At 59.8% G+C, this 115,013-nt stretch carries 96 protein-coding genes, 2 tRNA genes and 3 pseudogenes (2 of these 101 cut by a window edge); 53 read left to right on the top strand and 48 right to left on the bottom strand.

The genetic code is table 11. From position 1 onward, the window contains the following. From ACYZTL_RS12930 to ACYZTL_RS12915, 4 genes and pseudogenes are all read left to right on the top strand, one after another. Positions 1–670 (top strand): IS3 family transposase gene (locus ACYZTL_RS12930; protein WP_461950368.1) (it extends 883 nt beyond the left edge of the window). Within the gene, positions 1–670 belong to an annotated coding region that runs on past the window's edge; the region does not span the whole gene. 43 nt (positions 671–713) lie between these two features. Then, positions 714–1,196: pseudogene (locus ACYZTL_RS12925) on the top strand (hypothetical protein); the annotation flags it as partial. Between the two features lie 50 nt (positions 1,197–1,246). After that, on the top strand, positions 1,247–2,161 hold the full coding sequence (locus ACYZTL_RS12920) for a transposase (protein ID WP_461952107.1): 915 nt from the start codon (positions 1,247–1,249) through the stop codon (positions 2,159–2,161). 480 nt (positions 2,162–2,641) lie between these two features. Next, complete coding sequence (locus ACYZTL_RS12915) at positions 2,642–2,911, top strand: hypothetical protein (RefSeq protein WP_461952106.1); 270 nt, start codon at positions 2,642–2,644, stop codon at positions 2,909–2,911. Between the two features lie 53 nt (positions 2,912–2,964). Here ACYZTL_RS12915 and rsgA read toward each other — a convergent pair whose 3' ends face one another. Then, positions 2,965–3,996, bottom strand: coding sequence for a small ribosomal subunit biogenesis GTPase RsgA (gene rsgA / locus ACYZTL_RS12910; RefSeq protein ID WP_461952105.1), 1,032 nt, complete (start codon positions 3,994–3,996; stop codon positions 2,965–2,967). 107 nt (positions 3,997–4,103) lie between these two features. Between rsgA and orn the strand changes: the two genes are divergently transcribed. Beyond that, entirely contained in the window at positions 4,104–4,646 is a 543-nt protein-coding gene (gene orn / locus ACYZTL_RS12905) for an oligoribonuclease (RefSeq protein WP_056746367.1), read from the top strand. 244 nt (positions 4,647–4,890) lie between these two features. After that, positions 4,891–5,502, top strand: coding sequence for a trimeric intracellular cation channel family protein (locus tag ACYZTL_RS12900; RefSeq protein WP_017336246.1), 612 nt, complete (start codon positions 4,891–4,893; stop codon positions 5,500–5,502). A gap of 89 nt (positions 5,503–5,591) precedes the next feature. On the opposite strand, the gene queG is transcribed toward ACYZTL_RS12900, so the two are convergent. Continuing rightward, positions 5,592–6,656 carry a tRNA epoxyqueuosine(34) reductase QueG gene (gene queG / locus ACYZTL_RS12895; protein ID WP_461952104.1) on the bottom strand — a complete coding sequence of 355 codons (1,065 nt, stop codon included), beginning with the start codon at positions 6,654–6,656 and terminating at the stop codon, positions 5,592–5,594. Between the two features lie 63 nt (positions 6,657–6,719). Between queG and ACYZTL_RS12890 the strand changes: the two genes are divergently transcribed. The 12 genes from ACYZTL_RS12890 to ACYZTL_RS12835 all read left to right on the top strand — a co-directional run bounded on the left by ACYZTL_RS12890 (position 6,720) and on the right by ACYZTL_RS12835 (position 21,724). Continuing rightward, positions 6,720–8,219, top strand: coding sequence for an NAD(P)H-hydrate dehydratase (locus tag ACYZTL_RS12890; protein WP_461952103.1), 1,500 nt, complete (start codon positions 6,720–6,722; stop codon positions 8,217–8,219). Further along, positions 8,207–8,677 (top strand): tRNA (adenosine(37)-N6)-threonylcarbamoyltransferase complex ATPase subunit type 1 TsaE, encoded by a 471-nt coding sequence (gene tsaE, locus ACYZTL_RS12885; RefSeq protein ID WP_461952102.1) that lies wholly within the window; start codon positions 8,207–8,209, stop codon positions 8,675–8,677. Before ACYZTL_RS12890 ends, tsaE begins: the two co-directional genes overlap by 13 nt. Positions 8,678–8,725: 48 nt before the next feature. Continuing rightward, positions 8,726–10,105 carry an N-acetylmuramoyl-L-alanine amidase gene (locus ACYZTL_RS12880; protein WP_461954301.1) on the top strand — a complete coding sequence of 460 codons (1,380 nt, stop codon included), beginning with the start codon at positions 8,726–8,728 and terminating at the stop codon, positions 10,103–10,105. Further along, positions 10,102–12,012, top strand: coding sequence for a DNA mismatch repair endonuclease MutL (mutL, locus tag ACYZTL_RS12875; protein WP_461952101.1), 1,911 nt, complete (start codon positions 10,102–10,104; stop codon positions 12,010–12,012). The genes ACYZTL_RS12880 and mutL overlap by 4 nt, the downstream gene beginning before the upstream one ends. Further along, a complete protein-coding gene (gene miaA / locus ACYZTL_RS12870; RefSeq protein WP_084319340.1) occupies positions 12,012–12,983 on the top strand; it encodes a tRNA (adenosine(37)-N6)-dimethylallyltransferase MiaA in 972 nt (323 codons plus the stop codon). Before mutL ends, miaA begins: the two co-directional genes overlap by 1 nt. Before the next feature lie 93 nt (positions 12,984–13,076). Beyond that, positions 13,077–13,337: an RNA chaperone Hfq gene (gene hfq / locus ACYZTL_RS12865; protein WP_007902656.1), complete on the top strand. Its 261-nt coding sequence runs from the start codon at positions 13,077–13,079 to the stop codon at positions 13,335–13,337. A gap of 12 nt (positions 13,338–13,349) precedes the next feature. Further along, the gene (gene hflX, locus ACYZTL_RS12860; protein ID WP_461952100.1) at positions 13,350–14,651 is read left to right on the top strand and encodes a ribosome rescue GTPase HflX; all 1,302 of its coding nucleotides are present in this window, start codon (positions 13,350–13,352) and stop codon (positions 14,649–14,651) included. Positions 14,652–14,747: 96 nt separating this feature from the next. Beyond that, positions 14,748–15,917 (top strand): FtsH protease activity modulator HflK, encoded by a 1,170-nt coding sequence (gene hflK, locus ACYZTL_RS12855; RefSeq protein ID WP_461952099.1) that lies wholly within the window; start codon positions 14,748–14,750, stop codon positions 15,915–15,917. Further along, positions 15,917–16,786 carry a protease modulator HflC gene (gene hflC / locus ACYZTL_RS12850; RefSeq protein ID WP_059405812.1) on the top strand — a complete coding sequence of 290 codons (870 nt, stop codon included), beginning with the start codon at positions 15,917–15,919 and terminating at the stop codon, positions 16,784–16,786. Before hflK ends, hflC begins: the two co-directional genes overlap by 1 nt. 317 nt (positions 16,787–17,103) lie before the next feature. Next, positions 17,104–18,291 carry an ATP phosphoribosyltransferase regulatory subunit gene (locus tag ACYZTL_RS12845; RefSeq protein ID WP_461952098.1) on the top strand — a complete coding sequence of 396 codons (1,188 nt, stop codon included), beginning with the start codon at positions 17,104–17,106 and terminating at the stop codon, positions 18,289–18,291. A 55-nt stretch (positions 18,292–18,346) separates the two neighbouring features. After that, positions 18,347–19,639, top strand: a complete 1,293-nt coding sequence (locus ACYZTL_RS12840) for an adenylosuccinate synthase (RefSeq protein WP_461952097.1) — start codon at positions 18,347–18,349, stop codon at positions 19,637–19,639. Between the two features lie 150 nt (positions 19,640–19,789). After that, entirely contained in the window at positions 19,790–21,724 is a 1,935-nt protein-coding gene (locus ACYZTL_RS12835; protein WP_461952096.1) for a methyl-accepting chemotaxis protein, read from the top strand. A gap of 181 nt (positions 21,725–21,905) precedes the next feature. Here ACYZTL_RS12835 and ACYZTL_RS12830 read toward each other — a convergent pair. The 3 genes and pseudogenes from ACYZTL_RS12830 to ACYZTL_RS12820 form a co-directional block, all read right to left on the bottom strand. Further along, positions 21,906–22,514, bottom strand: a pseudogene (locus ACYZTL_RS12830) (iron ABC transporter permease); the annotation flags it as partial. Positions 22,515–22,690: 176 nt separating this feature from the next. Beyond that, positions 22,691–22,777 (bottom strand) — tRNA-Leu (locus ACYZTL_RS12825). 166 nt (positions 22,778–22,943) lie between these two features. Further along, positions 22,944–23,030, bottom strand: a tRNA-Leu gene (locus tag ACYZTL_RS12820). A gap of 226 nt (positions 23,031–23,256) precedes the next feature. On the opposite strand from ACYZTL_RS12820, the gene rnr reads away from it, so the two are divergent. The 11 genes from rnr to ACYZTL_RS12765 all read left to right on the top strand — a co-directional run bounded on the left by rnr (position 23,257) and on the right by ACYZTL_RS12765 (position 40,204). Further along, positions 23,257–25,875, top strand: a complete 2,619-nt coding sequence (rnr, locus tag ACYZTL_RS12815) for a ribonuclease R (RefSeq protein ID WP_461952095.1) — start codon at positions 23,257–23,259, stop codon at positions 25,873–25,875. After that, positions 25,872–26,633, top strand: a complete 762-nt coding sequence (rlmB, locus tag ACYZTL_RS12810; protein WP_461952094.1) for a 23S rRNA (guanosine(2251)-2'-O)-methyltransferase RlmB — start codon at positions 25,872–25,874, stop codon at positions 26,631–26,633. The genes rnr and rlmB overlap by 4 nt, the downstream gene beginning before the upstream one ends. Before the next feature lie 337 nt (positions 26,634–26,970). Then, complete coding sequence (rpsF, locus tag ACYZTL_RS12805) at positions 26,971–27,393, top strand: 30S ribosomal protein S6 (protein ID WP_007939579.1); 423 nt, start codon at positions 26,971–26,973, stop codon at positions 27,391–27,393. Positions 27,394–27,421: 28 nt separating this feature from the next. Beyond that, on the top strand, positions 27,422–27,652 hold the full coding sequence (gene rpsR / locus ACYZTL_RS12800) for a 30S ribosomal protein S18 (RefSeq protein WP_002551829.1): 231 nt from the start codon (positions 27,422–27,424) through the stop codon (positions 27,650–27,652). A 36-nt stretch (positions 27,653–27,688) separates the two neighbouring features. Next, complete coding sequence (locus tag ACYZTL_RS12795; protein WP_461952093.1) at positions 27,689–28,582, top strand: hypothetical protein; 894 nt, start codon at positions 27,689–27,691, stop codon at positions 28,580–28,582. 19 nt (positions 28,583–28,601) lie between these two features. After that, complete coding sequence (gene rplI / locus ACYZTL_RS12790; RefSeq protein ID WP_008035347.1) at positions 28,602–29,048, top strand: 50S ribosomal protein L9; 447 nt, start codon at positions 28,602–28,604, stop codon at positions 29,046–29,048. A gap of 138 nt (positions 29,049–29,186) precedes the next feature. After that, on the top strand, positions 29,187–30,581 hold the full coding sequence (dnaB, locus tag ACYZTL_RS12785) for a replicative DNA helicase (RefSeq protein WP_017336265.1): 1,395 nt from the start codon (positions 29,187–29,189) through the stop codon (positions 30,579–30,581). A gap of 277 nt (positions 30,582–30,858) precedes the next feature. After that, positions 30,859–33,162: a YgiQ family radical SAM protein gene (locus ACYZTL_RS12780; protein WP_461952092.1), complete on the top strand. Its 2,304-nt coding sequence runs from the start codon at positions 30,859–30,861 to the stop codon at positions 33,160–33,162. A gap of 302 nt (positions 33,163–33,464) precedes the next feature. Further along, on the top strand, positions 33,465–36,740 hold the full coding sequence (locus tag ACYZTL_RS12775) for a transglutaminase family protein (protein ID WP_461952091.1): 3,276 nt from the start codon (positions 33,465–33,467) through the stop codon (positions 36,738–36,740). An 87-nt stretch (positions 36,741–36,827) separates the two neighbouring features. Next, positions 36,828–39,314, top strand: coding sequence for a circularly permuted type 2 ATP-grasp protein (locus ACYZTL_RS12770; protein WP_461952090.1), 2,487 nt, complete (start codon positions 36,828–36,830; stop codon positions 39,312–39,314). After that, positions 39,314–40,204: a transglutaminase family protein gene (locus ACYZTL_RS12765; protein WP_461952089.1), complete on the top strand. Its 891-nt coding sequence runs from the start codon at positions 39,314–39,316 to the stop codon at positions 40,202–40,204. Before ACYZTL_RS12770 ends, ACYZTL_RS12765 begins: the two co-directional genes overlap by 1 nt. 181 nt (positions 40,205–40,385) lie before the next feature. Here the strand turns inward: ACYZTL_RS12765 and ACYZTL_RS12760 are convergent, their stop codons facing one another. Beyond that, complete coding sequence (locus ACYZTL_RS12760; protein ID WP_407014587.1) at positions 40,386–40,577, bottom strand: hypothetical protein; 192 nt, start codon at positions 40,575–40,577, stop codon at positions 40,386–40,388. Between the two features lie 68 nt (positions 40,578–40,645). Beyond that, positions 40,646–41,233 (bottom strand): LOG family protein, encoded by a 588-nt coding sequence (locus ACYZTL_RS12755; RefSeq protein ID WP_461952088.1) that lies wholly within the window; start codon positions 41,231–41,233, stop codon positions 40,646–40,648. A 343-nt stretch (positions 41,234–41,576) separates the two neighbouring features. Between ACYZTL_RS12755 and azu the strand changes: the two genes are divergently transcribed. Continuing rightward, positions 41,577–42,023: an azurin gene (azu, locus tag ACYZTL_RS12750; RefSeq protein WP_461952087.1), complete on the top strand. Its 447-nt coding sequence runs from the start codon at positions 41,577–41,579 to the stop codon at positions 42,021–42,023. A 192-nt stretch (positions 42,024–42,215) separates the two neighbouring features. On the opposite strand, the gene nadE is transcribed toward azu, so the two are convergent. The 3 genes from nadE to ACYZTL_RS12735 form a co-directional block, all read right to left on the bottom strand. Beyond that, on the bottom strand, positions 42,216–43,043 hold the full coding sequence (nadE, locus tag ACYZTL_RS12745) for an ammonia-dependent NAD(+) synthetase (protein ID WP_461952086.1): 828 nt from the start codon (positions 43,041–43,043) through the stop codon (positions 42,216–42,218). 4 nt (positions 43,044–43,047) lie between these two features. Beyond that, positions 43,048–44,274 (bottom strand): nicotinate phosphoribosyltransferase, encoded by a 1,227-nt coding sequence (gene pncB / locus ACYZTL_RS12740; RefSeq protein WP_461952085.1) that lies wholly within the window; start codon positions 44,272–44,274, stop codon positions 43,048–43,050. Between the two features lie 168 nt (positions 44,275–44,442). Beyond that, the gene (locus ACYZTL_RS12735; RefSeq protein ID WP_461952084.1) at positions 44,443–45,369 is read right to left on the bottom strand and encodes a LysR family transcriptional regulator; all 927 of its coding nucleotides are present in this window, start codon (positions 45,367–45,369) and stop codon (positions 44,443–44,445) included. A gap of 175 nt (positions 45,370–45,544) precedes the next feature. Here ACYZTL_RS12735 and amaB point away from each other — a divergent pair, with 175 nt between their 5' ends. The 8 genes from amaB to ACYZTL_RS12695 all read left to right on the top strand — a co-directional run bounded on the left by amaB (position 45,545) and on the right by ACYZTL_RS12695 (position 55,632). Beyond that, positions 45,545–47,035 carry an L-piperidine-6-carboxylate dehydrogenase gene (gene amaB / locus ACYZTL_RS12730; protein WP_461952083.1) on the top strand — a complete coding sequence of 497 codons (1,491 nt, stop codon included), beginning with the start codon at positions 45,545–45,547 and terminating at the stop codon, positions 47,033–47,035. Positions 47,036–47,171: 136 nt separating this feature from the next. Next, positions 47,172–48,455, top strand: a complete 1,284-nt coding sequence (amaA, locus tag ACYZTL_RS12725; RefSeq protein WP_461952082.1) for an L-pipecolate oxidase — start codon at positions 47,172–47,174, stop codon at positions 48,453–48,455. Positions 48,456–48,818: 363 nt separating this feature from the next. Next, positions 48,819–49,952 carry a branched-chain amino acid ABC transporter substrate-binding protein gene (locus ACYZTL_RS12720; protein WP_461952081.1) on the top strand — a complete coding sequence of 378 codons (1,134 nt, stop codon included), beginning with the start codon at positions 48,819–48,821 and terminating at the stop codon, positions 49,950–49,952. Positions 49,953–50,215: 263 nt separating this feature from the next. After that, positions 50,216–51,130, top strand: a complete 915-nt coding sequence (locus ACYZTL_RS12715) for an ABC transporter permease subunit (RefSeq protein ID WP_008035385.1) — start codon at positions 50,216–50,218, stop codon at positions 51,128–51,130. Positions 51,131–51,133: 3 nt separating this feature from the next. After that, the gene (livM, locus tag ACYZTL_RS12710; RefSeq protein ID WP_461952080.1) at positions 51,134–52,417 is read left to right on the top strand and encodes a high-affinity branched-chain amino acid ABC transporter permease LivM; all 1,284 of its coding nucleotides are present in this window, start codon (positions 51,134–51,136) and stop codon (positions 52,415–52,417) included. Beyond that, a complete protein-coding gene (locus tag ACYZTL_RS12705) occupies positions 52,414–53,289 on the top strand; it encodes an ABC transporter ATP-binding protein (protein ID WP_461952079.1) in 876 nt (291 codons plus the stop codon). The genes livM and ACYZTL_RS12705 overlap by 4 nt, the downstream gene beginning before the upstream one ends. Next, entirely contained in the window at positions 53,286–54,002 is a 717-nt protein-coding gene (locus ACYZTL_RS12700; RefSeq protein ID WP_461952078.1) for an ABC transporter ATP-binding protein, read from the top strand. The genes ACYZTL_RS12705 and ACYZTL_RS12700 overlap by 4 nt, the downstream gene beginning before the upstream one ends. Positions 54,003–54,861: 859 nt before the next feature. Next, a complete protein-coding gene (locus tag ACYZTL_RS12695; RefSeq protein WP_461952077.1) occupies positions 54,862–55,632 on the top strand; it encodes an SDR family oxidoreductase in 771 nt (256 codons plus the stop codon). Positions 55,633–55,744: 112 nt separating this feature from the next. Here ACYZTL_RS12695 and ACYZTL_RS12690 read toward each other — a convergent pair whose 3' ends face one another. From ACYZTL_RS12690 to ACYZTL_RS12660, 7 genes are all read right to left on the bottom strand, one after another. Next, entirely contained in the window at positions 55,745–56,872 is a 1,128-nt protein-coding gene (locus tag ACYZTL_RS12690) for an AGE family epimerase/isomerase (protein WP_461952076.1), read from the bottom strand. A gap of 188 nt (positions 56,873–57,060) precedes the next feature. Next, the gene (locus tag ACYZTL_RS12685) at positions 57,061–57,633 is read right to left on the bottom strand and encodes a HupE/UreJ family protein (RefSeq protein ID WP_461952075.1); all 573 of its coding nucleotides are present in this window, start codon (positions 57,631–57,633) and stop codon (positions 57,061–57,063) included. A gap of 34 nt (positions 57,634–57,667) precedes the next feature. After that, positions 57,668–58,282, bottom strand: coding sequence for an urease accessory protein UreG (gene ureG / locus ACYZTL_RS12680; protein ID WP_461952074.1), 615 nt, complete (start codon positions 58,280–58,282; stop codon positions 57,668–57,670). A gap of 23 nt (positions 58,283–58,305) precedes the next feature. Next, positions 58,306–58,980, bottom strand: coding sequence for an urease accessory protein UreF (locus ACYZTL_RS12675; RefSeq protein ID WP_461952073.1), 675 nt, complete (start codon positions 58,978–58,980; stop codon positions 58,306–58,308). Then, complete coding sequence (gene ureE, locus ACYZTL_RS12670; RefSeq protein ID WP_461952072.1) at positions 58,977–59,477, bottom strand: urease accessory protein UreE; 501 nt, start codon at positions 59,475–59,477, stop codon at positions 58,977–58,979. The genes ACYZTL_RS12675 and ureE overlap by 4 nt, the downstream gene beginning before the upstream one ends. A gap of 239 nt (positions 59,478–59,716) precedes the next feature. After that, complete coding sequence (locus ACYZTL_RS12665) at positions 59,717–60,349, bottom strand: TetR family transcriptional regulator (RefSeq protein WP_461952071.1); 633 nt, start codon at positions 60,347–60,349, stop codon at positions 59,717–59,719. 172 nt (positions 60,350–60,521) lie between these two features. Then, positions 60,522–60,992, bottom strand: a complete 471-nt coding sequence (locus ACYZTL_RS12660) for a hypothetical protein (protein WP_461952070.1) — start codon at positions 60,990–60,992, stop codon at positions 60,522–60,524. Between the two features lie 386 nt (positions 60,993–61,378). Here ACYZTL_RS12660 and ACYZTL_RS12655 point away from each other — a divergent pair, with 386 nt between their 5' ends. Then, complete coding sequence (locus ACYZTL_RS12655) at positions 61,379–63,454, top strand: AsmA family protein (protein WP_461952069.1); 2,076 nt, start codon at positions 61,379–61,381, stop codon at positions 63,452–63,454. A 102-nt stretch (positions 63,455–63,556) separates the two neighbouring features. Here the strand turns inward: ACYZTL_RS12655 and ACYZTL_RS12650 are convergent. Then, a pseudogene (locus ACYZTL_RS12650) lies at positions 63,557–63,655 on the bottom strand (bacterioferritin); the annotation flags it as partial. A 226-nt stretch (positions 63,656–63,881) separates the two neighbouring features. Here ACYZTL_RS12650 and ACYZTL_RS12645 point away from each other — a divergent pair. Beyond that, entirely contained in the window at positions 63,882–64,772 is an 891-nt protein-coding gene (locus ACYZTL_RS12645) for an esterase/lipase family protein (RefSeq protein WP_461952068.1), read from the top strand. 102 nt (positions 64,773–64,874) lie between these two features. Here ACYZTL_RS12645 and ACYZTL_RS12640 read toward each other — a convergent pair whose 3' ends face one another. Beyond that, complete coding sequence (locus ACYZTL_RS12640) at positions 64,875–65,762, bottom strand: DMT family transporter (RefSeq protein WP_461952067.1); 888 nt, start codon at positions 65,760–65,762, stop codon at positions 64,875–64,877. Positions 65,763–65,858: 96 nt separating this feature from the next. Between ACYZTL_RS12640 and ACYZTL_RS12635 the strand changes: the two genes are divergently transcribed. Next, positions 65,859–66,653 (top strand): AraC family transcriptional regulator, encoded by a 795-nt coding sequence (locus ACYZTL_RS12635; protein ID WP_461952066.1) that lies wholly within the window; start codon positions 65,859–65,861, stop codon positions 66,651–66,653. Positions 66,654–66,846: 193 nt separating this feature from the next. Beyond that, complete coding sequence (locus tag ACYZTL_RS12630) at positions 66,847–67,860, top strand: AI-2E family transporter (protein ID WP_461952065.1); 1,014 nt, start codon at positions 66,847–66,849, stop codon at positions 67,858–67,860. Positions 67,861–67,992: 132 nt separating this feature from the next. Here ACYZTL_RS12630 and ACYZTL_RS12625 read toward each other — a convergent pair whose 3' ends face one another. Further along, the gene (locus ACYZTL_RS12625; RefSeq protein WP_461952064.1) at positions 67,993–69,267 is read right to left on the bottom strand and encodes an Hsp70 family protein; all 1,275 of its coding nucleotides are present in this window, start codon (positions 69,265–69,267) and stop codon (positions 67,993–67,995) included. Positions 69,268–69,343: 76 nt separating this feature from the next. Further along, positions 69,344–69,541: a hypothetical protein gene (locus ACYZTL_RS12620; RefSeq protein ID WP_461952063.1), complete on the bottom strand. Its 198-nt coding sequence runs from the start codon at positions 69,539–69,541 to the stop codon at positions 69,344–69,346. Between the two features lies 1 nt (position 69,542). Here ACYZTL_RS12620 and ACYZTL_RS12615 point away from each other — a divergent pair, with 1 nt between their 5' ends. Beyond that, positions 69,543–70,490 (top strand): DnaJ C-terminal domain-containing protein, encoded by a 948-nt coding sequence (locus ACYZTL_RS12615; RefSeq protein WP_461952062.1) that lies wholly within the window; start codon positions 69,543–69,545, stop codon positions 70,488–70,490. Between the two features lie 23 nt (positions 70,491–70,513). Beyond that, a complete protein-coding gene (locus ACYZTL_RS12610; RefSeq protein ID WP_461952061.1) occupies positions 70,514–70,819 on the top strand; it encodes a chaperone modulator CbpM in 306 nt (101 codons plus the stop codon). Between the two features lie 10 nt (positions 70,820–70,829). Here the strand turns inward: ACYZTL_RS12610 and ACYZTL_RS12605 are convergent, their stop codons facing one another. The 3 genes from ACYZTL_RS12605 to ACYZTL_RS12595 form a co-directional block, all read right to left on the bottom strand. Then, positions 70,830–71,666 (bottom strand): RHS repeat-associated core domain-containing protein, encoded by an 837-nt coding sequence (locus ACYZTL_RS12605; RefSeq protein WP_461952060.1) that lies wholly within the window; start codon positions 71,664–71,666, stop codon positions 70,830–70,832. Positions 71,667–71,920: 254 nt separating this feature from the next. Then, entirely contained in the window at positions 71,921–72,223 is a 303-nt protein-coding gene (locus ACYZTL_RS12600) for a DUF6124 family protein (RefSeq protein ID WP_461952059.1), read from the bottom strand. Between the two features lie 589 nt (positions 72,224–72,812). Continuing rightward, on the bottom strand, positions 72,813–73,940 hold the full coding sequence (locus ACYZTL_RS12595; protein ID WP_461952058.1) for a sensor histidine kinase: 1,128 nt from the start codon (positions 73,938–73,940) through the stop codon (positions 72,813–72,815). 247 nt (positions 73,941–74,187) lie between these two features. Between ACYZTL_RS12595 and ACYZTL_RS12590 the strand changes: the two genes are divergently transcribed. Continuing rightward, positions 74,188–79,473: a dermonecrotic toxin domain-containing protein gene (locus ACYZTL_RS12590; RefSeq protein ID WP_461952057.1), complete on the top strand. Its 5,286-nt coding sequence runs from the start codon at positions 74,188–74,190 to the stop codon at positions 79,471–79,473. A gap of 150 nt (positions 79,474–79,623) precedes the next feature. On the opposite strand, the gene ureC is transcribed toward ACYZTL_RS12590, so the two are convergent. The 11 genes from ureC to urtA form a co-directional block, all read right to left on the bottom strand. Next, a complete protein-coding gene (ureC, locus tag ACYZTL_RS12585; protein WP_461952056.1) occupies positions 79,624–81,324 on the bottom strand; it encodes an urease subunit alpha in 1,701 nt (566 codons plus the stop codon). Between the two features lie 164 nt (positions 81,325–81,488). After that, complete coding sequence (locus tag ACYZTL_RS12580; RefSeq protein WP_438659770.1) at positions 81,489–81,797, bottom strand: urease subunit beta; 309 nt, start codon at positions 81,795–81,797, stop codon at positions 81,489–81,491. Further along, positions 81,797–82,330: a GNAT family N-acetyltransferase gene (locus tag ACYZTL_RS12575; protein WP_461952055.1), complete on the bottom strand. Its 534-nt coding sequence runs from the start codon at positions 82,328–82,330 to the stop codon at positions 81,797–81,799. The genes ACYZTL_RS12580 and ACYZTL_RS12575 overlap by 1 nt, the downstream gene beginning before the upstream one ends. 6 nt (positions 82,331–82,336) lie before the next feature. After that, the gene (locus tag ACYZTL_RS12570) at positions 82,337–82,870 is read right to left on the bottom strand and encodes a GNAT family N-acetyltransferase (protein WP_461952054.1); all 534 of its coding nucleotides are present in this window, start codon (positions 82,868–82,870) and stop codon (positions 82,337–82,339) included. Between the two features lie 9 nt (positions 82,871–82,879). Next, positions 82,880–83,182 carry an urease subunit gamma gene (ureA, locus tag ACYZTL_RS12565; RefSeq protein ID WP_007907366.1) on the bottom strand — a complete coding sequence of 101 codons (303 nt, stop codon included), beginning with the start codon at positions 83,180–83,182 and terminating at the stop codon, positions 82,880–82,882. A gap of 69 nt (positions 83,183–83,251) precedes the next feature. After that, on the bottom strand, positions 83,252–84,091 hold the full coding sequence (locus tag ACYZTL_RS12560) for an urease accessory protein UreD (RefSeq protein ID WP_461952053.1): 840 nt from the start codon (positions 84,089–84,091) through the stop codon (positions 83,252–83,254). Between the two features lie 30 nt (positions 84,092–84,121). Then, on the bottom strand, positions 84,122–84,820 hold the full coding sequence (gene urtE / locus ACYZTL_RS12555; RefSeq protein WP_461952052.1) for an urea ABC transporter ATP-binding subunit UrtE: 699 nt from the start codon (positions 84,818–84,820) through the stop codon (positions 84,122–84,124). A 164-nt stretch (positions 84,821–84,984) separates the two neighbouring features. Further along, on the bottom strand, positions 84,985–85,854 hold the full coding sequence (gene urtD, locus ACYZTL_RS12550) for an urea ABC transporter ATP-binding protein UrtD (protein WP_461952051.1): 870 nt from the start codon (positions 85,852–85,854) through the stop codon (positions 84,985–84,987). Beyond that, positions 85,851–86,930, bottom strand: a complete 1,080-nt coding sequence (urtC, locus tag ACYZTL_RS12545) for an urea ABC transporter permease subunit UrtC (RefSeq protein WP_461952050.1) — start codon at positions 86,928–86,930, stop codon at positions 85,851–85,853. Before urtC ends, urtD begins: the two co-directional genes overlap by 4 nt. Then, entirely contained in the window at positions 86,930–88,432 is a 1,503-nt protein-coding gene (gene urtB / locus ACYZTL_RS12540) for an urea ABC transporter permease subunit UrtB (protein ID WP_461952049.1), read from the bottom strand. The genes urtC and urtB overlap by 1 nt, the downstream gene beginning before the upstream one ends. Before the next feature lie 227 nt (positions 88,433–88,659). Then, complete coding sequence (gene urtA, locus ACYZTL_RS12535) at positions 88,660–89,925, bottom strand: urea ABC transporter substrate-binding protein (RefSeq protein ID WP_461952048.1); 1,266 nt, start codon at positions 89,923–89,925, stop codon at positions 88,660–88,662. A 316-nt stretch (positions 89,926–90,241) separates the two neighbouring features. Here urtA and ACYZTL_RS12530 point away from each other — a divergent pair, with 316 nt between their 5' ends. Further along, positions 90,242–94,936 carry a DUF4329 domain-containing protein gene (locus tag ACYZTL_RS12530; RefSeq protein ID WP_461952047.1) on the top strand — a complete coding sequence of 1,565 codons (4,695 nt, stop codon included), beginning with the start codon at positions 90,242–90,244 and terminating at the stop codon, positions 94,934–94,936. 53 nt (positions 94,937–94,989) lie between these two features. Here ACYZTL_RS12530 and ACYZTL_RS12525 read toward each other — a convergent pair whose 3' ends face one another. From ACYZTL_RS12525 to cbiE, 11 genes are all read right to left on the bottom strand, one after another. After that, positions 94,990–96,000, bottom strand: a complete 1,011-nt coding sequence (locus ACYZTL_RS12525) for a FecCD family ABC transporter permease (RefSeq protein WP_461952046.1) — start codon at positions 95,998–96,000, stop codon at positions 94,990–94,992. Then, entirely contained in the window at positions 95,997–96,944 is a 948-nt protein-coding gene (locus ACYZTL_RS12520) for an ABC transporter substrate-binding protein (RefSeq protein WP_461952045.1), read from the bottom strand. Before ACYZTL_RS12520 ends, ACYZTL_RS12525 begins: the two co-directional genes overlap by 4 nt. After that, positions 96,941–97,729: an ABC transporter ATP-binding protein gene (locus ACYZTL_RS12515; protein ID WP_461952044.1), complete on the bottom strand. Its 789-nt coding sequence runs from the start codon at positions 97,727–97,729 to the stop codon at positions 96,941–96,943. The genes ACYZTL_RS12520 and ACYZTL_RS12515 overlap by 4 nt, the downstream gene beginning before the upstream one ends. A gap of 253 nt (positions 97,730–97,982) precedes the next feature. Next, on the bottom strand, positions 97,983–99,362 hold the full coding sequence (locus ACYZTL_RS12510; protein WP_461952043.1) for a PepSY-associated TM helix domain-containing protein: 1,380 nt from the start codon (positions 99,360–99,362) through the stop codon (positions 97,983–97,985). Positions 99,363–99,487: 125 nt separating this feature from the next. Continuing rightward, on the bottom strand, positions 99,488–101,605 hold the full coding sequence (locus tag ACYZTL_RS12505; RefSeq protein WP_461952042.1) for a TonB-dependent copper receptor: 2,118 nt from the start codon (positions 101,603–101,605) through the stop codon (positions 99,488–99,490). Positions 101,606–101,826: 221 nt separating this feature from the next. After that, a complete protein-coding gene (locus ACYZTL_RS12500; RefSeq protein ID WP_461952041.1) occupies positions 101,827–102,285 on the bottom strand; it encodes a DUF2946 domain-containing protein in 459 nt (152 codons plus the stop codon). Between the two features lie 21 nt (positions 102,286–102,306). Beyond that, positions 102,307–102,792 carry a copper chaperone PCu(A)C gene (locus tag ACYZTL_RS12495; RefSeq protein ID WP_461952040.1) on the bottom strand — a complete coding sequence of 162 codons (486 nt, stop codon included), beginning with the start codon at positions 102,790–102,792 and terminating at the stop codon, positions 102,307–102,309. A 48-nt stretch (positions 102,793–102,840) separates the two neighbouring features. Beyond that, positions 102,841–103,239, bottom strand: a complete 399-nt coding sequence (locus tag ACYZTL_RS12490) for a DUF2946 domain-containing protein (protein ID WP_461952039.1) — start codon at positions 103,237–103,239, stop codon at positions 102,841–102,843. Between the two features lie 271 nt (positions 103,240–103,510). Beyond that, the gene (locus tag ACYZTL_RS12485; protein WP_461952038.1) at positions 103,511–104,245 is read right to left on the bottom strand and encodes a cobalt-precorrin-6A reductase; all 735 of its coding nucleotides are present in this window, start codon (positions 104,243–104,245) and stop codon (positions 103,511–103,513) included. Beyond that, the gene (locus tag ACYZTL_RS12480) at positions 104,242–105,339 is read right to left on the bottom strand and encodes a cobalt-precorrin-5B (C(1))-methyltransferase (protein ID WP_461952037.1); all 1,098 of its coding nucleotides are present in this window, start codon (positions 105,337–105,339) and stop codon (positions 104,242–104,244) included. Before ACYZTL_RS12480 ends, ACYZTL_RS12485 begins: the two co-directional genes overlap by 4 nt. Continuing rightward, positions 105,332–106,543, bottom strand: a complete 1,212-nt coding sequence (gene cbiE, locus ACYZTL_RS12475; protein WP_461952036.1) for a precorrin-6y C5,15-methyltransferase (decarboxylating) subunit CbiE — start codon at positions 106,541–106,543, stop codon at positions 105,332–105,334. The genes ACYZTL_RS12480 and cbiE overlap by 8 nt, the downstream gene beginning before the upstream one ends. 292 nt (positions 106,544–106,835) lie before the next feature. Here cbiE and ACYZTL_RS12470 point away from each other — a divergent pair, with 292 nt between their 5' ends. The 7 genes from ACYZTL_RS12470 to ACYZTL_RS12440 all read left to right on the top strand — a co-directional run bounded on the left by ACYZTL_RS12470 (position 106,836) and on the right by ACYZTL_RS12440 (position 113,944). Continuing rightward, the gene (locus ACYZTL_RS12470; protein WP_461952035.1) at positions 106,836–107,609 is read left to right on the top strand and encodes a hypothetical protein; all 774 of its coding nucleotides are present in this window, start codon (positions 106,836–106,838) and stop codon (positions 107,607–107,609) included. A 164-nt stretch (positions 107,610–107,773) separates the two neighbouring features. Next, positions 107,774–109,081, top strand: coding sequence for a precorrin-3B synthase (cobG, locus tag ACYZTL_RS12465; protein WP_461952034.1), 1,308 nt, complete (start codon positions 107,774–107,776; stop codon positions 109,079–109,081). Further along, positions 109,074–109,700, top strand: coding sequence for a precorrin-8X methylmutase (locus ACYZTL_RS12460; protein ID WP_461952033.1), 627 nt, complete (start codon positions 109,074–109,076; stop codon positions 109,698–109,700). The genes cobG and ACYZTL_RS12460 overlap by 8 nt, the downstream gene beginning before the upstream one ends. Next, the gene (locus tag ACYZTL_RS12455; RefSeq protein WP_017336332.1) at positions 109,700–110,431 is read left to right on the top strand and encodes a precorrin-2 C(20)-methyltransferase; all 732 of its coding nucleotides are present in this window, start codon (positions 109,700–109,702) and stop codon (positions 110,429–110,431) included. Before ACYZTL_RS12460 ends, ACYZTL_RS12455 begins: the two co-directional genes overlap by 1 nt. Further along, on the top strand, positions 110,431–112,128 hold the full coding sequence (gene cobJ, locus ACYZTL_RS12450; RefSeq protein ID WP_461952032.1) for a precorrin-3B C(17)-methyltransferase: 1,698 nt from the start codon (positions 110,431–110,433) through the stop codon (positions 112,126–112,128). The genes ACYZTL_RS12455 and cobJ overlap by 1 nt, the downstream gene beginning before the upstream one ends. Positions 112,129–112,348: 220 nt before the next feature. Then, complete coding sequence (locus ACYZTL_RS12445; protein WP_461952031.1) at positions 112,349–113,119, top strand: hypothetical protein; 771 nt, start codon at positions 112,349–112,351, stop codon at positions 113,117–113,119. A 66-nt stretch (positions 113,120–113,185) separates the two neighbouring features. Next, positions 113,186–113,944, top strand: coding sequence for a hypothetical protein (locus ACYZTL_RS12440; RefSeq protein WP_461952030.1), 759 nt, complete (start codon positions 113,186–113,188; stop codon positions 113,942–113,944). On the opposite strand, the gene ACYZTL_RS12435 is transcribed toward ACYZTL_RS12440, so the two are convergent. Both ACYZTL_RS12435 and ACYZTL_RS12430 read right to left on the bottom strand, forming a co-directional pair. Then, on the bottom strand, positions 113,913–114,509 hold the full coding sequence (locus tag ACYZTL_RS12435; RefSeq protein WP_052965854.1) for a MarC family protein: 597 nt from the start codon (positions 114,507–114,509) through the stop codon (positions 113,913–113,915). The two genes, ACYZTL_RS12440 and ACYZTL_RS12435, sit on opposite strands and share 32 nt — an antisense overlap. A gap of 63 nt (positions 114,510–114,572) precedes the next feature. Then, positions 114,573–115,013 carry the 3' portion of a hybrid sensor histidine kinase/response regulator gene (locus ACYZTL_RS12430; RefSeq protein ID WP_461952029.1) on the bottom strand. It continues 2,337 nt past the right edge of the window, so 441 of the gene's 2,778 nt are visible here — the last part of the coding sequence; the start codon falls outside the window, past its right edge; its stop codon occupies positions 114,573–114,575.

Here is a 115,013-nt window from a genome sequence, read left to right as displayed (position 1 = left end):
GGCCCCAACGACGCATGCGGCTGAAGCGCCCAATCAGGTGTGGTCATGGGACATCACGTATCTGCCGTCGCCGATACGCGGCAAGTATTACTACCTCTATCTGATCGAGGATATTTACAGCCGCAAGGCCGTGGGCTGGGAGGTCTACGACGCGGAAAGCGGCGAGAAAGCCGCCGCGCTGCTGCAACGCAGCGTGATCGGCGAGCAGTGTTTACACGAACCGCTGGTGCTGCACTCGGACAACGGAGCGCCGATGAAATCGGTGACGCTGTTGAGCAAGATGTACGAACTGGGCATCACGCCCTCGCGGGGCCGACCGCGGGTGAGCAACGACAATCCCTACTCGGAGTCGCTGTTTAGAACACTGAAGTACTGCCCGCAATGGCCGCAGCATGGCTTTGCCAGTCTGGACGCCGCACGAGCTTGGGTGAGGGATTTCATGCGCTGGTACAACAACGAACACCGGCATAGCCGTATCCGGTTCGTCACACCGGCTGAGCGGCATCGAGGACTGGACCATCAGGTCTTGGCCCGGCGACATGAGCTGTACGAACGAGCCAAAGAGAAAAAGCCGGAACGGTGGTCGGGTTGCACACGTAACTGGGAGCCGATCGGCACCGTGCTGTTGAACCCGGATCGAGAGCAACAGGTCGAGAAAAGAGCGGCATAGTTAGACGGTTGACGCGACAACTACCTTGAAAAACGCCGAAGCCACGATGGGTTTATTGATCCTCGGTTTCGAAAACCCTGACCCACTCGCCAAGGAAGACAATAAGCATTTCTCCTTGGGCTTCAACTGTGGCGGTGGCACCACGGCCATGGCGTTGTGGGAATGCACGCGCAGTTATATGGAAATCGGTCCGGAGTCGGTCCCTGAAAGTCGCGTTGGCATTGCACCCTACGAAGAAACGCAAATAGGTTCGATCATCACGGATTTGCGCAAGGGCAACGTGTTGGGTGTTTTTTGGGGAATATTTTGCATTACGATTTTGGGGACGTATTTGGCAGAGAAACTTCAGGACTTGAAGCTTTCTCATCCGCCCGATCTGCCCTATCCCGACATCATCGAATGGTCAAAACCATTACCCCCGGAACAGTGGGCCAAACGCTCCCCTGAACTGGAAGAAGCCATAGCCAAACGCGACGCTGAACTGGCTAAGCACGTGGAACAATCGTTGCTCAGGGAAGGGGCGTAGAGACGATCGTGCCCCAACTTCCCGCTCTACCCATCCCCGGACACGGCGACTTGCCGGACTACGATGTGTGCCTCCCGGCGAGCCTGCGTCCCGACGCCGATCGCTTGATCCGCTATCTGCACGCATTGCCGCATCGACGAGTGCGGTACTGCCCCTGGTGTGGCAATTCCAATGTGAGCCCACACACTCGTCTGGCCCAACAACGACTCCCGCGTTACTACTGTGGATCCTGTCGCAAGAGCTGCAACAGTTTGAGCGATTCGCCCTTTGCACACCTGCGCCGGATGGAGCTGTGGTCTACGTTTGCCGTGTACCTGCTGGCCGGTTGGTCCAGCGTCCAGATAGCGCCTCGTTTGGGAGTGAACCCAAAGGTCTATTTCAGTTGGGGGCAGGCGGTCCGGGAGGTGATGGCTGAGGAGTGTCCCGAGTTGCACCAGTGGTGGACGACTCGCCATTACCGGGAAAACCTGCAACCGCCCGAGCACATTGCGGCGCAGCAGCAAGCGGTGATTACGTGGATCGAGACAATGCTGAGTGCACAGAAGGCGAAATGCCCGAGGTGTGGGGGAGAGCGAACCTATCGAATCAAAGGCATTCGCCCGAATTTCAAGTGCGACCCCTGCGTGACCTGCTTTTCCATGCTGTCCGGGACACCCCTGGTTGGGATGATTCGGCCTGAACTCTGGGTCGATTTTGTGAAAGGGGTGATGGACGGCCAGAGTATCCCGGACCTCAAGCGGCGTTCAGGGTTGGGGATGGGCGCCAGTACACGCTGGCGTGAGCAGTTTTTGCTGTTGATTGAAAAGTTGGGGCACCCTGAACTGTTGCAATGGATCACCTGGATGCGCAGTCGTCGTAACAATGAAGCGGTCAGTTTTGTGCGTCAAGGCGGGCATCTGGACAAGGCCACGCGCTCTATCTATCCGCAAGGGACGCGAAAGGGCGGGTTTGTTTCCCAAAAATAGGCGCTGCGAAACCTAGGCGTTACTGAACGCCTGAAGGCGAACGGTCCCGCCACACGACTTGTCGATCTGGAGCACGGGCAGGGTTTTGGCGTGCCGAAAATAAAGTTAATCATCTCCCACGGGCCGGACTTGCGCTGCCGGAGGTAAAAATAAAAGAACGAGGCATTTCCGAGAAAGGTGTAGGACGTCTCCGAGACGCATAAACCGGGTTTCGCTTCACTGGAGGCCCACCTATAGTTTGGCCGTCGCCGACGAATCGGTGATCGACTTTAGCCAGTCGTAACAGATGATGCACAAGCGCCCGTATAATCGCGGCGCTTTTTGCTGCCTGACATCTACATGTCTATGGTGGCTGTGCGTGGGACACCTTCGGGTGTGCCGGGTTCATCTGTCCGGTTGGCTAACCCGCGTACAGCTACCACCCCAATTCGTTTAGCCACGAAAGGGTGGGAGTTTCACCTATCAGATGAGATTCAATTCATGCCCAAGTACCATCCCCTGCAAGGCAACTTCAGCGTCGGCCCGACCCTGTACATCGACACCGAAGCCCGCGCTTCCGATCTCCTCGAAACTGCCGTCCACCGACTCAAAGCCGCGCGTAATCTGCTCAACAGCGTCACCTGCCTGTGCGTCAAAGAAGCCGAAGGTCACGACCTGGAGCATTTCGCCAACGCTGCGCACATGTTGATCCAGGATGGCTGTGATGCCTTGGATGTGCTGGGCTGGACGCTGGAAAAAGCCGCACGCTGAAAATGAAAAAGCCGCGAGATGATCGCGGCTTTTTTGTCTCTGCGTGAAACGGCTTAGTAACTGCTCTCCGGCAAACTGGCGATGATCGAGCGATAGCTGTTCATCCGTTGCTGCTGCACGCGACCCTCTTCCAGTGCCTTGAGCAATGCACAACCCGGTTCGCGGTCGTGCTTGCAGTCACGGAAACGGCAAGTGCCGATCAAGTCGTTGAACTCGATGAAGCCGGCTTCGACGTCGGCGCGGCTGACGTGGCCCAGGCCGAATTCGCGGATACCCGGGGAGTCGATCAACTCACCGCCACCGGGGAAGTGGAACAACCGCGCGGTTGTGGTGGTGTGAGTGCCCTGGCCGGACAACTCGGACAGCGGGCCGACACGGGCTTCGACTTCAGGCAACAGGCTGTTGACCAACGAAGATTTGCCGACGCCGGACTGGCCGACGAACACGCTGATGCGCCCGTCCAGTTGTTCTTGAAGTTGCTCCATGCCGTTGCCGTGGTGCGCCGAGACTTCCAGCACCGGATAGCCCAGCGTGCGGTAAACCGCGAGCAAAGCATTCAGCGCAGGGGCGTTCTGCTCGTCAATCAGGTCGAATTTGTTGAGCAGCAGCAGCGGCCGAATGCCGGCGTGCTCCGCAGCGACCAGATAGCGGTCGATCAGGTTGGCGTGAGGCTCGGGCAGCGGCGCGAAGACGATGACGATCATGTCGACGTTGGCCGCTACCGGCTTGAGCTGGCCACGGCTGTCCGGACGGCAGAGCTCGGTTTTACGCGGCAGTTGCGCCACGATGACACCGATGCCCTGGTTGCCGGCACGCCAGACCACCTGATCGCCGGTCACCAGCGCCGGCAGGTTGGCGCGCAAGTGGCAGCGGAACACCTGGCCGGCCAAATCGCCATCGAGGGCTTCGACTTCGACCTGCACACCGAAGTGCGCGATCACCAGGCCCGTCTGTTCCGGACCCAGGTCGCCACCCTCAAGTGCCTCGACAGCCGAGGACTCGCGTTTGGCGGCGCGGGCAGCGCGTTCGCCCTGAATCTTTTCGATGCGCCAGTTTTGACGACGATTGAGTTGGCGTTTGGCCATGGGTGTTCCGTATCAAGAATGCAGCGATTAGGTAAAACGGCCGCGAGTTTAGCACGCCCGGCCACCTGCCTAGGCTAAACTGCGCAGCATTGCCTAGGAGCCGACACATGCAAAACCCGCAGAATCTGATCTGGATCGACCTGGAAATGACCGGTCTGAACCCTGATACCGACGTCATCATCGAGATGGCCACCATCGTCACCGACAGTGATCTGAACACCCTGGCCGAAGGGCCGGTGATCGCGATCCACCACAGCGATGAAATCCTCGCCGGCATGGACGAGTGGAATACCCGTCAACACGGCGGCTCGGGCTTGACCCAGCGCGTGCGCGACAGCCGCATCAGCATGGCCGAAGCGGAAGCCGAGACCATTGCCTTCCTGGAGCAGTGGGTGCCGAAGGGCAAGTCGCCGATCTGTGGCAACAGCATCTGCCAGGACCGTCGCTTCCTTTATACCCACATGAAATCCCTGGAAAGCTTCTTCCACTACCGCAACCTCGATGTCTCGACGCTGAAAGAACTGGCCGCTCGCTGGGCGCCGGACGTGCGCGACAGCTTCAAAAAGGGCAGCACCCACCTGGCCCTGGACGACATCCGCGAATCCATCGCCGAGCTGCAGCATTACCGCAAGCATTTCATCAAGTTCTGATGCTGCCGGGCCTTTGTGGCGAGGGCTTTTGTGGTGAGGGGATTTATCCCCGTCCGGCTGCGTAGCAGTCGTAAAACCATTGATTGCGGGGTATCAGATACACAGCGGTTGCAGGTTTTGGGACCGCTTCGCGATCCAACGGGGATAAATCCCCTCGCCACAGGTTCGCGGTGCTGTCTGCTGCCCTCTTTTGGTGCCGGGACTAAATGGCTAGACTGCGCGCCTTCCTGCAAGGACCGCCACCATGTTGCTGATGCTTTACCTGATCGCCATTACCGCCGAAGCCATGACCGGCGCGCTGTCCGCTGGCCGTCGTGGCATGGACTGGTTTGGTGTGGTGTTGATCGCCTGCATCACGGCGTTGGGCGGCGGTTCGGTGCGCGACGTGTTGCTCGGCCATTACCCGCTGACTTGGGTGAAACACCCGGAATACCTGGTGCTGACCTCGATTGCTGCGATGTTCACGGTCTTCGCTGCGCGCTGGATGCGCCACCTGCGGTCTCTGTTTCTGGTGCTCGACGCCGTAGGCCTGGTGGCGTTCACCCTGATCGGCTGCATGACCGCCCTGGAAATGGGCCACGGCATGTTGGTGGCCTCGGTCAGCGGCGTGATCACCGGGGTATTTGGCGGCATCTTGCGTGACATCTTCTGCAACGACATCCCGCTGATCTTTCGCCGTGAACTGTACGCCAGCGTGTCGTTCGCGGCGGCGTGGTGCTACATGCTGTGCCTTTATCTGAACGTGCCGGGAGAACAGGCAATTCTGATCACGCTGTTTGGCGGCTTCCTGCTGCGGTTGCTGGCGATCCGTTTCCACTGGGAAATGCCGAAGTTCGTTTACAACGACGAAGCCTGACATCACGCGGTCCCTGTAGGAGCTGCCGAAGGCTGCGATCTTTTGATCTTAAAAAATCAGAATCAAAAGATCGCAGCCTTCGGCAGCTCCTACGTCAGTCCGTGTTGTTTCAGCGCCCACTCCACATGCTCGCGGACCAGTTCCGACGGATACTCGCGCCGCGCCTTCAGCGCTTCCAGCACCGGAATGCTCGACGGCGCATTCCCCAGACCCACCGCCAGATTGCGCAGCCAGCGCTCGTAACCGGCACGACGTAACGGCGAGCCTTCAGTGCTGCTGAGGAACTTGTCCTCATCCCACATGAACAGCTCCGCCAATTCGGCGTTGTCCAGATTGTGCCGTGGCTTGAAGTCGCTTTCGCCGGACGGGCGAGCGAAGCGGTTCCACGGGCAGACGATCTGGCAATCATCGCAGCCGAATACCCGATTGCCGATCAATGGCCGCAAGTCTTCGGGAATCGCGCTTTTCAGTTCGATGGTCAGGTAAGAGATGCAACGCCGCGCATCCAGAACATAAGGGCCGACAAAGGCGTTGGTCGGGCAGATGTCGAGGCATGCGGTGCAGCGGCCGCAATGTTCGGTGCTGTGGGGCGGGTCGACCGGTAGCGGCAGGTCGACAAACAGTTCGCTGAGGAAGAAGTAACTGCCGGCCTTGCGATTCAAGACCAGCGTATTTTTGCCGATCCATCCAAGGCCGGCCTGTTCAGCGATGGCTTTTTCCAGCACTGGTGCACTGTCGACGAAGGCGCGGTAGCCGAACGGGCCGATGACGGCCTGAATTTTTTCCGCCAGTTGTTGCACACGTTTACGGATCAATTTGTGGTAATCGCGGCCCAAGGCATAACGCGAGACGTAGGCTTTCGCAGGTTGGGTCAGGCGTTTGGCCATTTCGGTGTCGCCCGGCAGGTAATCCATGCGCAGGGACACCACCCGAAGCGTGCCGGGCACCAGCTCTTCCGGGTGTGAGCGTTTGCTGCCGTGGGCGCCCATGTAGTCCATTTCGCCGTGGTAGCCGGCCGCAAGCCAGCGCTCCAGGTGCTGCTCATGCTCGGCCAGATCCAGGCCGCTGATGCCGACTTGCTGAAAGCCCAGCTCGCGGCCCCAGTCCTTGATGGATTGGGCGAGAGCGGGCAGGTCTGTAGTAATAGCGGGCATGAGGCGAGAGAAACCGGAGCTGAGGTGCGTATAATTCTGCCAGACATCGGAGCCCGAAGACGCATGCCGCAGACTAAAGATGATTTACCCGACGCGCTGTACAGCGCCGCGCAAGTGCGAGCCCTCGATGCGAGCCTGATTGCGGCGGGCACGCCGGGCTTCGAATTGATGCAGCGTGCGGCGCGGGCGACCTGGCGTGCGTTGGTTCGGCAGTGGCCGACGGCCAACGAACTGACGGTGGTCGCCGGTCACGGCAACAACGCCGGTGATGGGTATTTAGTCGCGGTGTTGGCCAAACGTGCCGGCTGGCATGTGCGCGTGTTGGCGGCCGGTGATCCCCAGCGTTTACAGGGCGATGCCGGGTTGGCCCACGCCGAGGCTTTGTCCGAAGGTGTAGCGGTTCAAGGCTGGAGTGCGCAGTCGGAGCTACGTGGTGTTGTGCTGGACGCCTTGCTCGGCACCGGTCTGACAGGTGAGGTGCGAGAGCCTTACGCCAGTGTCATCGCCGCGATCAATGCCAGCGACCTGCCGGTTGCCGCAGTGGATATTCCTTCGGGCCTTTGTGCCGATACAGGGCGTGTGCTCGGCGCGGCCGTTCGGGCGCATCTGACTGTGACCTTCATTGGTTTGAAGTTGGGTCTGTTCACGGGCGAAGCGGCGGACGTGGTGGGTGTGTTGGTTTTCAATGATCTGCAAGCATCCCCTGAGTCGTTTAACGGGGTCGCCATCAGCGCGCGTCGCCTGACGGCCGGTAATTTGCCGCGTCTGGCGGATCGCGCGCCGACTGCCCATAAAGGCAAATTCGGCCATGTCTTGTTGATTGGCGGTGATCGCAGCTTCGGCGGAGCCATTCTGTTGAGCGCGCAAAGTGCTCTGCGCAGTGGTGCTGGCATGGTGTCGGTAGCCACCCGCAGCGAACATGTGCCGGCTGCACTGGCCCGAATCCCCGAAGCCATGGTGCTGGGCACTTCGTCGGCCAATCAGTTGATGGGATTGCTGCAAAAGGTTTCCGTGCTGGTAGTGGGGCCGGGCCTGGGGCAGGCTTCGTGGGGGCGCAGTCTGGTGTCGGCGGCGGCCAATGCGCCGTTGCCACAGGTTTGGGATGCGGATGCGCTGAACATGCTGGCCGAAGAACGTGTGAGTCTGCCCAAGGACTGCGTGATCACCCCGCATCCGGGGGAAGCGGCGCGGTTGCTCGGGATCAGTGCCGCTGATGTTCAGGCCAACCGTCCGTCCGCTGCTCACGCACTGAGCAAAAAATATACAGCTGTAGTGATTCTGAAAGGCACCGGCAGTCTGATCGCCAGCCCCGATGGGCGCCTGGCGGTGTGTCATCAAGGCCACCCGGCCATGGCCACCGCCGGTCTGGGCGATGTGCTGGCCGGTCTGGTCGGCGCGTTGCTGGCCCAGGGCATGAACGCGTTCGACGCCGCCTGTCTGGCCGTCTGGCTGCACGCCAATGCCGGTGCAAAAGAAGGTAAATCGGGCCGTGGGCTGGCGGCCAGTGATCTGATTCCAGCCATTCGTCAGTTGTTGGAGGAGCAAGCACCGTGTCTGAAGTAACCCTGTACCTGGCCGATGAAGAGGCGATGACTGCGTTTGGCGCACGCATTGCCCGAACCACCGAAGGGCACGGTCTGATTTTCCTCGAGGGGGATCTGGGCTCCGGGAAAACCACGTTGTCCAGGGGCATCATCCGTGGTTTGGGGCATGTGGGTGCAGTAAAAAGTCCGACGTTCACCTTGGTCGAGCCCTACGAGATTGGTGACATCCGCGCCTTCCATTTCGATCTCTATCGCTTGGTCGACCCTGAAGAGCTGGAGTACCTCGGCATCCGCGACTACTTTGAAGACGACGCGTTATGCCTGATCGAATGGCCCCGCAAGGGTGCAGGCTTTTTGCCAAAGCCCGACCTGACCATTACCATTAGCCCGCAAGACAGCGGGCGTTCGCTGAAAATTTTGTCCCAGGGCTCGCGTGGCGAGTCGTGGTGTGCCGCTTTGGCATTGGAATCCAATTAAATGATGGGGTCAGGTATGCGCTTTCGCGCGATGGTAGCTGCCGTAGGGATGTTGTTTTTGGCGGTGACCGTCGACGCTGTGGCCGAAACAAAGGTCAACAGCGTTCGCCTGTGGCGGGCACCGGACAACACGCGGCTGGTGTTCGACCTGACCGGGCCGGTGCAACACAGCGTTTTCACCCTGACATCCCCGGACCGGCTGGTTATCGACATCAATGGTGCGACCCTCGGAGCGCCACTGAACGTCAATGCTTCGAACACGCCAATCACCGCCATGCGCTCGGCCCAACGCACGCCGACCGACTTGCGCGTGGTCATCGACCTGAAAAAAGCCGTCACGCCCAAAAGCTTTACCCTGGCGCCGAACGCGCAGTACGGCAATCGCCTGGTGGTCGATCTGTTCGATAACGCTGCCGACGCCGCGCCGATTCCTGCGCCGACCAACGTCGCAACGGTCGCGCCGGTTCCAGTGACTCCGGTCGACCCGCCGGTCAAGTTGCCGCCCGCTCCGGCCGGCAAGCGTGACATCGTCGTGGTCATCGACGCTGGACACGGCGGGGAAGACCCCGGCGCCTCTGGCTCTCGCGGCCAGCGTGAAAAAGACGTGGTGCTGGCGATCGCTCGCGAATTGCAGCGTCAGGTCAACGGCATGAAAGGCTTCCGCGCCGAACTGACCCGCACCGGCGACTACTTCATTCCGTTGCGCGGCCGTACCGAAATTGCCCGCAAGAAGGGCGCCGACCTGTTCGTTTCGATTCATGCCGACGCCGCGCCATCGGCGGCTGCGTTCGGTGCGTCGGTATTCGCCCTGTCTGATCGTGGTGCCACGTCCGAAACCGCCCGCTGGCTGGCCGACAGCGAAAACCGCTCCGACTTGATCGGTGGCGCCGGCAACGTCAGCCTCGACGACAAGGACCGCATGCTCGCAGGCGTTCTGCTCGACCTGTCGATGACCGCGTCCCTGACCTCCAGCCTGAACGTCGGCCAAAAAGTGCTGAGCAACATTGGGCGCGTGACACCACTGCACAAACAACGCGTGGAGCAAGCAGGGTTCATGGTGCTGAAATCGCCGGACATCCCGTCGATCCTGGTGGAAACCGGGTTCATCTCCAACGCCAACGAAGCTTCGAAACTCGCGGCGGCCAGCCACCAGCAAGCGCTGGCACGCTCGATCAGCAGCGGCGTGCGCCAGTTCTTCCAGCAGAATCCACCGCCGGGTACTTACATTGCCTGGCTGCGCGATTCCGGCAAGATCGCCCAAGGTCCACGGGATCACCGGGTCAGCCCGGGCGAAACCCTGGCGATGATTGCCGTGCGTTATCAGGTGTCCCCGGCCACCTTGCGCAGTGCCAACAACCTGAAGAGCGACGAGCTGAAAATCGGTCAGACCCTGACCATTCCCGGCACTGAACTGGCGTCCAAAGAATGAATCAGGCCGTGATCAACAGCGCTCGCATCGAGCTGCTCAGCCCACGACTGGCGAACCAGATTGCCGCTGGCGAGGTGGTTGAGCGTCCGGCTTCGGTGATCAAGGAACTGCTGGAAAACAGCCTCGACTCCGGCGCCAGGCGCATCGATGTCGACGTGGAGCAGGGCGGCGTCAAGCTGCTGCGGGTTCGCGACGATGGCAGCGGCATTTCTGCCGATGACCTGCCGCTGGCCCTTGCGCGGCACGCCACCAGCAAGATCCGCAACCTGGAAGATCTCGAACAGGTCATGAGCCTTGGGTTTCGCGGTGAAGCACTCGCGTCCATCAGCTCCGTGGCCCGCCTGACCCTGACGTCCCGCACCCGCGATGCCGATCAGGCCTGGCAAGTCGAAACCGAAGGCCGGGACATGGCGCCTCGCGTCCAGCCAGCCGCCCACCCGGTGGGCACTTCCGTGGAAGTGCGCGATCTGTTCTTCAACACCCCGGCGCGGCGTAAATTCCTCAAGACCGAAAAAACCGAATTCGATCACCTGCAAGAAGTGATCAAGCGTCTGGCGTTGGCGCGCTTCGATGTGGCGTTCCATTTGCGCCACAACGGCAAAACCATCCTCAGCCTGCACGAGGCCCGCGATGATGCGGCCCGCGCCCGGCGTGTGGCGGCGATTTGCGGTTCGGGTTTCCTCGAGCAAGCGCTGCCGATCGAGATCGAACGCAATGGGCTGCATCTGTGGGGTTGGGTTGGCTTGCCGACGTTCAATCGCAGTCAGGCAGATTTGCAGTATTTCTTCGTCAACGGCCGTGCCGTGCGCGACAAACTGGTGGCTCACGCGGTGCGTCAGGCGTATCGCGACGTGCTGTTCAATGGCCGGCATCCAACGTTCGTGCTGTTTTTCGAAGTCGATCCGGCGGGCGTCGACGTCAACGTGCACCCGACCAAACATGAAGTGCGCTTCCGTGACGGACGCATGGTTCACGATTTCCTCTATGGCACCTTGCACCGCGCTTTGGGCGATGTGCGGCCGGATGACCATTTGGCGGCGCCGGTGGCGACGGCCATCGTTCGGCCGACCGGTATCGATGCCGGCGAGTTCGGTCCGCAAGGCGAAATGCGTCTGGCGGCCAATGCGCTGCTGGAGCAGCCTCAGGCACAGCCGTCGTTCAACACCGCTGCGGGCTCCGGCGCTGGCGCCGGTTATCAATATCAATACACGCCGCGTCCGCAGTCTGGCGTGCCTGCGGCTGAAGCTCAGGCGGCTTACCGTGAGTTTTTTGCGCCGTTGCCAGAAGCCAACGCGGTCGCACTTCCAGCCGGTCAGGATGATATTCCACCGCTGGGTTACGCATTGGCACAGCTCAAAGGCATCTACATTCTCTCGGAAAACGCCCAAGGGCTGGTGCTGGTGGACATGCACGCTGCCCATGAGCGAATCATGTACGAGCGCTTGAAGATCGCCATGGCCAGCGAAGGATTGAGCGGCCAGCCACTACTGGTGCCAGAATCTTTGGCAGTGAGCGAGCGCGAAGGCGATTGCGCCGAAGAAAACGTCGCGTGGTTCCAGCGTCTGGGCTTTGAATTGCAACGTCTCGGCCCGGAAACGCTGGCCATTCGGCAGATACCGGCGTTGCTCAAGCAGGCGGAAGCCAACCGGTTGGTCAGTGATGTGCTGGCCGATCTGATGGAATACGGCACCAGCGACCGGATTCAGGCGCACCTGAACGAGTTGCTCGGCACCATGGCCTGCCACGGCGCGATTCGGGCGAATCGGCGTCTGGCCCTGCCGGAAATGAACGGTCTGCTGCGTGATATGGAAAGCACCGAACGCAGCGGTCAATGCAACCATGGCCGACCGACCTGGACCCAACTGGGCCTGGACGATCTGGACAAACTGTTCTTGCGCGGTCGTTGATGAGCCAGCTCCCTCCTGCGATTTTCCTGATGGGCCCGACCGCAGCGGGCAAGACCGACCTGGCCATCGAGCTCACCAAGGTTCTGCCTTGCGAGTTGATCAGTGTCGATTCGGCGCTGGTCTATCGCGGCATGGACATTGGCACCGCCAAGCCCTCGAAAGAGATTCTGGCCGAATTCCCACACCGTTTGATCGACATTCTCGACCCGGCGGAGAGCTATTCCGCCGCGGATTTCCGGCGTGACGCCCTCGAAGCCATGGCCGACATCACCGCGCGCGGCAAAATACCGCTGCTGGTGGGCGGCACAATGCTCTATTACAAGGCTTTGGTTGAAGGTCTGGCGGACATGCCCGCCGCCGATCCGGAAGTCCGCGCGCAGATCGAAGAAGAGGCTGCACGCCTTGGCTGGCAAGCCCTGCATGACCAATTGGCGATCATCGACCCGCAATCCGCAGCACGAATTCACCCGAACGATCCCCAGCGACTCAGTCGAGCACTGGAAGTTTATCGCGTCAGCGGTCAGAGCATGACCGAGCTGCGACAGCGACAAAGTGCGCAAAGTACTGAAGCAGCCGCTTCGGGACTGCAACAATTGCCCTATACTGTCGCGAACTTGGCCATTGCTCCGGCAAATCGGCAGGTACTGCACGAGCGAATTAAACAAAGATTCACTTTAATGCTGGAACAGGGATTCATTGACGAGGTCGTAGCCCTGCGTGAGCGAAGTGACCTGCATTCAGGGTTGCCGTCTATACGTGCAGTAGGCTACCGACAAGTCTGGGACTACCTGGATGGCAAGCTGACGCAAGCCGAGATGCAGGAGCGTGGAATCATTGCCACGCGCCAATTGGCAAAGCGTCAGTTCACCTGGTTGCGCAGTTGGGCTGATTTACACTGGCTGGACAGCCTGGATTGCGACAATCTGCCGCGCGCCTTGAAATACCTGGGGACCATCTCCATATTGAGCTGAGTCCTTGCAATTGCCGTCTATCCTTGGGGGTGTGACGGCCCAAGCCATCTGTTTACCTATTTTTTATATTGAATCCTTAAAGGAGTGCGGCACATGTCAAAAGGGCATTCGCTACAAGACCCTTACTTGAATACTTTACGTAAAGAGAAAGTGGGGGTTTCCATCTACCTGGTCAACGGGATCAAACTGCAAGGCACGATCGAGTCTTTCGACCAGTTCGTTATCCTGCTGAAAAACACCGTCAGCCAGATGGTTTACAAGCACGCTATCTCTACAGTGGTGCCGGTTCGCCCAATTCGTCTGCCTAGCGCAACCGAATCCGAAGCAGGCGACGCTGAGCCAGGTAACGCCTGATAGGAGTCTCCTTTGTTCTTTGAGCGCCACGGTGGTGGTGAGCGAGTGATCCTCGTTCACTTGGATGGACAGGACCCTGAGGCGCGCGAAGATCCGCAGGAGTTTCAGGAATTGGCTAATTCGGCCGGCGCCGAGACCGTTGCGTTTTTTAACGTGCCGCGTCATCGGCCAACAGCCAAATTCCTGATCGGTAGCGGCAAGGTCGAGGAACTACGCGACCTGGTCCATGCCGAAAAGGCAGATCTGGTGATCTTCAATCACATCCTCACGCCCAGTCAGGAACGTAACCTCGAACGTGTTTTCGAGTGTCGCGTGATCGACCGCACCGGTCTGATTCTCGATATTTTCGCCCAGCGCGCCCGTACCCATGAAGGCAAGCTCCAGGTAGAGCTGGCCCAGCTTGACCACATGAGCACCCGGCTGGTTCGTGGCTGGACTCACCTTGAGCGTCAAGGTGGCGGTATCGGCATGCGTGGCCCAGGTGAAACCCAACTGGAGACCGACCGCCGCTTGCTGCGGGTTCGCCTGCGACAGATCAAAGGCCGTCTGGAAAAAGTGCGCAGCCAGCGCGAACAGTCGCGACGTGGCCGTACGCGTGCGGATATCCCTACCGTGTCTTTGGTGGGGTATACCAACGCCGGTAAATCCACGCTCTTCAATAACGTGACGAAATCCGACGTGTACGCGGCTGACCAGTTGTTTGCCACGCTGGACCCGACCTTGCGCCGTCTGGAACTGGACGACCTGGGGCCGATTGTCCTGGCTGACACTGTGGGTTTCATTCGCCACTTGCCCCACAAGCTGGTCGAGGCATTTCGGTCTACCCTCGAAGAGTCGAGCAACTCCGACCTGCTGTTGCACGTGATCGATGCGGCCGAGCCGGATCGCATGTTGCAGATCGAGCAGGTGATGGTAGTGCTGGGCGAGATTGGTGCCCAGGACTTGCCGATCCTCGAGGTCTATAACAAACTCGATTTGCTTGAAGGCGTTGAGCCACAAATCCAGCGCGACGAAAACGGCAAGCCTCAACGGGTCTGGCTGTCGGCGCGTGATGGCTGTGGTCTGGAGTTGCTTGAGCAAGCCATTGCCGAGTTGCTGGGCAGTGAGTTGTTTATCGGTACCTTGCGCTTGCCGCAACGATTCGCTCGACTGCGTGCGCAGTTCTTTGAACTCGGAGCGGTGCAGAAAGAAGAACACGACGAAGAAGGTGTCAGCTTGCTGGCCGTTCGATTGCCGCGCTCGGAGCTCAATCGGCTGGTCAGCCGTGAAGGCGTTGTGCCGACAGAGTTCATCGAACAACACACTTTGCAATAAAAGCCTGAGAAAGCGGTTGTGCCGTGGTGACAGGCATTCTGTAGCATTGGTCGGCGCGCCGTGGGTGCGTCTTTGCTTTATCAGATGGAGAGCGCTATGGCTTGGAATGAGCCGGGTGGCAACTCGAATAATCAGGATCCTTGGGGTGGCAAGCGCCGCAATAACGGCGACCGCAAGGGACCACCGGATCTCGACGAGGCCTTCCGAAAGCTGCAGGAAAGCCTGAACGGGTTGTTCGGTGGTGGTAAGAAACGCGCTGATGACGGCGGTGGTTCGGGCAAGAGTGGCGGCTTCGGCGGCCTGCTCGGCATCGGACTGGTCGTGCTGGCGGCCGTGTGGCTGTACAGCGCGGTCTACGTAGTCGACGAGCAGGAACAAGCCGTGGTGCTGCGCTTCGGCAAGTACTACGAAACCGTCGGCCCGGGCCTGAACATCTATTTCCCGCCGCTCGATCGCAAGTACCTGGAAAACGTCACGCGTGAGCGTGCCTATACCAAGCAGGGTCAAATGCTGACTGAAGACGAAAACATCGTCGAAGTGCCGCTGACCGTGCAGTACAAGATCAGCAACCTGCAGGACTTCGTGCTGAGCGTTGATCAGCCGGAAATCAGCCTGCAGCACGCGACCGAAAGTGCCTTGCGCCACGTGGTGGGCTCCACCGCGATGGACCAGGTGCTGACCGAAGGCCGTGAATTGATGGCCAGCGAGATCAAGGAGCGTCTGCAACGCTTCATGGACACCTATCGCACCGGCATCACCGTCACCCAGGTCAACGTACAGAGCGCAGCCGCACCGCGTGAAGTGCAGGAAGCCTTCGATGACGTGATCCGCGCCCGTGAAGACGAGCAACGTTCGCGCAACCAGGCTGAAACCTATGCCAACGGCGTCGTGCCGGAAGCCCGTGGTCAGGCCCAGCGCATCATCGAAGATGCCAATGGTTACCGTGACGAAACCGTCTCGCGCGCCAAGGGTGAGGCCGATCGCTTCACCAAACTGGTCAGCGAGTACCGCAAGGCTCCTGAAGTAACCCGTGAGCGTCTGTATCTGGACACCATGCAGGAAGTCTTCAGCAATACCAGCAAGGTTCTCGTGACCGGCAACAAGAATGGCCAGAGCAATCTGCTGTACTTGCCGCTGGACAAGATGGTCGAAAGTGGTCGCAACACCAGCACACCAGTGACTGGCGCGGCAGCCACCGGCAATGAAGCGAATGTGCGTGCAGCCGATCTGCAGCAACAGCAAGCACGTACCAGGGAGAGTCGCTGATGAGCAATAAATCGCTGATCGCCCTTATTGTCGGCGTCGTCGTGGCGATCGCAGCCTGGAACTGCTTCTACATCGTGGCTCAGACCGAGCGTGCGGTGCTGCTGCAGTTCGGTCGCGTGGTTCAGGCCGATGTTCAGCCAGGCCTGCATGTGAAAGTGCCTTACGTTAACCAGGTGCGTAAATTCGACGCACGCCTGATGACGCTGGATGCACCGACACAACGTTTCCTGACGCTGGAAAAGAAAGCCGTCATGGTCGATGCCTACGCCAAATGGCGCGTGAAAGATGCCGAGCGCTTCTACACCGCGACCTCCGGCCTCAAGCAGATTGCTGACGAGCGTCTTTCCCGTCGTCTGGAATCGGGCCTGCGTGACCAGTTCGGTAAGCGCACGCTGCACGAAGTGGTGTCCGGTGAGCGCGATGCGCTGATGACCGATATCACCGCGTCACTGAACAAGATGGCGGAAAAAGAGCTGGGCATCGAAGTGGTCGATGTTCGGGTCAAGGCCATCGATCTGCCGAAAGAAGTGAACCGCAGCGTTTTCGAACGCATGAGTTCCGAGCGTGAGCGTGAAGCTCGTGAGCACCGCGCCAAGGGTAACGAGCTGGCGGAAGGCATTCGTGCCGACGCCGATCGTCAACGCCGCGTGTTGCTGGCTGAAGCCTATCGTGAATCCGAAGAGGTTCGCGGTGATGGTGATGCCCAGGCCGCTGCGATCTACTCCAAGGCTTACGGCCAGGATCAGGAGTTCTACGGTTTCTACCGTAGCCTGCGCGCCTACCGTGAAAGCTTCGCGAACAAATCCGACGTCATGGTCCTCGACCCAAGCAGCGACTTCTTCCGTTACCTGGAAAAAGCCAAGCCTTGATACGACGTTGACCTGAATCATCCCCCCGCCTGGCGGCTAAAGCCTCGGGCGGGGTGATCCTTTGGGAAAACGTGTGTATGATGCGGCAGCCGGGAAATTCCCGGCTTTTTTGCGTCTGCACGTTTGATTGCTGCTGTTTATGCAGGCGCCCGAGTTGAATGACTCGACAGGTTTTTCGAGGAAAGTGATTGGCGAAGCTTATTTTCAGGCTTTTCGCCGCGTTGTTTATGCGTGGCTTGTAAACAAAGCCGATCATTTTCTGCTTCACTCAAGGCTCGCCCATAGGCTTGCCGCCCGGACCATAGGGGAATGGCGTAATGGCAACGGTAGACCGCTGGCTGCTGCCAGATGGCATCGAAGAAGTACTGCCACCGGAAGCGGCGCGCATTGAAGTCGCGCGTCGTCAGGTGTTGGATCTGTTCCAGAGCTGGGGTTACGAGTTTGTCGTGACTCCCCATATCGAGTACCTGGAATCCTTGCTGACCGGCGCGGGCCAGGACCTCGATCTGCGTACTTTCAAGGTCATCGACCCGCAATCGGGCCGGCAGATGGGCTTCCGTGCCGACATCACGCCGCAAGTGGCGCGCATCGATGCGCACACCCTGCGTCGCGAAGGTCCGAGCCGCCTGTGCTATGCCGGTAGCGTGCTGCACGCTCAGCCACGCGCCTTGTCGTCCTCGCGCAGCCCGATTCAACTGGGCGCCGAGTTGTACGGCGATGCGAGCCCGAGCAGCGACGTGGAAGTGATCAGTCTGATGCTGGCCATGCTGCAGCTGGCCGATGTGCCGGATGTGCACATGGACCTCGGTCATGTGGGTATCTACCGCGGTCTGGCCCGCGCGGCCGGTTTGTCCGGTGAAGTTGAACAACAGTTGTTCGATGCGTTGCAACGCAAGGCGATCGACGAGGTCATTACCTTGACCGAAGGCTTGCCTGCCGATCTGTCGGGCATGCTGCGGGCGTTGGTTGACCTGTGTGGCGGCCGTGAAGTGCTTGACGCTGCACGCGTACGTCTGGCGAATGCGCCTGCGCCTGTGTTGGCAGCGCTGGATGATTTGCTGGCGATTGCCGAGCGTTTGTCCACGCGTTTCCCGGAGTTGCCGCTGTATTTCGATCTGGGTGAGCTGCGCGGCTATCACTACCATACCGGTGTGGTGTTCGCGGTGTTCGTGCCGGGTGTTGGCCAGTCCATTGCCCAGGGCGGTCGTTATGACGATATCGGCGCCGACTTCGGTCGTGCCCGTCCGGCAACCGGTTTCTCTACCGATTTGAAAACCCTGGTGACCCTGGGGCGTGCTGAAATCGAGCTACCGTCTGGCGGTATCTGGATGCCTGACAGTACGGATGCGGCACTCTGGCAGCAGGTTTGCCAGTTGCGCAGTGAGGGTCAGCGTGTCGTTCAGGCCTTGCCTGGACAACCTTTGGCCGCCGCCCGTGAAGCGGACTGCGACCGGCAATTGATTCAGCAGAACGGGCTTTGGCAAGTATCGCCACTGGCTTCTTGAGTTTTCCTGTCGGCCCGTGGCCGGCACCAAGTTTGCGCGAATGAGGACAAGTGTTATGGGTAAGAATGTCGTAGTCCTGGGCACCCAATGGGGTGATGAGGGCAAAGGCAAGATCGTTGATCTGCTGACCGAACATGCTGCCGCCGTAGTGCGCTACCAGGGTGGCCACAACGCGGGTCACACTCTGGTGATCGATGGCGAAAAAACCGTCTTGCACCTGATTCCGTCGGGCGTACTGCGCGAAGGCGTACAGTGCCTGATCGGCAACGGCGTGGTGGTTGCACCCGACGCCCTGCTGCGGGAAATCATCAAGCTGGAAGAGAAAGGCGTACCGGTGCGTGAGCGCCTGCGTATCAGCCCGTCCTGCCCGCTGATCCTGTCCTACCACGTAGCGCTGGACCAGGCCCGTGAAAAGGCCCGTGGCGAGCTGAAGATCGGCACCACCGGTCGCGGCATCGGCCCGGCGTACGAAGATAAGGTTGCACGTCGTGGCCTGCGCATCGGTGACCTGTTCCACCGTGAGCGTTTCGCCGCCAAGCTGGGTGAGTTGCTGGATTACCACAACTTTGTCCTGGTCAATTACTACAAAGAGCCGGCAATCGACTTCCAGAAAACACTCGACGAGTGCATGGAATACGCCGAGCTGCTGAAGCCGATGATGCTTGACGTCACCGCCGAGCTGCACGAGCTGCGTCGCGCTGGCAAAGACATCATGTTCGAAGGGGCCCAGGGCTCCCTGCTGGACATTGACCATGGTACTTACCCGTACGTCACCAGCTCCAACACCACCGCGGGCGGCATCGCCACCGGTTCGGGTTTCGGTCCGATGTACCTGGATTACATCCTCGGCATCACCAAGGCCTACACCACTCGCGTCGGTTCGGGCCCGTTCCCGACTGAGCTGTTCGACGACGTTGGCGCGTTCCTGGCCAAGCGTGGCCACGAGTTCGGTGCGACTACCGGCCGTGCTCGTCGTTGCGGCTGGTTCGACGCCGTCATCCTGCGTCGCGCTATCGACGTCAACAGCATTTCGGGGCTGTGCCTGACCAAGCTGGACGTGCTGGACGGTCTGGAAACCATCAACATCTGTATTGGCTACAAGAACCAGGATGGTGCAGTGATCGACGCACCGACTGATGCCGACAGCTACATCGGCCTGGAGCCGGTGTACGAAGAGATGCCAGGCTGGACCGAATCCACCGTCGGTGCCAAGACCCTGGAAGAGCTGCCGCAAGCCGCTCGCAACTACATCAAACGCGTCGAAGAGTTGGTCGGTGCGCCGATCGACATTATTTCGACGGGCCCGGACCGCAACGAAACCATCGTTCTGCGTCATCCGTTCGCTTAATAAGTCGTTGATGTAAAACACAAAGGGCCCTTAATTGGGCCCTTTGTCGTATATGTCTGTAGGACGGCATGACCTTTGCTGCGATCTTCATTATCGGCACGTCTTCTGGCGTGCCATCAATTTAATGGCGTCCAGACAGAGGGATATCAAGTGTCGGCGGTTCTCTCATTGTTACAAAGCCGTTTATTGCGGCCGGTGTTCGTTACCCTTGGTATCGCCCTTTTGGTGCAGGTGCTGGTGGCTGTTGCCCTGACACGGAGCACAGTGACTGCATTGGAAGCCGATTTGGGTGTGCGCCTGGGGGTAGACAGTCAAAAACTCTCTGGCGAGCTGGAGCAGGCAGGACGTGAAGTTACGTCGAGCCTCGACAACCTCTCGACCAGCACGCGTCAGCGCCTCACGACCGGTTTATCCTCGCGACTGGAGGATGAACAGGCACAGCTGCGTGCCACGCTGGAAAAGGACCTGAAGGATTCCGCCAATGATATGGCGCAGCTCTTGGCTTCGGTTGCGCCCCGCGCCATGTGGGACAACGATGTGCCAACCCTGTCGGAATTCGCCCGTCGGGCCCAGCGCAACCCCAACGTGCTGTTCGTGGTCTATGACGACGCAACGGGTCAGCACCTGACGCGCTACCTCAACCGCGAAAACCCGATCAACAAGGCCCTTCTGGAGAAAGGCCAGGGTGAGCGTGCGCTGGATAAAGTGCTGGATGCGGCGAAGAACGATCCATCGGTTTACTACCTCGAAGCCTCGATCAACCCTAATGGCGTGGAAATCGGCAAGGTCTTGATGGGCGTCTCCACCGCTTCCGTGGAAACCGATCTTGCGGCGCTGGACAAGCGCTTCACCGCGCTGATCGCCAGCAGTGATCAACTGGTCGGCGACAGCCTCAAAGGCGCAGCGGCTGACAGCGCCACCGCGATGCGGGCGCGTCTGACCTCTGCTCAGTCCACCGCCTCAGAAATGAAGGCCAACACCACCAGCACCGTGCAAGAAGCCGCGGCGACCTTGCGCTGGCGCATCGGCATGGGCCTGGCGCTGGTGGGTTGCGGCGTGTTGCTGTTGCTGGCGGTGGTCTTGGGTCGTCGTGTGGTCAACCGCTTGAAGATGCTGATTTCGGCGATGGACGACCTGGCGGCGGGCGAGGGGGATTTGACCAAGCGCGTGCAGATCAACAGCAAAGATGAGATCGGCGACATGGCCTCGGCGGTCAATCGCTTTGTGGATAAGTTGCAGCCAATCGTGCGTGAAGCGGGCGATGTGGCCCAGCGCACGGGCGTTGAAATTGGTGCCATGACCCTGCGTAACGCCGGTGCCGATGCGGCAGCGGGCATGCAGCGTGACGAGGTTGCCGAGAGCCTGCGCGCATTGTCGCAAATGGCTGACGAAGCCCAATCTGAAAGCCACGCCATGCAGGCGGCCTTGCAGCAGGTGGTGGACATCCGTTCGGCCACCGACGAAAACACCCGGACCTCGGCGAAAGTCGGCAGCCTGATCGAAGCGTTAGCCGGGCAGGTCGATACCGGGGCGAAAGTCATCGAGCGACTGGCGCAACAGAGTGAGCAGATTGAAGTGGTGCTGACCGTGATTCACGGGATCGCCGAGCAGACCAACCTGCTGGCGCTGAACGCGGCCATCGAGGCGGCGCGTGCCGGCGAGACCGGTCGCGGCTTTGCCGTGGTGGCGGACGAGGTACGAGCGCTGGCGAGCAAGACCCAGAGCTCTACGGGTGACATTCAGGCGCACATCGTGGCCTTGCAACAAGGTGCGCGCGAGGCGGTTGCGGCGATCGGACAGGCCGGGCGTCAGGCCAGCGAAGGTCTGTTGGTATTGCGTGACAGTGCGCGATTGCAGCAATCGGTGCAGGTGTCGGTCGAGCAGGTGCATGCGGCAATTGGTCTGGCGACGCAGGCAGCGGCGCATCAGGCGCAGGGTGCGCAGGCAGTGCGGGGTCGGGTTGAAACCATCCATGCACAGGCTGAGAAAGCGGCTCAGGCGGTGGTGGAGACTACGGCGAGCGGCAAGGTGCTGGATGGCTTGGCGGCGCAGTTGAAGGCGAGCCTGGGGCAGTTCAGGGCTTAGGGTCTTCTTTGTTCGGACTGGCCCCTTCGCGAGCAAGCCCGCTCCCACACTGGATCTGCTGTGAACTCACTATTTGTGAGCACCAGAGATCAAATGTGGGAGCAACTGTCTTCACCATGCCATTCGTCACCGCCACTCGGTGCCGTCGCGTAGCATGGCATTCAGCCTGATCAACAGCACCCGCATAAGGCGCCGCCGCTGCAAACTCCACATTCGCGGTATGCGCCCATACCTCCGTCGCCAGCGTGCGAGCCGCCTCTTCCAGCTGCGGTGCGGCCTTGTTCAGTGCCGTACGAATCGGTGCCTGCGCCAGTGGCAAAAACAGCAGCGCATAAGCGATCAGCATCAACGCCGGCGTCTGGTACAGGGCCGGTGCATAGTGCCGCGCGAAATACACCAGCGTCAGTGCGATCACCAAGCCTGCCGGCGTATGCAGCAGATACGGCAAGCGCTCGGCCCAGATCGCCAACTGGCCTTTGTAGCGCACCACCAACAATCCCACCGGCACCGCCAACACGAGGCACAACGCAGCGCCGCCCAACGACAGCGCCAGCGATGAAAACAATGCCTCGCTGATCGCTGCCATCGGAAACGCCGCCGACGAACCGACCGCCAGCCAGTACGCCAGCATCCCCAGGGGGATCCCGCTGCCGATGATCGCCAGCGCCAGGCAGTAAACTTGTCCGGCGAACGCCCAGGGACCTAATCGAACCTGTACCGCTTGTCGCGCGGCGCCCTGGCCGGTGCGCACGTGCCCACCTCTGCCGCAAACTTTCAGCTCCAGGCACAGCTTGCTCGCGAAGAGGGGGTGTCAGTCAGCATTGATGTAGCCGAGTAACCGCTTTCGCGAGCAAGCCCGCTCCCACAGGGATTGCGCCTGGCTGGAGATTTTTCAAAGGCCAGAAACGCAAAAACCCGCTTTCGCGGGTTTTTGTGAAATTCCAGAGTGGACTCTGAAATTTGAATTGGTGCCCAGAAGAAGACTCGAACTTCCACGACCTTGCGGTCACCAGCACCTGAAGCTGGCGTGTCTACCAATTTCACCATCTGGGCATAATCTTCAGCGTTGCCGCTGTTGATGTGGCGCACTATACGGAGAGCATTTTGATCTGTAAACCCCTGATTTAGTTTTAATAAATCAGATGCTTAGAATGCAAAAAACCCGCTTTCGCGGGTTTTTGTGCGAGCCTTGAAATTGATCTAATCTCAAGCTCTAAATTGGTGCCCAGAAGAAGACTCGAACTTCCACGACCTTGCGGTCACCAGCACCTGAAGCTGGCGTGTCTACCAATTTCACCATCTGGGCAGTATCGGCAGCGCTAGTGCGTCGTCGATGGCGCGCACTATACGGAGCGTCTTTTTAACTGTAAACCCCCGACATCAAAAAAACCTGAAAAATATTACCAATGGCATTCAAGTAAGCTTTGCGCTGTCGATAAAGGGCTTTAGAAGGGCTCTCACAGCCTGAAATTTCCCGTTTCATTACGCCTATGCCAAACTAACCCGCATATAGACAAGGTGAAAACTCTCTAATGGCCGATTGGCAGTCCCTCGATCCCGAGGCCGCTCGTGAAGCGGAAAAATATGAAAACCCTATTCCTAGCCGCGAACTGATCCTTCAGCACCTTGCTGATCGAGGTTCGCCTGCTAACCGCGAGCAACTGGTCGAAGAGTTTGGTCTGACCACAGAAGACCAGATCGAAGCCCTGCGCCGCCGCCTGCGCGCCATGGAGCGCGACGCTCAACTCATCTACACCCGTCGCGGCACGTATGCGCCGGTGGACAAGCTCGACCTGATCCTGGGCCGCATCAGCGGTCACCGTGACGGCTTCGGCTTCCTGGTCCCGGACGACGGCAGTGACGATCTGTTCATGAGCCCGGCGCAAATGCGTCTGGTGTTCGATGGCGACCGTGCCCTGGCGCGTGTTTCCGGTCTGGACCGTCGCGGTCGCCGCGAAGGCATGATCGTCGAAGTGGTCTCCCGCGCTCACGAAACCATCGTCGGCCGTTACTTCGAAGAGGGCGGTATCGGCTTCGTGGTGGCGGACAATCCGAAGATCCAGCAGGAAGTGCTGGTCACACCGGGCCGCAACGCCAACGCCAATATCGGCCAATTCGTTGAAGTGAAGATCACTCACTGGCCGACCCCGCGCTTCCAGCCGCAAGGCGATGTGGTGGAAGTGGTCGGTAACTACATGGCGCCGGGCATGGAGATCGATATTGCCCTGCGTACCTACGACATTCCTCACGTCTGGCCTGAGGCGGTGCTGAAAGAAGCCGCCAAGCTCAAGCCTGAAGTCGAAGAGAAAGACAAAGAGAAGCGCATCGACCTGCGTCATCTGCCGTTCGTCACTATCGACGGTGAAGATGCGCGCGACTTCGATGACGCGGTCTACTGCGAAGCCAAGCCGGGCAAGCTGCGCTTGTTCTCCGGTGGCTGGAAGTTGTACGTGGCGATTGCCGACGTCTCCAGCTACGTGAAGATCGGTTCGGCGCTGGATAACGAATCCCAAGTTCGCGGCAACTCCGTTTACTTCCCGGAGCGCGTGGTGCCGATGCTGCCTGAGCAGCTGTCCAACGGCCTGTGCTCGCTGAACCCGCACGTCGATCGCCTGGCCATGGTCTGCGAAATGACCATCTCCAAATCCGGCGAGATGACCGATTACTGCTTCTACGAAGCGGTGATTCACTCCCATGCGCGTCTGACCTACAACAAGGTCAGCACCATGCTGGAGACGCCGAAAGTCACCGAGGCGCGTCAGCTTCGTGGCGAATACACCGACGTTGTGCCGCACCTCAAGAAGCTGTACTCGCTGTACAAGGTGCTGCTGGCGGCCCGTCATGTACGTGGTGCGATCGATTTCGAAACGCAGGAAACCCGGATCATCTTCGGGGCCGAGCGCAAGATTGCCGAAATCCGTCCGACCGTGCGCAACGATGCACACAAGCTGATCGAGGAATGCATGCTGGCGGCCAACGTGGCCACTGCTGAATTCCTGAAAAAACACGAAATCCCTGCGCTGTATCGCGTCCACGATGGTCCGCCACCGGAGCGTCTGGAAAAACTGCGCGCCTTCCTCGGCGAGCTCGGCCTGTCCCTGCACAAAGGCAAGGACGGCCCGTCGCCGAAGGATTACCAGGCCTTGCTGGCCGGCATCAAGGACCGTCCGGATTTCCATCTGATCCAGACCGTCATGCTGCGTTCGTTGAGCCAGGCGGTGTACAGCGCTGATAACCAGGGCCACTTCGGCCTGAATTACGAAGCCTATACCCACTTCACCTCGCCGATCCGCCGCTACCCGGACCTGCTCACGCACCGTGCGATCCGCAGCGTCATCCATTCGAAAATGGACACCCCGCACGTTCGCCGTGCTGGCGCGATGACCATTCCGAAGGCGCGCATCTATCCGTACGACGAAGCGGCCCTGGAGCAGCTCGGCGAGCAATGCTCGATGAGCGAACGCCGTGCCGACGAAGCAACCCGCGACGTGGTGAACTGGCTCAAGTGCGAGTTCATGAAAGACCGCGTGGGCGAGTCGTTCCCGGGTGTGATCACCGCCGTGACCGGTTTTGGCCTGTTCGTCGAGCTGACCGATATCTACGTCGAAGGCCTGGTGCACGTCACCGCGCTGCCGGGCGATTACTACCACTTCGATCCTGTGCACCACCGCCTCGCCGGTGAGCGCACTGGTCGCAGCTTCCGCCTTGGCGACACCGTTGAAGTGCGCGTGATGCGCGTTGATCTCGACGAACGCAAGATCGACTTCGAGATGGCTGAAAAAACCATCAGCGCGCCGATCGGCCGCAAGAAACGCGGGACTGAAACCACTGCGCCTGCTGGCAAGACTGCAGCAGAGCCGGCGCCGGCGAAAGCCGGTCGTCGTCCTGCGAAGGAAAAAGCTCCCGAAGCCTATCGCCCAAGCGATGCGGCGGCGAAAAACGCCGAGCTGCGCAAAAGCCGTGAACTGAAGCAGGCGTTGCTGTCTGAAGCGAAGAGCGGTGGTAAAGCGGCGTCTGGGGGAAAGACCGGACGGTCGGCGCCTGACAAGGCTCCCGGCAGCAAGCCGAGCAAACACCGTAAAGGCCCGCCGAAAGCGGGTTCGGCCCCAGCCAAAAGTGGCGGGGCGCGTAAACCTAAGGCCAAGTCATGAGTCAGTTGGAAAAAATCTACGGTGTGCACGCGGTAGAAGCGTTGCTGCGTCACCACCCGAAACGCGTCAAGCAGATCTGGCTGGCGGAAGGCCGCAGTGATCCGCGCGTGCAAACGCTGATCGAGCTCGCCGGGGAAAACCGCGTGCCTGTAGGCAATGCCGAACGTCGTGAGCTGGATGCCTGGGTTGAAGGCGTGCATCAGGGCGTGGTGGCGGACGTCAGTCCGAGCCAGGTCTGGGGCGAAGCAATGCTTGACGAACTGCTCGATCGCACCGACGGCGCGCCGCTGCTGCTGGTGCTCGACGGCGTGACCGATCCGCACAACCTTGGCGCTTGCCTGCGTTCGGCCGATGCTGCCGGTGCGCTGGCGGTGATCGTGCCGAAAGACAAGTCGGCTACGCTGACTCCAACGGTGCGAAAAGTCGCCTGTGGCGCGGCGGAAGTGATTCCGTTGGTCGCGGTGACCAACCTGGCGCGCACCCTGGAAAAACTCAAGCAGCGCGGCTTGTGGGTTGTCGGTACGGCGGGCGAGGCTGAGCAGAGTCTGTATCAGCAAGACATGACCGGCCCGACCATCCTGATCATGGGGGCGGAAGGCAGCGGCATGCGTCGCCTGACTCGCGATCTGTGCGACTACCTGGTGCACCTGCCGATGACCGGCAGCGTCAGCAGTCTCAACGTTTCCGTAGCGACCGGCGTCTGCCTGTTCGAGGCTCAGCGCCAGCGTAGTGTCAAGGCTGCCACCAAAAAGTCCTGACACTCCCTTGTAGGAACTGTGTAGGAGCTGTGTAGGAGCTGTCGAGTGAAACGAGGCTGCGATCTTTTGACTTTGATTTTTCAAGATCAAAAGATCGCAGCCTCGTTTCACTCGACAGCTCCTACAGTCCTACATCCTACAGGTGGTCGGATTTGAGTTTGGGTGATTGTTCAAATAATCACCAATTGCCTTGCACCTCTCCTGTCCCTTCTCTACAATTGCGCCCCTTGCTGTGACGGCAGGCACGCATGTGTCTATCGCCAGCAAGTCCATAAGTGTCATTCACTCCTTGTCTGACCGCTTTTGAGCGGCAGGCTACAACCCGTAAGGAGCATTCATGCGTCATTACGAAATCATCTTTTTGGTCCACCCGGATCAAAGCGAGCAAGTCGGCGGCATGGTTGAGCGTTACACCAAGCTGATCGAAGAAGACGGCGGCAAAATCCACCGTCTGGAAGATTGGGGCCGTCGTCAACTGGCCTACGCAATCAACAATGTTCACAAGGCTCACTACGTGATGCTGAACGTTGAGTGCACTGGCAAGGCCCTGGCCGAGCTGGAAGACAACTTCCGCTACAACGATGCAGTGATCCGTAACCTGGTCATCCGTCGCGAAGAAGCCGTTACCGGCCAATCCGAGATGCTCAAGGCTGAAGAAAACCGCAGTGAGCGCCGTGAGCGTCGCGACCGTCCTGAGCACTCCGACGCCGAAGGCGTTGACAGTGATGACAGCGACAACAGCGATAACGCTGACGAGTAATCCACGGACCTTTTGAGGAGCCTATTACATGGCACGTTTCTTCCGTCGTCGTAAATTCTGCCGCTTCACCGCTGAAGACGTGAAAGAGATCGATTACAAAGATCTCAACACTCTGAAAGCTTACGTATCCGAGACCGGCAAAATCGTTCCAAGCCGCATCACCGGTACCAAAGCACGTTATCAGCGTCAGCTGGCCACCGCTATCAAGCGCGCCCGCTTCCTGGCCCTGCTGGCCTACACCGACAGCCACGGCCGCTGAGACCGGGCAGTCGACACGTAGCAAAGGATTGAATGCATGCGTGCCATAGCTGAGTTCATCATGCGCGGCCGTATGCAGGCCACTCTCGTAGTGGCTGGATGCGCAACATTGCCGTTGTTGTATTGGTTGGGTGCTGCCGCCGGATGCCTTGTGCTCCTGCGGCGCGGATTGAAGGACGCCCTCGGCGTACTTGCTCTGGGACTGCTGCCGGCGTTGATCTGGTGGCTTTACTCCGACGACCCACGGGCACTTCTGGTGCTGCTGGGGTCTTCGAGCCTTGCGTTGGTTTTGCGCGCAAGCGAGTCCTGGAGCCGCGTGCTGCTGGTCAGCATAGCGATGGGAGTGGTGTTTGCAGTGGTGCTGGGGACAGTTTTTGCTCCCCAAATCGAGATGCTGGCGCAGGCTTTGATAAAGGTCATGCCGTCGCTACTCGGTGATGTCTACCAGAAGTTGTCGGTAGACGAGCAAGCGCATTTTGCGTCCCTGATTGCACCGGTCCTGACCGGCCTGATTGCGGCCTTGTTGCAAATCGTCAGTGTGCTGAGCCTGATTGTCGGGCGCTACTGGCAGGCGTTGTTGTACAACCCGGGTGGTTTTGGTCGCGAGTTTCGCGCCATCCGCTTCCCGCTGGGGCTGGCGATGTTACTGCTGGCGTTCATGCTTCTGGGACCGAGCATCGGTCCGCAGATGGCCATGTTGACGCCGTTGTGCAGTGTACCGCTGGTGTTCGCCGGGCTGGCCCTGATTCACGGGCTGGTGGCGCAAAAGCGACTGGCCAGATTCTGGCTGGTGGGGTTGTACGTCACGCTGTTGCTGTTCATGCAGCTGATCTATCCGTTGCTGGTGGTCCTGGCCATCGTCGACAGCCTGATTGATTTTCGCGGTCGTTCGGCGCCGAAAGACGTCGATAGCGCGAACGGTGAAGGTTAAAAGTTAAGAGGATTTTCACATGCAACTGATCCTTCTGGAAAAAGTCACCAACCTGGGCAACCTGGGTGACAAAGTGAACGTTAAGGCTGGTTACGGTCGTAACTACCTGCTGCCTTACGGCAAAGCTACCGCTGCGACCCCAGCCAACCTGGCTGCGTTCGAAGAGCGTCGCGCTGAGCTGGAAAAAGCCGCAGCAGACCGTAAAACTTCGGCTGAAAGCCGTGCCGCCCAACTGGCTGAGCTGGAAGTGACTATCACTGCCACCGCTGGTGACGAAGGCAAGCTGTTCGGTTCGATCGGCACTCACGACATCGCTGATGCACTGACCGCCTCTGGCGTTGAAGTTGCAAAAAGCGAAGTTCGTCTGCCGAACGGCACCATCCGCAACGTAGGCGAATTCGACGTAGCCGTGCACCTGCACGCCGAAGTTGAAGCCACCGTACGCGTTGTCGTGGTAGCAGCTTAAGCAGCACTTGTCGGCTGGCACCCTCGGGTGCTTGTCGGTAACATCGGGCACGATCCTGTTTACAGGTCGTGCCCTTTGTCTTTCTGCAGTTCCTGATTTTCTACAACCCCCTGCTTTTCCTAAAGAACCCAAGTGGCCATGAACGATATTTCCGCTCCCGAGCAATACGATCTGCAAACCGCTGCCCTGAAGGTGCCGCCGCATTCCATCGAGGCCGAACAGGCCGTGCTCGGTGGTCTGATGCTGGACAACAACGCCTGGGAACGCGTGCTCGATCAAGTCTCCGACGGCGATTTCTATCGGCATGACCACCGCCTGATCTTCCGCGCGATCGCCAAACTCGCCGATCAGAACTCCCCGATCGACGTCGTGACCCTTGCCGAGCAATTGGACAAGGAAGGTCAGACTTCGCAAGTCGGCGGCCTCGGTTACCTCGGCGAGTTGGCGAAAAACACGCCGTCCGTCGCCAACATCAAGGCCTATGCACAGATCGTCCGCGCGCGGGCGACGTTGCGGCAGTTGATCGGTATCGCCACCGAGATTGCCGACAGCGCCTTCAACCCGGAAGGTCGCACAGCTGAAGAGATTCTCGACGAAGCCGAACGGCAGATCTTCCAGATCGCCGAGGCCCGGCCTAAAACCGGCGGCCCGGTGAGCGTGAATGACCTGCTGACCAAGGCCATCGACCGCATCGACACCTTGTTCAACACCGACAACGCCATCACTGGCTTGTCCACCGGTTACACCGACCTCGACGAAAAGACCAGCGGCCTGCAGCCGGCTGACCTGATCATCGTCGCCGGTCGTCCGTCCATGGGTAAAACCACCTTTGCGATGAACCTGGTGGAAAACGCCGTGTTGCGCAGCGACAAGTGTGTGCTGGTCTACTCGCTCGAGATGCCAGGTGAATCGCTGATCATGCGTATGTTGTCGTCCCTCGGCCGTATCGACCAGACCAAGGTCCGTGCCGGCCGCCTGGATGACGACGATTGGCCGCGTCTGACGTCGGCAGTCAACCTGCTCAACGACCGCAAGCTGTTCATCGACGATACGGCGGGTATCAGCCCTTCGGAAATGCGCGCTCGGACCCGGCGTCTGGTGCGTGAGCATGGCGACGTCGCCCTCATCATGATCGACTACCTGCAATTGATGCAGATTCCGGGCTCTGGCGGTGACAACCGGACCAACGAGATTTCCGAGATTTCCCGTTCCTTGAAAGCCCTGGCCAAGGAATTCAATTGCCCGGTGGTGGCGTTGTCCCAGCTCAACCGCTCCCTGGAGCAACGACCGAACAAACGCCCGATCAACTCCGACCTCCGGGAATCCGGAGCGATCGAGCAGGATGCCGACGTCATCATGTTCGTGTACCGGGATGAGGTTTATCACCCGGAAACCGAGCACAAAGGCATTGCGGAGATCATCATCGGCAAGCAGCGGAACGGCCCGATCGGCACGTCACGACTGGCGTTCATCGGTAAGTACACCCGCTTCGAAAACCTGGCGCCGGGTAGCTACAACTTCGACGACGAGTAACCCAGAAGAAATCTGTGGCGAGGGAGCTCGCTCCCGCTCGACTGCGCAGCAGTCGCAAAGCCGAAAAATGCGGTCTGTCTGAAAAAACTTGGTCGCAAGTTTTGGGGCTGCTTCGCAACCCAGCGGGAGCAAGCTCCCTCGCCACAGGGGTTGTGCATGTTCTCAGGAGCTTTGCGCCAAATAGCCTCCGCAATTTCCGACCATAGCCGTCGGAATTGGTCATTTTTTGTGCTATATTCCGCGCCCGCGATTTTTCATCTCAACACCGGTCATCGTCATGCAAACAGCCAAGCCGTTATTTGACTATCCCAAGTACTGGGCCGAATGTTTCGGTCCAGCGCCATTCCTGCCGATGAGCAGGGAGGAGATGGATCAGCTTGGCTGGGATTCCTGCGACATCATCATCGTCACCGGTGATGCGTACGTTGACCATCCGTCGTTCGGCATGGCGATCATCGGCCGGCTGCTGGAGTCCCAGGGCTTCCGCGTCGGGATCATTGCCCAGCCGAACTGGCAGTCCAAAGACGATTTCATGAAGCTCGGCGAGCCGAACCTGTTCTTCGGCGTCGCGGCCGGCAACATGGACTCGATGATCAACCGCTACACCGCCGACAAGAAAATCCGCTCCGACGACGCCTACACCCCTGGTGGCCTGGCGGGCAAGCGTCCGGACCGCGCGAGCCTGGTTTACAGCCAGCGCTGCAAGGAAGCCTACAAGAACGTGCCGATCGTTCTTGGCGGCATCGAAGCTTCCCTGCGCCGCATCGCCCATTACGATTACTGGCAGGACCGGGTGCGCAACTCGATCCTGATCGACGCCTGCGCCGACATCCTGCTCTACGGCAACGCCGAGCGTGCGATTGTCGAAGTCGCCCAGCGTCTGTCCTACGGCCACAAGATCGAAGACATCACCGACGTGCGCGGCACCGCGTTCATCCGTCGCGATACGCCGAAAGACTGGTACGAAGTCGATTCCACGCGTATCGATCGTCCGGGCAAGGTCGACAAGATCATCAACCCGTACGTCAACACCCAGGACACCCAGGCCTGCGCCATCGAGCAGGAAAAAGGTCCGGTTGAGGACCCGAGCGAAGCCAAGGTCGTACAGATCCTGGCCAGCCCGAAAATGACCCGCGACAAGACCGTGATCCGTCTGCCATCGGTTGAGAAGGTCCGTGGCGATGCGGTGCTTTACGCTCACGCCAACCGCGTGCTGCACCTGGAAACCAACCCGGGTAACGCCCGTGCGCTGGTGCAGAAGCATGGCGAAGTCGACGTCTGGTTCAACCCGCCTCCGATTCCGATGACCACTGAAGAAATGGACTACGTGTTCGGCATGCCTTACGCACGTATCCCGCACCCGGCGTACGGCAAGGAAAAAATCCCGGCCTACGACATGATCCGCTTCTCGGTGAACATCATGCGCGGCTGCTTCGGCGGCTGCACGTTCTGCTCGATTACCGAGCACGAAGGCCGGATCATCCAGAACCGCTCCGAAGAGTCGATCATTCGCGAAATCGAAGAGATCCGCGACAAGGTGCCAGGCTTCACCGGCGTCATTTCCGACCTCGGCGGCCCGACCGCGAACATGTACCGCATCGCTTGCAAGAGCCCGGAAATCGAATCCGCGTGCCGCAAGCCGTCGTGCGTGTTCCCTGGCATCTGCCCGAATTTGAACACCGACCACTCGTCGCTGATCCAGCTGTATCGCAGTGCCCGTGCCTTGCCGGGTGTGAAGAAGATCCTGATTGCTTCCGGCCTGCGCTATGACCTCGCGGTCGAGTCGCCGGAATACGTCAAGGAGCTGGTGACCCACCACGTCGGTGGTTACCTGAAGATCGCCCCGGAACACACCGAGGAAGGTCCGCTCAACCAGATGATGAAGCCGGGCATCGGCAGCTATGACAAGTTCAAGCGCATGTTCGAGAAGTACACCAAGGAAGCGGGGAAAGAGCAGTACCTGATTCCATACTTCATCGCCGCGCACCCGGGCACCACCGACGAAGACATGATGAACCTGGCCCTGTGGCTCAAGGACAATGGCTTCCGCGCCGATCAAGTGCAGGCGTTCTACCCGTCGCCGATGGCCACCGCCACCGCGATGTACCACTCGGGCAAGAATCCGCTGCGTAAGGTCACTTACAAGAGCGACGCCGTGACCATCGTCAAGAGCGAAGAGCAGCGTCGTCTGCACAAGGCGTTCTTGCGTTATCACGACCCGAAAGGCTGGCCGATGCTGCGTGAAGCGCTGACCCGCATGGGCCGCGCCGACCTGATCGGGCCGGGCAAGAACCAATTGATCCCGCTGCATCAGCCGGCGACCGACAGCTACCAGAGCGCCCGTCGCAAAAACTCGACGCCAGCCGGCAGCCATAAAGTGGCGGGTGAGAAGACCACCAAGATCCTGACCCAGCACACCGGCCTGCCACCGCGTGCCAGCGATGGCGGCAACCCGTGGGACAAGCGTGAACAGGCCAAGGCTGCTGCGTTCGCCCGCAACCAGCAGGCGGCCAAGGAGCGCAAGGATGCGGCCAAAGGCAAAGGACCGAAGCCTGCGCGCAAGCCGGTTGTACCGCGCTAAGCCACGCTTGAGCTGAACAGAACGCCAACCTTCGGGTTGGCGTTTTGCGTTGAGCCACAAAGAAAAAGATCGCAGCCTTCGGCAGCTCCTACAGGTGTACGCCATTCCCCTGTAGGAGCTGCCGAAGGCTGCGATCTTTTGATCTTCGCCACATTTGCGTGCAACTCCCTCAAACCAATTTCCCGCATCGCCCGATTTTGGTGCTGTACTGCCCTAAGCAACTCTATGAAAGCGCCAGCGCCACTGCATGGCATAAGTCTTGCGCGCTTTCGATAACGCTTAAGGCTCGCAGGAGGCACGCCGTGTCGATTCATGTCGCATTGCACCACGTTACGCATTACCGCTACGACCGCGCCGTCGAGCTCGGCCCGCAGATCGTTCGCCTGCGCCCGGCTGCCCACAGCCGCACGCGGATATTGTCCTATGCGCTGAAAGTCTCGCCCGAGCAGCACTTCATCAACTGGCAGCAGGACCCGCAGGGCAATTACCTGGCGCGTCTGGTGTTTCCGGAAAAAACCGATGAGCTTCGGATTGAGGTCGATCTGCTGGCCGAAATGGCGGTATTCAATCCGTTCGACTTCTTCCTCGAACCCTACGCGGAAAAAATCCCGTTCACCTACGCAGCGGACGAGCGCAAGGAGCTGGCGCCGTATCTGGAAACGCTGCCGCTGACGCCGAAATTCAAGGCGTACCTGGACGGCATAGACCGCACGCCGCTGCCGAGCGTGGATTTCCTCGTCGCGCTCAATCAGCGTTTGAGCGAGGACATTGGCTACCTGATCCGCATGGAACCAGGTGTGCAGACACCCGAGCACACCCTTGAACATGCCTCCGGTTCCTGCCGCGACTCGGCGTGGTTGCTGGTGCAACTGCTGCGCAACCTTGGGCTGGCGGCGCGCTTCGTCTCTGGCTATCTGATTCAACTGACCGCCGACGTCAAAAGTCTCGACGGCCCTTCTGGCACCGAAGTGGACTTCACCGACCTGCACGCCTGGTGCGAGGTCTATTTGCCCGGTGCGGGCTGGATCGGCCTGGACGCGACGTCAGGGCTGTTTGCCGGTGAAGGACACATTCCGTTGGCGTGTAGTCCCGATCCGGGCTCTGCGGCACCGATCAGTGGTCTGGTAGAACCGTGCGAGTGCGAATTCACCCACGAAATGTCCGTGGAGCGGATTTGGGAGGCGCCGCGGGTCACCAAGCCCTACACCGAAGACCAATGGCTGGCGATCCAGGCGCTGGGCCGGCAGATCGATGCCGACCTGCTGGAAGGCGACGTACGCCTGACCATGGGCGGCGAGCCGACCTTCGTCTCCATCGACGATCCGGACGGCGCCGAGTGGAACACCGCCGCGCTCGGGCCGGACAAGCGTCGTCTGTCCGCCGAACTGTTTCAGCGCATGCGCAAACGTTACGCACCCAAGGGCCTGGTGCATTTCGGTCAGGGCAAGTGGTACCCCGGCGAGCAACTGCCGCGCTGGTCGCTGAACTGTTACTGGCGCCGCGACGGCGTGCCGATCTGGCACAACAGCGCGCTGATTGCCGATGAGCAGGAAGATTACGGCGCCGATGGCGAACTGGCCGGGCGTTTTTTGGCGAGTGTCGCCGAGCGTTTGAAAATTCCGACACGTTTTGTGTTCCCAGCCTACGAAGACAATTTCTATTACCTCTGGCGCGAAGGCGCTTTACCGCAGAACGTCAGCGCCGAAGACTCACGCCTGGAAGAACCGCTGGAGCGCGCGCGTCTGCGCAAAGTCTTCAGTCAGGGGCTGGATAAAGTGATCGGCCAGGTCTTGCCGCTGGCGCGCACCACCAAGGGCGATCAGTGGCAAAGCGGTCGCTGGTATCTGCGCGACGAGCACTGCCGACTGGTGCCGGGGGATTCGGCGCTGGGTTACCGCTTGCCGCTGGGTTCGCAGCCTTGGGTGAAAGCCGCCGAGTATCCGTTCATCTATCCCAACGACCCCAATCAGGAATTCCCGGCGCTTCCAGACACTCAGCAGTTGAACAGCCCGGGGGCCGCGGCCGAAGCGGTCGAGCGCGATCTGGAAGTCGACGAGTCCGCCGACTGGCTGACCCGCACCGCATTCTGCGCCGAGGCTCGGGAAGGGCGGTTGTACCTGTTCATGCCGCCGCTGGAGCGGGTCGAGGATTATCTGGAGCTGGTCACCGCGATCGAGGCCACGGCGCAGGAGTTGCGTTGCCCGGTGTTGCTGGAAGGCTATGAACCGCCGAGCGATCCACGCCTGAGCAACTTCCGCATCACCCCGGACCCGGGCGTGATCGAGGTCAACGTGCAGCCGTCCGCCACATGGGACGAACTGGTCGAGCGCACCGAGTTTCTCTACGAAGAAGCGCGCCAGACCCGACTGACCACCGAGAAATTCATGATCGATGGACGGCACACCGGCACCGGCGGCGGTAACCATTTCGTACTGGGTGGCGCGACACCGGCTGACTCACCGTTTCTACGCCGTCCGGATCTGCTGCGCAGCCTGATCAGTTACTGGCATAACCATCCGTCCTTGTCCTACCTGTTTTCCGGGTTGTTCATCGGCCCGACGTCCCAGGCGCCGCGCGTTGATGAAGCCCGCAACGATGCGTTGTACGAGCTGGAAATTGCCTTTGCGCAAATGCCCGAACCGGGCGAGGAATGCGCGCCGTGGCTGGTGGACCGGCTACTGCGCAACCTGCTGATCGACGTGACCGGCAACACCCACCGCGCCGAGTTTTGCATCGACAAACTCTATTCGCCGGACGGTGCGACGGGGCGTCTTGGCTTGCTGGAATTACGTGCCTTTGAAATGCCACCGCATGCGCGCATGAGCCTGGCTCAGCAGTTGTTGCTGCGAGCACTGGTCGCACGGTTCTGGCGCGAGCCTTATGCGCCGCCGAAACTGGCGCGCTGGGGTACGGAATTGCACGACCGGTTCCTGTTGCCGCACTTTATCGAGCAGGATTTCGCCGACGTCATCGTTGATCTCAACGCCTCGGGTTATCCGGTGCGGGCCGAGTGGTTCGCGGCGCATCTGGAGTTTCGCTTTCCCAAGGTTGGCGATTACGCCGTTAGCGGCATCGAGCTGGAAGTGCGTCAGGCGCTGGAGCCTTGGCATGTGCTGGGTGAGGAGGGCGCGGTCGGCGGCACGGTGCGCTACGTGGATTCGTCCCTGGAGCGCCTGCAAGTGAAGCTCAGCGGCCTGGCACCGCAGCGTTATTTGCTGACGTGCAACGGCGTTCCCGTGCCCTTGCAGTCCACCGGGCGGGTGGGCGAATTCGTCGCTGGCGTGCGCTTTCGTGCCTGGCAGCCGGCCAACTGCCTGCAACCGACGATCCCGGTCCATGCGCCGCTGGTGTTCGACTTGCTCGACACCTGGATGCAGCGTTCACTGGGGGGGTGTCAGTACCACGTTGCCCATCCGGGCGGCCGCAACTACGACAGCTTGCCGGTGAACGCCAATGAGGCCGAGAGCAGGCGGATGGCGCGTTTCTTCCGCATCGGACACAGCCCAGGGAAACTTCCTATACCGATTCTGGAAATTAACGACGAGCTGCCGATGACTCTCGATTTGCGACGTTTCTAAACCGTACACGACGCTCGGATTTTTCGTATATCCGGGCGTCATGAGCTGCGTTAGTCTGACCGTTCCTTGCTGTCTGCCGAGCTTTCCATGCCTGACCTGCTAGACCGCTACCCGCTGACGGCGGGCACTTATCACGAACTGCTCGACGACAGCGGCGCCGTGCGCCCGCACTGGCAGCGGCTGTTCGACCAGTTGCAACGCAGCACGCCAACGCAGTTGGTGCAGCGTCAGGCACTGTTGACCCGGCAGATCCAGGAAAACGGCGTGACCTACAACGTCTACGCGGACCCCAAGGGTGCCGATCGGCCGTGGGAGCTGGACCTGCTGCCGCATGTGATCGCTGCTGATGAGTGGGCGCAGTTATCGGCCGGGATCGCTCAACGGGCGCGTCTGCTGAACGCGGTACTGGCCGATTTGTACGGACCGCAACGGTTGATCGCCGAAGGTCTTTTACCTGCCGAGCTGGTATTCGGTCACAACAACTTCCTCTGGCCCTGTCAGGGCATCACGCCGCCCGATGGGGCCTTTCTGCATCTGTATGCCGTGGATCTGGCGCGCACGCCCGACGGTCGCTGGTGGGTGACGGCGGATCGGACTCAAGCACCGTCCGGCGCCGGTTACGCCCTGGAAAACCGCACGATCGTGTCCCGGGCCTTTCCCGAGTTGTACCGTGATTTGAAGGTGCAGCACCTGGCGGGGTTCTTCCGCACGCTGCAGGAAACCCTGGCCCGTCAGGCACCGAGCGATGATGAAGTGCCGCTGATCGTGCTGCTGACGCCGGGGCGTTTCAACGAAAGCTATTTCGAACACCTGTATCTGGCGCGGCAGCTCGGTTATCCGTTGGTGGAAGGCGGCGACCTCACGGTGCGCGATGCCACGGTTTACCTGAAAACATTGAGCGGCCTGCGCCGGGTCCACGCGATCATGCGCCGGCTCGACGATGACTTCTGCGACCCGCTGGAACTGCGTACCGATTCGGCGCTCGGTGTGCCGGGCCTGCTTGAAGCCGTGCGGCAGGGACGCGTGCTGGTGGCCAACGCACTCGGCAGCGGCGTACTGGAATCGCCGGGACTGCTGGGCTTCCTGCCAAGGGTCAATCAATTCCTGTTCGGCGAAGAACTGATCCTGCCGTCCATCGCCACGTGGTGGTGCGGCGAAGCGCCGGTGCTGGCCGAAGCATTGAAAAAACTTCCGGAATTGTTGATCAAACCCGCATTTCCGTCGCAGAGCTTCCCTCCGGTGTTTGGCCGTGATTTGAGTGAAAAACAGCGTCAGGTTCTCGCCGAGCGCATGCAGGCGCGACCTTACGCCTATGTGGCGCAAGAACTGGCTCAGTTATCTCAGGCGCCGATCTGGCAAGCCGAGGATGGTCATTTGCAACCCCGGGCCATCGGCATGCGCGTGTATGCGGTGGCCAGTCGCGACGGCTATCGGGTTCTGCCCGGTGGTTTGACCCGGGTTGCCGCGCAAGCCGACGCCGAAGTGGTGTCGATGCAACGCGGCGGCGCAAGCAAGGACACTTGGGTGCTCGGGGATCGGCCACCCAGCGGCGAGCAGTGGAAAGCCCAGCGCAGCATCGGCGTGCACGACCTGGTGCGGCGCGATCCCTATCTGCCGTCGCGGGTGGTGGAAAACCTGTTCTGGTTCGGCCGTTACTGTGAGCGTTGCGACGACAGCGCGCGGTTGCTGCGGATCATGCTGGCGCGCTATGTCGATGGCGACGATCCGCAAGCACTGGAGGCGGCTGTCGAGCTGGGTGAGCGGTTGATGTTGTTGCCTGATGAAGGTGAGTTACCTGAACGGTTATTGGCGGCGCTGCTCGGCGATGACTGGCCGTTCAGCCTGCGTTCCAACCTGCAGCGCTTGCAGTGGGCGGCTTCGCAGGTGCGCGGCAAGCTCTCGCGGGAAAACTGGCAGGCGCTCGTGGAGTTGCAACGCGAGGCTATCGAGCTGGAAACCGAAGAACCGGATTTCGGCGAGTTGCTGGATTTTCTCAACCGCCTGGTGATGTCGCTGGCGGCGCTATCCGGATTTGCCCTCGACGACATGACCCGGGACGAAGGCTGGCGCTTCCTGATGATCGGACGGCGGATCGAGCGCCTGCAGTTTCTCAGCGGCAGCCTGGCGGCGTTCCTGCGCGGCAGCGGTGCCTTCGATCAGGCCGGGCTGGAATGGTTGCTGGAACTGGGCAACAGCAGCATCACCTATCGCTCGCGGTATCTGGCCGTGGCGCAATTGATCCCGGTGCTGGACCTGCTGCTGCTCGACGAGCAGAACCCGCATGCAGTGCTGTTCCAGTTGAAACTGGTGACCCGCACCCTCAAACGCTTGAACGATGATTTTGCTGTGCCGCGCGAAGCGGGTCTGCCGCAATTGGTGGAGCGGCTGGCGCGCTTCGATCTGGGGTGCCTGGAGAATTCGCTGTTCGGCGAAGCCAGCGTTCATGCCGCCATTGAGGGGCTGGCCGATCTGCTGCAAGAGATCGCTGATGCCAGCGGGCAAGTGTCGGATCGTCTGGCGTTGCGCCATTTCGCCCATGTCGATGATGTCAGCCAGCGCACGGTGTCCGTCTGATGAGCGCCCGTTACCAGATTTTCCACGACACCCATTATCACTACGACAGCCCGGTGTCCCTCGCCCAGCAATTGGCGCATCTTTGGCCACGGGCCAGTAACTGGCAGCGCTGCACCGAGCAGCAATTGCAGATCAGCCCCGACCCGACATCGCGCCGGGACGAGCTGGACGTGTTCGGCAATCCGCTGACCCGACTGGCCTTCGAGCGGCCGCACGATGAATTATTGGTCAACGCCCGGCTCACCGTCGAAGTGTTGTCGCGGCCAACGCTCGATTTCAATCAATCTCCGGCCTGGGAAGAAACCCGCAACGCACTGACCTACAGCGGTCAGCCGCTTTCGCCCGATTTGTTGGAAGCTTGCCGTTTCCGGTTCGAATCGCCCTATGTGCATTTGAAGCGCAACTTCGTCGGTTTCTCGGAAAGCTGTTTCCCGGCGGGGCGACCGCTGTTGCTCGGCGTTCAGGCGCTGATGGAGAAAATCTTCAGCGAATTCACCTTCGATGCCGAAGCGACCCAGGTGGCGACGCCACTGGTGGAAGTGCTGGAGCGCCGGCGCGGGGTGTGCCAGGACTTCGCTCACCTGATGCTCGCTTGCGTGCGTTCCCGTGGGTTGGCGGCTCGTTACATCAGCGGTTACCTGCTGACTCAGCCGCCGCCGGGCCAGCCACGGTTGATCGGTGCCGACGCCTCGCATGCCTGGGTTTCGGTTTTTTGCCCGGTGCTGGGCTGGGTGGATTTCGATCCGACCAACAATGTGCAACCGGCACTCGAACACATCACCTTGGCCTGGGGCCGGGATTTTTCCGATGTTTCGCCGTTGCGGGGGGTGATTCTGGGGGGAGGTAATCACGATCCGGAAGTCCGCGTTACCGTGATGCCATTGGAGTAACAAAGCCCCCTTGTAGGAGCTGCCGAAGGCTGCGATCTTTTGATCTTGAGCTTTTTCAGGCCATTGAAGAGCAAGATCAAAAGATCGCAGCCTTCGGCAGCTCCTACAGGGTCAGCAGCATCGCTGCTGACCCTGGACACAGATCCGGTGGGCCTGATCAGATCATCGGGCCCTGAGGGTCTCAGGCGTCGGGCGCCTGATCTTTCGGTGCTTCAACATCACTTTCTGCGGCCACTTCACCGTCTGCTTCCGGGTTCAGTGCGGCGGCTTCTTCTTCAGCTGTAGCTTTCTTGCGCTGAAGCTTTTCCTCTTTCTTCTGCTCCTTGGCCAAGTCTCTCTGACGTTTGGCGAAGGAATAATTAGGTTTAGCCATGGGCGATCCTCTGGGGTCGAAGGTGAGGTTGAGCGGCGCATATTCTGCCCTGTATCGGTGCCGAGCCGTTAGCTGGGTTTTTGCTCTGTCCACTTTGGCACCACGGTCGGTTGCCAGGCGTCCAGGGCATCGAGCAGGGTTTGCGGTGATTCGCTCACTTGCAGCATGTCACGGTGTGCTTCGCGAACGAAGCCTTCGCCGACGATATGATCAAGAAAACCGGTCAATTGGCTGTAGAAACCGTTCACTTCCAGCAGCCCCAGCGGTTTGCCGTGGTAGCCGAGCTGGCCCCAGGTCCAGACTTCGAACAGTTCTTCCAGCGTGCCCAAACCACCGGGCAGCGCGATAAATGCATCGCTGAGCTCGGCCATCCGCGCCTTTCGCGCATGCATGCCGTCGACCACTTCCAGGCGAGTCAGGCCGCTGTGGCCGATTTCCTTGTCCTTCAGGCTTTGCGGGATGATCCCGATCACTTCACCGCCGGCCGCCAGTGCGGCATCGGCGACAATCCCCATCAGCCCGACGGCACCGCCGCCATAGACCAGGGTCAGCTTGCGCTCGGCCAATGCTCGCCCGAGGGCGACAGCCGCTTCACGATAAGCCGGATTGGTGCCGGTGCTGGCACCGCAAAATACACAAACGGATGCTAAAGACATGCCTTACTCCATGGTCAGGATGGCCACAGAGTAAAGGCAGAGGTGCGGCGCTCCAAGGTCTAAACTTCGCGCTGCGGCGTTTCACAGGTGCCACTGGCGCCACAGGCGTAAGCGGCGAGCAAACTGCACAAAAAGCTGTTGATGGACATGACAGACGCTCCGGATAAGTGAGGACGCCCTGATGATAGGGCCGCCCTGGATGTCTGGCTGGTAGATTGTTTCGATAAGTGTCATAGCTCGAAAGTTGTATACAATTTTTGATGCAGATCATAGGAACTTGCGAAGTTTTCAGGCAGTCTTCTGTCCATTCGCACTTTTGTTAACCCTGCCTTGGAGATTCACCATGTTTGCCAAACTTGTTGCGGTATCCCTGCTGTCACTGGCCAGCAGCCAACTGATGGCTGCCGAGTGCAAGACAACCATCGACTCCACTGACCAAATGTCATTCAACACCAAGGCCATTGAAATCGACAAAAGCTGCAAGACCTTCACCGTTGAACTGACCCACTCCGGCAACCTGCCAAAAAACGTCATGGGCCATAACTGGGTGCTGAGCAAAGAGGCTGACATGCAGCCGATCGCCACCGATGGTCTGGCGGCCGGTATCGACAAGAACTACCTGAAAGAAGGTGATGCGCGCGTCATCGCCCACACCAAAATCATCGGCGCCAATGAAACCGACTCGGTGACTTTCGATGTGTCGAAGCTTGATGCTGCCGAGAAATATGGCTTCTTCTGCTCGTTCCCGGGCCACATTTCGATGATGAAAGGTACGGTTACGCTGAAGTAAGCGAATCGGGTTCATAAAAAAAGCGTCCGCATGGGACGTTTTTTTTGCTCATTAGTGGGTCAAGCCGAATCCCTGTAGGAGCTGTCGAGTGAAACGAGGCTGCGATCTTTTGATTTTGATTTTAAAAGCAAGATCAAAGGATCGCAGCCTCGTTTCACTCGACAGCTCCTACAGGCTGCTACAGGGGCATAGTCAAGGTGCAAACGGCATCACTCGCTTGTGATGGGTCTTCCTGTACGTATCACAAATGATCTTGAACGCTTCCTCACGCACCGGCTCACCGTGCAGAAACGCGTCGATCTCGGCGTAGGTCACGCCGTGGGACGCTTCATCCGGTTTACCCGGCGACAAGTCTTCCAGGTCCGCCGTCGGGACCTTTTCCACCAGCGATTCCGGTGCGCCGAAACTGCGGGCGATGGCTCGAACCTGATTTTTCACCAGGCCGCTCAACGGAGCCAGGTCGCAAGCACCGTCGCCGAACTTGGTGAAAAATCCCATCACCGCTTCTGCCGCGTGGTCGGTGCCGATTACCAGGCCATGAGCCGCGCCAGCGATAGTGTACTGGGCGACCATGCGCATCCGCGCCTTGGTGTTGCCGAGGACGAAATCCACCGAGACCGCATGCTTGCCTTCGAAGGCGGCCACTTCATTGGCCAGGGATTTGACCGCAGGGCCGATGTTCACGGTGTGGCGCTCGTCTGGCGTGATGAAATCCACCGAAGCCTGTGCGTCGTGTTCATCGAACTGGGTTTCGTACGGCAGGCGCACGGCGATGAACTTGTAGTTGTCATCACCGGTGCGAGTGCGCAGTTCACACATGGCGCGCTGGGCCAGCAGGCCGGCGGTCAGGGAATCGACCCCGCCGCTGATGCCGAGCACCAGGGTCTTGAGCCCGGAATTGACCAGACAATCCTGGATGAAGGTAATGCGCCGGGCGATTTCCGCCTCGAGGGCGGCCTTGTCGGCGAACGGCGGCTGGACCTTGAGCTGTTCAGCAATCTCACGCTGTTCGGCTTGCATGAATTCACTCCTTGCTTGGTGTGCTGGAAAGGGCGGCAGGAACTTTGAAAACGTGTCGCAAGTAAGCGACGAAATTCGGGTCTTTGCAGTGAGTCTTGCCAGGCTCGTCGGAGATCTTTGCCACCGGCTGGCCATTGCAGGCCGCCATTTTAAGCACGATGCTCATCGGTTCAACACCTGGAATATCGCACGTCATGTGGGTGCCGATGCCGAAGCTGACATTGATCCGACCGCGTAATGCGCGAAATATTTCCAGCGACTTGGGCAGCGTCAGACTGTCGGAGAACGTCAGTGTCTTGCTCATCGGGTCGATGCCCAGCTTTTGATAGTGGGCGATGGCCTTTTCTGCCCAGATCCCCGGATCCCCGGAGTCATGGCGCAGGCCGTCGAAGAGCTTGGCAAAGTACAGGTCGAAATCGTTGAGGAAGGCATCCATGGTGATGCAATCGGTCAGGGCGATCCCCAGCAAACCGCGGTATTCGCGGACCCAGCAATCAAGGGCGGCAATCTGGCTGTCGATCAGTCGCGGACCGAGTTGCTGGTGCGCCATGATCCATTCGTGAGCCATGGTACCCAGCGGCTTCATGTCCAGTTCCCGGGACAAATGCACGTTGCTGGTGCCGACGAAACGGCCGGGGAAATCGTGCTTGAGCACGTTCACTACTTCTTCCTGCACTCGGTAGGAAAAGCGACGGCGGGTGCCGAAATCGGCTACCTGCAAATCGGACAATTCGTCGCTGCTGGCGTTGGCGGTCAGCCAGTCGAACTTGCGATAAAGCTGCTCGCGCGCCTGCTCCAGAACGATGTCCCGGTAGCGATAGCGGTTGCGCACTTCGCTGACGATGGACAGCAGCGGCACTTCGAAGAGGATCACATGCAGCCACGGCCCGCGCAGGCGGATGAACAGTTCGCCGTTTTCAATGCCGGTGTGGATGTAGCGCAGGTTGAAGCGAAACAAACCGAGAAAACGCAGGAAATCCGGCTTCATGAAGCTAATGCGCTCCATGAAACTCAACTGGTCGGCGCTCAGGCTCAACTCGGCCAGGCGTTCGATCTGGAAGCGGATCTCCGCCAGATACGGGCGCAGATCTTCACTGTTGCGGCAACGAAACTCCCATTCGACTTCCACGTTCGGGTAGTTGTGCAGCACCGCCTGCATCATCGTCAGTTTGTAGAAGTCGGTGTCGAGCAGGTTCTGCACGATGCGATCGGCAAACACACTCTCGCTCATAACGGGGTTCTCCACTTTGAATGCAGATAGTGGCGCATATCGGTGGTGGGTATTGCCAGTGATTTCTGTGTTGACTATGTAGGAGCTGTCGAGTGAAACGAGGCTGCGATCTTTTGATCTTAAAAAATCTAAGTCAAAAGATCGCAGCCTCGTTTCACTCGACAGCTCCTACAGGGGGGCAGGGGGGCAGTCAGCGGAGGTGGGATTATCAATCTGTTCCAGCATCCACTTCACAAAATCCCGCACCTTGGGCACTTCCGCCGAATGCTCCGGGTACGCCAGGTAATAGGCGTCGGAGCTGGGCATCGCATGCTGCCAGGGAATGACCAGTTTGCCGTCGGCCAATTCCTCTTCCACCAGAAACCGCGGTAACAGCGCCACGCCGCAGCCGACCTGCGCGGCGCGGATGCACATATAAAAGGTTTCGAAGCGTGGCCCGTGGTAGCTGTGTTCAGTGTGATAACCCTGGCTATCGAACCAGTCATGCCAGGCCTGTGGTCGCGACGCGTTTTGCAGCAGGACCAGGTCGGTGAGTTGGGTCGGATCGGTGAATGGAGTGGCCGGCAAACTGCCCGGTGCACACACGGGAACAAGCTCTTCGCCGAACAGTTTCAGGCATTCGGTGCGGGGCCGTGAACCCTGGCCGAAATAGAACGCCAGATCGCTGCGACCTTGCAGCAGATCATCGGCTTCCTGCTCGCTGCACAGGTCCAGGTGGATCGACGGATGGCGCAGGCGCCAGCCTTTCAAACGGGGCACCAGCCAGCGGGCGCCGAAGGTCGGCGGGGTCGAGACGCGCAGGACTTCGGTTTCCCCGCCGTAGGAACGCAGGTAGTGGGTCGACATCTCGACTTGCGTGAGGATTTTTCGTACCTCAACCAGGTACAAATCACCGGCCGGGGTCATTTGCAGGCGTCGACGCACCCGGCGGAACAGCAGGTGCTGCAACAATTCTTCCAGTTGCGCGACCTGTTTGCTGACCGCGCTCTGGGTCAGGTTCAGCTCTTCGGCGGCCCGCGTGAAGCTCAAATGCCGGGTCACGGCCTCGAAACACTGCAGCGCGGTGATCGACGGCAGGTAGCGTTTATTCAGCATGGGTTGTCCTTTTTTCTTGTTTCTTACTGACCAGCAATTCGCAGCATGAATAAACGGAATGATATCTCTCTTAAAGGTCGTTTGTTGGGTAACCTCCGGCGAGCTAAAACTACAGGTCTGATCAGTCGTGATATTCCGGCTGCACGTTTTCTGTTTTTTGCTTGAGGAGTGACCCATGGTTGCCGCATTGCTTGATCGTCTTGGTGTGAACCCGGCCCTGTACCAGAACGGCAAGGTGCCGGTGCATTCGCCGATCGATGGCAGCAAGATCGCCTCTGTGAACTGGGAAGGCGCCGCTGAAGTCGAGCAGCACATCAGTCGCGCAGATCATGCGTTCGAATTGTGGCGCAAGGTCCCGGCCCCGCGCCGTGGGGAGCTGGTGCGGCAACTGGGCGACATCCTGCGTGAATACAAGGCCGACCTCGGCGAGCTGGTGTCCTGGGAAGCGGGCAAGATCACTCAGGAAGGCCTGGGTGAAGTTCAGGAAATGATCGACATCTGCGACTTCGCCGTCGGCCTGTCCCGCCAACTGTACGGTTTGACCATCGCCTCCGAGCGCCCTGGCCACCACATGCGTGAAACCTGGCACCCGCTGGGTATCGTCGGCGTGATCAGCGCGTTCAACTTCCCGGTGGCGGTCTGGGCGTGGAACACCACGCTGGCGCTGGTCTGCGGTAACCCGGTGATCTGGAAACCGTCGGAGAAAACCCCGCTGACCGCACTGTCCTGCCAGGCGTTGTTCGACCGTGTACTGAAAAACTTCAGCGACGCACCTCCGCACCTGAGTCAGGTCATCATCGGTGGCCGCGATGCCGGCGAAGCGCTGGTCGATGACCCGCGCGTCGCGCTGATCAGCGCCACGGGCAGCACCCGCATGGGTCGCGAAGTGGCGCCGAAAATTGCCGCACGTTTTGCGCGCAGCATTCTGGAACTGGGTGGCAACAACGCGATGATCCTCGGCCCAAGCGCCGATCTGGACATGGCTGTTCGCGCCATTCTGTTCAGTGCCGTCGGCACCGCCGGCCAGCGTTGCACCACTTTGCGTCGCCTGATCGCTCACGAATCGGTGAAAGAAGAAATCGTCACCCGCCTGAAAGCCGCTTACTCGAAAGTGCGTATCGGCAATCCGCTGGAAGGCAACCTGATCGGCCCGCTGATCGACAAGCACAGCTTCGACAACATGCAGGACGCGCTGGAGCAGGCCTTGAGCGAAGGCGGCCGGGTCTTCGGCGGCAAGCGTCAGTTGGAAGACAAATACCCGAACGCTTACTACGTCTCGCCGGCCATCGTCGAAATGCCGGAGCAGAGCGATGTGGTCCGTGACGAAACCTTCGCGCCGATCCTGTACGTGGTTGGTTACAAGGACTTCGCCGAAGCACTGCGCTTGAACAACTCGGTGCCACAAGGCCTGTCCTCGTGCATCTTCACCACCGACGTGCGTGAAGCCGAGCAGTTCATGTCGGCGGTGGGCAGCGACTGCGGCATCGCCAACGTCAACATCGGCCCGAGCGGCGCGGAAATCGGCGGTGCGTTTGGTGGCGAGAAAGAGACCGGCGGTGGTCGTGAGTCCGGCTCCGATGCATGGCGCGGGTACATGCGTCGTCAGACCAACACCGTGAACTACTCGCTGGAACTGCCGTTGGCGCAGGGTATTACGTTCGACTGATGGAAAAGTGGTGTGCTTGAAAAGATCGCAGCCTTCGGCAGCTCCTACGGGATTGTGCCTGGCTGCGGTTTTGTAGGAGCTGCCGAAGGCTGCGATCTTTTTGGCGGCTTGGTTAGGTTTCTGTTGGAGTCTGGCAATGCCGTTACGCGAAGAGTGTCTGTGGGAAAAACTGACGCCGCAAAGGCCCGACAACACGGCGCTCAAGGGCGAAGTCACGGTTGACGTGTGCGTCATCGGCGCCGGTTTCACCGGTCTGTCGGCGGCGGTGCATCTGCTGGAACAAGGTAAAACGGTATGCGTGCTGGAAGCCCATCGCGCCGGTCATGGCGGTTCGGGACGCAACGTCGGGCTGGTCAACGCCGGCATGTGGATTCCACCGGACGACATTGACGCCGGCTTCGGCGAAGCGGTCGGCAGCCAGCTCAATCGCATGCTGGGGGCGGCACCTTCGTTGGTGTTCAGCCTTGTGGACAAGTACAACATCGATTGCCAGTTACGCCGCGAAGGCACGCTGCACATGGCGCACAACGCCCGTGGCGAAGCGGACTTGCGCAGTCGTGAGGAACAATGGAAACGTCGCGGTGCACCGGTCGAACTGCTGACGGGGCAAGCCTGCGAACAGGCAACCGGCACCCAAAAAATCGCCGCCGCGTTGCTCGACAAGCGTGCCGGCACGATCAACCCGATGGCTTACACCACGGGGCTGGCCAAGGCGGCCATCGGCCTCGGCGGTCAGCTGTTCGACCATTCTCCCGTGACTCGACTCGAACGTCAGGGCCAACGCTGGTCGGTACAGACCGCCCAGGGTTCAGTGCTGGCCGAGCAAGTCGTGATCGCCTCCAACGCTTACACCGAAGGTGACTGGACGGAACTGCGGCGCAACTTCTTCCCCGGTTACTACTATCAAGTGGCCTCCGTGCCGCTCACCGAAGAGGCTGCGCAGCAAATCCTTCCCGGTGGCCAGGGTTCCTGGGACACCCGTCAGGTACTCAGCAGCATTCGTCGCGACAAAGACGGCCGCCTGTTGCTCGGCAGTCTGGGTAATGGCAATCAGAAGCCGACCTGGTTCCTCAAGGCCTGGGCCGACCGGGTTCAACAGCACTATTTTCCGTACCTCAAACCAGTGGAATGGGAGTGCACCTGGACCGGTTGCATCGCCTTCACCCCCGATCATTTGATGCGTCTGTTCGAACCGGCGCCCGGTTTAGTGGCAGTCACCGGCTACAACGGTCGGGGCGTGACGACTGGCACTGTAGTCGGCAAAGCCTTTGCCGATTATTTGTGTAACGGAAATCCTCAGGCGCTGCCGATTCCCTTCGCCCCCATGCAACCACTGGCTGGGGTGGGGCTGCGAAGCTGTCTGTACGAGGCCGGATTTTCGCTGTATCACGCGGGCCAGTGCTTGCGGATCGTGATTTGATTGCTGAAATTTGTTGCTGGAAGCGGCGCTTTTCGGCGCAGCGACTAGCCTGTAGTGGTGCGGGTTGTAGCAGTCCCGCACCAGCAGTGTGCACTTCGGTGACGCACGTTGTTACAGGCTGGTTGCACGTCGTTTGACACCGCGGTTGCAATGATGGCGCATGCGGGTTGCGCCATTAAAAATAAATGGTTTCACCTTCTGCGGTTTAGACGGTTGCACGCCCAATGAAAATGGGCCCGAAACAGTCGAAAAAACAATAAAGCAGCGACTTGTTCAAGAATAAAAAACCGATGGCACGGCCCTTGCTCTGAGCATTCAGTGAAGTCGCAGTGCCAACTAAAAAAAACCTTGGAGCACCACCTCATGTCCCAGACGTTTTACAAGAAAGGCTTTCTGGCCCTCGCAGTGGCAGCTGCGTTGGGTGTTTCTGCGTTTGCACAAGCTGATGTGAAAATCGGTGTGGCGGGTCCCATGACGGGCGCCAACGCAGCATTTGGCGAGCAGTACATGAAGGGTGCACAGGCAGCAGCCGATGCGGTCAACGCAGCGGGCGGCGTGAACGGGGAAAAAATCGTACTGGTCAAGGGCGATGACGCCTGCGAACCGAAACAGGCTGTGACGGTCGCCAAGGACCTGACCAACCAGAAAGTGGCGGGTGTGGTCGGTCACTTCTGCTCCTCGTCGACCATTCCGGCTTCCGAGATCTACGACGAAGCAGGCATCATCGCAATCACTCCGGGTTCCACCAACCCACAGGTGACCGAGCGCGGCCTGAGCGCCATGTTCCGTATGTGCGGTCGTGACGACCAGCAGGGCATCGTGGCCGGCGACTATATCGTCGACGTGCTCAAGGGCAAGAAAGTCGTGGTTCTGCACGACAAAGACACCTACGGTCAAGGTCTGGCCGATGCCACCAAGGCTCAACTGGTCAAGCGCGGCGTAACGCCGGTACTGTACGAAGGTCTGACCCGTGGCGAGAAAGACTTCAGCGCCGTGGTCACCAAGATCCGTGCAGCCGGTGCCGATGTCGTCTATTTCGGCGGCCTGCACCCGGAAGCCGGTCCACTGGTTCGCCAACTGCGTGAACAAGGCCTGAAGGACGTCAAGTTCATGTCCGATGATGGCATCGTGACTGACGAACTCGTGACCACCGCCGGCGGCCCGCAGAACGTTGATGGCGTGTACATGACCTTCGGCGCCGACCCACGCCTGCTGCCAGACAGCAAGACCGTGGTAGACACTTTCCGCAAGGCCGGCACCGAGCCGGAAGGCTACACCCTGTACGCTTACGCTTCGGTTCAGACCCTGGCAGCTGCCTTCAATGGCTCCAAGTCCAACAGCGGCGAAAAAGCGGCCGAGTGGCTGAAGAAAAACCCGGTTAAAACCGTGATGGGCGAGAAGACCTGGGACGCCAAGGGCGACCTGAAAATCTCCGACTACGTGGTTTATCAGTGGGACAAGGATGGCAAATACCACCAACTGGAAAAACAGAAGTGATATGAGCGTGTAACCGGCCTGTGGGGAGGGAGCTTGCTCCCGCTGGACAGCGCAGCAGTCCTTTTTTGGGGACGCTTCGCGACCCGGCGGGAGCAAGCTCCCTCGCCACAGAGACAGTGTTCACCCTCAGCTGACTGGCATTTTCCAGAAGGCACATCTGTCTTTTCTCGTAGAGCTGCACACAACCGTGTTGCGCGGGTGGCTGAACCCCGGTCCGTCGCACCCGGTTTCTGTGCAGTCTCTCAAATGCGTGAGATTGCGTTATGGATGGTATTTTCCTGCAGCAACTGGTCAACGGCCTGACCCTCGGGTCGGTCTATGGCCTGATCGCCATCGGCTACACAATGGTCTATGGCATCATCGGCATGATCAACTTCGCCCATGGCGAGGTTTACATGATTTCCGCTTACCTCGCGGCGATCAGTCTGGCTCTGCTGGCATACTTCGGTATTGAATCCTTCCCTCTGTTGATGCTTGGCACACTGGTCTTCACCATCATCGTCACGGCGGTGTATGGCTGGGTCATTGAGCGTGTGGCCTACAAACCCCTGCGTAACTCCACCCGACTGGCACCGCTGATCAGCGCCATCGGTATTTCGCTGATCCTGCAAAACTATGCACAGATCGCTCAGGGCGCCCGCCAACAAGGCGTACCGACCCTGCTGACCGGTGCATGGCGAGTGGAAGTCGGAAGCGGCTTCGTCCAGCTCACCTACACCAAAATCTTCATTCTGGTTGCCGCATTCGCCGGTATGGCCCTGCTGACCTACGTCATCAAGTACACCAAACTCGGGCGCATGTGCCGCGCAACCCAGCAAGACCGCAAGATGGCCTCGATCCTGGGGATCAACACCGATCGCGTGATTTCCTACGTGTTCATCATCGGTGCGGCAATGGCGGCCTTGGCCGGCGTGCTGATCACCATGAACTACGGCACGTTCGATTTCTACGCAGGCTTCGTCATCGGCATCAAGGCGTTCACCGCAGCGGTACTCGGCGGAATCGGCTCGCTGCCTGGCGCGATGCTCGGCGGAATCATTCTCGGGATTTCCGAGTCGCTGTTCTCGGGTCTGGTCAACTCGGATTACAAAGACGTTTTCAGCTTCTCGCTGCTCGTTCTCGTTCTGGTCTTTCGGCCCCAAGGCCTGCTCGGCCGTCCTCTTGTGTCGAAGGTGTAAGCGATGTCTTCAACCACTAAAAAAACAATTGATCTCAAAAGAAGCCTGGTTGACGCGATTCTTGCCGGTCTGGTCGCCCTCATTGTGTTCGGCCCGATTGTTGGCATAGTCCTCGACGGCTACGGCTTCAATCTGGAAACGACCCGAGTGGCGTGGATTGTCGCCATCGTCATGGCCGGCCGCTTTGCCCTGAGCCTGTTCCTGCAAACGCCGAAAGGCCTGAGAATTCTCGAAGGCTTTGAAACCACCGGTTCGGGGGTTCATGTACTGGCACCCGATTACAAATCCCGGCTGCGCTGGATCATCCCGCTGATGATCGTCATCGCCGTGGTGTTCCCGTTTTTCTCCAACTCCTACTTGCTGGGCGTGGTCATCCTCGGGTTGATCTACGTGCTGCTGGGCCTGGGCCTGAACATCGTGGTCGGCCTGGCCGGCCTGCTCGACCTCGGTTACGTGGCGTTCTACGCCATCGGTGCTTATGGACTCGCACTTGGTTATCAGTACCTGGGGCTGGGTTTCTGGACGGTGCTGCCACTGGCGGCTATCACGGCGGGGCTGGCCGGCTGCATCCTCGGTTTCCCGGTGTTGCGCCTGCACGGTGACTACCTGGCGATCGTGACCCTGGGCTTCGGTGAAATCATCCGCTTGATCCTCAATAACTGGCTGACCCTGACCGGTGGCCCGAACGGCATGGCCGCGCCGCTGCCAACCTTCTTCGGCATCGAGTTCGGTAAAAGGGCGAAAGAGGGCGGGGTGCCGTTCCATGAGTTCTTTGGCATCGCCTATAACCCGGACGTGAAGTATTACTTTATCTACGTGGTGTTGTTCCTGGTGGTATTGGCCGTGTTGCATATCAAGCACCGCCTGACCCGTATGCCGGTCGGTCGCGCCTGGGAAGCCTTGCGTGAAGATGAAATCGCCTGTCGTTCCATGGGGCTGAACCACGTGCTGGTCAAGCTTTCGGCGTTCACCATCGGTGCGTCGACTGCCGGTCTCGCGGGTGTGTTCTTCGCCACTTATCAAGGGTTCGTCAACCCGACTTCGTTCACCTTCTTTGAATCGGCCCTGATCCTTGCCATCGTGGTACTCGGTGGCATGGGCTCGACCATCGGCGTCGTCATCGCAGCCTTCGTGCTGACCGTGGCCCCGGAACTGCTGCGTGGCTTCGCGGAATACCGCGTGCTGCTGTTCGGCATCCTGATGGTGTTGATGATGATCTGGCGACCGCGCGGCCTGATTCGGATCAGCCGTACCGGTGTGACCCCGCGTAAAGGAGTAGCGCCATGAGCGAAGTCGTACTCTCGGTCGAGAAGCTGATGATGCACTTCGGCGGCATCAAGGCGTTGAACGATGTCAGCCTGAAGGTCAAGCGCAACTCGATCTTCGCCCTGATCGGCCCCAACGGCGCCGGCAAGACCACCGTGTTCAACTGCCTGACCGGGTTCTACAAGGCCTCGGGCGGCAAGATCGAACTCAACGTGCGTGGCCAGCGGACCGATGTCATCAAAATGCTGGGTGAGCCGTTCAAGGCGACTGATTTTGTATCGCCGAAAAGCTTCATCAGCCGGCTCCACTACAAGATGTTCGGCGGCACTCACCTGGTGAACCGTGCCGGCCTGGCGCGGACGTTCCAGAACATTCGCCTGTTCAGGGAAATGTCGGTGCTGGAAAACCTGCTGGTGGCCCAGCACATGTGGGTCAACCGCAGCATGCTCGCCGGCATCCTCAACACCAAGGGTTACCGCAAGGCTGAAAGCGATGCGCTGGACCACGCCTTCTACTGGCTGGAAGTGGTGGACCTGGTGGACTGCGCCAACCGTCTGGCCGGTGAACTGTCCTACGGTCAGCAACGCCGTCTGGAAATCGCCCGGGCCATGTGCACCCGCCCGCAGATCATCTGCCTCGACGAACCGGCCGCCGGCCTCAACCCTCAGGAAACCGAAGCGCTGAGCGCGATGATCCGGCTGCTGCGCGACGAGCACGATCTGACCGTGGTGCTGATCGAACACGACATGGGCATGGTGATGAGCATTTCCGACCACATCGTGGTGCTGGACCACGGCATCGTCATCGCCGAGGGTGGCCCCGAGGCGATACGCAACGACCCGAAAGTGATTGCGGCCTACCTGGGCGCCGATGAAGAGGAAGTGGTGCTATGAGCCAACCGATCCTCGAACTCAAAGACCTCGACGTGTTCTACGGGCCTATCCAGGCCCTGAAGAACGTCTCGCTGCACATCAACGAAGGGGAAACCGTCAGCCTGATCGGCTCCAACGGTGCCGGCAAGTCGACCCTGTTGATGTCGATCTTCGGTCAGCCACGGGCGGCAGATGGGCAGATCATCTATCAAGGTGTGGACATTACCCACAAGTCGTCGCACTACATCGCCTCCAACGGCATCGCACAGTCGCCGGAAGGCCGGCGCGTATTCCCCGACATGACCGTCGAGGAAAACCTGTTGATGGGCACTATTCCGATCGGCGACAAATACGCCAAGGAAGACATGCAGCGCATGTTCGAGCTGTTTCCACGGCTCGAAGAGCGGCGCACCCAGCGCGCCATGACCATGTCCGGTGGTGAGCAGCAAATGCTTGCCATCGCCCGTGCGCTGATGAGCCGGCCCAAGCTGCTGCTGCTTGACGAGCCGAGCCTGGGCCTGGCGCCGATCGTGGTGAAACAGATCTTCGCCACCCTGCGGGAGCTGGCCAAGTCCGGCATGACCATCTTCCTGGTCGAGCAGAACGCCAACCATGCGCTCAAGCTGTCGGACCGGGCGTATGTCATGGTCAACGGCGAGATCCGCATTACCGGCACCGGCAAGGAGCTGCTGGTGAATGAGGAGGTGCGTAACGCTTATCTCGGCGGACACTAAACCGTTAAGCACGAAAAAACGCCCTGACGAACTCAGGGCGTTTTTTTTTGTGCATGCCCGATGCCGCACGGACCTGTAGGAGCTGGTAGGAGCTGTCGAGTGAAACGAGGCTGCGATCTTTTGACTTTGCTTTTTAAAGACAAGATCAAAAGATCGCAGCCTCGTTTCACTCGACAGCTCCTACAGGGGAATCAAGGGGAAAGGGAAATTGTGGAAAACAAATTTACCAAGCTCTCAAAGCGCGACATAAAGCCGCTGCAAATAGTTGTTTTGTCACGGTTTTGACTTGTCCCCGTTTGCTGTGGAACTGGCTGTGAATAACGTGGGAGCAGCTGGCTGAGGGCCTTTAGATACGTGGCTTGCAGAGATGTGGTTGTTTTTTGATCAGTGGTTTTTACGGGACCGAAGCTCAGCGTTGTCAATCTTTTTATTGGCTGCGAAACCAGCCTGAAACGGAGGGACGATACCTGTGGATAAGTCTGTGGTTAAACTCTGGAAAGACTCGGCTGAGGGCCGTAGTTACTGGCTTGGCGCCATCGCTGGTTTTCCGGGTCCATCGTGCAAAATGCCTTGGGCTACACAGTGAACACCTCAGGGTCAAGCAAAAAACTTTGTGATCTGCCCGCAAAGCCTTGTGCACAGCGGCTTTCAGCTTTTTCACTTGCCCCCGGAAACTGTGGATCGGCCTGTGGATAACGTGCGCGTACATGGCTACAGGCCACGGGGGATATGGCGTCGCTGGCTCTGATCGTTTTTTGTACAGCTTTTGCGGTGGTTGCCGCTGTCGGCAAGGCCGGGCATGCTGCCAGCTGATTTTTTATTCCAATGGCTGCCCGTCGGCCGAAGCGAGGAGAACACGATGTCCAACACCCTGTTTATTACCGGCGCGACTTCCGGTTTTGGTGAAGCCTGTGCCCGTCGTTTTGCCGAGGCTGGCTGGAAACTGGTGCTGACAGGTCGTCGTGAAGAACGCCTCAATGCGCTGTGTGCCGAGTTGTCGAAGCAGACCGAGGTCCATGGCCTGGTGCTCGACGTGCGTGATCGCAAGGCCATGGAGGAGGCGATTGCCAACCTGCCGCCGTCCTTTGCCAAGCTGCGCGGGCTGATCAACAACGCCGGTCTGGCGCTCGGCGTGGACCCTGCACCGAAGTGTAACCTTGATGATTGGGACACCATGGTCGACACCAACATCAAGGGCCTGATGTACAGCACTCGTCTGCTGTTGCCGCGCCTGATCGCCCATGGCCGTGGCGCCGGCATCATCAACCTCGGTTCCATCGCCGGTAACTATCCGTATCCGGGCAGTCACGTGTATGGCGCGAGCAAGGCGTTCGTCAAACAGTTCTCACTGAACCTGCGCTGCGACCTGCAAGGCACGGGCGTGCGCGTCAGCAACATCGAGCCGGGCCTGTGTGAGAGCGAGTTCTCGCTGGTGCGCTTTGCCGGTGACCAGGAGCGGTACAACGCGACCTACGCCGGTGCCGAGCCGATCCAGCCGCAAGACATCGCTGAGACCATTTTCTGGGTGCTCAATGCGCCGGCACACATCAACATCAATAGCCTTGAGCTGATGCCGGTGAGCCAGACGTGGAGCGGGTTTGCGATTGAGCGCAATGGTGGCAAGGCGTAATTGTGGCGAGGGAGCTTGCTCCCGCTGGACTGCGCAGCAGTCCCCTTCTTTTTAGGGATAAGCGGGGCCGCTTCGCGGCCCAGCGGGAGCAAGCTCCCTCGCCACAGAGGATTTAGCCGAGATAGTCGGCCAATCCTCGATAGCAGGTCGCCAAATGATAAGGCGTAGTCGAAGGCATGTCCTGACGGCTCACTTCACCGTTCTCATCGCGACACTCGTACCAGCCACCCGCATGCAGCGAGCGCTGTTGCAGCGCCTGCAACTGGCGCAACACCGATGTCTCGCTGTCGGGACGCAGCGTCAACGCACGCAGGTATTCGGCCTGAGCCCAGATGCGCTGGGTGCCATCCTTCGAATGCCCGTCCAGCGTGAGCATCGCCCGAACAGCCCCGGTCGATTGATCAACGCCTGACTGCTCGGTGAACGCAAAAGCGCGCTCCAGCGAAGCGTGCAGCTGCGAACTGCGCAACAACGGCGAAGACTCCAGCAGGAAATACCATTCGAACTGATGTCCCGGTTCGAACCAGTTATCCACAGCGCCCAGCGGCTTTTCCATCAGCACACCGTGCTGCGGATCGATAAAGCGCTTCTGCAGGGCTGTGCATAACTCGACGAGCGCGTCCTGCGCGGCGGCGTCTTTGCGTACCGACAGCGTGGCGAGGAACGCTTCGGCCAGGTGCATCAACGGGTTTTGCAGCGGCCCGGTGTTCAGCGACGACCAGTCACGTTCAAGGCAGGCTTCGTACAGGCCGTCGCCCGTGGAGAAACGCTGCGCAACCACTTCCAGCACGGCATTGAGCACCGATTCCACCAGCGGCTCGCGAACCTTGTCCCAGTAATGGGCGCAGGCGAAGAGGATGAAGGCGTGGGTGTAGAGATCCTTGCGCTGATCCAGCGGCGCGCCTTGCGGATCGATGCTGTAGAACCAGCCACCGTGTTCGGCGTCATGGAAATGTTGCTGTAACGAGCGGAACAATGCGGCGGCCCGTACTTCGGCGCCCGGCACTTGGCCGATCAGGCTGGAAAACACATACAGCTGCCGCGCGCAGGCCATGGCCCGGTAGCGTTGCGGTGGCAATGGTTGATGCCCGGCGTCCAGCGCCTCGTAGGGCAGCGCCAACTCGGCATTCCAGCCGGGGCCTTGCCAGAGGGGCACGATTACATCCTGGAAATGCTGTTGCACCGAGGCGAACAGAGCGGTCAATACAGGTTGGGAAGCGGAGCGGGAAACAGGCGGCATTGGCTGGCGTCGTCACGGCAGGGTTGATTGCGCGACATGTTATCAGGCCTGAGAGATATGGTGTCTGTCAGGCCGCCTTCGCGAGCAAGCCCGCTCCCACACTAGAAATGTGAACACAGGACAAATGTGGGAGCGGCGGTGCGACGATTCGACTTGCTCGCGAAGAGGCCATCACAGGCAATACAAATTCAACCCGCCAGCAACCAGACCCCGGTCGCCGCCGAAGCCGCGCCCGCCAAACGAACCAACGGCGCTGCCGCCTGCGGCAACACTCTAACCACCGCATAACCCGCCGCATGCAACGCCGCCGTCGCCGCCACAAACCCCGCGGCATACGCCCACGGACTCGACATGTCCGGCAATTCCAGCCCATGCGCCACACCATGGAACAGCGCAAACAACGCCGTCGCACCCACCGCCACACCCAACGGCGGACGCACCGCCAGTGCCACCGCCAGGCCCAGCGCCAGCACCGACGCGGCGATCCCGCTTTCCAGCGCTGGCAGGTTCAGCCCTTCAAACCCCAGCAACCCGCCGATCAGCAGGGTGCCGACAAACGTGCACGGCAGCGCCCAACGCGCCGAACCTTTCTGCTGCGCCGCCCACAGCCCGACCGCAATCATCGCCAGCAAGTGATCGAGGCCGCCAATCGGGTGGCTGATGCCGGCGATCAAACCATTGTCGCCGTGACCGGGGTGGGCGAAGGCGATGGCCGGGGTCAGCAGCAGGGCCATGGCGCCGAGAATGCGTTTAAGTGACATGGAGAAGCTTCCTTGTTGATAAGTTTGATCGTAATCAGGCTGCGGTCAGCAGGCCCTGGCGTTCGATGAAGGCGATGATTTCTTCCAGGCCCTGCCCGGTTTTCTGGTTGCTGAAGACAAAAGGTTTGCCGTTGCGCATGCGCTTCGTGTCGCAGTCCATCATCTCCAGCGACGCGCCCACCAGCGGCGCGAGGTCGATCTTGTTGATCACCAGCAGATCGGATTTACAGATTCCCGGCCCGCCCTTGCGCGGCAGCTTGTCGCCGGCAGAAACGTCGATCACGTAGATCGTCAGGTCCGACAGTTCCGGGCTGAACGTGGCCGACAGATTGTCGCCACCGGACTCCACCAGAATCAGGTCCAGCCCCGGAAAGCGACGGTTCAGTTGATCCACGGCTTCAAGGTTGATCGAGGCGTCTTCGCGGATCGCCGTGTGCGGGCAGCCACCGGTTTCAACGCCGATGATCCGCTCCGGCGCCAGGGCTTCGTTGCGCACCAGAAAATCAGCGTCTTCGCGGGTGTAGATGTCGTTGGTCACGACCGCCAGGTTGTAGCGGTCGCGCAGCGCCAGGCACAGGGCCAAAGTCAAAGCGGTTTTACCGGAACCGACCGGGCCGCCGATGCCGACGCGCAGAGGTTGTGTGTTCATGTGATTCTCCAAAATAACAGGCCCTAGGAACGGAACAGACGGCTGTACTGGCGCTCATGGGCCATGCACGCCAGGGACAGGCCGAAAGCGGCGCTGCCATAGTGTTCGGGGTTGATTCGGGTGGCGTTCTGCTGGGCTTCCTGCAGCAGCGGCAGCAGTTCGCTGGTCAGGCGTTGCGCGGCTTGCTGGCCCAGTGGCAGGGTTTTCATCAGCACCGCCAACTGGTTTTCCAGCCAGCTCCAGAGCCACGCGGCCAGGGCGTCTTGCGGGGTGATGTGCCAGGCGCGCGCGGCCAGCGCCCAGCCGAGGGCCAGGTGCGGTTCGGAACGTTGTTCGAGAAAGGCGCGGGCCGATGCATCGAGTTCCGGCAAACCGTTGAGCAGTTGTTGCAAGGAATAACCCATCTGCCGGCTTTCCTGATGCAACTCGCGGGTTTCCCGACTGGCGCGGTGTTCTTCGCAGCGTTGCAACAGTTCGCCCCAGTGTTCATCGGCGGCGGCCACACAATGGGCGAGCAGCAACGGCGCTTCGAAACGCGCCAGATTCAGCAGTAACTGATCGCTGATCCAGCGACGTGCGCTGTCGGCATCATTCACCCGGCCGTTATCCACCGCCATTTCCAGCCCTTGGGAATAGCTGTAGCCGCCAATCGGCAATTGCGGACTGGCCAGGCGCAACAGCGCCCAGGCCGGGTTCATAGGCGTACGCCGAACTGATGCAGTTTCGGCGGATAGTTGAAGTCTTCGTCGCCATGCCGGGAGTGGTGATGACCGCCACCATAGGCGCCGTGCTCAGGCTGGAAGGGTGCTTCGATACTCTCGGTGTGGGCGCCGAGTTGCTCGAGCATCGCCTTGAGCACGTAATCATCGAGCAGGCGCAGCCAGCCATCACCGACTTGCAGGGCGACGTGGCGATTGCCGAGGTGATACGCCGCACGGGTCAGCTCGAAAGCGTTGGCGCAGGTGACGTGCAGCAGTTGTTCGGGGCGGGCGCAGACGCGGACGATGCGACCGTCCTCGGCTTCCAGGCATTCGCCGTCATACAGCGGCGGCTGACCGCGCTCCAAAAATAACCCGACGTCTTCACCCTCGGCACTGAAACAGCGCAAACGGCTTTTGCTCCGGGCTTCGAAGGTCAGGTGCAATACAGCGGCCCAGACGGGTTGAGGGTCGATTCTGCGATGAATCACCAGCATCGGAAGGCTTCCAGCAATGGACATTGCTGTGGTTAGAGCAAGGGGCTTGCCAATCGGGGGGAGTGTAGGAAATGCCTGTCGGCGCTGAGTGGGTGTGTCGGAAGGTTGCGGCAATTTGGTGCGCGTCACACTTGGATGCACCAATTTGCCGCGCACAAAAAAGATCGCAGCCTGCGGCAGCTCCTACATGGAGCGCAATTCTCTGTAGGAGCTGCCGAAGGCTGCGATCTTTTCAGGCATTACTCGGTGCTGCCGAGGCCTTGCCAGTGCTTGAGGCCGATGAAGATAAAGCGCAGCTGCTGGGTAATCTTCGCCTGCGGCGTCAGATGTTCGGGCAACGCTTCTGCCGGAGGATCAATAATTTCCGGCAAGGTTGCGAACACGCTTTTAACGATGAGATCGGCCATGACGCTCAGCCCGGCGATGTCCAGATGTTGCAGCTTCGGCATCAGCGACAGGTCGGCCGCCAGATCCGAGCTGATGTCTTCGCGCAACCGGCCGATGGCCAGGCGCACCGGCAGCGAACCGCCGTACTGCTCGCGGGCGAGAAACAGGAATTGCGAACGATTGGCTGACACCACGTCGAGAAAGATCCGCACCGAGGCGTCGATGATGCCGCCCATCACGAACTCGTTGTGGCGCACCAGGCGGATGGTTTCGCGGAAGGTCTGACCGACTTCGCTCACCAGCACCAGGCCCAGCTCATCCATATCGGCGAAATGCCGGTAGAAACCGGTGGGGACGATGCCGGCGGTCTTCGCCACTTCGCGCAGGCTCAGGCTGCCGAATCCTCGGCCGCATTCCATCAAATGGCGGGCAGCGTCCATCAGGGCGTTACGGGTTTGTTGTTTCTGTTCGGCGCGGGGCAGCATCGCAAGGGTGTTTTCTGGACAAGATAGCGACGCACTCTAGCAAATCGGCTTTGCTGGCGTCGAACGACTATCGGGGATAACAAAAAGGGGGGGGCAGGGTGGGGAAAGGGTGCTTCTATAAAGTCAAAAGCCCAATCCGTGGATTGGGCTTTTTTTCACGGCCGCCATGGGCTTAGCTCAAAGCGCTGTTGCGTTCGATCACGCGGTCACCACCACCTTCAGCGAGGGTTTGACCTTGTGGGGTGCGTTCGGAGCCGTCAGCAGCGAGGGTTTGACCTTGTGGGGTGCGTTCGGAGCCGTCAGCAGCCAGGGTTTGGCCTTGTGGGGTGCGTTCGGAGCCGTCAGCAGCCAAGGTTTGGCCTTGTGGAGTGCGTTCGGAGCCGTCAGCAGCCAGGGTTTGGCCTTGTGGAGTGCGTTCGGAACCGTCAGCCGCCAGGGTTTGACCTTGTGGAGTACGGTCTGAGCCATCCTGAGTGATCAGGCCTTTTTCTTTCAGGCGTTCATTACCACCTTCGGCAACGGTCTGGCTGAACACCGAATGGGCGGATTTCACTTGTGGGGTTGCCTGATCGGCAGCTGGCAAAGCGAAAGCGGTGCTGGCCAGCATGGAGAGGGTAAGGCTAAGCAGTAATTGGCGTTTCATAATGGGGTGCTCCGTAGGAGGGCTTTAAAGTGGGTACGAGAGCAATGCTACTCTCGATAAGTCGATATAAAAGTTCATAAACGCAATGGTAATAATCAACGGAATTGATTGTTCCGTGCAGGCGCTCTAGAACGGGTGTTTCCGGCGAACTTTTTCGCCTGATGTGGGTAGTTTCGACCCACAGGCGCCGCGCAAAAGTGCGGGGGCGGTAACGCCGGATTCGAGAGCAGGGTGTCCCCGACCGATTATTTGAGCGTTAAGCCGTATTTCGGTTAAACCTGAGCGCCATTTCCCAGTCCTAGGTTTCATGGCCGGCCGGTTCTGGCCTAACGTTTCACACGTGCGTCGCAGTCATGGCGCTCAGTCGTCTTCAGGAGCCCTGTGCAATGACGCGCACCCCGAAAATTTTTGCATGGACCTTTGCCAGCCTGGTTGTGCTGCTGGCGATACTGGTTCTGATCATCGTGTTCTTCGATTGGAACCGGATCAAACCGACCATTAACAACAAAGTCTCCGAAGAGCTGCATCGACCGTTTGCCATCAATGGCAACCTCGCGGTGGTCTGGCGGCGTGAGCTCGACGAAGGTGGATGGCGCGCCTGGGTGCCATGGCCGCATGTGGTGGCGGAGGACCTGAGCCTCGGCAATCCGGACTGGTCGAAGCAGCCGCAGATGGTCACGCTCAAACGCGTCCAGCTGCGCATTTCGCCGCTGGCCTTGTTGGCGCAACGCGTGACGATCCCGCGCATTGACTTGACCGAACCGAACGCAGAGCTCCAACGCCTGGCCGATGGCCGCGCGAACTGGACGTTCAAGTTCGACCCGAAAGACCCGAATGCCGAGCCTTCCAGCTGGGTGGTGGACATCGGCGCAATCGGCTTTGACAAGGGCCACGTCACCCTTGACGACCAGAGCCTGAAAACGCAGCTCGACCTGATCATCGACCCATTGGGCAAACCGATTCCGTTCAGCGATATCGTCGGCGACAAAGCAGCGAAAACCGCGCAGGAGAAGGGCGCTGCACCTCAGGACTACGCGTTTGCGCTGAAGGTCAAAGGCCAATACCACGGCCAGAAACTCGCTGGCGAAGGCAAGATCGGCGGTCTGTTGGCCTTGCAGGATTCGGCCCGACCGTTCCCGCTCCAGGCCCAGGTAAAGATCGCTGATACCAATATCGAACTGGCGGGCACGCTGACCGATCCGCTCAATCTCGGCGCATTGGACCTGCGCCTGAAACTGGCCGGCAGCAGCCTCGGCAACCTCTATCCGCTGACCGGCGTGACCCTGCCGGATTCACCGCCCTACGCCACTGACGGCCACTTGATCGCCAAGCTGCACGAAGCGGGCGGCGCGGTGTTCCGTTATGAAGAGTTCAACGGCAAGATCGGCGAGAGCGACATTCATGGCAGCCTGGCCTATGTCGCCAGCCAGCCACGACCGAAACTCAGTGGTTCGCTGATTTCCAATCAACTGTTGTTTGCTGACCTTGCGCCGTTGATCGGCGCCGACTCCAACGCCAAACAAAAGGCCCGTGGCGGTGAAAGCAAGCAGCCGGCGGACAAGGTGTTGCCGGTCGAAGAGTTCAAGACCGAGCGCTGGCGCGACATGGACGCGGATGTCGAATTCACAGGCAAACGCATCGTCCACAGTGCAAAACTGCCGTTCAATGACCTTTATACCCACCTGGTGTTGACCGATGGCGTGCTCAGCCTCGAACCCCTGCGCTTCGGCGTGGCTGGCGGCAAGCTGGAGGCGCAGATTCGCCTGAACGGTCGCACCGAGCCGTTGGAAGGCAATGCCAAACTCACCGCGCGCGGGTTCAAACTCAAGCAGTTGTTCCCGACGTTTGAGCCGATGAAGACCAGTTTCGGCGAGCTTAACGGCGATGCCGACATCAGCGGTCGCGGCAACTCAGTGGCCAAACTGCTGGGCACCGCCAATGGCAATCTGAAAATGCTGATCAACGACGGCGCGATCAGTCGCGAGTTGATGGAACTGGCCGGGCTCAACGTCGGCAACTATGTGGTCGGCAGGATCTTTGGTGACAAGGAAGTGAAGATCAATTGCGCGGCGGCCGACTTCGACATCAAGACCGGCCTGGCAACCACGCGCCTGTTTGTCTTCGATACCGAGAACGCGATCATCTACATCGATGGCACGGCGAACATGGCGACTGAGCAACTGGATTTGACGGTTACCCCGGAATCCAAGGGCTGGCGCCTGATTTCGTTGCGCTCGCCGCTGTACGTGCGGGGCAAGTTCATCAAGCCGGATGCCGGTGTGAAAGCGGTGCCGCTGATACTGCGAGGGGCGGGGATGGTGGCGCTGGGTGTGATTGCTGCGCCAGCGGCGGGGTTGCTGGCGCTGGTGGCACCGAGTGGTGGTGAGCCGAATCAGTGTGTGCCGTTGCTGCAACAGATGAAGGCGGGCAAGGTGCCAGTTACCGTTAAGCCCACCAAGTAAATCTACGGCGTCTTTGAAGACGCTTTCGCGAGCAAGCCCGCTCCCACAGGAGATCACCGACCTGTGGGAGCGGGCTTGCTCGCGAAAGCGGTCTGTCAGGCGCTACAAATCTTTCAGAATGTCCGCCATATCATCCGCATGCTCTTCTTCCTGAGCCAGGATGTCTTCGAAGATGCGCCGGGTGGTCGGGGCTTTTTCGCCGATGTACTGAATGGCGCGGTGACCGAAAACTACAGCGCCGATCTCAAAGATCGCAGGCTGCGCCAGCGCCTACAGGGGTATGTGTGTACGCCGATGGCTTCACCCGGTTCGGGCCGTCGCTGATTGTCATAGACTGGTCGTCGAGTTGTCATTTTTGATGTCGATGCTTGGCTGCTGTCCTGCATTCAGCCTTGCGTCACCTCACCGATCACTAGGATGTCCGTTCATGTCGCAAGGTTCTGCCACGCGTTATCCGTTGGTGCTGGTCCCGGGAATGTTCGGGTTTATCCGTCTGGTGCTTTATCCGTACTGGTACGGGATTATCTCGGCGTTGCGCCAGGGCGGGGCGACGGTGATTGCGGTGCAAGTCTCGCCGCTCAATTCGAACGAGGTACGTGGCGAGCAGTTGCTGGCGCGGATCGAGGAGATTCTGCGCGAAACCGGGGCCGAGAAGGTCAACCTGATCGGCCATAGCCAGGGCGCGCTCACCGCCCGTTACGCCGCCGCCAAGCGCCCGGACCGGGTGGCTTCGGTGACGTCGGTGGCCGGGCCCAATCACGGTTCGGAACTGGCGGATTACCTGCACAAACACTATCCGGGAGATAGCGCCCAGGGGCGATTGCTCAGCGTTTTGCTGCGGTGGATCAGTGCGCTGATGAGCCTGCTGGAAACCGGTTATCGCGGGCCGAAGCTGCCGGTTGATATCCATGCTTCCCATCATTCACTGATGACAGAAGGCGTGGCGCTGTTCAACCAGCGTTATCCACAGGGCTTGCCTGACACTTGGGGCGGGCATGGGCCGGAAGAGGTCAACGGCGTGCGCTATTACTCGTGGTCCGGCACTTTGCAGCCGGGTAAAACCGATCGTGGGCGCAATCTGTTCGACGGGACCAATTGCAGTTGTCGGTTGCTTGCCAAAACCTTCGTGCGCGAAGTCGGGCATTGCGACGGGATGGTCGGGCGTTACAGCTCGCATCTGGGAACGGTAATTGGCGATGAATATCCGCTGGATCACTTCGACATCGTCAATCAGTCGCTGGGACTGGTGGGGAAGGGGGCCGAGCCGGTCCGGTTGTTTGTCGAGCATGCGGCGCGGTTAAAAGCGGCGGGGGTTTAGCCCGCGTTGTGGCGAGGGGATTTATCCCCGTTGGACTGCGTAGCAGTCCCTTTTTTTGGGGCCGCTTCGCAGCCCAACGGGGATAAATCCCCTCGCCACAGTTCAGGCAACACTGACCTTTCGGCCCAACACCGTGGTCCAACGCTCCGAAACGATCACCCCACCCAACGTCAACACCCCGCCCACCAGGTGATACATCGCCAACTGTTCATGCAGCACCAACGCCGCAATCAACGCCGTGATCACCGGCAGCAGATTGAAAAACTGCGTCGTCCGGCTCGGCCCCAGGCGCACCACGGCCTGCATCCACGCCAGCGGCGCAACCATCGAGGCCAGCAGGCAGGCGTACAGCACCAGCGGAATGTTCTGCAACGTCGGGCCGATTTTCGGTGACGCGACAAACAGCGGAAACAGCACCAGCACCGCCACCCACACCTGCAAATACAACAACACCAGTGGCGGCAAACGTAGCTGCCATTTTTTCAGCAGCGTGCTGTAGATCGCGTAGGCCAGCGTGGCGATCAGCATCATCGCATCGCCCAGATTCACCCCGTGTTCGATCAGCGCACCGAGGCTGCCGGACGACACCACCACCAACACACCGGCAAACGACAGCACCGCGCCGGCCAACGCACCCGCGGTCAGGCGCTGGCCGAGACTGACGATGGCCATGGCCAGCGACATCAACGGCATCAGCGACAGGATGATCCCCATATTAGTGGCCGACGTCAGTGTCGCCGCGAAATACGCCAGGCTTTGATAAACCGCCATGCCCAGCACGCCGAGGATGAAAATCTTCCCCAGGTTCGGGCGAATGGCCGACCAATGGGCGATGACGGGTTTAAGCATGAACGGCGTGAACAGCAATCCGGCCAGCAGCCAGCGATAAAAACCGATTTCGGCGGGGAAGATCGCGCCGGCCGACATTTTGGTGATCACGGTGTTGCCGGCCCAAATGAAAATGGCCAGCAGGGGATAAGCGTATTGCATCGGAAAAAACCAGAACGTTAATGAGGGGTGATTATCGCCTGTCTGGATGAAAGCCTATACTTCGATCCAGACAACCCGCCCCGGATGACGGACAGCATGAACAGCAAACACATCGACCTGCTGGACTTCAGCGAACTGCCTTCGCCGGTCTACTTCCGTTATGCCGACTTCGATACTCACGAATATGCCTCGACCCACCGTCACCCCTGGGGCACGCTGGAATACTCGGCCAACGGTGTCTTGCACATGGAAATCGGCAGCAGCCGCTTCATGTCGCCGCCGCAATACGCCGTGTGGGTGCCGCCGCAGATCGAGCACAGTTTCTACAGCAATCAACCGATCAACTACCGAGCGGTCTGCCTTGCGCCGGCGCTCTGCCAGGAACTGCCACAGCAGGCCTGCACCCTGGCGATCAGCGACATTCTCAAAGCGATCCTCAAGGACTTCGCCGCCCGCGACGTGAAGATTCCCGAACAGGCTGCGGACAAGCGCCTGGCTCAAGTACTGGTGGATCAACTGCAACAGGCCCCCATTCACGAGTGTTACTTGCCCTACGCCAGCAGCCCCGGGCTGTTCGGCATTCTGGAAGCCTTGCAGACTGAACCCGGAGATAACCGGCCTCTGTCGGCGTGGGCTGCGCAGATCCATGTCAGCGAGCGCACGCTGGCGCGGCAGTTTGTGCGCGAACTGGGCATGAGTTTCGGCGAATGGCGGCAGCGCTTGCGCTTTCTGGCGGCGATCGAAGCGCTGGACAGTCAACGCAGCATTCAGGAGATCGCTTTCGACATGGGTTACAGCACCGGTTCGGCGTTCATCGCGATGTTTCAACGTCAGGCCGGATGCACGCCGGAGCAGTACCGACGCAGCCACCTCGAGAGCAGGAAGGTGTAACAGGTTTTTTCTACACTCCAGAACGAGGCCACGCCCCTCGGCACGGCAAGCCGACGCTACCGCGAAGAGGCCGGCAAGGGCGCTGCAAAAATAGCCTGAAGCCCCGACCAAGGTCGACCCACACAATCCCTAGTGCTGGCACCCGAACGCTGGCAGACTGCCAATCCTTTTACGCCGTTCGTTTTGAGGCTGTATGCCAACGTTTTCTCAACGCCAAGTCTTGTTGCTCATCAGTTGGGTCATCATCTTCGGTGGCTTGTTGCTGGTGATTCCGCTGCGCTTGTTGCCAAGCCTGTTGGCCGGCCTGCTGGTTTTCGAACTGGTCAACATGCTCACCCCGCAATTGCAGCGGCTGATCGAAGGTCGGCGTGCGCGCTGGCTGGCGGTGGCGTTGCTGGGGACGTTAGTGGTGAGTGTGCTGGCGCTGATCTTTGCCGGCGCCATCAGCTTCCTGCTGCACGAAGCGGAAAACCCAGGCGCTTCCCTCGACAAATTCATGGTCGTGGTCGATCGTGCGCGCGGGCAATTGCCACCGTTCATCGACGCCTACCTGCCCGCCAGCGCCGCCGAGTTCCGCGTGGCCATCGGCGAGTGGATGAGCAAGCACCTCAGCGACTTGCAGCTCGTCGGCAAAGACGCGGCGCACATGTTCGTGACGTTGCTGATTGGCATGGTGCTCGGGGCGATCATCGCCCTGCAACGGGTGCCGGACGTGACCAAGCGCAAGCCGCTGGCCGCCGCACTGTTCGAGCGTCTGCACCTGCTGGTGCAGGCGTTCCGCAACATCGTGTTCGCCCAGATCAAGATTTCCCTGCTCAACACCTTCTTCACCGGGATTTTCCTGGCGGTGGTCCTGCCGATGTTCGGCATCAAACTGCCGCTGACCAAGACCCTGATCGTGCTGACCTTCCTGCTCGGCCTGCTGCCGGTGATCGGCAACCTGATGTCGAACACGCTGATCACCATCGTCGGTTTGTCGCTGTCGATCTGGGTCGCGGTGGCGGCGTTGGGTTACCTGATTGTTATCCACAAGCTCGAATACTTCCTCAACGCGCGCATTGTCGGCGGGCAGATCAGTGCCAAGTCGTGGGAGTTGCTGCTGGCGATGCTGGTGTTCGAGGCCGCGTTCGGCCTGCCGGGGGTGGTGGCGGGGCCGATTTATTACGCGTATCTGAAGAGTGAGTTGAAGCAGGTGGGGATGGTTTGATCGGTTTTGATCAAACCTGTGGCGAGGGAGCTTGCTCCCGCTGGGCCGCGAAGCGGCCCCGTTTATCCCTAAAAAGTAGGGGACTGCTACGCAGTCCAGCGGGAGCAAGCTCCCTCGCCACAGGGTTTAACCTCAGTCCATCGGGCCGTAACGTTTGGCCGCTTCGATCGCCAAACCGCTGCCGATACTGCCAAAGATGTTCCCTTCCACATGCTGCGCATTCGGCAACATCGCCGACACACTGTTGCGCAACGCCGGAATCCCGCTTGAACCACCCGTGAAGAACACGGTGTCCACCTGATCGACCCGCACGTTGGCGTCGTTGAGCATTTGGGTCACGCTGTTGCGCACGCGCTCCAGCAGGTTGTCGATGGCCCCTTCGAACAGTGCCCGGCTCAGCTCGACGCTAAGGCCCGGCTCGATGCGGTCCAGCGGCACATGGCGGCTGTCGGCGTGGGTCAGCTGGATCTTGGTTTCTTCCACTTCCATCGCCAGCCAATGCCCGGCGCGCTGGTCGATCAGCTTGAACAGGCGATCGATGCCGCCGGTGTCTTCGATGTCGTAACGCATGCTGCCCAAGGCCAAGGTCGATTTCTGTGAGTACACCGAGTTGATGGTGTGCCAGGTCGCCAGGTTCATGTGGTGGCTGGTCGGCATGTAGGCGCCGCTCTTCATGCGGCTGCCGTAGCCGAACAGCGGCATCAGGCCTTGCAGGCTCAGTTGCTTGTCGAAATCGGTCCCGCCGATGTGCACGCCGCCGGTGGCGAGGATGTCGTCGTGGCGGTTGTCGTGGTTGCGGCGCTCCGGGGACAGGCGCACCAGCGAGAAGTCCGACGTACCACCGCCGATGTCGACGATCAGTACCAGCTCTTCCTTTTCGATGGTCGACTCATAGTCGAACGCCGCCGCAATCGGTTCGTACTGGAACGACACATCCTTGAAGCCGATGGCGCGGGCCACGTCCACCAGGGTGTTTTCCGCTTCCTGGTCGGCCATTTCGTCGTCGTCGACGAAGAACACCGGACGACCCAGCACCACTTCGTCGAATTCGCGACCGGCCGCCGTTTCGGCGCGCTTCTTCAGTTGGCCGATAAACAGCCCGAGCAGGTCCTTGAACGGCATCGCTGTGCCGAGCACGCTGGTGTCGTGCTTGATCAGCTTGGAACCCAGCAGGCTCTTGAGCGAGCGCATCAGCCGGCCTTCGTAGCCTTCCAGGTACTCGTGCAGCGCCAGCCGGCCGTACACCGGGCGGCGTTCTTCCATGTTGAAGAAGACCACCGACGGCAGGGTGATCTTGTCGTCCTCCAGCGCGATCAGCGTTTCCATGCCGGGGCGCAGCCAGCCGACGGTGGAGTTGGACGTGCCGAAGTCGATACCACAGGCACGGGCTGGAGATGCGTTTTTCATGTCTTTCAGGTTCCGGTTAAAAAAACGGCCGCGCAGTGTATGCCAGTGCGGCGCAGATTCGAAGGCCGACTATCCGCTAAATCGCAGCTAATAGCGCCTTGATAAGCTGGCCGGATGCCCCAAACTTGTCTGCATTGAGCCTGGCAGCCATTGGACGGTCGCAAAAACCGCCCACCGCTGCCGATAAACACTTGAGATCGGTCAACCCTGCGGCTGCCAATGAGCGCATGCTGCCGGTGACGGCGCGATTTTGATAATGGATGGTGATTCCCACGATGGACTTCAAAGACTATTACAAGATTCTCGGTGTGGAACCGACCGCGGACGATAAGACGATCAAGGCGGCTTATCGCAAGCTGGCGCGTAAATACCACCCCGACGTCAGCAAGGAAAAGGACGCCGAGTCCAGGTTCAAGGACGCCTCGGAAGCCTATGAAGCGCTGAAAAGCGCCGACAAGCGCGCCGAATACGACGACTTGCGCAAATATGGCCAGCACGGCCAACCGTTCCAGGGCCCGCCGGGTTGGCAGGGGCGTGGTGCCGGTGGTTTCGGTGGCGGTCAGGACTCGGGCGATTTCTCGGACTTTTTCAGTTCGATCTTCGGTAACCGTGGTCCGGGTTTTGGTGGTGGACAGTCGGGCCGCAGCGCCGGGCGTAGAGGGCAAGACGTGGAAATGGAATTAGCGATTTTTCTGGAAGAAACCCTCTCCAACGAATCGAAGAAGGTCACCTTCAAAGTGCCGCAGTACAACGCGGCCGGCCAGCATGTCAGCAACACCAGCAAAAGCCTGAACGTGAAAATCCCGGCCGGCGTGACCGATGGCGAGCGCATCCGTCTCAAGGGCCAGGGCGCACCGGGCATCGGTGGCGGGGCGAATGGCGACCTGTACCTGACCATCCGGTTTGCGCCGCACCCGAAATTCGACGTCGAAGGCGAGAACCTGATCATCACCCTGCCGCTGGCGCCATGGGAATTGGCGTTGGGCACCGAAGTGGCCGTGCCTACACTGACAGGCAGGATCAACCTCAAGGTGCCGGCCGGCAGCCAGAACGGCCAGCGCATGCGCGCCAAGGGCCACGGTTTGCTGAACAAGGCCGGGCAACGGGGTTACCTGTTCGTGCAACTCAAGGCGGTCATGCCTAAAGCTGCAGACGACGAGGTCAAGGCGTTGTGGCAGGAACTCGCGAAAAAAGCTGCGTTCAACCCCAGAGAACACTTCTGATCCAAGAGACGGAGTAGCCCATCATGAGCAACCCTCTGATCGTTCAACTGGACATGGCAGAATTCTGTGAGGCGACCGATTTATCGGACGTCTACGTGATCGAAATCGTCGAGCACGGCATCCTCGAACCTCAGGGTGAACAGCCCAAGGATTGGCGTTTCAACGATTATGAGTTGGCGCTGGCCAAGCGTGCCGCCAAGCTGCGGCACGACCTGGATCTGGAGTGGGAAGGTGTTGCGTTGGCGCTGGATTTGCTTGAAGAGGTCCAGCAGCTGCGGGCGGAGAACCGGATGCTCAAGCAAAGGTTGGGGCGGTTGGTGGTGGAGTAGCACCGATGATCTACGATCTTCTCAAATTTCGATTGGATGTGCTTGGGTTCGAACGTTGCTGGGGCAGTCCCTGCGTCGCTATTCGCAGGTCCGACAGAGTCATTCGTTCTACGCCATCTACTCCCACTTCTAAACCATTCGGATGACGTATAACGCCGTCTAATCCCAGCGTGGAGCCATCTGGAAGAAGTCCGGCAGACAGGGAAGGAGGATTTGGATTTGAGCCTGCCATGGCGGTATTTGAATCAATTCTCCTTGGCGTGCGGGACCTTCCAGTTGAGCGCCCGCCCGTATGCTCATTCCGGGGCTGCAGTGGCGGGAGTTGGTTTCGCGGAGGCCGTGGCGGTGGGCTATCGCGGGGGATTGTAACGATGGGGACGGCCGCGGGATCCGTCGCTGTCGGGAATCTTTGATATACATTTTCTTGCACTGTTCTTCGAGCGTTTGCGGCTGCCGTATCGATGGGCGCTAAATCAGGAGGAGGGTTGTGTCTTGTTCTCCTGATCATCGAGAAGAGTTTTAGCCGCCCCGTCGGATCCGAAAAATTCACCGGATCTCCTCCACAATACATATAAGCATTCAAACCACCCTCCCCAAACGGACTCCAACTGTCCGGGCTATGAAACCGCATCAAATTCGGGTTGTAAGCGCGGTAGCCTTTGCCCAATAGATACCAGCCAATGTATTTCTCACTGAGTTCGCCGTTGAAACCCAGGTGTGAGGCAATCGCCTGCGGTGCGGATTGTTGGCCGTAGGCGGAGTAAGCGATCGGATTGGGCTCGCCCCCAGTCAGTTCGACGAGTATTGAATTGCTGTTGTCGGTAGCCAGCAGGAGAGTACGGGGCATGTCTGGGGCATCCTGGAAAGAGGGTCGACTTGGATCCATGTCCTAGTCTGACTTCGCTGCCGGGTTTGCGGTACTAGCAGAACTGATAGTCACGCGCTGCGCCGGGAGTCGACCGCATTCCCCTGAAGGAACCCGGTCGAAGGTGGGAGCGAGCTCGCGAAGGACGAGAACGATAACGCGTGCTGTCTGAATGAACGCGTTGCCTGGACTTTTTTCGCGAGCAGGCTCGCTCCTACAGTTGATCGGGTGGTTGGCTAATCAATGGGGTCGAGTTGGTCCAGCGCCCGGTTCACCGTGATTTCCGCCGTCATGACGATTTGGACAACGCCCAGCAGGGTGTTGCGACTTGATCCCGTTTCTCGGTCTGCCAGGTCCATGGTGATCACGCAGGCGGAAGCCAGCGACTCGCTTGCAAAACCCAGCAGTTCTTGAACATCGACTTCAGGGTTGACGCTGAACATCGTGGACGGCGTGCGCGGGGTGGCGCGGATGTCGGCGGTGGAGAAGGGGACGTCATCGACGTCTGGGTTTGGCGGATCAGGAGTTACCTTACGCATAAACTGTGTTCTCCATTCGGCGCCAACCCTCTCGACCGCTAAGCGGAAAGGGTGGCGGCTGCACGCAGGTTAGCGGACCGGGGAACACAGCAAAGCCGGTGCGCCCGAAGGCGCCCTGCGCACAGCCACCATCAAATCGCAGGTACAAAAATACCTGTGCGATGGTTGCTCGTGCAGCTGTGAACCTCGGGCCGCTAAGCCCGACCACTGATGAGCAGTGGCAGGTCAACGATAAAACCCGTGGTCAGGCTGCACAAGCCGGCGGAGTCTGGCGTAACTGTAGGCAACGACGCAAGGTTGTGTGGCTTTCAGGAAGTGACGAGAAGTGCTTTTAAACAGGGGCGCTAAACAAGGAAGGCTTCCGACGTACGAGGCCGTGAAGCGACAGTTTCAACCGGGTAATCAGGAAATGTCTGACGCTGTTTTTCGTTTTGGTGGACGGGAATAGGGTGATGCGGTTGTCCATTGATACGCGTAATCGTTAACGTCCATCGCGAGCAGGCTCGCTCCCACATTTGATCTCCAGTGTTTGCGAGATCAGTGTGGGAGCGAGCCTGCTCGCGAAGAACGATTACGCGGTCCCTCTGCCTTACACTTTCCTGGGTAACACCACGGTAAACAGCGTCCCGTCGACTTCGTTCGAACTGACCTCGATCGTCCCGCCGTGCGCATCGACCACTTCTTTGACGATAAACAATCCCAGCCCGAGGCTGGTGGAAGGCTGGCCGAGTTCTTCGTCGGCGCTGCGCACCAGCGGATCGAAGATCGTGCCGATCGCGTCCTCGGGAATCGGTATACCGTCGTTATGCACCGTGAGGCGAACCGCATCGGGTTCGCCGCTGAGTGTGACCGTGACATCCCGTTTGTTCGAACCATGCTGCAACGCATTGCCAATCAGGTTTTGCAGCAGTTGGCCCAGGCGTCCGGCATCCCAGACGCCTCGGGTGTCTCCCTGCACGTTCACCGTCGGATCGCACTCGGGGTTGCCCGCACAGGCATCGGCAATCGCTGCGTGCGCCGCATCGGCCAGGTCCATGGGCGCCGGGTCGATCGGCAGGCTTTTGCCCAGGCGACTGCGCACCAGCTCCAGCAAATCGCTGACCATCACCGCCATGTGCCGCGCGCCGCGCTTGATATTGATCGCGCACGTCAGCGCATCGCCTTCGAGTGTGGTTTTGCGCATCAGCATTTCAGTCGACATGCTCACCGCTTGCAACGGTGCGCGCAGGTCATGACCGAGAATCGCCAGAAAGATGTCTCGCGAGTGATTGACCTGCTCTGCGTAGGCCGCCGTGGATTCGGCAAGGGCTTCGTCGATGGCTTCGTTGAAACGGATCATGTCCTGAAAGTAAGCGAGGTCCGGCGATTCCAGGCGGTTGACCCACAGCCGAATCACACAGGCGCGCAGGTGGCGGAACTCGCTGGTCATCTGCACCAGGTCGAAGCCCACGGTATGCCGCAGCTCGCCGTGGCTGGCGCCCGCCTCATCCAGGCTCGGGGTGTTTTCCGGGCCTTCGCCCTTGGCCTTGGCGATCTGTTCGCTGGCGGTTTGCGCGGTCGTCATGTCCCGGGCTGCGGCCAGCAGAATCGCCTTGGCGTGATCACGCAAAGCCACTTGATCCATATTCTCGGCCGCCGGGGTGATCGTCCTGGCGAACTGCTCCCATTCATCGACGATACGGTCTACATGTTGCCTGATGAATTCGGGTAGGCGCATGGCCGGGTTCCTGAGGATTTTGGAGGCTGGACGAGTCGCATAGTAGCGCCTTCAGGCGGGAAAAAAACCTCCGGCGGCGCAGCGGCACACTCGGCATTTATCAGGGTGGTACATAGGTGTATTTGTGCTCCTGTTTTTCGAACGAAGAACGTATTCCTCTCGCTTTAACCAACAGTTATTCAGGCTTTTGTTTTGCTGACGGGTGAATAGTCTATTGGCTCCACCCATCATTTGAAGGTTAGAACCCATGTCTGATTTGCAAGGAAGCAATCCGACGAACGCTCCGTCTGCAACCCTGGTTGCCAAAAGTGTTCACGAGCAGCGAGTGACCAAGGTCATCCCCGCTGCGATAAAAAATGCATCGCCGGCCACGCTTGAATCCATGTTGAAGCTGAATGCCAAAATGCCGGACTGGTACATGAAAGCAACGGAGACCGACCGGCAGCATCTGAAAACGTTGATCGATGAACGCTGGCGCTCGCAAGGCGAGCTGGATGAACTTCTGGGTGATCTTCAGAGCGATATCGATGCCTTCGGTAAACGATTGCTCAGTACATCGCTGCAAGCGAACTTCAATACGCACGAAGATCCTGAAACCCTGTCACTGCAACTTTACGTTCCGGACAACCTCATTTTTGGCATCGATACCGGGGTCAGTCGTATGCGGCGAAGTTCGTTACTCGCTGCGGCGTTACATAACTTTGAAGAAGCGGAAACCCAAGAGGCCGCGTTCAGAAGTGGCTCCGGTGTTTATCGCGACAGTCCTCAGGGAACTCCACACCGAATCAATGCAATTACCCCGGCAAGGTTCGCCAGCCTGTGCCGCCGACTGGATATCGGTGGGCAGTATCAAACCCATATCAAAGCGCGGCTTGAGCCAACGGCGCCTGAAGCGAAGCAGCAGTTGCAGGACCGTTCGACAACCAGTGAAAAAGCGGCTTTCAAGTCATCGGCCTTGATCGCGCATCTGAAAGGCGATATCAGCGCTGAAGCCTTTGACCGGCTGCAGGATGTCGTCGAAGGAAAAGAAAACATCAGGTTCCATGGTTCACCCCTGCACAGCCACCGATTGTCGTTGATGGGTTTTCGCATGACCTCGATCGTGCTGTTCAGCGCTGTGAGCGAGGCTTCGGTCTTGAAAAAGGCAGTCGATGCCTTGACGCCCGAGAGTGTGAAATTCTGGACCGGCTGGTCTCAGCGTATTCCTTTTTTAACCGGCAGCGCCTATGAAAATTACAAGCTGGTCCAGGCCTTCTTCGCCAATGGCCCCACGGGTATCAAGGACGAAATGCTGCGCAAGGATGACATTTATCAACAGAGCCGCCTGACCGGCCCGTTGATCGCCTATGTTCCGGATGACCCCGACCATCCGTTGAAAGAATATGCCTCGCTCACCGAGTTCATGAAGGCCTTGATCGGCCAGTTGCGCGATCCGGATTACCAGGCATTTTTCAGCCGGTTTGTGGCGCAGAAGGACAAAGGACATTTTTTCGCCAGGGTCAACGAGCGGCTCAAGACCATCAAGTGGAAACAGCGTGAACCGCTCGACATGGGCCCTTGGTGGCGCGAAACCGCCATCGAAAATCCCGACGCGGAACCCATCACCAATCGGATCGCCAATGACCTGTGGATCACCCTGTTCCAAGAGCGGCGGGACAAGGTCATCAGCGATGCACGCAGCATTGCCGTGCCGACCGACGACGAAGATTCGGCCAGTCGCTGGAAGCGTCTGACCAGCTACCTGAGCATTGGCTGGAACGTGTTCAGCTTCGCCGCCATGCTGGTTCCCGGTGTGGGCGAGGTGGTGTTGGGCATCATGGTTGCGCAGATGCTCGCGGAGCTGGCCGAAGGCATCGAGGATTGGAGCAAGGGCGACAAGGAGGAAGCTGCGACTTACATCAACGGTGCGCTGATCAACTTTGCGCAATTTGCGCTGATGGGGGCAGGGTACGTGCTACCCAAAACGTCTGTCGCCCTTTCGCCCTTCGTCGAAAACCTCAAGCCCGTGGAGTTCAATGGCCAGGAGCGGCTGTGGAATCCCGACCTGACAGCCTACGAACATCCGGTTGTCTTGCCGCAAGCCGCCGAGCCAGGCGAGCTGGGTCTGTACCAACATGAGAGCAAGGACGTACTGCGACTCGATGACAAGCATTACGTGGTGGCGACGGACCCGGAGACCGGGTTGCAACGCCTCAGGCACCCGGAGCGTCCAGACGCGTATCAACCCGTTGTCGAGCATAACGGTTCCGGAAGCTGGAAGACTGAAATCGATCGTCCCCTGGCGTGGGACAAGACCCGCCTGCTCAGGCGATTGGGTGCAGCGACGGATGAGGTCGCCGATGAATCCCTCGAGCAGATCCTGACCGTCAGTGGCTTCAAGGAAAACGCGCTGCGCCGGATGCATGTCGAGCACGAAACACCTCCAGCCTTGCTGGTCGATACCCTCAATCGCTTCAAGGCGTATGCGCAGGCCGGTGAACTTGGCGAGCAAATCCTGGCTGACAGTACTCCCGAAGCGTTGGAGGACTTGATTCCCGCGTTCATGACCGAACTCCCGCGCTGGCCTGAGTCTCGAGGGATCGCGCTGTTCGACGGGCCAAAGCTGGACGGTGTGTCTGTAGATTTCGGCTCGGCTGAGCGTCAGATCAAACTGTCTCGCATCGACCTGCGGGCAGGCCGTTTGCCGATCCGGGTGATCGAGAATTTCAGCGAAACGGAAATTCATGAATTGCTCGGCCAGGGTATTTCCAGCGACAAGCAACTGCGCATCAACGAACTGCGAAAACGTCTGGCCGATCACGCCGGTCAACAGCGTCAACGCGTGTTCGACACCCTCTACAAACAACGGAAGATCTCTGACAGTGCCGATGTGCTGTTGCTGTGCGACGCCTATCCGAAATTACCGGTGATCGTCGCCGAAGAGTTATTGCGTGATGCCACCCCGGAGGAATTGCTTCACCTGACCCAAAAACGCCGAATTCCCCTGAGCCTTCGCGAAAAGGCGCGAGCAGCACAGGACCGGGTGCGAATGAGCCGCGCCTATGAAGGCCTGTATCTGGAAGCACTGGAAGACACTGACACCCGTCGACTGGAACTGGCCTCGCTGGCCGCGATGCCTGGCTGGTCGGCCGAAGTTCGCATTGAGGTTCGTGCCTTCTCGTACACCGGCGAACTGCAGGCCAGCGTCGGCCCCGAAGACGCGCCGATCCGCAAAGTCCTGTTTGTCGATGAGAAAGGCTTGTACCACGCACGCGACGAGCAAGCGCAGCATCTGCACGGTGCCGATGACTTCTATGCTTCTTTGCTGCATGCATTGCCAGACACTGAACGCAAAGCCCTTGGATTCGAAATTTATGAGGGAGACAAGCTCAAGCAGACGCTCCAGCGTTCGCCGCTGAGCCAGGAGCGTTTTGCCTCGGTTCTGGAACAGCACCCGATCCGGAAGCCGGCCTACGACCCGCAAGCCATGCGCCTTCGGGGCGGCATGCGAGGGTATCCGCGTCAAATGAGCGTGGAGACGATTCGTCAACGCCTTGGCTGGCTGTATCCGGAGTGCTCCGAGGCGGAGGTGGGTGAGCTGATGAGTGGCTTCGGGAATTCGGCACTTGAGCGTCTGAAGGCGCTGGAGGATGAATTCGACCATTTGGAACGTTCGCTCAATAGCTGGATAAGGTCACCGGCCACCCTGCCGAGCACCGGTTTGGTGGCGAAGCTGGAAATCGAATCCAGGAAGAATATCGCTGCGACGATCAAACAGTGCTGGCAACGGACCGGCCCGGCGGGAGTCGAGGTCCCCGGCATTGTCCGTCCGCAGGCGCTCTATCTGGGGGAGCAGTCAATGTACCGGCACATTGCGAGCATGCCGAAGCTGACTGCCAATTTCGATCACGTTACCCGTCTGAGCATGCCCCGGGCCAACATGCTGCCCGACCAAGTGGACTTTCTGGAGCCGTTCCGCCAACTGCGCGATCTGGACGTTAGCGGGAATCAACTGAACCGTTTGCCGTCAGCCATTGGCAAAATGCCTTTTCTTGAGGACCTGGCGCTGAGCGATAACCGCATCGAGCTGACCCTGCAGGCGGTGGCGCATTTGAAAGGTCTGACCCGTCTCAGATCCTTGGGATTGAGAGGCAACCCATTGAGGCTGCTGCCCGATATCAGCCGGATGCCGGAACTGCATTTGTTGATTCTGGAGAACACCGGCATCGACAGCTGGCCAACCGGGCTTTTTTCCCAGCCGCGCCCGCGTAATTTTTACCTTGATCTTCGAAGCAACCCGATCAGCCGTATACCGGACGTTGCTCCCGGTTCATTCCGTGCCGAGTTGCTGGCGCGCACCCTGTTGAGTCGAGAGCCCGGACGGATATCCCCGGAAAATCTGAACACCCTAAGGCGCTATACCGAGTCGGTCGGCCTCGACCCCGATCGCCCTTATCCGCCTAGAGGAACCCTGGACAGCATTCAATGGGCGGAAGGTATGTCCGGTCAGTGGCAGACCAGGCAAGCCATCTGGGATGCGGTCGAGGATGAGTTCCACTCCGAGTCTTTTTTCAATGAAATCAGGCGGCTGACCCAGTCATCCGATTTCAAGGCCGGCGGCCTGTATCGACGGGACCTGACGGCGAAGGTCTGGCGCATGCTCGAGGCCATGGAAAAGGATAGCGAATTACGCACGACAATTTTTGCCGAAGCGGTGGCGCGGACACAGTGTGTCGACGGGGCAACGCAATTGTTCAACGTCATGGGTATGAAAGTGCTTGTCCACGAAGCATATGGATTGGCCAACCCCGGTTTGGTCGAAGCCGAGCTGGTCAGCCTGGCCAAGGGTTCGTCGCGACTCGACGAGGTCGAGAGGATTGCCGAGGACCATATCGCGAAAGGCGTTGCAAAAGGTGAGCGGATCCGAGAGGCGGGTGCCGACGGTAATGTGACGGGGACCATTGATATCGTAGAAGTTCACCTGGCGTTTACCACCGAACTGGCGGGGCCCGAGGAGGGGGATCTGGCGAATCCCGGGTCGCAGAAAGGCCTCGACTTGCCATGGCAGGCCCGCTCCATGCAGTTTCGCAGCGTTGCCGGTGTGGAGCTGAAAGATATTGAAGACGCTCGTATTAGGGTCCTGGAGCTGGAGGAAGGCGATCTGCTGCGCGATTCGATCGCCGAACAGCCTTTCTGGAAATCCTATGTGGAAGGCGTCAACCGGTCACGCTTCAAGCAGTTTAAACGGCGAGAGAATGCGCTTTATGAGTTCAAGACCGCCCTGGAAGAAAGGGCAGACGGGGTAGACCTGTCGCCAGAGGAAAAAGATCACTTGAAAACACAGATCAGGACATTGGCCTTTGAGCTGGGTAAACCGGAAAGCGAATTCGCCCCTGGCACGGTCATGACCGATGACGAATTCGCGGAGCAATACAGTGCGATAAAAAACGAGGAGAAAACGTTTCTCAGGCAGTTGACGCAACAAGCGATGGATCGGGCGAAGCTGCAAAGGGTTGCAATACCCTTCGCCGTCGAAGGGGCCGACCGGGCGTAATCTCACGTAACAGTGCTCGGTGCCGGCGGGACAAGCGACGTCAACAAGACCTTTCTGCTGCTCAGGAAACCGCAGCCCCTTGAACCTGAGACCTCCTGACCCCCCACCGCTGCGCGCTGAACGCGCTGCGGTGGGGTTTGAGCCTGTCCATCAGAACAGGAAGTAACGCTGCGCCATCGGCAGTGTTTCCGCCGGTTCGCACCACAGCAACACACCGTCGGCCTTGACCTGATAGGTCTGCGGGTCAACGTCGATGTTCGGCAGGTAATCGTTGTGAATCAGATCGGTTTTCTGCACCTCGCGACAACCTTTGACCACAGCGATTTTCTTCTTCAACCCCAAGGTTTCCGGCAAACCTGCCTCCTGCGCCGCCTGACTGATGAACGTCAGGCTGGTGGCATGCAGCGAGCCGCCGTAACTGGCGAACATCGGACGGTAATGCACCGGTTGCGGTGTCGGGATCGACGCATTCGCGTCACCCATCAGGCTGGCCGCAATGGCACCGCCCTTGAGGATCAGCGTCGGTTTTACCCCGAAAAACGCCGGACGCCACAGCACCAGATCGGCCCATTTACCCACTTCCACCGAACCCACTTCGTGGCTGATGCCGTGGGTGATCGCCGGGTTGATGGTGTACTTGGCGATGTAGCGTTTGGCGCGGAAGTTGTCGTTGCCCTCGCCATCACCCGGCAGCGGGCCGCGCTGTTTTTTCATCTTGTCGGCGGTCTGCCAGGTGCGCGTAATGACTTCGCCGACGCGGCCCATGGCCTGGCTGTCGGAGCTGATCATCGAGAACGCGCCGAGGTCGTGGAGGATGTCTTCGGCGGCAATCGTCTCGCGGCGGATACGGCTTTCGGCGAAGGCCACGTCTTCGGCAATGCTCGGGTCCAGGTGGTGGCAGACCATCAGCATGTCGAGGTGTTCGTCGATGGTATTGCGGGTAAAGGGCCGGGTCGGGTTGGTCGAGCTCGGCAGCACGTTGGCGAAACCGCAGGCCTTGATGATGTCCGGCGCGTGGCCGCCACCGGCGCCTTCGGTGTGATAGGTGTGAATGGTTCGGCCCTTGAACGCGGCGAGGGTGGTTTCGACGAAGCCGGACTCGTTGAGCGTGTCAGTGTGGATCGCTACTTGTACGTCGTACTGATCGGCGACGCTCAGGCAGTTGTCGATGCTCGCCGGTGTGGTGCCCCAGTCTTCGTGCAATTTAAGACCGATGGCGCCGGCCTTGACCTGTTCGATCAATGGCTCCGGCAGGCTGGCGTTGCCCTTGCCGGTGAGACCGATGTTCATCGGGAACGCGTCCGCCGCTTGAAGCATCCGCGCCAGATGCCACGGGCCGGAGGTGCAGGTGGTGGCGTTGGTCCCGGTGGCCGGGCCGGTGCCGCCGCCGATCATGGTGGTGACGCCGCTCATCAGCGCTTCTTCGATTTGCTGCGGGCAGATGAAGTGGATGTGCGTGTCTATGCCGCCGGCGGTGAGGATCATGCCTTCGCCCGCGATGACTTCGGTGCTGGCGCCGATAGCAATGGTGACGTTCGGCTGCACATCCGGATTGCCCGCCTTGCCGATGCCCGCAATGCGCCCATCCTTGAGACCGACGTCAGCCTTGACGATGCCCCAGTGGTCGATGACCAGCGCGTTGGTGATCACCGTGTCGACGACTTCGGCGGCCAGCAACTGGCTTTGGCCCTGGCCGTCGCGGATGACTTTGCCGCCGCCGAATTTCACTTCTTCGCCGTAGGTGGTGAAGTCTTTTTCGACCTCGATCCACAGCTCGGTGTCGGCCAGGCGGACCTTGTCACCGACAGTGGGGCCGAACATGTCGGCGTAGGCCTGACGGGAAATCTTCATCGTAATTCCTTGCACAAATTTATTGTGGCGAGGGGATTTATCCCCGCTCGGCCGCGCAGCGGTCGTAAAACCGCCACCTCGGTCTATCTGCAATAACTCATTCGTTGGATGGCGAGCGCTTCGCACCCGAACGGGGATAAATCCCCTCACCACAGGGGCCAATGTCAGTCGAGGTCACCCATGATCCTGCCGGCAAACCCGAACACCCGCCGATGCCCGGCCAGGTCAACCAGCTCGACCTCGCGGCTCTGCCCCGGTTCGAAGCGCACGGCGGTGCCAGCGGGGATGTTCAGGCGCATGCCGCGACTGGCGGCGCGGTCGAAGGTCAGGGCGTCGTTGGTTTCGAAAAAATGATAATGCGAGCCGACCTGGATCGGCCGGTCGCCGCTGTTGGCCACTTTCAGGCTGACGGTGCGACGGCCGACGTTGAGTTCGATGTCGCCGGGCTGGATCTGGAATTCACCGGGAATCATCAATGGGCTCCCTGGAGAATCTTGTAGTAGAGGGCGGTCGGTTTGTACCGGCCGCTCGGGTCGCAGGCGTAGTCGGGAATTTCGCCGGCGCGGCTGTAACCCAGCGCCTTGTAGAAATCTTCGGCGGGGGAGCCGGCCTCGGTGTCGAGGTAGAGCATGCCGCGCTTGTGCTGCAGTGCGGCCTGTTCCAGGGCGCTCATCAACTGTTGGCCCAGGCCCCGGCGGCGTGCATGTTCACGCACCAGCAGTTTCTGCACTTCGGCGCGGTTCAGCCCGTTGGCTTTCTGGCACAGGGTCAGTTGCACGCTGGCCTGCACCTGTTCGTCCTTGACCACCACCCACAGCAGCACGTTGCCCTTGTTCAGGTTGTCCTGAACCTCATCGAAATGGGCGCGGGCCTGAGTGGCATCCAGATCGGCCATGAAACCGACACTGGCGCCATAGCCGACGGCGTCGAGCAGCAGATCAATCAAACCCTGACGATAGTGTGCAAAGCTTTCAACATTGACTCGGCGCAATTGGGCTGCGTTCATCGGGCGTTACTCCTTGTTGGCGGGCGGCGGTTCTGCGCCAGGATTGAGGGTCAGTTGCATGAAGGTCAGGTCCAGCCAGCGGCCGAACTTGGTGCCTACCTGAGGCATTTGCCCAGTGGTCACGAAACCGACCCGTTCATGCAGGCGGATGGAAGCGGCGTTGCCGCTTTCGATGGCAGCGACCATCACATGCTTGTCGCAGCCTTTGGCGCGCTCGATCAGCACGTCCATCAATTGCGGGCCCAGACCATTGCCGCGCTGGTCGCTGCGCACGTAGACCGAGTGCTCGACGGTGTGACGGAAACCATCGAACGGTCGCCAGTCCCCAAATGAAGCGTAGCCGAGTACGCTTTTATCGCCGTCGACAATCACCAGGACCGGATAGCCCTGGGCTTGTCGGGCGCTGAACCAGGCCTGACGGTTGCCCAGGTCCACGGCCTGTTCGTTCCAGATCGCCGTGGTGTAGAGCACGGCGTCGTTATAGATGTCGCGGATCGCCGGCAGATCGGCGTGCACCGCATCGCGGATGTGATAAGTCATGGCGCGGCCTCAGGCGATCGGTTGGTGGACGGTGACCAGTTTTGTGCCGTCGGGGAAAGTGGCTTCCACCTGGATTTCCGGGATCATCTCCGGGATGCCTTCCATCACTTGTTCGCGGCTGAGCAGGGTGGTGCCGAAGTGCATCAGCTCGGCCACGGTCTGGCCGTCACGGGCGCCCTCGAGCAACGCCGCGGAAATATAGGCCATCGCTTCCGGGTAATTGAGTTTCACGCCGCGCGCCAAACGCCGCTCGGCCACGAGGCCGGCGGTGAAGATCAGCAGCTTGTCTTTTTCGCGTGGGGTCAGGTCCATTGTTTGGAATCCATCTGGGCAGATAAAAAATACTCGGATCTGTGAATACAAAACCTGTGGGAGCGCATTTCAGGTGCTCCATATTCGCGGTGGGACTGCTTCTCGGCCTAACAATGCGGGCCTGAGCAATCGCCATAATTCGATAAGCCAGCCTCGCGCCAACAGCGCCTCACTGGCCAGGCATCGGGCGACGAGCAAACCCGGCAACTGCGTCAGATCCCCGCGTACGTCATTGCTCAACGAACGGCATTTCTCCAGTAATTCACTATCAATCTCCCCAGTCACCAGCAACGTCGCAAACACCGGTTGTCCATCCAGTCCCATCGGCGAATCGAGCAAGCCGTCATCCCCGACAATGCGCTGGCGTTCGTGCCAGAGCAACTGACCGTCGCGGCGGATATCCAGCTGCGCCTGAAAATGCCCTAGGTCAAAACGCTCGCCACTGGCCGGGCGGCCGAGTGCGACGACGTCCCAGTAGAACAACCGCGCATCGCCTTCCAGATCAATGGACGTGCTGAGCTCGGCCTGGGCGTCGCTGAAGATAATCGTTTCTTGCGGCAGCCACTCCAGTGTCGCGCCGTTGGCCACTCTCAAATCAAGTTTCTGATAAGCCGGCCCGGCCGCGCGATACCACTTGGCGGCGCCGGGGCTGGTGATTTGCGCCCACGCCTGGCTGCCAACGCTGGCGCTGATGTCCAGTCGATCACCACCGGCAATCCCGCCCGGCGGGTGGACGATGATGTGCTGGCAGACCTCGGGACCTTCGGCGTACAGATGCTTTTGCACCCGCAACGGACCTTTGTGCCGGCGCTGCACCGGGCGCGTGCTGTCGCCGAATCGGGCGTAGCCCAACTCCAGCTCGGCGTGCCAGCTCGGGGTAAACAGGACAGTGGGAAGCGTTGAATTCATGATTTCTAATTATCGTTAGGACGCTACAGATTAGATCGTAACCAGGCCGCGTACACCCTCGGCTTCCATATTTTCTCCGCGGCCCTGCTGCACAATCTCGCCGCGGGACATCACCAGGTATTGATCGGCCAGTTCGGCGGCGAAATCGTAGAACTGCTCCACCAGCAGAATCGCCATGTCACCGCGTTCCGCGAGTTTTTTGATCACCGCGCCGATCTCCTTGATCACCGACGGCTGGATGCCTTCGGTCGGCTCGTCGAGGATCAGCAGCCGTGGCCGACTGGCCAGTGCACGGCCGATTGCCAACTGCTGTTGCTGACCGCCGGACAGGTCACCGCCACGGCGATGCTTCATTTGCAGCAACACCGGGAACAGTTCGTAGATGAACGCGGGGACCTCTTTCGCTTCGCTGCCGGGGAATCGCGACAGGCCCATCAGCAGGTTTTCTTCCACGGTCAGCCGGCCAAAAATCTCCCGGCCTTGAGGTACGTAGGCGATCCCCGCGTGCACTCGCTGGTGCGGCTTGAACGTGGTGATCGGCTTGTCTTCCCAGTTCACCGCGCCTTCTTTGGCCGGGAGCAAACCCATCAGGCATTTGAGCAGGGTGGTTTTGCCCACGCCGTTGCGCCCGAGCAGGCAGGTGACTTCACCGACCTTCACATCAAACGTCAGGCCCCGCAGGATGTGGCTACCGCCGTAGAACTGGTGCAGCTTGTCGACTTGCAGCATCTTCAAATTCCTTCTGTTCCACACGATCCCGCTCTTGAACTGCTCTTGTAGGAGCTGTCGAGTGAAACGAGGCTGCGATCTGTTGATCTTGATCTTTCCTGGCAACACTGAAGATCAAAAGATCGCAGCCTCGTTTCACTCGACAGCTCCTACAGAAATGCGCGCTATCGGCCTAAATACACCTCAATCACCCGCTCGTTTTCCTGCACCTGCTCCAGCGACCCTTCGGCCAGCACGCTGCCCTGGTGCAGCACGGTGACGTGGTCGGCGATGGAGCCGACAAAACCCATGTCGTGCTCCACCACCATCAGCGAATGCTTGCCTGCAAGGCTCTTGAACAATTCGGCAGTGAATTCGGTTTCGGCGTCGGTCATGCCCGCCACCGGTTCGTCGAGCAGCAGCAGTTGCGGGTCTTGCATCAGCAACATGCCGATCTCCAGAAACTGTTTCTGACCGTGGGACAGCAGTCCAGCCGGGCGATTGACCGAAGGGGTCAGGCGGATGGTCTCCAGCACTTCGCTGATGCGATCCTTTTGCTCGCCACTCAAGCGAGCCCGCAGGCTGGCCCATACCGACTTGTCGGTTTTCTGCGCCAGCTCCAGGTTTTCGAACACGCTCAGGGCTTCGAACACCGTCGGCTTCTGGAACTTGCGGCCGATGCCGGCCTGAGCGATCTGCACTTCGCTCATCTGCGTCAGATCAAGGGTTTCACCGAACCAGGCCTTGCCGTGACTGGGGCGAGTCTTGCCGGTGATCACGTCCATCAGCGTGGTCTTGCCCGCGCCGTTGGGGCCGATGATGCAGCGCAATTCGCCGACGCCGATGTAGAGGTTCAGATTGTTCAGTGCCTTGAAGCCATCGAAGCTCACGCTGATGTCTTCCAGGGTCAGGATGGTGCCGTGGCGGGTATCCAGGCCGGGCCCGACACGTTGGCCGAGGCCGATGGCGTCGCGGCTGCTGCCGGCGTCCTTGTTCGGCTGCACTGGAAAAAAGGCCGGTTCGAGCATGAATTCAGCCGTCGCAGTCACTCTCATTGCTCACCCCTTTTTTTCAGCAAACCGATTACACCTTTGGGCAGGTACAAGGTCACGACGATGAACAGCGCGCCGAGGAAGAACAGCCAGTATTCCGGGAACGCCACGGTGAACCAGCTCTTCATGCCGTTGACCACGCCAGCGCCAAGCAGCGGCCCGATCAGCGTGCCGCGCCCGCCCAAAGCAACCCAGACAGCCGCTTCGATCGAGTTGGTCGGCGACATTTCGCTCGGGTTGATGATCCCGACCTGCGGCACATACAGCGCACCGGCCAGACCGCACAGCACCGCGCTCAACACCCAGACAAACAGCTTGAAACCGCGCGGGTCGTAACCGCAGAACATCAGCCGATTTTCCGCATCGCGCAACGCGGTCAGCACCCGACCAAATTTGCTCTGCGCCAGTCGCCATCCAATGAACAGGCTCGCCACCAGCAACACAACCGTGGCGAAAAACAGCACCGCGCGAGTACCGGGTTCGGTGATGCCAAACCCGAGAATGCTGCGGAAATTGGTGAACCCGTTGTTGCCGCCAAACCCGGTTTCGTTGCGGAAGAACAACAGCATCCCGGCGAAGGTCAGGGCCTGGGTCATGATCGAGAAATACACGCCCTTGATCCGTGAGCGGAAGGCGAAGAACCCGAACACCAGCGCCAACAATCCTGGCGCCAATACCACCAGGCACATCGACCAAAGAAAGCTGCTGGTGCCGGTCCAGTACCACGGCAACTCGGTCCACGACAGGAAGGTCATGAACGCCGGCAAGCCGTCACCCGAGGCCTGGCGCATCAGGTACATGCCCATCGCATAACCGCCGAGGGCGAAGAACAGACCGTGACCGAGGGACAGCAGACCGGCATATCCCCAGACCAGATCCAGCGCCAGGGCGACGATGGCATAGCAAAGAATCTTGCCCACCAGCGTCAGCGTGTAAGCCGAAACGTGAAACGTGCTGTCCGGCGACAACAGCGACAGCAACGGCAACGCCAGCAACAGAGCGAGGATCACCGCACCGACGGCAATCGTGACTTTGGAGCCGGCCTTTTGCGTGGCCGTGAGCATCAGGGGCTGGTTCATCAGTCGATCACCCGTCCTTTCAGTGCGAAGAGGCCTTGCGGACGTTTCTGGATGAACAGAATGATCAGCGCGAGGATCAGGATCTTGCCGAGCACGGCACCGATCTGCGGTTCGAGAATCTTGTTGGCGATGCCCAGCCCGAAAGCGGCGAGCACGCTACCGGCCAACTGCCCGACACCACCGAGCACCACCACCAGGAACGAGTCGATGATGTAGCTCTGGCCGAGGTCCGGGCCGACGTTGCCGATCTGGCTGAGCGCTACGCCGCCGAGGCCGGCAATGCCCGAGCCGAGACCGAAGGCGAGCATGTCGACACGGCCGGTGGGCACGCCGCAGCAGGCCGCCATGTTGCGATTCTGAGTGACGGCGCGCACGTTCAGGCCCAGGCGCGTCTTGTTCAGCAACAGCCAGGTCAGCACCACCACAAACAGCGCGAACGCGATGATGACGATGCGGTTGTATGGCAGCACCAGATTCGGCAGCACCTGTATCCCGCCCGACAACCACGCCGGGTTGGCCACTTCAACGTTCTGCGCACCGAACACCAGGCGCACCAGCTGAATCAGCATCAGGCTGATGCCCCAGGTGGCGAGCAGGGTTTCCAGTGGACGGCCATAGAGGTGGCGAATCACCGTGCGCTCCAGGGCCATGCCGATCGCGGCGGTGACGAAGAACGCCACGGGTAATGCGATCAGCGGATAGAACTCGATGGCCTGTGGGGCGAAGCGCTGGAACATCAGTTGCACCACGTACGTCGAGTAAGCGCCGAGCATCAGCATCTCGCCGTGGGCCATGTTGATCACACCGAGCAGGCCGAAAGTGATCGCCAGACCGAGCGCCGCGAGCAGCAGGATCGAGCCCAGCGACATGCCGCTGAAGGCCTGACCCAGCATCTCGCCGATCAGCAGTTTGCGTTTGACCTGGGCGAGGCTGGTTTCGGCGGCGGTGCGCACGTTGGCGTCGGCTTCGACACCCGGTTGCAGCAGGCTTTCGAGGCGGGTGCGGGCCAGTGGATCACCGGTTTCGCCGAGCAAACGTACCGCCGCGAGGCGTACGGCGGGGTCGGTGTCCACCAGTTGCAGATTGGCCAGCGCCAGGCTCAGCGCGGCATGAACGCTTTCGTCTTGTTCGCCGACAAGTTGCTGGTCGAGGAATTTCAGTTGCGCCGGTTTGGCGCTTTTCTGCAATTGCTGAGCGGCGACCAAACGAATCCTGGCGTCGGCGGCGAGCAGTTGGTGGCTGGCCAGCGCGGTGTCGATCAGACCCCGCAGGCGATTGTTCAGGCGCAGGGTTTTTGGTTGGCCGTCGACGGTCAACTCGCCTTGCTGCAAGGCGTTGATCAGTTCGATACGGGCCGGATCGGGCTGCGCGGCCCAGGATTCGAGAAGCTTGGCTTGCTGCACGGGATTGGCGGCGACGAAGTCTTCGGCGTCACCAGCCTGTACGTCCATCGGCAACAACATTGCGAGGGCAAGGATCAAACGGTAAAGGGCAGTCGGCATGTCTTTGGCCTTGCGCGGACTAAATGTGGGAGCGAGCCTTTGTGGCGAGGGGATTTATCCCCGTTCGGCTGCGAAGCAGTCGTTGACCAATTACATGCGATTGGACTTTGAAGTGCTGGGTCCGCTTCGCGGCCCAACGGGGATAAATCCCCTCACCACAAAGGCTCGCTCCCACAGGGATTTGTGTCGGACCTGAGCTTTGTGCTCGGGCCCGACATCCAGATGGCTTAGTTGCTCTTCACCGCATAATCCGGCTTTTTGTCGTTACCCGAGATGAACGGGCTCCACGGCTGGGCACGGATCGGTCCTTCGGTCTGCCACACCACGTTGAACTGACCGTCGGCCTGGATCTCGCCGATCATCACCGGTTTGTGCAGGTGGTGATTGGTCTTGTCCATGGTCAGGGTGTAGCCGGACGGCGCGACAAAGGTCTGGCCGGCGAGGGCTTCGCGGACTTTGTCGACGTTGGTGGACTTGGCTTTCTCAGCCGCTTGCGCCCACATGTGAATGCCGACGTACGTGGCTTCCATCGGGTCGTTGGTCACCGCTTTGTCGGCGCCTGGCAGGTTGTGTTTCTTCGCGTAGGCTTTCCAGTCGGCGACGAATTTCTTGTTCGCCGGGTTCTCCACCGACTGGAAGTAGTTCCACGCCGCGAGGTTGCCCACCAGCGGTTTAGTGTCGATGCCGCGCAGTTCTTCTTCACCGACCGAGAACGCCACGACCGGAACGTCGGTGGCTTTCAGACCCTGGTTGGCCAGCTCTTTATAGAACGGCACGTTGGAGTCGCCGTTGACAGTGGAGATGACCGCTGTCTTGCCACCGGCCGAGAATTTTTTGATGTTGGCCACGATGGTTTGATAGTCGCTGTGGCCGAACGGGGTGTAGACCTCTTCGATGTCCTTGTCCGCCACACCTTTGGAGTGCAGGAACGAGCGCAGGATCTTGTTGGTGGTGCGCGGGTAGACGTAGTCGGTGCCGAGCAGGAAGTAACGCTTGGCGCTGCCGCCTTCTTCGCTCATCAGGTATTCCACCGCCGGGATCGCCTGTTGGTTTGGCGCGGCGCCGGTGTAGAACACGTTCGGCGACATTTCTTCGCCTTCGTATTGCACCGGGTAGAACAGCAGGCCGTTGAGCTCTTCGAACACCGGCAACACCGATTTACGCGACACCGAGGTCCAGCAGCCGAATACCACGGCGACCTTGTCCTGGGTCAGCAACTGCCGGCCCTTTTCCGCGAACAGCGGCCAGTTCGATGCCGGGTCGACGACAACAGGTTCCAGCTTCTTGCCGTTCACGCCGCCCTTGGCATTGATCTCGTCGATGGTCATCAACGCCATGTCTTTGAGCGACGTCTCGGAGATCGCCATGGTCCCGGACAACGAATGCAGAATACCGACCTTGATGGTCTCGGCGGCCTGGACAGTCCAGGTCATGCCCATCGCGGCAATGCTTGCCGTGAGTGTGAAAGCCTTGATCAAGTTGCGACGCTTCATTGTGCGATCTCCATGAACATTAGAAATTTTTCTTGGTTGGCAGATGCGGACTACTGAAAGGTCTTTAGCAAGGGCTGTGCCCAACAACGGGAATACGGTGTCTGGTAGGGCAAACGTTGGTTGGCGCAACGGGCGTTGCACTATTAACAGGCGGGGAGGCTGATCGGGTGGGCGGGCCTGCGCACAAATGGTGCTGCACCCGATTGCGAAAGCGGCACAGCAAATGGATACACAAACGATATTTATGTACCGCGTTTCACAGAGACCTCGAGGCCAAACTCGACAACTATCCCAAAAAACTCGCAGGACCTCTGTTATGAACGATGTTTTAAACCGGCAAACCCGCGCCGCTGTACCTCCACCTAAAGCCAGATTGCCCAAACTGAGCCCGGAGTTTCTGACCGAGGAGGATGCTGCCTACTGGGTTCATGACCAGATTCCGGCCAATTCGGACAGAGAGTACGGAAGTGTGATTGTGCGATCGCCAGACGGGTATTTCGCGGCCACAAGGCCTGTACCGGGTGAGGTCGACCGGTTTGATCTCAGAACCATTCTGGATACCGACGCCCGCGGAAATTATGTCCATCCCCATGGTTATACCTGCGTCGCGAATGTCCATACCCATCCACCGGCACACGATAAAGTCCGCGAAGCCAATCCGGGCATAGATGAATTCACTGTCCGGCTTTTCATCAATTTCTTCTCCAATCTGGATGTCATCGCCGATATCTCGGAACGTACGTTTTTTACCAGCGCCTATCTCTCCGGGCCGGACGGGTTACTGTTGAAGTATTCGCCCAGCGGTTCGCAGGAAGAATTCAGCTATTACCTCTGGCTCCTCGCGGGGGCACCGCCTGGCAATCCTGTCGGTGTCTTTGGCGTGGTGAATATCATCCGAAAGGTTGCATCGATCGGCGAGCTGAAAGTCATTGTGTCCAATGCGGACTGGACCGGCTCCGTCGGCAAAGTGCCGTCGGACTGGCAGCCAGGCAAACCCTTTTCCAAGGGGGTGGTTACAACGTTGCCATTGATGACACGCATTTGCGCCAGCGCCGAACGGGCCGTTCTTGCTGCCTTGAAAACCGCAAGCGCACAGACTTCGGGGCTAGTGCTAAAAAACAGCGTGGCCAAGGACTATGTAGCGACACAGGCGCGCCCCGCCGGGGTGGCATCGTGGGATCCAGTCTCTTTTTTTCCGCCAGGTGACGACGGCAAGCTGAAATGGCCCGACGGCTATGAGCTGGAAGGATTCTATTACGCCTCCCGACCTGATCCTGCCAATTTCCCTCGAAAACAGCACTGGCTTTACGAGAATTTCTTCACACCGGATGAAATGGCGCTCGCTGTTGAATGCCATGCCAGGAGCAAACCGCTGCTCACCGCCGGCAGACCCTTGTCGCTGTACATGCAGGCCATGGATTCCGCGATGTTGAAGTACAGCTTCAGCGGCTCTCAGCTTGAAGCGGCCCTGAGCGTCAAGCACCCTGACGGAACAATTGACGCCGGAGGCCTCCAGTCCAGGGTGCAGACCGGGCTGGTTGGACCCCGTGAGTTCGTTTCGGCAGTGTTGCTGGCCGGCCGGCTTGACGTCGTGCGGGGAAGCACGCTGTGGAAGCGGCTCGGGGCCGTCGGGGTCGACTGGATACCCTACGCTGATTTTTCATGGCCGATGTTGAGTCCGGCATTTTTATCGGCCGATGATGCGGCGCGTTATGTCCATGCAAACATCGACAGCCGGCGCGACTGGCAATATGCCGGCTACATTTTTCAGCGTGCCGACAAGCGTTTCATCGCCACCGAACCGCTGGAGGGCGGGATTGATTCGATCAGACGCGGCCTGTTTTTTCCTCTCGACAACGCAGGGCGCTCCGTTTTTCCCGACGAACATGTTTTGCAGGGGCATTATGTTTCTCACGAAGAGCTTTCGCGGCTTGATCCCCTGAAAGTGGAAAGGTTGAAGTGGTCTCGTCAGGAAGCTGCTCTGAGCATGCAATCGTTCAGTGTCGAAGAGATGAGGCAGGTTTTGCTTGATGAGATCCCTCTGTTCCTGTCAGGTGCGCGAAACAGTCCTGTCAGGTTTGAGCCTCTTGAAACGCCTGCTGCGCGTCTACTGGAAAGTCGCCTGGGTACCCGCACACATGCCGGTCCGCTGGCGGTTGCGCTGGATACGGGAACCACTCGGCCCGGGGATTTCATCAGGGAGCAAGCGGCGGCTGGTCGATTGACCGTTTTGGTGAACAGTGAATTGTGGGGCGCGCGCGGGCAGGTATCGGCTTCATGGATCGTCCCCTCTGTACCGTCGAAATGGATACGCCCGGAGCAAGCGGCGTTCGGGGCGGTTTTTTCCTCGGCAGATGACGCCGCACAGGATCGATATTCCCGTGACACGCGCCTGAATGATGAAGAAAAAGCGTGGTTCGGTTTCATCCTCAAACACCAGGACCGGGAAGAGTATGTCTCGACCGAGCTGGTTCCGGTCGACAGCGAGCGGAACACTGTGTTCCAGCTGCAAAGTGTGTTCGGTGTTTCCAGAACACCTCCGTGGTATCTGCTCCCTGAAGGTTTCATCCAGCATGCCTTCTTTTATTCGCACCGGCGCGTGAGGCTTGCGTCGCCGGAGGCTGGATCCTGGCTTGGGCAATATTTCATCGTGCCTGACGACCTTTACCTCTCGGTTCGCTACTCCCAGCGTCGGCCGGTCATGGAACCGCATGAGCCCATACCTCTTTACATTGCTACTCAGGACGGAGCGCTGCTCAAATACGTCAATCGCGGCGGGAGCAAACTGTTTGACGACGGCACACCCCACATGGGGTTGGAGAGCATCAAGAACAATCTGGCCAGCGGAAAGTTGCTGCCTGCGGATTTCGTCAAGGTGGTTGCCAACAGTGGTGAGCTGAGCGTAATGCGAACGAGCTTGTGCTGGGACAGGGCGTGGCCCGTCGACCTGAAGTGGCGCCCCTATATGAACCTGGAGCGTCGCTGGCTGAGCCCGGCCTTTTACGATCCGGACGATGCGGTGGTACATGCCCGTTCCCGGTTGCCCGTTGATGCGAAAAAACGCTTTGGCGGGGTGGTTTTGACGCGTGCGGATGGCCTGTATGTGGCCACCGATCCGATCGAGGTTTCTCGGGAAGATTTCAATATCAATGAGATCTATCCGGACGAAAGCGTAATCACCGGACTGTTCCCGGCCGGGTGTCGGGTTGCCGGACGCTATCGGTCAAGGGTGGTGAAAGAACTGCCGCTGGTGTTATCGGAAATCGAGAAGCAGACATACCTGAACATGTTGTCGGTCGATACCGTGTACACGGCATTTACTCGTCCGTCTGCAACGGCACTCGATGAATACCTGTTCGGACCTGACGGTTCGGTGATTCGCTACCGAACGGGGCTTTTGAGCCGCCTGCATGTCGCGAAAACGCTGATTGATTTTGGAAGTTTGCCACCGGACCTTGATGGTAAAAAAATCAAACAGAAAATATACGACGGTGCATTGAAACCCAGTGAGTGGGTCGATTTTTTGACCAAGGCAGATTACCTGCAGGTCGTCACAGGCAGTCGGTTGTGGGGCGCGCGCGGCCCGTTGACCGGGTGGGTGCCCTATCCTGCGGTTCTGCCTTCCGTACTGGACTACACCAAGGCAGTCACCGCTCCAGCCTGCAGCCCGGTTTTCGTTCAGGACGACGCCGTTGCGCGCCATGTTCATGACGCCTCAGGCAGCCGAACGGCCCTGACATTCGGTTTCATTTTGTGGTCTGACCGAGACGGCGTTTTCTTTGCCAATATGCCGGTAGAAGCCCAGCGCTCACAGATGGCGCTTGATCGTGTATTTCTCGACGGAGCGCTACCTGCCCGGTGCGCCTTGCATGCTCTGTATTTCAGCGCGCAACGCGCGCCGGAAGGGGAACTGGACGATGACTCCCGACAGTTTTTCTTCTCGCCGATCGACGTTCATCAGATGTGCGCAGCTGCTTACACTCCGCAGGGGTACAGGCCGATTTACTTCTCCTGTGCCGATGGTGCGCTGTTGCGGTTCGACATGGCCCCCTTTGAGCCCGGAGAATTTTACGATGAGTATGGTCAGGCAGAGATCAGGTCAAACCAGTTCGCGTCATTGGAACAGGCCACTGGTGACGAGCGTGACATTTTGCGAGGCACGATCAATTTGTCGGACTACATCCATCGCATGGCAAAGGCCGGAAAACTCGAAGTCATAGTGACCAGCGATTATTGGTCACGTCACGGAGTGGTTGGCGAGGACTGGCAGCCACGCATGCCGGATGCGTCCAGCGACGAATACTGGGCAGCCAGGCCAGTGCCGGCACTGGGGCCGGTCTTCGATCATGCCGACGATGCTGCCCGTTATGCACAACAGCGAGCGGGTAGCGGCATCGACAGACTTGATGCCGGTTATGAGGGCGCGATATTGGCCAGGGTGACTTCTCGTCGTTTCGTCCCGCTCGAACCGGTCGCGATTTCCGCTTATGGAGACAACCCCTTCACCCGGATATTCCGCACAGCGAAGGATCCTTCCACGACCTGGCGCAACCCATCACCACGATACCCTGACGGTTACACGCTCGTGGCCAGTCACCAGTTCTATTTATCAGGAAATACTACATTGGCGCCTGACACCGAGGAGGTCTATGCAAATTTTGCTGCACCGAGCCTGGTTTACGCGCATACCCATGACCTCAGGGACAAAGGGTTCCAGATCAAGGACTACTACTATTCAAGCCCTCACGGCGTATTGCTCAGATATACCCCCGGCTACACACGCGCCGAAAAAGACCTGCTGTTGACGAAGCCAGTGGATTTTGCAGGTGGGAAGTGGGTCGAACGTCTTTCCCCTGCGACGTTTATCTCCAGCCTGGTGGACCTTGGTGACTTCAGGGTGTTGATAGCCGGGCATTACTGGAGACAAACCGGTCGCATGGGCACAAAGTGGCGCGAGCGCCGGAAGCAGTCATCCAGCCTTGTAATGACCTGGAGTCGGGACGAGCTGTGATAATCAGGAGCCCGGAGGCGTGGTTGTCGGCGACGTAATCGGGCAGACGCCAATCATCTTTTGCGCATCAGGCCAATGAAAAAAAGCCCGCCAATGGCCGCGGTGGTAATGCCGATGGGCAAGTCTTCCGGGGCAATCATGGTTCGAGCTGCGACGTCGACCCACACCAGAAAAAAGCTGCCGATCAGCACGCACACCGGCAACAGCCGACGATGCTCGGCGCCGACCAGGCGCCGGGCAATGTGCGGGACCATCAGCCCGACAAAGCCGATCGAGCCGCTGATCGACACAAGCACCCCGGTCATCAGCGAAGCGATCACGAATACCCGCAGTCGAACCGCCCGGGCATTGAGGCCGAGGGTAACCGCGGTCTGTTCACCCGCCATCAAGGCATTCAACGGTCGCGCCATGCCCAACAACAAAACCAGCCCGAGCAATACGCTGGCGGCCGGCACCGCGAGCAGTTCCCAGCGCGCCAACCCGAGGCCGCCAAGCATCCAGAACATCACCGCCGAACTCGCACGGTGATCGCCGAGAAACAGCAACAGATTAGCGATCGCCATCATCACGAAGGACACCGCCACACCGCACAACAGCAGCCGATCACTGTCCAGCCGCCCCTTGCGGTTGGCGATCATCAGCACGATCAGCATGCTCAGCAGCGCGCCGATAAACGCCGCGATGGGCAAGGTCAGCAGGCCGACGATTTCGCCGACATGCAGCACCACGATCACTGCGCCAAGCGTCGCGCCGGACGTCACACCGAGCAAATGCGGATCGGCCAACGGATTGCGCGTCACCGCTTGCAGCACCGCGCCGATCAACGCCAGGCCAGCGCCCACCAATGCGCCGAGCAACATGCGCGGCACGCGGATCAACCACACGATATGTTCCTGTCCGGCCGTCCAGCTCACATCGCCGAAACCGAACGCCTTGTGCAGCAGAATCTGCCACACCACATCCACCGGCATCCGCGCCGGGCCGAAGCCCAGCGACACCACGCACGACACCAGCAACAGCGCGCCAAGGACCGTTAGCAACAAGGCGTAGCGACGATCCATCATTCGCCGTGGAAACCCTTGGCCAGGGTTTCAACCGCCAGCACGTTGTCGATGCCCGGCGTGGCCTGCACGTAAGGGATCACAATGAAGCGCTGGTTCTTGATCGCGTCCACCGATTGCAGCGCCTTGCTGTTCAGCAGGAATTGCTCCTTCTGCTCGGCGGTGACCTCGCCGTAATCGACGATCACAATCACCTGCGGATTGCGCTCGACCACGTTTTCCCAATTCACGCGGGTCCAGCTCGCGTCGACGTCATCCAGAATATTGCGCCCGCCCGCCGCGTCGATCAGCGCTTGCGGCATGCCGAGGCGGCCGGAGGTCATGGCGCGGTCTTCGCCACTGTCATAGAGGAACACGCGCGGTTTGTTGGCCGGCAGATCCTTGCGCACGTCCGCAACTTGCGCCTGCATCTGTGCGATCAAGGCATTGGCACGATCCTGCACGTCGAAGATTTTGCCGAGGTTGCGCAGGTCGTTGTAGGTGTCTTCCAGGCTGGCCGCCGGACGCTTCATCACGAAGGCGCAAGACTCAGTCAGCTCGTAGACGTTGATGCCCAGCGGCTGCAACGTCTGCGGCGTGAGATCACCACCGACGCGCATGCCGTAGTCCCAACCGGCGAAGAAGAAATCGACGTTGGCGTTGAGCAGGGTTTCCACCGACGGGTACTTGGCCGCCAGCTCCGGCAGGCCATCAAGGATGGCCTGCATCTCGGGCGTGACCGACTTCCAGCCAGTCACGCCGCTGTAGCCGGCCATGCGAGGTTTGAGGCCGAGGGCGAGCATCATCTGGGTCATGTTGATGTCGTGACTGACTGCGTGTTTTGGTGCTTGCGTGAAGGTCACGTCGCGGTTGCAGCTCTGGATCTTCAGCGGATATTTCGTGGACTCGGCAAACGCTTGGGCGCTGCCCAGCAACAGAGCGACGCACAGCAGGGAACGCAAAGTCATGGTTGGGTTATCCAGGTGATTCGTGGGTAGCCGTGCAGGGGGTGTTCGTCGATCAGCGCTTCGACGCCAAACACATCGCGCAGCAGCTGGGTGGTCAGGACTTCTTTGGGGGCGCCGCAGGCAACGATGCGGCCATGATTGATTACGTACAGCCGGTCGCAGAAAGCGGCGGCGAGATTGAGGTCGTGGATGCTCGCCAGCGTGCCGATCTTCAGGCGCTTGACCAACTTCAGTAACTCAAGCTGATAGCGTGGGTCGAGGTGGTTTGTGGGCTCGTCGAGGATCAGCACTTGCGGTTGCTGGGCCAGGGCGCGGGCGAGAATTACCCGTTGTTTTTCACCGCCGGAGAGGGTGGCGAAAGCGTGGTCTTCGAAACCTTTGAGGCCGACGGATTCCAGTACTTGAGTCGCGAGGTTCCGGTCTTCGAGGGTGTCGCCGTCGAACAGGCCTTTGTGCGGTGTACGGCCCATGGCGACCACTTCGTCGACGGTCAGGCCGAAGGCGTCGGGGAATTCCTGCAACACTACGGCGATGCGTTGCGCGCACCAGCGTGAGGATTGGCTCCAGACGTTGTGGTGGTCGAGCCTGACCTCACCGCTCTCCGGTTTGCTGAAGCGATAAGCGCAGCGCAGCAGGCTGGTCTTGCCGCTGCCGTTGGGGCCGATCAACCCGACAAACTCACCGACGGCCACGTGCAGGGAGGCGTCACGCAACTGGAACTGGTGATGACAGTGGCCGTGACCCAAGGGTGTCCAGGCGAGGTGGGTGAGGTTCAGCGAGGTCATGCATTTACTCGAAGATTTGCGGTGATGCTGATGACGCTTTCGCGGGCAAGTCGAATCGTCGCACCGCCGCTCCCACATTGGAATGCGATCCAATGTGGGAGCGGCGGTGCGACGATTCGACTTGCTCGCGAAGGGGCCCTTGAATCAAAAGGTGTAATCAGCGGTGACGAAGAACGACCGCGGCTCACCAAAATGACCGTGTGATAAGCGCACGAAGTCTACAGATCCCTCTAAAACACGCATCTCAGCCGTTTCATGATGAAGATGAGGCCGATTCAGTTTGTCGGGTGAATCGTGAAAACAGTACTCGATCCAGCAACCAGACCACCACCAATGAAGCGCCCACCAACGGAAACGCCACCGCCAGTACCAGCATGATCGCCACTCCGGTTTTCCATGTCGGCAGATCATGGCGCAGCGGTGGAACACCGAACTTGCCTTGCGGGCGGCGCTTCCACCAGATGACCACGCCGCTGACGGCGCTGAGCAGAATCATCAGGCAGATCAGCAGCACGATGATCTGGTTGAGCACGCCGAACATCTTGCCTTCGTGGAGCATCACGCTGATTTCCGTGACGCGGGCTACGGTGCCGTATTGCTCGAAGCGCACATCGGCGAGGACGTTTGCGGTGTACTGATCGACATGCAGGGTGGCGTCGTTGCGCGGGTCGTCGGCGAACACTGCGATGGTGAATACGCCGGTGGCCGTGGTCGGGAACGTGATGCTGTAACCTGGCTCGACCTTGCGCTGTTCGGCGATGTTCTGCACGTCTTGCAGGCTGATGGTCGGTGCGGCGGGACCGGGCTGGGCGGTGCCGTGTGCCATGTGTTCGGCGTGGTCACCGGACATCGGCATCGGCGTGTTTTCCATCGCCCATGGCACGGTCTGGCGCGTGGCGGTGTTGAGGCTGCGTGCTTCGACGTCGGACTTGGGCATGTCATTCCACATGGCGTCCGGGAACACGTTCCAGACGCCGGCGTATTGCTTGCCCCAGAACCCGGTCCAGGCCATGCCGCTGAGCAGCATCACCAGCAACAATGCCGCGCCCCAGAATCCGGTGACCGCGTGCAGATCGCGCCACAGCGCGCGCCCGCGATAGCTCAGGCGCGGCCAAAGAATTCCCGCTGCCTGACCGCGTGGCCACCAGAGGAAAACTCCCGATACCACCAGCACCACGCCCCAGCCAGCGGCGATTTCGATCAGTCGATCACCGACCGTGCCGATCATCAATTCACCGTGAATCGCACGGGCAACGGCTTGCAGATTTTTCTTCGCGTCTTGCTCGCCGAGGATGTCGCCGCGGTACGGATCGACGAAAACGTTCAGCTCGTTACCGGCATTGAGCACGACAAATTGCGCGCTGCGTTCGGTGTTGATCGGCGGCAGGTATTGCTTGATCGTTGCTTGTGGATAAGCGCCTTTCACCCGCTTGAGCAGGTCGTCGGCTGGGAGGCTGTGGTGACCGGCCGGGACGTTCATCAGGCTGCCGTACATCAACGGATCGAGTTGCGGCTTGAACAGGTAAATGACGCCGGTCAGGGCCAGCATCACCATGAATGGCGCGACGAACAGACCGGCATAAAAATGCCAGCGCCAGGCCAGGTTGTAGAAGTTCACTTTAGGCTGTTTCATCGGTTGTGCTCCGCTTGGCGAATCAATTGTTTTGAAAAGATCGCAGCCTCGTTTTACTCGACAGCTCCTACGGGTGTACGTGCCAATGTAGGAGCTGGCGAAGCCTGCGATCTTTTGACTTTTTGTTAGAAACTCATGTCCACCTTGGTCCAGAGCGTTCGCCCCGGTTCTTTGATGGCCTGCGGGTCATTGGCCGGGTAGCCAAAACCGGCGTTGCCGGCCAGGTTCAAATGCTCGGCGTAAGCCTTGCCGAACAGGTTGTCCACGCCACTGCTGACCTTCCAGTGCTTGTTGATCCAATAGGCACCGTTGAGCGAGAACACGCCAAACCCCGAGGTCTTGTCGAAGTCCTTGCCGACCACGTTGCCCTTGTTTTGGTCGATACGGTTTTGCGCCGCGACCACTCTCCACAGTGCGCCGGCGCTCCAGTTGTCTTCGCTATAGGTCAGGCCGAAACGCGCATCCAGCGGCGGCATTTGCGGCAACGCGTTGCCGTCGCTGCTGTTCTTGCCCCAGGCATAGGCCAGGGTCGCATCGGTCTTCCAGTTCGACGTCAGCTTGTAAGCCGCCCCGAGTTCACCGCCCATGATCCGCGCGTCGATGTTCTCGGCTTGCGAGGTCATGCCCATCATTCCGGGCGTGTAGTTGAACAGGATGTAATCGCGCACCTGCCCGACGTAACCCGAGGCCCAGGCTTCGAGGTCTTCGGTCTTGTATTGCAGGCCGAAATCGAGCTGGGTGGTTTTCTCGGGCTTGATCGAATCGAAGGCGTTCACCGAACCGACGGGGCCCGAGTTGGGCGAAAACAGCTCCCAGTAATCCGGGAACCGCTGGGTGTGACCGAGACCGGCATACAGCGTGGTCGGGTTGTCGGCCAGATCATGCTCGTAACGGATGAAGCCGCTTGGCAGGGTGTCGGCGCGGGTGTCATCCGCGGTCGGGTTGCGGCGGGTCATCATCCCGGAGCCGGTGGTCTGCCGGAAATCCTTCGCCGAAGCGCGGTCCAGTCGCGCGCCGGTAATCACTCGATCACGGTCAGCGGCGTACCAGGTCAGTTCGCTGAACACGCCGTAATTGTGGAAGTCGGCGTCCTTGTTGCGCGGCAAATCCTTATAGGTGTCGATGCCCATGGCGCTGCGCTTGCGGTGTTCGTTGGTCTGCGCGTCGATGCCGCTGATCAACTGCACATCGGCCCAGCGCCAGGTGCCTTTGATCCGTGCGCCGAGGGTTCGGCGATCGACACTGGAGGCCATCGGGCCAGCCATCATCCCGGTGCCCGACGGTGTGCGCAGGGTGTAGTTGTCCATCACGTGGTCGGCGTAGTTGTAGTAGATCTGTGCTTCGACCTTGTCCAGCACGTCGCCGATACTGGATTTCTCGAAACGCAGACCCAGGCTTTCGCGTTTGAACTGCGCACCGTCCATGCCGCGTCCGGCGTAACGGGCTTCGCCATCGCCCTTGCCGGCGGTGAGTTCCAGAAGCGTGTCGGCGTCCGGGGTCAAGCCAACGGCGACGTCACCGTTCCACTTGTCGTAGCGCGAGGCCACGGTGTCGTTGTTGCCGTCCCGGTAGTCGTCGGAATGCGCGGTGTTGCCGATCACTCGCACGTAACCCAACGGGCCGCCGGCGGCGGCATCCACTACTTTGTCGAAGCGGCCGTTGGAGCCTGCCAATACGCTGGCGTTCACCCGCGTGCCGAGTTGACCGAAGCTTTCCGGTTCGCGGTCGAACAGGATGGTGCCGGCCGATGCGCCCGGTCCCCACAACACGGTTTGCGGGCCTTTGATAACGGTGAGCTTGTCGTAGGTTTCCGGGGAGATGTAGGAGGTCGGTGCGTCCATCCGGCCCGGGCAGGCTCCGAGCATCTGGCCGCCGTTGGTGAGGATGTTCAGTCGTGAGCCGAACATGCCGCGCAGTACCGGGTCACCATTTGTGCCGCCGTTACGCACCAGGGCGAAGCCGGGAATGGTCTTCAGGTAATCGCCACCGTCACTGGCCGGCACTGGTTGGCGCGGGTCCTTGGGGTTGGTGACGATGGTCAGCGGCGAACTCGGTGCGATGGCGGTAATCACCGTCGGGCTCAGTTCCTCATTGTGGCCGGCGTGCTCGTCGGCCAGCACCATCGGGGTCAGCAGTGCGCCGCAAATAACGGCGGTAGCGTGCCTGAAACGAACGCGCGTTTCGTTCAGGGCAAAAGAAGCCTGGGCAGCGCTCAAGCGTGTGTCAGCAGAAAACCTGGACATGACAATTTCCATCGAACAGTCGTAAACGACACGGCCGGCAGCCTGCGCAATCCCTGTGGGAGCGGGCTTGTGTGGCGAGGGAGCTTGCTCCCGCTTGAGTGCGCAGCACTCACAAAAGGGGCCGCTACGCAGCTCAGCGCGAGCAAGCTCGCTCGCCACACAAGTCCGCTCCCACAGGTTGCTCTGGTTGTCTTCAGGACCGTGTGAGATCGGGTAGGTGTTTACGCGACGACGGGCGGTGCGCGGGTGCGGGCGCCGGGGAAGAAGGTTTGCCGGGCGTGGCCCAGGCGTGTGGCAGGTGTGGTGAAGGTGGTAGCTGTTGGTGTATCGAATGCAATGAAGGACTGGCCACCCGTCAGCGCCGGGCAATTGAACAGCAGGCTGCAATAGCCGCACTTTTCCCAGATGGCGTGATGAGGCGTCTTGGGTGGGCAGTGCTCGGCAGCGGCTTGCACGTCGTGGGCGCCGTGCTCCATGGCTGACATATCCATGGGCATGTCCATCGACATGCTCATGGAGACTTTCATCAGGGCGGAGGCGCGCTGATCCATCGGCATCGACTGAGAAATCAGCGGACCGATGAAGATCATCAACATGGCGAACAGGCTGATCCAGCTGCCTCGAGTCAGGCTCAAGGGCTGACGGCGGGAGGCGGGTGACCTGGTGCCAAGCGGGCGCATGGGCGTATTCAGCTCTGGCGATTACGGGTTGTGCGCGTGCGCGTGCGCTTGCATGCTTTCCGGTGCCTTTTTCTGCACCGAGACTTCGACGGTCACGTCACCGGACTGCTCGAAATGCATCGTCAGCGGGAAGCGCTTGCCATCGCTCAGCAGGCTGCGGTCTTTCAGTTCCAGCAGCATGACGTGGTAGGCCATCGGTGCAAAAGTGACGTCGCCACCGGCCGGGATTTCGACGGTGGGCACCTGCTGCATTTTCATCAAATCGTTCTGCATCACGTGCTCGTGCAACTGGGCGATGCCTGCAATCGGCGAATCGACGCTGAGCAGTTTGTCAGCCGTCTTGCCCTTGTTTTGAATCACAAAGTAAGCCGCGACGGTCGGCGCATTCGATGGCAATTCTTGCGACCACGGATGAGCGATTTCCAGTTCGCCAGCCTTGTATTCATGGGCATTGGCAAAGCAGGCAGGCAGCAGCAACGCAGCCAGAACGATGAGTTTGTTCAACATGGCAGTTCTCCGGAACGATTCAAGACGCAGGTCAATTGCGAGAAGGAATCACACCAGAGGGGAAGCGCGGGGGTTGAGGCTCGGCCATTGCTGGCGTGGAGTGGGTGTGTCGAGAGTGGCGGCGGGCAGGCTTCGATTGGCATCGAAACGCGCGAAGTACAACTGCGGCACATGCCCGGGCAATGCCACCAGCGGCGCTGAGCCGGAACAGCACCAGCAATGCTGCATGTTGGAATGATCGTCATTCTGCGGGGCTTTCTGCTCAAGCGTCCCCAGGGAAGTCGCCACCATCTTCGTGCCAGTGGACGAACAGAAACTGCCCCACAACACCTGCTCGGCCGGCGATTTCGCCGTCTGCGCCATCGCTCCGGTCATCGGCATGGCGAGCATGTTGAACAGCACTGCGAAGCAGGCGATCCAGGCAATTGCGAGCCGTTGTCGGGACATGGGACAGATCCGGTTGGGTGGGCGATCAAGCGCGGCTATTTAGCCTGATCAGTGCCGATAAGTAAAAACGCGGCGTGCGGTTTGGTGTCGCAGTGTATTTCAGATGAGTGTAGCTGCTCCGATTTGAAATGCCGGGAGGAGTTGTGGCTAGCCTACAACCTGTGGCGAGGGAGCTTGCTCCCGTTGGACCGGTCCGCGCTTGGGCGCAGCAGTCCCTTTTTTTGGGGCTGCTCCGCAGCCCAGCGGGAGCAAGCTCCCTCGCCACAAATACTTACGCGTCCGTCAGATTGCAATCCGTCAGTGCGGCCAGGACTTCACCCACATCCCCAAACTCCCGCTCAACCTCCGGCAACACCGGCCTTTTCAACACCAGCACCGGCACCCCCCGCTCCCGCGCCACTTCCAGTTTCGGCTCGGTGGCGGTGCTGCCGCTGTTTTTGCTGATCAGCACATCAATTTGCCGACGTTCAAACAGCTTACGTTCATCGTCGATCAGAAACGGCCCGCGTGCACCAATCACTTCGCAGCGTTCGTTGCCCGGATAAACATCCAGTGCGCGCAACGTCCAGAATTGCTCCGGGGGGATTTCATGCAGATGTTGCAAGGGTTCGCGGCCGAGGGTGAACAGCGGTCGATGGAAGGGTTGCAGTGCTTCGATCAACTCGGCCCAGTCGCTGACGTCGCGCCAGTCATCCCCGGCCTGCGGCTGCCAGGCCGGACGCCTGAGTGCCCAGCAGGGAATGCCGGCCAGCTGCGCGGCAGTCGCAGCGTTCTGGCTGATTTGTGCCGCGTAGGGATGAGTCGCGTCCAGCAGCAGATCGACCCCTTCATGGCTGATGAATTGCGCCAGGCCCTCGGCACCGCCATAGCCGCCGACGCGAACCTGGCAATTCAGATCGGTCGGCACTCGACCGACGCCGGCCAGGCTGTAAATGTGCTCCGGCCCCAGCGTACGGGCGATCGCCAGTGCTTCCGTCACGCCGCCGAGCAGCAAGATGCGCTTCATTGAAAAGCTCCCGCATGGCCGACGATCCCGCCCTGGCGATCGATGGCAAACACTTCAACCTGAACCTGCGTCGGCACCACACTGCGCGCAAACGCCAGCGCGTGCCCGCACACCGCATCGCCGAGTGCGATGCCGGCCGCGCTGGCCATCGCCAGCGCTTGCTGACTGGTGTTGGCTTCGCGGATCGCCTGCTGCAACGCTTCATCAGCGCCAATGGCCGCGGCCCATTCGGCCAGTTGCGGCAGGTCGATGCTCGAATGCCGACTGTGCAGATCCATGTGCCCGGCGGCCAGTTTGCTGATCTTGCCGAAGCCGCCGCACAGGCTGAGTTTATCCACAGGCACTTTGCGCAGATGCTTGAGTACGGCGCCGACGAAGTCGCCCATCTCGATCAGGGCGATTTCCGGCAAGTCGTAGACCCGGCGCATGGTGTCTTCGCTGGCGTTGCCGGTACACGCGGCGATGTGCAGGTAACCGTTGGTTTTCGCCACATCGATGCCCTGATGGATCGAGGCAATGTAAGCCGCGCAGGAAAACGGCCGGACGATGCCGCTGGTGCCGAGTATCGACAGGCCACCGAGAATGCCCAGCCGTGGATTCATGGTTTTCAACGCCAGCGCTTCGCCGCCCTCGATGTTTACCGTGACCTCGAAACCGCCGTGATAGCCAAGTTCCTCAGCGAGCAAGGTCAGGTGGTCGGAGATCATCTTGCGCGGCACCGGGTTGATCGCCGGTTCGCCGACACCCAACACCAGTCCTGGCCGGGTGACCGTGCCCACACCCCGACCGGCACTGAAACGAATGCCCGGTTCGGCGTTCAATCGCACGTGGGAAAACAGCAGCGCGCCGTGGGTCACGTCCGGATCGTCGCCGGCATCTTTGATAGTGCCGGCTTCGGCGCCGTCTTCCAGCAGCCGACAGAACTCCAGACGCATCTGCACGTGCTTGCCTTTTGGCAGGACGATGTCCACGGCGTCCGCGCTCCCGCCGCCGAGTAGCAAGCGAGCGGCTGCAAGGCTGGTCGCGGTGGCGCAACTGCCCGTCGTGAGGCCGCTGCGCAGCGGTGCGGGTTGTTCGGCGGTTTCGTCACGCATCGAAAGGTTTGACCACGTCCAGCAAGGTAATCGGCAGCGCCTGGCGCCAAGTGTCGAAGTCGCCCAGCGGCTGCGCCTGGGCGATGTGAACGCGCGTCAGCTCGCCACCGTGCTGCTCGCGCCAGGCCATCAGGGTCATTTCACTTTGCAGTGTGACGGCATTGGCGATCAGGCGACCACCGGGCTTCAGCTGAGCCCAGCAAGTGTCCAGCACACCCTCGCGAGTAACGCCGCCACCAATGAAAATCGCATCCGGGCGCTCAAGTCCGGCGAGGGCTTGCGGCGCCTTGCCGCGTATCAGTTGCAGACCGGGTACGCCAAGCGCGTCGCGGTTTTGCTCGATCAACAGTTGCCGTCCTTCATCGGCTTCGATGGCCAGTGCCCGGCAACTCGGGTGGGCACGCATCCATTCGATGCCGATCGAGCCGCTGCCGGCGCCGACATCCCACAACAGTTCACCGGGGACCGGGGCCAGTCGAGCGAGCGTGATCGCGCGTACATCACGTTTGGTCAGTTGGCCGTCGTGCTTGAACGCCGAGTCCGGGAGGCCGGCCAGTCGCGACAGACGCGGCGCATTGGGTTCAGCGATGCATTCGATGGCGACCAGATTCAGATCGGCGATAACTGGATCGGCCCAGTCGCTGGCGACGCCGTCGATGCGCCGTTCGGCTTCACCGCCCACCTGTTCCAGCACGGTAAGACGACTCGGCCCGAACCCGCGCTCGCGCAACAGTGCAGCAATCGCCGCAGGGCTTTGACCGTCGTTGCTGAGCACCAGCAGGCGAACGCCGCTGAACAACTGCGCGTTGAGCGCCGTAATCGGGCGGGCGACGACCGACAGCGTGACGACGTCCTGCAATGGCCAGCCCATTCGCGCGGCGGCAAGCGAGCAGGAGGAGGGCGCCGGCAGGATCAGCATTTCTTCGCGGGGCAGTTGCCGTGCGAGGGTGGCACCGACGCCGAAGAACATTGGATCACCGCTGGCGAGTACGCAAACCGGCTCACCGCGCAGGGCCAGCACAGGCTCGACGGAAAACGGGCTCGTCCAGCATTGGCGCTCGCCACGAATGCACGGCGGTAACAGATCCAGATGCCGCCGGCCGCCGAAGATCCGTGATGCACGCAAAAGCGCATGCCGGGCGTTTTTGCCCAGGCCTTTGAAACCGTCTTCACCGATGCCTATTACTGTCAGCCAGGGCGTCATGCCTGCTCCTTGAAAAAACGACCCACAGCATGAATTGCAACCGGGTTCGGGCCTGGGCGGGATGATACCGCGCCGGTGCGGTTTTTCATGCATGTCCTCCAACTGGCCGAAGGGCTGTTCCTTGATTGCTGAATAAACCCGAAGTGGATAAGCGACCGTTAAACAATCAGCCGCCTGCGCAAAGTTAAATATCTTGAGTTATATCGAGGATTGTTGGAGGGCTGGTATCTGATTAGTTTGAGTGGCCGGTTAACTCTGGCTTTAACTAAGTAAACAATTAAAAAGGAATTTTATGTTCGATACATCTATGAAGTTTCCACCCTTGGAACACAGTCTGGCCTTTCTTGGTCTGACTGAACCGGTATCTGCCAGTGATGCAGCGCAGCGCACGCCACGCTCCCTGACCGTTGTTCAGCCTCGCCGGGCTATCGCTGGTAGCCGCGCAGCCTTGGCCGGGAGCACGATTGTTTCTGTCGCCGCAGGGGTGTCCGAAGACGATGAGCAAATTGCGCTGGATTGCGCGCTTTACCTGGAACAGTACACCGACACTCAATACAACCGTGAAACCCAATGGTATGAGTGGTTGAAACATTACACTTTGGGGCTCTGGCATCTCGGCTGGATTCATCCGCGTCCGGTGATGCTCGAAAGTCGGCAGGTTGTGTTGTATGAGCCCATCACCAACGAAATCCTGGAGACACTCAAACCCCAAGCCAGCGGCAGTATGTACAGCGCCGCAATGCAGGCTTTCGAGTCGCTGAAAGACAATTTTCAGGCCTCCGCTTTATTGGGGCAGACAAGCGGGAGAGAGCAGGGGCGACAATTTCAAACCATGCCCTGCGCCTATGATGCCAAAGGGCGGTTGACGCTCATGCTGATTCACGCATGGTATGTGGCCGCGGTGAACCCGGAGCAATTTCTGTTCATCAAGTGGCTGGATCATGACGCCACTCTGATTCAGCACTATGGGACGTTCACCCTGGACCGTAGTCGCTTCGACAGCCTGGCCGACAGGATGCGGGCGAAAATCACCGAGCGCAGTCGCGAGTATCTCCTGCGAATGTAAGTAGACTCGCATTCATTCGGCAGTACCCCGCCAGGTGGGGCGGTTGACGTTCTGGTCGTCCGACAAGCTTTTCATACCCCGTTGCAAAGCAGGCATAATACCGCCCGCTTCGCCCGCGAAGTGCCTCGCCACCTGAACGGGTCATGCCCTTGAACGATCGCACGATGTCCACCGTTTTACGCCCCTCGGCCTGCCCGGGGTTGCTGCGTATCGTCCCGGCGCTGGATGGAGGCATCTGTCGGATCAAGTTGACCGGCGGCTCCATCAGCAGCGCTCAGGCCGAAGCGGTGGCGAGCGCGGCTGAATGCTTCGCCAACGGCCTTATTGAAGCGACCAACCGCGCCAACCTGCAGATACGCGGGGTTGGCGGCGAACAGGCGGCATTGATCGAGCAGATGCTGGACGCAGGCCTTGGCCCACAAAGCGCGGCGGGCGATGACGTGCGCAACCTGATGCTCAGCCCGAGCGCCGGGATCGATCGGCACATGCTGTTCGACACCCGCCCGCTGGCTGAGCAGATTCTGGCCACCGTCCAACGCCACGAACACTTCCACGACCTCAGTGCCAAGTTCGCCGTGCAACTCGATGGCGGTGAAGCCCTGGCGATGCTCGAACACCCCCATGATCTGTGGCTCTCGGCTTTCGCACGAGACGGCGAGCACCGGCTGGCGTTCGGTCTGGCGGGGTGCCCCACTGACACGCCGGCAGGTTCGGTTGCACTGGAAGATGGCCACGACCTGGTGGTCGCGGTGCTTGAGTTGTTCCTCGAGCTGGCGCGTCCCGAGCAAACGCGCATGCGCCATTTGCTGGTCGGCGTTCCGGTCGCCGGGTTCCTCGCTCGACTGGCCGAACGCGTGCCCTTTCAGCCTGTTGCCGTCTGGCAGCGCTCACAGAATTCACATGTTCTACACATTGGCGCGCAGGCGCAGGCGCAAGCCGGTCATGTTTATGTCGGCGCGGTGCCGCCGCTGGGGCGGCTCGATTGCGCCATGCTCCGGGGCGTCGCTCGATTGGCGCAGGAATACGGCGATGCGACGCTGCGGTTCACTCCCTGGCAAAGCCTGCTGTTGCCGAACATTCGTCACGAGAATGCGGATGAAGTCATCCGGCGCCTGGATCGGTTGGGCCTTTTGTGCGACGCCGATCAGCCCTTGTCACGGTTGATTGCCTGCACCGGTTCCAGTGGCTGTGGCAAAGGCCTGGCCGACACCAAGGGCGACGCTCTGCAACTGGCCGCGCTGCTGCTGCGTCATGGCCAGGTACTGAACGTGCATCTGTCCGGCTGCTCGCGTTCTTGCGCCGCAGCGCATATCGCGCCAGTCACTTTATTGGCGATCAGCCCCGGTCATTACGACCTCTATTTTCGCGAAGCGGGGCAGCCGGGTTTCGGCGCCCTGCACGCACGCAACCTTACTATTGAAGCGGTCGCAGCCTTGCTCGACGCCCGCTCACGGAGCCCCCTTGATGCTTGATTACATTCGCGACGGTCAGGAGATCTATCGCAACTCCTTCGCGATCATTCGCGCCGAGGCCAACCTCGAGCGAATCCCTGCCGATCTGGAAAAACTCGCGGTTCGGGTGATTCACGCCTGCGGCATGGTCGATGCGATTGACGGGCTGCAATTCTCTGAAGGTGCGGGCAAGGCCGGGCGCGATGCGCTGGCCGCCGGTGCGCCGATTCTGTGCGATGCGCGGATGGTGTCCGAAGGCGTGACCCGCGCGCGTCTGCCGGCGAACAATCAGGTCATCTGCACGCTGCGTGATGTGCGTGTTCCCGAACTGGCCCGTGAGCTGGGCAATACCCGTTCCGCTGCCGCGCTGGAACTGTGGCGCCCGCATCTGGAAGGAAGCGTCGTCGTGATCGGCAATGCGCCGACCGCCTTGTTTTATCTGCTGGAAATGCTCGACGCGGGCGCACCGAAACCGGCGCTGATTCTCGGCTTCCCGGTGGGCTTCGTCGGTGCCGCCGAATCCAAGGCCGCACTCGCGGCGGACAGTCGCGGCGTGCCGTTTGTCATCATGCAAGGCAGGCTGGGCGGTAGCGCCATGGCCGCCGCCGCCGTCAATGCCCTCGCCACGGAGATCGAATGATGCAACAACCTGGACGTTTGATCGGCCTCGGCGTCGGCCCCGGTGATCCGGAATTGATTACCGTCAAAGCCCTGCGCCTGCTGCGCGAATCGCCGGTGGTGGCGTACTTCGTCGCCAAAGGCAAAAAGGGCAACGCCTTCGGCATCATCGAGGCGCATTTGCAGGACGCACAAACCTTGCTGCCGCTGGTGTATCCGGTCACCACCGAAGCGTTGCCGGCGCCGCTGTCCTATGAACAGGTGATCAGTGATTTCTACGATGCTGCCGGCGAAGAACTCGCCGCGCATCTCGATGCCGGACGTGACGTTGCGGTGATCTGCGAAGGTGATCCGTTCTTCTACGGCTCCTACATGTACCTGCACGATCGTCTCGCCGAACGCTATGAGGCCGAAGTCGTGCCGGGTGTCTGCTCGATGCTCGGCGGCGCTTCGGTACTCGGTGCGCCGCTGGTGTACCGCAATCAGAGCTTGTCGGTGTTGTCTGGCGTGCTGCCTCACGACGATCTCAAACGTCGCCTCGCCGACGCCGATGCGGCGGTGATCATGAAGCTGGGGCGTAACTTCCCCAAGGTCCGTCAGGTGCTGGAAGAACTCGGATTGGCCGAACGTGCGCTGTACGTTGAACGCGCGACCATGGCCAATCAGAAGATCGTGCCGCTGGATCAGGTCGAGCCGATGTCGTCGCCGTACTTCTCGCTAATCATCGTTCCGGGTGAAAGGTGGCAAGGCTGATGACTCGTCCAGCTCCGGCGATTGTCATACTCGGCAATGGCAGCCTTGCGACCGCGCGCAAGATTCAGCAGGTGTACCCTGGGGCCTTGATCCATGGGTTGGCCGAACGGGTTGAAGGCGCGGACCGTGTCTATCACGAATTCGGCGCCACCCTGCGCGAGCTCTACCAGCAGGACACGCCGATCATCGCACTGTGCGCGGCCGGTATCGTGATCCGCACACTGGCTCCGTTGCTGCTGGAAAAAGGTGCCGAGCCGCCGGTGCTGGCGGTGGCCGAAGATGGTAGCGCGGTGGTTCCGCTGCTGGGCGGTCTGGGCGGTGTGAACGTGCTGGCGCGGGAAATCGCGGCGGCTCTGGACGTGGCTGCCGCGATCACTACCAGTGGTGAACTGCGCTTCGGTACTTGTCTGCTCAACCCGCCAAATGGCTACGCACTCGGCGATCTGGAACTGGGCAAGCGTTTCGTTTCCGATTTGCTGGCCGGTGAAACGGTGCGTATTGAAGGCTCGGCGCCTTGGTTGGCACGCGCGCAGTTACCGGAAAATCCGCAAGCGCGACTGGCCGTCCATGTAGGGAATGCCGAGCGTACGCCGGCGATCAATGAGCTGCTGATCTATCCGCGCAACGTGTTGGTGGCGGTCAGTGGCAGCGTGACGAACTTGCCGGTGTCGATTCGTGACGTGTTGCATCAGGCAAAAATCGCTGTGCAATCAGTGGCGTTGCTGTTGGCTGCCGACAGCGAAATGGCTAACCCGACGTTGCGTGAAGCGGCACTTGAGTTGGGCGTGCCGTTGCGCTTTGTCAACGATGCCGGTGCGCTCAGCGAACTGGCGCGCAACGCCGCCGGCCAGCCTGTTTCGATCTTTGGCGATGACGCCATTGCCATCGCGGTTGCGGAACAGCCTTTGGACCCCATGTCGATTGGCCGTCCTCGCGGCCGTCTGGCGGTGATTGGTCTGGGCCCTGGCGCTGCCGAGTTGATGGTGCCGGCGGTCAAGGCTGAGTTGGCTCGTGCGAATGATGTGCTCGGCTACGAAACCTATGTGCGCATGGCCGGCCCGTTCCGCGCCGATCAAGTGATGCATTGCACCGATAACCGCGAAGAGATGCAGCGCGCGCGTCACGCTTTCGAGCTGGCGGCGCAAGGGCGTTCGGTGGTGGTGGTTTCGTCGGGCGATCCGGGCGTTTTCGCCATGGCAGCTGCGGTGCTGGAAGCGCTTCACGAGTCCACCGATGCTGCCTGGCACAACGTTGATCTGGAAATTTTGCCAGGTGTTTCTGCGTCCCTGGCGACGGCAGCTCAGGCCGGTGCGCCGTTGGGGCATGACTTCTGCGTCATGTCGCTGTCGGACAACCTCAAGCCCTGGTCGATCATCGAGAAGCGGCTGGACTTGGCCGCGCAAGCCGATCTGGCCCTGGCGTTCTACAACCCGATCTCCCGTTCTCGACCCTGGCAATTGGGCCGCGCACTGGAAATCATCGCGCAGCATCGTCTTCCTCAAACCCCGGTCGTATTGGGCCGCGATGTAGGCCGTCCCGGGCAGACGTTGCGGGTAACCACTTTAGGGCAACTCACTCCCGATCAAGTGGATATGCGAACCATGGTCCTTGTAGGTTCCTCGACCACGTGTGTGTTTCCTCGCCCGGAAGGTGGGGTTTGGGTGTATACACCACGCTGGTATGGCAGCAAGCCATAAACTGATAAGTAGCCGGTGCAAGGCCGGCTACTTCAATGATTGAATATTTTTACAGTCCTTTGTTGTTTTACTTGATGGGCTCTTCGTTGTTTCTATTGATGCTTGCTGAAATGATTTAAATAACATTTGTGTTTTGTTGGTTTGACTGTGGTGATCTTGGTTGTTAGTTTTTAGTGGTCTGCAAGAAGCAGGCTTAATTAATAACAAGGTAGTGAGTAAAATGACTGAAACAAAATCTATGGATGCAACTTTCGATTATGCGGCGCAGTTGGATTACTTTGGGATGTCCCAAGCGCCGATGAAGTTGGCGCGCATGGCACTTGTAAACACTGCTTCCCTGCAAGACGGGGTTGAACCCGCTGCCGTGCTGGGGTCAACCGTCGCTGCTTACGATGAAGCGTTGTCGGAGGAGGATCGTGAGGCATTCGACGACACCATTCTGTATGCGGAAATCCGTGCCGACAAACTGTTTCATCGCGAAACCCAGCGTCGCGAGTGGTATGGCGAATACAGCAAAGCCTTGACCAATTGCGGTTGGCCGACCGTTAACGACCCTTATAAAGAGTACATCAGCCAGGAGCTGGACTTCACCATGGATGAGGCAGCGCTGCAGATTATCGCGCTGGTCGCCGGTGCAGATAAACTGAAGATCCTGCCGTTGATTTCTTCAGCCTTCAATTCCCTGGAAAAAAATGAAGGCGCAATAAAGTTGGTGGAACTGAAAAGTAAAAGGAACAAAGCCGCAAACTTTCAGATTGTTCCCTGTATTTCGCTGGGCGGTCGACCAACAATGATTGCGTGTGCCATGCAAATGGAGTCCAGCGATATTCTTACCAAGATATTGTTTTTCAAGTTTCGGAAAGAAGACATCAAACTGTACAGCGCCGCTACCCGTCGCACCTTGAATCGGCGAGCGTACAATGTAGTCAAGGATATTGTTCAAGCCGAGGTCGACAGGAGTCGACTGGAATACTTTAAAACCCCGCTGTAAATAGTGGCGAGAACTTCGGATTTCGAAGTTCTCGTTTTTTTGGTTTTCGGATTTTCAAGGTGAGACATGGATAGTTGTCGTCAGGAATCGTTTATCGATTCCGGTTTGCTAAATGTGTTATCGGTCCAGTTGGACGCCCCAATGAAGTGCGACATTTTGTACTCGTTGCTCGCCTCGCGATTAATGGCGTCGAGCAAGTTTCCGGACATCTCCGACTCTTCCCAATGGCACAGTTCTTTTCTCAATGCCCTTGAGCGTTGCGCCTGGACGCTCAGGCGCGAGCAATTGTTGCAGCCTTCGTTTGAGCACCAACCCAGCGTCACGCTTAATGATGTGATTACCCAGGTCATGGCAAGCGCGGTGTTTCAAGATCATCGTGAACTGGCAGGCGAAGCCCTTGCTTCATTGGCCCGTCTTCCGATTGATTCGCCCATACGGATACGTCTTCAGGAAAGGCATGTCAGTGAACGTACAGTCAAGTTGCCGGACGGTGGCGAAGAGCGACGCTTTACCGTGCACCTTTTGCTTGCCTTGAGCACACGGAACGCTTGCATCGATGTGTTTTACCTGGAATTCGAAACGACCCAAAGCGTGGGAGAACAATGGCTGCAGCAGACATTTTCGACGAGTAGCTTCACTTCAACGGTAACGGTGAAGCATCACTCGTTCGAGCTGGCAGCCAGGGCTTTCGCCCGCAGCAGAAAGCAACTTGTTACTTTTGTAGGTGAGCATCAGTTGTTGGCTGTCCGACCTTCGCCCGGGTTGTCAAAGGAGCATTGGGCCTGTGGCGCCGTTATGGCACCAGATAACCCTTCACCCCAGTGAAAATGATCTGTGCCGCCAGTGCACACACAAACAACCCCATCAACCGGCTGACAATCTGCAAACCCTGGTCACCGAGAATGCGTTCGATGCGGCTCGACAGATACAGCACTACACCCACCGTGAAACTGGCCAGGGCGATGCTGAGGATGGCGGTGAGTTTGTCGTCCCAGTGCGGCTGGCTCACACCCATCACCAGCAACGCGCCGATGGTGCCGGGGCCGACGGTCAGGGGGATGGTCAGTGGCACGATGGTGACGTCCTGCTGCACGTTGTCAGTCTGGACCGCTGATTTGCCTTGGGCCATGCCCAGCGCCGAGATGAACAGCACGCTGCCGGCGCCGATGCGGAACGCGTCCACGGTGATGCCGAACACGTTGAAAATGACCCGCCCGAACAGGTACAGCAAGACGCTGGACACCAGTGTGGCAGTCGCCACTTTCCACGCCAGACGACGTTGTTCCTTGCGTGAATAACCGCGGGTCAGGCTGATGAAGCAGGACAACACGAAGAAGGGGCTGTAGAGCACCAGCATCTTCAGGTAAACGCTGAACAACACATGGAGCATGGTGCAAGCTCACTGGCGAGGGAAGTCGTGGGGGAGTCTATCAGGCGTCGTCGGGTCTGTCGGTCAGGACGTTTGAGCTGTCGCCCGGTTCTGCTGATCGCGCTGGGCTACCCAATGCTCGATCAGTTCGCGCAACTGCGACAGCTCGACCGGTTTGGCCATGTGCCCGTCCATGCCGGCCTGACGCGCACGCTCTTTATGTTCGGCGAGGATATGCGCGGTCAACGCCACGACAGGGGTGCGAATCCGCTGGTTGCCGACTTCCCAGGCGCGCAATTGCTGGGTGGCCGAGAAACCGTCGAGGATCGGCATTTCGCAATCCATCAATACCAGGTCGTAATGCTGAGCTTTCATTGCCTGCAAGGCCTCTTCGCCATTGCTGGCGGTGTCCGGTTGCAGGTTGAGTTTGCCCAGCATGCCGCGAATGACCTTGGTCGAGATGCTGTTGTCTTCGGCGACCAGAATGCGGAAATCGCTGGGCACCTTGACCGGCAGGGTCGGGCC

Source organism: Pseudomonas sp. LB3P81, assembly GCF_054897965.1.
Note: the sequence above shows the minus strand (reverse complement) of the source record. Positions and strands in the feature narration are given on the sequence as shown.

Excerpts from the sequence above, each read along its gene's own strand:
- pncB (WP_461952085.1), bottom strand. The coding sequence starts at position 44,274 with ATGAGCGAGAGTGTGTTTGCCGATCGCATCGTGCAGAACCTGCTCGAC.
- ACYZTL_RS12675 (WP_461952073.1), bottom strand. The coding sequence starts at position 58,980 with ATGAACCCGGCCTGGGCGCTGTTGCGCCTGGCCAGTCCGCAATTGCCG.
- ACYZTL_RS12715 (WP_008035385.1), top strand. The coding sequence starts at position 50,216 with ATGGATGGTATTTTCCTGCAGCAACTGGTCAACGGCCTGACCCTCGGG.
- ACYZTL_RS12455 (WP_017336332.1), top strand. The coding sequence starts at position 109,700 with ATGCAACAACCTGGACGTTTGATCGGCCTCGGCGTCGGCCCCGGTGAT.
- ACYZTL_RS12485 (WP_461952038.1), bottom strand. The coding sequence starts at position 104,245 with ATGAAGCGCATCTTGCTGCTCGGCGGCGTGACGGAAGCACTGGCGATC.
- ACYZTL_RS12845 (WP_461952098.1), top strand. The coding sequence starts at position 17,104 with ATGGCAACGGTAGACCGCTGGCTGCTGCCAGATGGCATCGAAGAAGTA.
- azu (WP_461952087.1), top strand. The coding sequence starts at position 41,577 with ATGTTTGCCAAACTTGTTGCGGTATCCCTGCTGTCACTGGCCAGCAGC.
- ACYZTL_RS12515 (WP_461952044.1), bottom strand. The coding sequence starts at position 97,729 with ATGACCTCGCTGAACCTCACCCACCTCGCCTGGACACCCTTGGGTCAC.
- amaA (WP_461952082.1), top strand. The coding sequence starts at position 47,172 with ATGCCGTTACGCGAAGAGTGTCTGTGGGAAAAACTGACGCCGCAAAGG.
- hflK (WP_461952099.1), top strand. The coding sequence starts at position 14,748 with ATGGCTTGGAATGAGCCGGGTGGCAACTCGAATAATCAGGATCCTTGG.
- ACYZTL_RS12460 (WP_461952033.1), top strand. The coding sequence starts at position 109,074 with ATGCTTGATTACATTCGCGACGGTCAGGAGATCTATCGCAACTCCTTC.
- ACYZTL_RS12630 (WP_461952065.1), top strand. The coding sequence starts at position 66,847 with ATGCCAACGTTTTCTCAACGCCAAGTCTTGTTGCTCATCAGTTGGGTC.
- ACYZTL_RS12480 (WP_461952037.1), bottom strand. The coding sequence starts at position 105,339 with ATGCGTGACGAAACCGCCGAACAACCCGCACCGCTGCGCAGCGGCCTC.
- nadE (WP_461952086.1), bottom strand. The coding sequence starts at position 43,043 with ATGCAAGCCGAACAGCGTGAGATTGCTGAACAGCTCAAGGTCCAGCCG.
- cobG (WP_461952034.1), top strand. The coding sequence starts at position 107,774 with ATGTCCACCGTTTTACGCCCCTCGGCCTGCCCGGGGTTGCTGCGTATC.
- ACYZTL_RS12735 (WP_461952084.1), bottom strand. The coding sequence starts at position 45,369 with ATGCTGAATAAACGCTACCTGCCGTCGATCACCGCGCTGCAGTGTTTC.
- ACYZTL_RS12770 (WP_461952090.1), top strand. The coding sequence starts at position 36,828 with ATGCCTGACCTGCTAGACCGCTACCCGCTGACGGCGGGCACTTATCAC.
- hflC (WP_059405812.1), top strand. The coding sequence starts at position 15,917 with ATGAGCAATAAATCGCTGATCGCCCTTATTGTCGGCGTCGTCGTGGCG.
- ACYZTL_RS12435 (WP_052965854.1), bottom strand. The coding sequence starts at position 114,509 with ATGCTCCATGTGTTGTTCAGCGTTTACCTGAAGATGCTGGTGCTCTAC.
- ACYZTL_RS12580 (WP_438659770.1), bottom strand. The coding sequence starts at position 81,797 with ATGATTCCCGGTGAATTCCAGATCCAGCCCGGCGACATCGAACTCAAC.
- livM (WP_461952080.1), top strand. The coding sequence starts at position 51,134 with ATGTCTTCAACCACTAAAAAAACAATTGATCTCAAAAGAAGCCTGGTT.
- ACYZTL_RS12840 (WP_461952097.1), top strand. The coding sequence starts at position 18,347 with ATGGGTAAGAATGTCGTAGTCCTGGGCACCCAATGGGGTGATGAGGGC.
- ACYZTL_RS12570 (WP_461952054.1), bottom strand. The coding sequence starts at position 82,870 with ATGACTTATCACATCCGCGATGCGGTGCACGCCGATCTGCCGGCGATC.
- ureE (WP_461952072.1), bottom strand. The coding sequence starts at position 59,477 with ATGCTGGTGATTCATCGCAGAATCGACCCTCAACCCGTCTGGGCCGCT.
- ACYZTL_RS12880 (WP_461954301.1), top strand. The coding sequence starts at position 8,726 with ATGTTGTTTTTGGCGGTGACCGTCGACGCTGTGGCCGAAACAAAGGTC.
- ACYZTL_RS12595 (WP_461952058.1), bottom strand. The coding sequence starts at position 73,940 with ATGCGCCTACCCGAATTCATCAGGCAACATGTAGACCGTATCGTCGAT.
- ACYZTL_RS12720 (WP_461952081.1), top strand. The coding sequence starts at position 48,819 with ATGTCCCAGACGTTTTACAAGAAAGGCTTTCTGGCCCTCGCAGTGGCA.
- hfq (WP_007902656.1), top strand. The coding sequence starts at position 13,077 with ATGTCAAAAGGGCATTCGCTACAAGACCCTTACTTGAATACTTTACGT.
- cbiE (WP_461952036.1), bottom strand. The coding sequence starts at position 106,543 with ATGACGCCCTGGCTGACAGTAATAGGCATCGGTGAAGACGGTTTCAAA.
- queG (WP_461952104.1), bottom strand. The coding sequence starts at position 6,656 with ATGCCCGCTATTACTACAGACCTGCCCGCTCTCGCCCAATCCATCAAG.
- ACYZTL_RS12645 (WP_461952068.1), top strand. The coding sequence starts at position 63,882 with ATGTCGCAAGGTTCTGCCACGCGTTATCCGTTGGTGCTGGTCCCGGGA.
- rlmB (WP_461952094.1), top strand. The coding sequence starts at position 25,872 with ATGAGTCAGTTGGAAAAAATCTACGGTGTGCACGCGGTAGAAGCGTTG.
- rnr (WP_461952095.1), top strand. The coding sequence starts at position 23,257 with ATGGCCGATTGGCAGTCCCTCGATCCCGAGGCCGCTCGTGAAGCGGAA.
- dnaB (WP_017336265.1), top strand. The coding sequence starts at position 29,187 with ATGAACGATATTTCCGCTCCCGAGCAATACGATCTGCAAACCGCTGCC.
- ACYZTL_RS12495 (WP_461952040.1), bottom strand. The coding sequence starts at position 102,792 with ATGTTGAACAAACTCATCGTTCTGGCTGCGTTGCTGCTGCCTGCCTGC.
- ACYZTL_RS12530 (WP_461952047.1), top strand. The coding sequence starts at position 90,242 with ATGAACGATGTTTTAAACCGGCAAACCCGCGCCGCTGTACCTCCACCT.
- ACYZTL_RS12575 (WP_461952055.1), bottom strand. The coding sequence starts at position 82,330 with ATGAACGCAGCCCAATTGCGCCGAGTCAATGTTGAAAGCTTTGCACAC.
- ureA (WP_007907366.1), bottom strand. The coding sequence starts at position 83,182 with ATGGACCTGACCCCACGCGAAAAAGACAAGCTGCTGATCTTCACCGCC.
- amaB (WP_461952083.1), top strand. The coding sequence starts at position 45,545 with ATGGTTGCCGCATTGCTTGATCGTCTTGGTGTGAACCCGGCCCTGTAC.
- rsgA (WP_461952105.1), bottom strand. The coding sequence starts at position 3,996 with ATGGCCAAACGCCAACTCAATCGTCGTCAAAACTGGCGCATCGAAAAG.
- ACYZTL_RS12560 (WP_461952053.1), bottom strand. The coding sequence starts at position 84,091 with ATGAATTCAACGCTTCCCACTGTCCTGTTTACCCCGAGCTGGCACGCC.
- ACYZTL_RS12440 (WP_461952030.1), top strand. The coding sequence starts at position 113,186 with ATGGATAGTTGTCGTCAGGAATCGTTTATCGATTCCGGTTTGCTAAAT.
- ACYZTL_RS12665 (WP_461952071.1), bottom strand. The coding sequence starts at position 60,349 with ATGCTGCCCCGCGCCGAACAGAAACAACAAACCCGTAACGCCCTGATG.
- urtC (WP_461952050.1), bottom strand. The coding sequence starts at position 86,930 with ATGAACCAGCCCCTGATGCTCACGGCCACGCAAAAGGCCGGCTCCAAA.
- ACYZTL_RS12490 (WP_461952039.1), bottom strand. The coding sequence starts at position 103,239 with ATGTCCCGACAACGGCTCGCAATTGCCTGGATCGCCTGCTTCGCAGTG.
- ACYZTL_RS12695 (WP_461952077.1), top strand. The coding sequence starts at position 54,862 with ATGTCCAACACCCTGTTTATTACCGGCGCGACTTCCGGTTTTGGTGAA.
- ACYZTL_RS12590 (WP_461952057.1), top strand. The coding sequence starts at position 74,188 with ATGTCTGATTTGCAAGGAAGCAATCCGACGAACGCTCCGTCTGCAACC.
- urtE (WP_461952052.1), bottom strand. The coding sequence starts at position 84,820 with ATGCTGCAAGTCGACAAGCTGCACCAGTTCTACGGCGGTAGCCACATC.
- ACYZTL_RS12610 (WP_461952061.1), top strand. The coding sequence starts at position 70,514 with ATGAGCAACCCTCTGATCGTTCAACTGGACATGGCAGAATTCTGTGAG.
- urtD (WP_461952051.1), bottom strand. The coding sequence starts at position 85,854 with ATGAGAGTGACTGCGACGGCTGAATTCATGCTCGAACCGGCCTTTTTT.
- orn (WP_056746367.1), top strand. The coding sequence starts at position 4,104 with ATGCAAAACCCGCAGAATCTGATCTGGATCGACCTGGAAATGACCGGT.
- ACYZTL_RS12765 (WP_461952089.1), top strand. The coding sequence starts at position 39,314 with ATGAGCGCCCGTTACCAGATTTTCCACGACACCCATTATCACTACGAC.
- ACYZTL_RS12615 (WP_461952062.1), top strand. The coding sequence starts at position 69,543 with ATGGACTTCAAAGACTATTACAAGATTCTCGGTGTGGAACCGACCGCG.
- ACYZTL_RS12700 (WP_461952078.1), top strand. The coding sequence starts at position 53,286 with ATGAGCCAACCGATCCTCGAACTCAAAGACCTCGACGTGTTCTACGGG.
- urtA (WP_461952048.1), bottom strand. The coding sequence starts at position 89,925 with ATGAAGCGTCGCAACTTGATCAAGGCTTTCACACTCACGGCAAGCATT.
- ACYZTL_RS12705 (WP_461952079.1), top strand. The coding sequence starts at position 52,414 with ATGAGCGAAGTCGTACTCTCGGTCGAGAAGCTGATGATGCACTTCGGC.
- ACYZTL_RS12505 (WP_461952042.1), bottom strand. The coding sequence starts at position 101,605 with ATGTCCAGGTTTTCTGCTGACACACGCTTGAGCGCTGCCCAGGCTTCT.
- ACYZTL_RS12520 (WP_461952045.1), bottom strand. The coding sequence starts at position 96,944 with ATGACTTTGCGTTCCCTGCTGTGCGTCGCTCTGTTGCTGGGCAGCGCC.
- ACYZTL_RS12445 (WP_461952031.1), top strand. The coding sequence starts at position 112,349 with ATGACTGAAACAAAATCTATGGATGCAACTTTCGATTATGCGGCGCAG.
- ACYZTL_RS12760 (WP_407014587.1), bottom strand. The coding sequence starts at position 40,577 with ATGGCTAAACCTAATTATTCCTTCGCCAAACGTCAGAGAGACTTGGCC.
- ACYZTL_RS12605 (WP_461952060.1), bottom strand. The coding sequence starts at position 71,666 with ATGCCCCGTACTCTCCTGCTGGCTACCGACAACAGCAATTCAATACTC.
- ACYZTL_RS12510 (WP_461952043.1), bottom strand. The coding sequence starts at position 99,362 with ATGAAACAGCCTAAAGTGAACTTCTACAACCTGGCCTGGCGCTGGCAT.
- ureG (WP_461952074.1), bottom strand. The coding sequence starts at position 58,282 with ATGAACACACAACCTCTGCGCGTCGGCATCGGCGGCCCGGTCGGTTCC.
- ACYZTL_RS12660 (WP_461952070.1), bottom strand. The coding sequence starts at position 60,992 with ATGAAACGCCAATTACTGCTTAGCCTTACCCTCTCCATGCTGGCCAGC.
- rpsF (WP_007939579.1), top strand. The coding sequence starts at position 26,971 with ATGCGTCATTACGAAATCATCTTTTTGGTCCACCCGGATCAAAGCGAG.
- ACYZTL_RS12795 (WP_461952093.1), top strand. The coding sequence starts at position 27,689 with ATGCGTGCCATAGCTGAGTTCATCATGCGCGGCCGTATGCAGGCCACT.
- ACYZTL_RS12600 (WP_461952059.1), bottom strand. The coding sequence starts at position 72,223 with ATGCGTAAGGTAACTCCTGATCCGCCAAACCCAGACGTCGATGACGTC.
- ACYZTL_RS12640 (WP_461952067.1), bottom strand. The coding sequence starts at position 65,762 with ATGCAATACGCTTATCCCCTGCTGGCCATTTTCATTTGGGCCGGCAAC.
- rplI (WP_008035347.1), top strand. The coding sequence starts at position 28,602 with ATGCAACTGATCCTTCTGGAAAAAGTCACCAACCTGGGCAACCTGGGT.
- ACYZTL_RS12525 (WP_461952046.1), bottom strand. The coding sequence starts at position 96,000 with ATGATGGATCGTCGCTACGCCTTGTTGCTAACGGTCCTTGGCGCGCTG.
- ACYZTL_RS12625 (WP_461952064.1), bottom strand. The coding sequence starts at position 69,267 with ATGAAAAACGCATCTCCAGCCCGTGCCTGTGGTATCGACTTCGGCACG.
- ACYZTL_RS12690 (WP_461952076.1), bottom strand. The coding sequence starts at position 56,872 with ATGCCGCCTGTTTCCCGCTCCGCTTCCCAACCTGTATTGACCGCTCTG.
- ACYZTL_RS12915 (WP_461952106.1), top strand. The coding sequence starts at position 2,642 with ATGCCCAAGTACCATCCCCTGCAAGGCAACTTCAGCGTCGGCCCGACC.
- ureC (WP_461952056.1), bottom strand. The coding sequence starts at position 81,324 with ATGAAGATTTCCCGTCAGGCCTACGCCGACATGTTCGGCCCCACTGTC.
- mutL (WP_461952101.1), top strand. The coding sequence starts at position 10,102 with ATGAATCAGGCCGTGATCAACAGCGCTCGCATCGAGCTGCTCAGCCCA.
- cobJ (WP_461952032.1), top strand. The coding sequence starts at position 110,431 with ATGACTCGTCCAGCTCCGGCGATTGTCATACTCGGCAATGGCAGCCTT.
- ACYZTL_RS12890 (WP_461952103.1), top strand. The coding sequence starts at position 6,720 with ATGCCGCAGACTAAAGATGATTTACCCGACGCGCTGTACAGCGCCGCG.
- miaA (WP_084319340.1), top strand. The coding sequence starts at position 12,012 with ATGAGCCAGCTCCCTCCTGCGATTTTCCTGATGGGCCCGACCGCAGCG.
- ACYZTL_RS12470 (WP_461952035.1), top strand. The coding sequence starts at position 106,836 with ATGTTCGATACATCTATGAAGTTTCCACCCTTGGAACACAGTCTGGCC.
- rpsR (WP_002551829.1), top strand. The coding sequence starts at position 27,422 with ATGGCACGTTTCTTCCGTCGTCGTAAATTCTGCCGCTTCACCGCTGAA.
- ACYZTL_RS12755 (WP_461952088.1), bottom strand. The coding sequence starts at position 41,233 with ATGTCTTTAGCATCCGTTTGTGTATTTTGCGGTGCCAGCACCGGCACC.
- ACYZTL_RS12500 (WP_461952041.1), bottom strand. The coding sequence starts at position 102,285 with ATGCGCCCGCTTGGCACCAGGTCACCCGCCTCCCGCCGTCAGCCCTTG.
- ACYZTL_RS12780 (WP_461952092.1), top strand. The coding sequence starts at position 30,859 with ATGCAAACAGCCAAGCCGTTATTTGACTATCCCAAGTACTGGGCCGAA.
- urtB (WP_461952049.1), bottom strand. The coding sequence starts at position 88,432 with ATGCCGACTGCCCTTTACCGTTTGATCCTTGCCCTCGCAATGTTGTTG.
- ACYZTL_RS12685 (WP_461952075.1), bottom strand. The coding sequence starts at position 57,633 with ATGTCACTTAAACGCATTCTCGGCGCCATGGCCCTGCTGCTGACCCCG.
- ACYZTL_RS12635 (WP_461952066.1), top strand. The coding sequence starts at position 65,859 with ATGAACAGCAAACACATCGACCTGCTGGACTTCAGCGAACTGCCTTCG.
- ACYZTL_RS12900 (WP_017336246.1), top strand. The coding sequence starts at position 4,891 with ATGTTGCTGATGCTTTACCTGATCGCCATTACCGCCGAAGCCATGACC.
- ACYZTL_RS12655 (WP_461952069.1), top strand. The coding sequence starts at position 61,379 with ATGACGCGCACCCCGAAAATTTTTGCATGGACCTTTGCCAGCCTGGTT.